Source organism: Paenibacillus sp. GCM10027627 (genome assembly GCF_042675505.1).
Lineage (GTDB): Bacteria > Bacillota > Bacilli > Paenibacillales > Paenibacillaceae > Pristimantibacillus.
The window spans coordinates 1-115343 of sequence record NZ_JBHTHB010000008.1 but is presented as its reverse complement, the minus strand read 5'-3'; the positions used below and the strand labels follow the sequence as shown (position 1 = coordinate 115343).

The window sequence follows — 115343 nt, the reverse complement described above, 5'->3', positions numbered from 1 at the left end:
CCGATTTGAACCGATCTATGGCGTATTTCCTCAAAGACAACGGCGTTTTGAAAGGAAAAGTCGACGACGTGCTGGACGTTTATTTCCGGCACTGCTCCATTGGAGTCAATTGCGCCGATCTTGCGCGCATGGCGCTAGTGCTTGCATTCGACGGGACCGACCCTATTTCCGGAGTCAATCTTGTACCTAGGCGGTATGTACAAATCGCAAAAACGTTTATGGTCACTTGCGGCATGTACAACGCTTCCGGGGAATTTGCCATCGAAGTCGGCCTCCCTGCCAAAAGCGGAGTCGCGGGCGGAATTCTGACCTTAGTCCCCGGAAAATATGGCATCGGGGTTGTAGGTCCGGCACTCAATCCTAAAGGAAACAGCATCGCGGGCGTCCATTTGCTGGAGACGATTTCGAAAGAAATGGACTGGAGCTTATTTTAGACGCAGGCAACTCATTTTTGATCAAAAGGAGCACTACGGCAGTTGCATAGCGATACAGCTTCTACAGTACAAGCCATAAAAAGAACCTTCTTTCCCGCTTAGACGGAGAAGAAGGTTCTTTCCTGTTATACCCGAATTAAAGATCATGCTGGCCTTGCACGAGGCTGTTGTAAAAGCCGCCCTTCTCCATAAGCTCCTTATGCGTGCCCGACTCCGTAACTTTGCCGTCTTGAAGCACGACAATACGATCCGCTTTTTGAATTGTGTTCAGTCGGTGAGCAATGACAAAGCTGGTGCGGCCGGCCATTAGTCGCTCGAGCGCTTCCTGGATTTTAATTTCAGTTACGGTGTCAATGCTGCTAGTCGCCTCATCCAGCACTAGGATAGCGGGATCCGCCAATATAGCGCGGGCTATGGCAATAAGCTGCTTCTGTCCTTGGCTTATCCCATTGCCGTCTTGCTGGAGCATAGCGTCGTATCCCCCTTTTAACCGGACGATAAAAGGATGGGCGTTAGCACCTTTAGCCGCCTCTTCCACTTCCCGGTCAGAAGCATCGAGACGTCCGTATCTAATATTTTCGCGGATCGTGCCTTCGAACAAAAACGGGTCCTGCAGCACAAAAGCCATCTGCGACCGCAAACTTTCGCGCCGGATATCGGACAGCTTGCGGCCGTCAAGCCAGATGACACCCTGATTCGGCTCATAAAATCGGCTTAGCAGTCCGATCAATGTCGTTTTGCCCGCGCCGGTCGGACCTACAAAAGCTACCGTTTCTCCCGGAGCCGCAACAAAGCTAATGTTTTGCAGCACGTCTCTACTCTCTCCGTAGCTAAAAGAAACCTTTTGAAACTCTACCTTCCCTTTTATATTCGAAATCGACAACGCTTCTTCTTCATCCGCAGCTTCCGTTTCCTCGTCCAATAATTGAAACACCCTCTCCGCTCCCGCAACAGCGGAAAGCAGCGTATTCCATTGATTCGCCAAATCGTTAAGAGGACGTGTGAACTGTCTGGAAAACTCGGCAAAAATAACGATAACTCCAACGGTTACGCCTGAACCGTTCAAAGCCATCATCGAGCCAATCCCGGCTATAAGCGCAAAGCTTAAATTGTTAAGCCCGTTCATCAGCTTTGGTATAAAGCCGGATATGGCCTGTGCCCAATAGCCCGATATGTAAATCCGCTTGCTTCTGCTTTCAAACTCGCGAATGACTCTCTCTTCCTGGGAAAAAGCTTTAATGACGCGCTGTCCAGACAACGTTTCCTCGACGAAGCCATTAAGCTCGCCTAGATTTCGCTGCTGGATTTTGAACAGCCGGCTGGTTCGGCTCGTAATCCATTTCATGCCGAGCAGCATGAGCGGAACAACGGTTAATGTAATAACCGTCATCAACGGACTGAGCGATAACATAACACCAACAATGCCTAGCAGCAGTAAAACGCTGGAGAACATTTGAATAAAAGAGCTGCTGAGCGATGAGCTGACATTTTCGATATCGTTCGTCATCCGGCTCATCAGCTCGCCATGCTGTCTTTTTGCAAAAAACGGAATCGGAAGACGATGAATTTGAAGAAACAAATCACTGCGCATTTGCTTGACGGTAGCTTGGGAGATTCCAATCATCCATACGTTTTGAAACCAAGTAGCTGTGGAATGCAATATAAAAACAACGGCCATTGCGATAAGAAAAGGAACAAACCCGGTCTCCCCGCCCTCTAAAAAAAGATCGATAGCCATGCCAGCCATATATGGACCAATGATGGAACAGGCCGTGCTGAACAAAATAATCGCCATAACGGCAACAAGCCTGGTTCGGTATTGAGCCAAATAGTTCCACAGCCGCTTAAGAGTGGTCAGCGTATGGGCGGCACGCGGCTTTTTACGCTTGTTGCCGTTATGTTCTATAATCCCAATTTGTTCGGCCTCCGAAAGGCGCACCTGTCGAAACGGGTCTCCGAGCTGTTTAAGCATGGGCAGCACCCGCCTTTCTATTTTGTGACCGGAATATTTTTTGGTACAGCTCGGAATCGTTTAACAATTGCTCATGCGTGCCGCTTGCCAGCAGACGACCCTCGTCGAGCAATAAAATGCGGTCTGCGCTCGCGGTTGAGCTCATTTTTTGCGTGACAAAAAGAGTGGTGCAGCCCACTGCTTTCAACCCACGCAGCAGAGCGTTTTCGGTATGTATGTCAAGCGCGCTTGTGCAATCGTCCAAAAGAAGAATGGACGGCTTCCTCACCAGCGCCCGGGCAATCGTCAGCCGCTGCTTCTGGCCCCCCGACAAATTTACACCCTTCTGCCCCACAATCGTTTCGTATCCGTCCTCAAACTGCATAATCGTCTCGTGAATTTGCGCCTTGCGGGCAGCCTCCATCATTTCCTCAAGCGTAGCGTCTTCTTTGCCTCGCCTTATATTGTCAGCCACCGACCCGGTGAACAGCATTATATCCTGCGGCACATAACCGATTCCGTCCCGCAACGAGCGGAGCTTTCTATTTCTCGAATCCAAACCGTCAATCCATATAGCTCCTTCCTGAACCTCATATAGTCTTGGAATGAGCTGAAGCAACGTCGATTTCCCCGAGCCCGTCGCACCAAGCACGGCAATCGTCTCCCCTTGCGCAGCATGGAATGAAATATATTTAAGCAGCGGCTCATCCGTATCCGGATATTGGAAAGCGACATTGCGAAACTGTACCTCGCCTTTGCTTATGAGGTCATCCCAATCGCCCCGATTTGCCAGTAAACTACTTTCCTCCACACCTGTTTCATCACCGTAAGCTTCCATAACCTCTTCAATCCGGCGCGCAGAAGCTTTCGCTTTTGTAAAATGGAGAACGATCATCGACACCAGCGAAAGCGCTCCGGCCGTTCTTGTCGCATAATTGACAATCGCTACAACTTCCCCAACGGTAGCTTCCCCAGTACTTAACTGCGCCCGGCCTATCCATAAAATAGCGATGATGGCTCCATTCATTACTAGCAGAACGATCGGCATCATCAATTCGGTAAATCTTAAAGCGGCTATCGTCCGGCTCGCTAGCCCACTGCTCGCAGCCTCGAACTTTTTTGACTCATGCTGGCTTCTAACAAAAACACGGATCAACCTCATGCCCGTTAAATTTTGCCTCAATATGCCGTTCACTTTGTCCAATTGTTGCTGTACCGCTTGAAAAAGCCCTTCGCCTCGCTTCAAAATCCATACTAAAAACAGTCCGATAAACGGGAGCGCGCCGGCAAACCATATCGCAATACGCGGATTGACGATAAAGGCCATGACCACGCTGCCCGCAACAAACAACGGCGCTCTAAGCATAATGCGCAGCCCCATAAAAACTGTATTTTGAAGCCCTACAATATCGCCTGTCAGCCTAGTCATGAGAGAAGACTGCTGAAACCGGCTAAAATTTGCATACGATAACGATTGTACTTTTTTAAATAGTCCGCCTCTGATGTCAAACCCAAAGCTTTGACTAACATGCGCCGCATAAAATGAACTTAAAATTCCGACCGCAAAAGCGATGACTGCACCGCCCAGCATCACTCCGCCCCAAAGCAGCACAAGATCGGACCGCCCTTGCCTAATGCCTTCGTCTACAATTTTGGCCATTAGCAAAGGCTGCGCCAATTCAATGACAAGCTCTGCCAGCATAAGCGCAACCGCAGCCGCAGCTGCAATCCGATACCTTTTTAAAAAGCCAAACACCGTTCGCATAACCAACCTCCCGCCCTATCTAAGCTGTTCCAAATAAAGGGATACTATTTCCATACGAATGGGGGAAATTCATACTTTTAACCCAAAAAGGTTGAGTCGCATCTAGATTTCGTCTACTATTGATTATAGATTTCTATTGTAGTCGCGAAGACCTATTGCTCTCACCATACGGCAGGAGTTGAGAAAATGAGCAGCTCTATACGCTCTCTTGAGGAAGCAGCCGAGAGGCTGATTACAAGCCTAAAGCCAATCCTCGACATCAACACGATCTGCATCACTTTAGTCGATCATAGCATGACAAACCGAGTTATCCAATCCTACAGCCGCCAAAACATCATTATTCCAAACGGCATGGCCATGCCGCTTTTCCCCATATCGGAACCGCCGCACCACCCCATTGTTGTGACCACCATTGCGAATATGCAGAATGATTACCGAACCTCAGCCTCAGAAGCGGCCAAGCTTTGCGGAATTGGCTCTATTACCGCCTTTACGATTTTTAATCACGATTGCTCCAAGGCGCTCGGATCGATTTGCTTGCTGAATGAAAGTCCAATTGAACTGACCGATTCAGTAATGGAAGCTTTGCTTGCCCTATCGTCCATGTACAAATATATGATTGAACTTGAAAACGATAGCTTAACGGACAGCTTGACTGGCCTGTACAACCGAAGATATTTGTCGCATCTAACCAGCACCGGCTCGGACAAGCAATACAGCGTGCTCTTTATCGATATTGACGATTTCAAGGAAGTAAACGACCGATACGGGCATGATACCGGCGATGCGCTTCTGCAAGAAGTTGCAGAGAGGCTCCGGGCACTTATTCGCAAATCGGATGTGCTTGTCCGCTACGGCGGCGATGAATTCCTTGTTTGTCTGCATCATGTTATCGATAGTCAAGACATGACGGTCGTCTCCGATAAAATCAAACTTGCGCTCAAGCAGCCTTATTTGATCGACGGACAATTTGTACACATCTATGCCAGCGTAGGCATCAGCAGCAAATACGGTGGAGGCTCGGCCTTAAAGAAACTTATATCGGATGCAGATCAATCTATGTACGTCGTCAAAAGTCTAGAAAAAAACCATTGATCCCCAAAAGGATTCAATGGTTTTTTTCTAGGCTTACGTTTCGGAGGGATGAACGCGCAGCAAATGAATCTCACAAATGGTGCCTTGATTGGGCTTGCTTCGAAATAATATTTTACCGTTCATCGCTTTTACCAAATTCATCACGACCATAAGTCCCAGCCCCGTACCACTGTCTTTTGTCGTAAAATACGGCTTTCCGATCCGCTTAAGCTGCTCGCTGCTCATTCCGACACCGGTATCGCGAATTAAAATTTGCACTTGCTCTTGCACAATACGGGTATGTACGGTAAGCAATCCCCCGTCCGCCATCGATTCAATCGCGTTTTTCATAATATTGAGAAGGCATTGCTGAAACTGCTTGGATTGAGCTTTCACGAAAGGTGTCTCTTCGGACATATGGTGTGTCACAATGGATACATTTTTTTGGACGGAATAAGGTTGAAGCCATTGCACAATGCTTTCGATTTCTTGCTTGACGTCTAGCGGCTTCGGTATTTCCAAATTAGGCTTGGAGTAGTTTAAATATTCCGTAATGATGTTGTTGGCATGATCCAAACCTTCAAAGGCGTATTTGCGGTATTTTTCAAAATTTTCCTTAGACAGCTTGTCCATGTTCATAAGCTGCAAAAAACCTCGCGCAGTCGTCAATGGGTTGCGAATTTCATGCGAGATGGATGCGGCAAGCTGGCCAATGGATTGATATTTTTCAGACAAGATCAGTTCCCGATGAAGCTTTGCCTGATCTTGTACAAACAAATACATGACGGGAAGCAGCTGCGAGGTCGCAATCATGGACAAAGTCATCCAAATCAGCTCTTCGTAAGTCAGGCCGATGCCTTCATTCATAATCCAATGCTGCGAACCGAGATAGACGACCAAATAAGCGATGATCGACAATGCGGAATATAACGCCAGACGCCAATAAGCCATCCATTGAAGCTTGCGGCTGAGCAGCATTCCAAGTCCCGTCAAAACAAGACAGCTTGCCGTCAAAGAGATCCAATTATGGTTGAACAAAATGACTCCTGCCAAAACAATAAAGGCTCCGCTCGCCGCACTGGCTAAATATCCGTTTAAATACATAGTCAAGAGCAAAAAAGCGGGCGCCACGAGCAAGGCGTAAAAATGCGGAGTTACATCCTCTAAAAACAAATACAAGGAAAATACGCTAACGGCAATACCCAAAAACAGCAGCTGCCTCTTATCGTGCGAAAGCCTCAGCCTGGACAATAATATCAGATAAAGCAGACCTGAGGCTGCCGCGTATATCCAAACTTGAATAAGCGGAACCGCAACCGATTGGATCAAAAACGTCAATCCCTTCCTGCATAGTTCTTCAGAATCATCCTGTTTCGATCTTAAAACCTATTCGACGCCCGCTACGCTATCCCTTCTGGGCGTCAAAAAACCGATTCCAGGTTTCTCATATCCTTCAATGATAATTCATACATATGGTATGAAACGCATTTATCCACACGGAGGGATGAGAAATGAATCAGGATGAGATTCGCGAGCTGGAGCGAGCCATCGATGAAATAACGGAGATCGCCAAAGGATTCGGACTCGACTTTTATCAAATGAGGTACGAAATCTGCCCCGCCGATATTATTTATACATTCGGAGCTTATGGAATGCCGACCCGCTTCAGCCATTGGAGCTTTGGGAAAACGTTTAATAAAATGAAAATGCAATACGATTTTGGTCTAAGCAAAATTTATGAGCTCGTAATCAACTCCAACCCCTGTTATGCCTTTCTTTTGGAGGGCAACTCCCTCATCCAGAACAAACTGATTGTCGCTCACGTTTTGGCACATTGCGATTTTTTCAAAAACAATGCCCGCTTCGGCGTGTCCAACCGGAATATGGTGGAGAGCATGTCCGCAACAGCCGATCGGATTCACCAATATGAAATGCAATACGGCTCCAGCGCAGTTGAAAAATTTATCGACTCCGTTCTTGCCATTCAGGAGCATGTCGACCCCACTCTTATTAAACCGTATCAACTGGATAAAAAGCGCTATATCGAAATGAACCAAAAAGAACGCGAGCTTTCAGGGAGCCTCACTGAAAACCGAAAAGCAGGCTATGAAGATTTATGGGAGCTGGATGTGGAAGCCGTTGCAGAAGAAAAAGCTTTGGCAGAAGCCGCGGCCGCCGAAGCAAAACGTTTTCCGCCAAAGCCGGAAAAGGACTTGCTTTGGTTCATTGAAGAGTACTCTCCCATCCTGGAAGATTGGCAGCGCGATATTATGACGATGCTGCGCGATGAGATGTTGTATTTCTGGCCGCAGATCGAAACCAAAATTATGAATGAAGGCTGGGCTTCCTACTGGCATCAGCGCATTATACGGGAAATGGATTTAACTAGCGATGAAACCATTGAATTCGCTAAACTAAATTCTTCCGTCGTTGTGCCGTCCCGTCACAGCTTGAACCCTTATTATTTGGGTTTGAAAATTTTCGAGGATATTGAAAAGCGATGGGACAATCCAACGAAAGAAGAGCAGGGACGGTTCCGGAGACAGCCGGGCAAAGGTCGGGAAAAAATATTTGAAGTGCGGGAGTTTGATTCCGATATATCGTTCCTGCGCAATTATTTGACCAAAGATTTGGTGGACGATCTGGACTTGTACATTTTCGAAAAAAAGGGGCCGGAATGGAAAATTACCGATAAGTCATGGGAAAACATTAGGGATCAGTTAGTTTACTCTAAAGTAAATGGGGGATTCCCAAGCCTTTCTGTAAAAGACGGTGATTTTAATCGGACTGGCGAGCTTTATTTAAGCCATAACTATGAGGGAACGGAACTGGATTTAAAATATGTGGAGCGGACTCTTCCTTACGTTGTACAGTTATGGGGGAAAAACGTTCATTTGGAAACGAGTGTGGAGGATAAAAAGATTGTCTTTAGCTGCGATGGCAAAAAAACGAGCCGTAAATTCGTTTAAGTACCCGTTTTAAAACTTACCATCCCATAAGCTGTACCCGGCTTGCATACGGACATCCCAAATAGCCAAACATAAGCCCGGAACAAAATTCAGCTTAGAGAGGGATGGATCAATCGCATGAAAAAAGCCGGATTTCTTGCCATTTTATTCGCTAGCTGTTCTTTCGCCTTGGCAGTACCCGCTGCACACGCCAATACGGCGGTAGTGGAGCCAAACGGTACGGTTGTCACATCTCCAGCGCCGTATAACAACAATTTGGCGAACGATATTAACCGCGGGTACAACACCATGAAAAACGATGTGAACCGTGCGACGAACCGCGTTGAATACGACGTGAACCGTGCCACGAACCGGGCCGAATACGACGTAAATCGCGCCGCAGACCGTGTCCGCACAAACGTTAATTCCGTTACAGACGGCAATTATAAAGCCCGCAATTATGACGGTTATAACCGCGTAAATACGTTGAACAATCATAACCGTTACCGGACAAACGCAACTACAACTACAAAAACCGGCTTTAGCTGGGGCTGGCTTGGCCTCATCGGTCTGTTTGGTCTAGCCGGCATGAGAGGCCGCGACCGCGACCGCGTTTAAACAAGCATAAACTAAAAACCTTCGCCTCCTGCCAGTTTTGGCGGGAAGCGAAGGTTTTTCTTCATAATACTTAACGCCGCTTTACAATGGATTGATCAATCACTTTGGCTAAAGCATCAATATCACGATTGAGCAAATCTTTGCGCTCGTGGCCTTTGGCGGTTTTGGAGCTGACGCTTATAATTTTGTTGCGCAGCGTTTCGTCAGCCGTCACATGGTAATCAAACTCCGCATACTGCCAGTGCAAAGCGGATGTCACCTGCTTTTCAATGATTTTTCTCTTCCCAATATCGTCCACTTCAATACCGACGAGTACGTCTCTGTCATTCATGACGATATTGGCCTTATCCACGCCAGGCACCTGCTCCGCAATGCGGGCCAGCTGATCGGGCGTCACTCGAAGCTCGCCGTTTGCCCGATGTTTCCTCGCCTCTTCCGGCACTTGAATCATATCGGCCTGTCCACGTGAATGCTGCCTTGTCGTTAAATTATTTTCGGTATTTTTGGCATAGCTGCACCCGCCTGCCGTCATTAACGATCCTGTAAGCAGCAAAACGGCACATGCTAATTTGGCTTCCGTCCTCATCATATAAAAAACACCTCCGTATATGCTCTTAACATGTACGAAGGTGTATGAAATATACATGATTGCTTGAGTACTATTGTTGATTCAACAAGCTTAAATCTTGAGCTACTTTTTCCACCATTTGAACAAATGAAGCAAGCTCTTGCGATCGTGCAGCCTGATTGCGTGCTTCAATGGACGTATGCTCCGATTCGGCTCTTACATTGCTCAGCTTCTTTTCGATTTCTTCAAGTTTGGTATTAATGCCTTCCAGCGCGCTTCTGGACGATGCCGCAAGTTTCCTTACTTCATTGGCGACCACTTCGAAACCTCTGCCATGCTCGCCCGCTCTAGCCGCTTCAATAGCTGCATTAAGACCAAGCAAATGAGTCTGATCGGAAAAGCCGCGGATCATCGTTCCCATTTCGTGAATGCCGTCCAGCTCGCCCCTCAGCTCTCCAAGCAGCGTATGTGTTTTGTCTTGGGATTGAGACGTGGATATGGCTGTAGCCGCAATCATTTGCGCGCCGTCATCCAACTCGACGATAAGGGAAGCAAGCTCTTGCGCAGCGGATGTTACCGTCAGCAGCATATTGCTTCTGGAATCGGCTAAATCTTGAATCTTTTTTTGCTCGTGCTGATTGTAGGCTTCAAGTACAAATTGGGAATCGAGATTAAACATTTTGGTAAGGGCGTATACAACGGATGGCCACCGATCGGGTATGGTCCGTTTCAGTATATCTGTCGCAATATCAAGATAAGTCATATAGGAGCCCAAATACCAATCTGTTGTTAATCCAATCCGCGAGTGGACAGCCCCTATCCGAATGCGGTTTTCGATAAAGGCTTCATCGATCACTCCATCCGTCAATGACAACCAATAAATTCTTTGGGTTTCCTTCAGTCTTTCCACATTGCTGACTTTATTAATGAGAGCTACCAATTCGGACTGAGCGCCGATCTGATCGTAAAAACGGTCCACAACCTCATTTACGACTTGCTCGAAAACCGGTCTGCAATTTTGAAGCAATTGCAGGTCTTCTTCCTTTATACCGGTGTAAGCCAGTTGTATACGGCGATTTGCAGATACATTAATCAAGATGTACACGGCTCCTTGACGTATAATGTTAGGTCTATTACCTATTATATCGGTAAACCCGCAAATTCCATAACCCTTTTCTGGTAAATGAAAAAAAGCTTTTGCCGCGGCGGCAAAAGCTTTTTTGTCCTGCTATTCTTGGAGTTAGAGTTTGATTAGCGGTTTAAGAGGCTTCCCACGTATCTTAGCAGCTCATTGGCGCATACCGGGCAATAAAGGTGATCGTCGATCAACCGTTTTGTTACCTCATTAATTCTTTTGAGCTGATTTTCATCTGGCGTCTTGGTGGAGGTCGTAATTTTCACGATATCTTTCAAATCGGTAAACAGCTTTTTCTCCACCGCTTCCCGCAGCCGTTCGTGGCTCGTGAAGTCGAACTTTTTCCCTTTGCGGGAGTAAGAGGAGATTCGAATCAATATTTCTTCGCGGAACGCTTTTTTAGCGTTTTCCGATACGCCGATCTGCTCCTCAATCGACCTCATCAGCCGCTCATCGGGATCCATTTCCTCCCCAGTTAACGGGTCTTTAATTTTCGCCCAGTTGCAGTAAGCCTCGATATTGTCCAAATAGTTTTCAAACAGCGTTCTTGCAGATTCTTCAAAGGAATAAACAAACGCTTTTTGAATTTCCTTTTTGGCCAAGCTGTCATACTCTTTCCGTGCGATCGAAATAAAGTTCAAATACCGCTCCCGCTCATCTTTCGTTATCGAAGGATGCTGATCGAGTCCGTCTTTAAGCGCCCGCAGCACATCGAGAGCATTGATGCACTGCATATCCTGTTTAATAAGCGCGCTTGAAATCCGGTTAATGACATAACGGGGATCGATGCCCGACATGCCCTCTTCAATATATTCGTTTTGCATCTCTTTGAGGTCGGCCTCTTTGAAGCCCTCTACCTCTTGACCGTCGTACATGCGCATTTTTTTGACCAGATCCATCCCTTGTTTCTTTGTCTCCTTGAGACGGGTCAAAATAGAGAAAATGGCCGCCGAGCGTAGCGCATGAGGAGCAATATGTATGTGCCTCATATCGCTTTGAGAAATGAGCTTGGAATATATTTTTTCCTCTTCCGAAACTTTAAGGTTGTAGGGAATCGGCATGACAATCATTCTAGATTGGAGAGCTTCGTTTTTCTTGTTGCTTATAAAAGACTTATATTCCGATTCATTTGTATGCGCAATAATTAACTCATCCGCGCTTATAAGCGCGAAACGCCCCGCTTTGAAATTGCCTTCTTGCGTGAGAGACAGCAAGTTCCACAAAAACTTCTCGTCGCATTTCAGCATTTCCTGAAACTCCATCAGACCTCGGTTCGCTTTATTAAGCTCGCCATCGAACCGATAAGCGCGCGGATCGGATTCCGAGCCGAATTCCGTAATGGTCGAAAAGTCAATGCTGCCGGTCAGATCGGCAATATCCTGCGACTTAGGATCGGATGGACTAAAAGTGCCGATGCCGACCCGATTGTCTTCCGAAATAAATACCCTCTCCACCAAAACATCTTCAATGCTGCCTCCGTATTCCGTTTGCAGCCGCATTTGGCAAGAAGGACATAGATTGCCTTCTATCCGCACGCCCAGTTCCTTTTCAATTTCCGGCCTAAGCTCCTGCGGTATGAGATGCAGCGGGTCCTCATGCATCGGACAGCCTTTTATGGAATAAACAGCGCCCCTCTCCGTCCGGGAAAACTTCTCAAGCCCCTTTTTGAGCATAGTTACAATTGTGGATTTGCCCCCGCTGACGGGTCCCATTAGCAGCAAAATCCTTTTTCGCACATCCAGCCTGCGGGCGGCGGAATGAAAATATTCCTCGACCAGTTTCTCTACGGCGCGATCCAGGCCAAATATTTCTTGTTCGAAAAACTTATACTTTTTGCTGCCGCCTGTTTCCTCTACGCCATAGGATTCAATCATCTCGTACACCCGCGCATGTGCGGTTATGGCGGGGGAGGGGTCCTTCCTCAATTTCTCGATATACTCCTTGAAGTTCCCTGTCCACGCCAGCCTTTCGCTCTCCGCCTGATATTCCGATATCCGCTTGAAAATGTCCATGCCGTGCCTCCTCCCATCGCTTCCGCTTTCCGCTATTTCCTCTCCGCTCGGGATTGATTCCAATCGATAACCTAGTGGTCCTTCTTTTTTTGAAGTATTACATTCCTATGCTTATACCAACAGGAAATTGACCACTATTTTATTCGGAGTTCGCGCATTTATCGACAAGCGCGCCCTTGCCTCTGATATAATCGAGTGGAATACACGGGATGCCCCATTGGAGAGGAGCAACAAAAGTGGCCGTCAAACGGGAGGAAGAACTGTACGAGCCCATCAAACGCTATTATGAGCAAAAGGGATACAGCGTCAAAAGCGAGGTTCTGCATTGCGATCTTGTTGCCGTTCATCCCGAACGAGACCATACCGTCATCGTCGAAATGAAAAAAACGTTTACGCTTGCGCTGCTGCTGCAAGGAATTGAACGTTTGCGCATAAATGGGGAAGTCGTTTTGGCTGTGGAGAGAAACCGCAAAAAAAGCGGAGCCGTTAACCAGCGTTTTGGCGATCTCGCGGAGCTGTGCCGGATGTTGGGAGTTGGTCTCATGACCGTGACCTTTTATAAAACAAAGCCGCCTTTTATTGAATTTTTGTGCGAGCCCGGCGAGCCGCCTATTCGGGGGCTGCGTCATCGGAAACGGCAGCGGATGCTTATGGAATTTAAAGAGCGCAGCGGCGATTATAACGTGGGCGGCAGCACGGGGCGGAAGCTCGTGACCGCGTTCCGCGAACGAGCGCTGCGCTGCGCCTTTGTTCTAAATAAAAAGGGGCCGTCCGCACCTAGAGAGGTTGCGGCGGCCACTGGCTACAGCAGAAGCGGCGAATTGCTTCGCGCCAATTATTATGGATGGTTCCAACGTCTCGAACGCGGCAAATACGGCTTGCTCCCTGAGGGAGAACAAGCGCTTGCCGAATACGGCGACGTCATTGCGGACTGGGCCGCTAGCTTCGAACGGTAAACTCTGAAATAGCTTCCATTAGGCGCGCAACGCCCTGTTCCGTACGCGCGCCTTTGTTATGCGTATAATTGAGGCGCGCCGTATTACGCTCCGGATCGGCCGCATAGAAGGAGATTCCCGGTACAAAGGCGACACCCTTCTGCACAGAGCAGCGCAGCAGCGCTTCTGCATCCAATCCTTCAGGCAGATCGACCCACAGGAACATGCCGCCTTTTGGCTTGATCCAGCTTAGTCCCGGTACCGCCTGACGACGCAGCAAGCCGTCCATTTCCAGCATCCGCTCGCCGTATTCTTTGGAGATAAGCGCAATATGCGCATCTAGATCAAACTGCTCCAGCAGACGGCTCAAAATTTGCTGGTCCATCGTACTGGAATGAAGGTCGGCCGCTTGTTTGGCTTTCGCCATCATCCCGATGACGCGTTGATCGCCAATGGCCCAGCCAGTACGAAGTGCAGGAGCAACTGTTTTCGAAAATGTGCTTGTGTACAATACAGCGTTGTTTTCCGCCTTGCCGCCTAATGAAAATAAAGAAGGAAATGAGTCCTCGTCATTAAACTTGATTTCTCCGTAAGGATCATCCTCGATAATGAGCATGCCGTATTGCTGGCAAAGAGAAAGAATCCGTTTGCGGCGCTCCAGGCTCCATACCTTGCCGGTCGGATTGCTGAAAGTGGGCACTGCGTACAGGAGCTTAGGATTGTGCTTGCGAATCAGCTCTTCCGCCGATTCCGGAATGATGCCGTCCGCATCGCTTTCAGCGGCGACGACGTTTAGTCCATGCAATGCAAATACTTGCAAACTGGCCAAATAAGTCGGCTTTTCTACAAGTATCGTATCGCCCGGCTCCGTCAGCACCCCAATAAGCAAATCTATCGCTTGCTGAGAGCCTGTCGTCAAAATCATTTCGTCGGCATTAGCCAGCATCCCTTTTGCCGCCATTCTGCCGCTCAATTGTTCCCTGAGGGGCAAATACCCTTCCGTCAGCCCGTATTGCAGCGCGCCTGTACCCGCCGCGAATACACGGTCGGCCGCTTCGCGTACCGCTTGAACCGGAAACAATTCTTCCGCGGGCAATCCGCCTGCAAACGAAATCATATCTTTGCCTTGCGTCAATTTGAGTATGTCTCTAACAGCCGATGACTGCAGCTGCGATACCCTTGTCGAAAACCGGTATTCCATCCTTTAGCTCCTCCTAAACGTAACGTGCTTAAACATGCTTTAATACTTCTATCCTCTATGTTAACAATGTGTTCACAACTTTTAAAGTTTTCTTTTTCCCCACAGTTGGTTATAATAAAATCAGCTAATTGGAGGTGTCAAAATTATGAACTTTATCATTGTCATGACCGTGCTAATCTTGTTTATTACAGCGATTCTCACGAGTTCTTATAATGACGACAAGACCAAAGGCTTGTAAAAACCTCTTGTTACTTTTGGAGATGAACAAATGAAGCTTCCAATTCTAAGCTCAGCTTAGCGTTGGAAGCTTCATTTCGTTTAAGAAGCGACCGACGGCTTAGCGAACGGTTCGCTCTTGCCGACTAGCGCTTCAGATATCCCATCTCACCCATACACTCATCACAAACATAACGATCCTTGAATTCGCGAACTTCGTTCATCGAACCGCAGAAAACGCATTTTGGACGGTAACGCTCTAGAATGATATGGTCGCCTTGAACGAATATTTCAACGGGGTCGCCCTCGTTCATTAAATATCGTTTACGTAATGATTTCGGAAGCACAATACGTCCAAGCTGGTCAACCTTTCTTACAACGCCTGCTGGTTTCATCAGTTTCACCTCTTTTGTGTCTAGTTTGTAAGCAGCATGAGAAACCTTTGCAATACTACTGTTTCGACGTTGAAACGATAATTCCTTCCCCATTTTTTAAATTGTAATATTCGAAAAATTATTTCAATCCGGGGAATCCGATTTGCCTAAAAGCTTCGTAAACGATAATCGCCGCCGAGTTAGCCAAATTAAGCGATCGAACGTTGCTTGTCATAGGCATCCGAATACAAGTGGCCAGGTTAGCCTCAATGAGCGGCTGAGGCAGTCCTTTCGTTTCTTTGCCAAACACAAAAAAGTCGCCGTCGCGATATTGGAATTCGGAATAAACCTTAGTCGCTCGCGTGCTGGCGTAAAAAAAACGTCCATCGGGAAACAAATCCTGTACTTCTTGAAAGGAATCATGGTAATGCACCTGAACGGAATGCCAGTAATCAAGCCCGGCACGCTTCAGTGTACGGTCATCCGTATCAAAGCCAAGCGGTCTGACTAAATGAAGATGTGTGCCCGTTGCGGCACAAGTTCTTGCGATGTTGCCTGTATTGGCCGGAATTTCCGGCTCGACTAGTACAATATGAAATGCCATAACTTTTATTATCCCACCTTACAAAACACTATGATTTTTACACTGGCTTTACGCACCGTTAATCTTGGGCGTAAGTTATGCCTTCATAATAAACAATATATTAGGAGGCAAAGGAGCTAGGTTGATGCGCAAAAAGATTTTGGTTGTGGATGACGAACCTTCCATCTCCATGTTGATCGAATTTAATTTAAAACTGGCGGGGTACGAGGTAAGATGCGTAAGCGATGGCGAAGCCGTTTTCGACATGCTGAAACCATTCCGGCCCGATCTAATCGTGCTTGACCTTATGCTGCCCAAAATGGATGGAATTCAAGTTTGCCGCGAGCTGCGGAAACAAAACAATGGCGTGCCTATCGTCATGCTGACAGCATTGCAGGATGTGACGGACAAAATAACTGGTTTGGATAACGGAGCCGACGATTATATGACGAAGCCGTTCAGTCCGCAAGAGCTTATCTCTCGTATAGGTGCTATCTTCAGACGGCTGCAAACATTGCCAGGCGCTACTGTCGATACGTTATTTTCTATCGGACGTCTTATCGTCCATGCCGATCAGCGTGAAGTCTATAACGATGGAAAACTCGTAGAGCTGACGCCAAAAGAATTCGAGCTGCTGTTATTCCTATGCAAGCATAAGGGCAAAGTGCTTAGCCGTCAACAGCTGCTGCACGGCGTCTGGGACTACCATTTCCTCGGCGATACAAGAATAGTAGACGTTCATATCAGCCATTTAAGAGACAAGATTGAAAAGAATGCACGCACGCCTGAATATATAATGACCGTTCGTAATGTTGGATACAAAATGCACGGCCCCGCTCATGGAGCGGAAACATCGCTAGCGTAAGCCGCTCCCATAAAAGACCGCCCTGCCTTCGCTTCGAGCGATAAGAAGGGCGGTCTATTTTGGTTTCGTTTAGCCGTTTTGTTTCTGGAATTCAGCCATAAACTGAGCAAGAGCCTGACAGCTTTCAAGAGGAACAGCGTTATAAGTCGATGCTCTCAGCCCGCCGACATCGCGATGGCCTTTCAAGCCGACGAAACCTTCCTGCTCGGATTGTTTAATAAACCGTTTTTCCAGCTCTTCGCTGCCGAGACGGAACGTAATATTCATAACGGAACGGCTGTTAGGCTGCGCGCAGCCTTGGTAGAAGCCGCCGCTTCCATCGATCGCATCGTAAATCAATTTGGTTTTGTCAGCGTTGTATTGCTGCATCTGAGCGATGCCGCCTCTTTCCTTTATCCATTTCAAAACTAAAGTAACCATGTAAACAGAGAAGGAAGGAGGTGTATTGTAAAGCGAGCTGCTTTTGGCATGGGTATCGTAGCGGAAAATAGCCGGAATCGATTTCGGGCTGTCCTGTGCCAAATCGTCGCGAATAATGACGACCGTTACGCCGGATGGACCGAGATTTTTTTGCGCTCCCGCATAAATGACGCCAAACTTGCTTACGTCAATGGAACGGGATAAAATGTCGCTGGACATATCGGCAATCAAAGGGATATCGCCCGTATCTGGAAATGCATGGAACTGGGTTCCGCCTATCGTTTCGTTGGAAGTCAGATGCAAGTATGAGGCATTCGCCGGAACAACAATTTCCGACAAGTCTGGCACACGCATATAATTGTCCGCTGCCGTCGTCGCCGCAATGACGGTGTCGCCTATCAGCTTAGCTTCTTTAATCGCTTTGTCGGCCCATGCGCCGGTCTGAACGTATGCTCCGGGGCGGCCTTCGCGCAGCAGATTCATAGGAAGCATTGCAAACTGGGTGCTTGCGCCGCCTTGAAGGTACAATACGCGGTAATTGTCCGGAATTCCGAACAATTCTTTCATTAGTTCCTGCGCCTCGTTGTTTACTCCTTCATACAGCGGACTTCTATGGGACATCTCCATAATCGACATTCCCGCACCGTGATAATCGACAAATTGTTCCTGCGCCTGCTGCAGCACTTCTAGCGGAATTGCCGCCGGGCCTGCATTAAAATTAAAAGCTCTTGCCATCTTTTCTCCCACCCCTTCATCTTTGTACATGATATGGCTATGATAGCAATTTTGAACGGCCGCTTCAAGTAGATTCCATATAAAAATATAGATAAAAGTCGAACATCTTTACGATTTAAGTCGAAAAATATTCGGTTTTTGGACAACAAAAAAAAAGCGAGCCTGCTGGCTCGCTTCCTTGAATCTCTGTTCGATTGGGATTAGCAACCGAAATAGAGGCTGTATTCATGCGGGTGGATGCGGATGCTAACCGCTTTTGCTTCCGAACGTTTAAGAGCGACATAGTTGTCGATGAAGTCTTGGGAGAATACGCCGCTTTCAGTCAAGAAACCGGAATCCGCTTCAAGAGCGTCAAGCGCCTCGTCGAGTGTACCAGGTACGCTGCGGATTTCTTTTTTCTCTTCTTCTGGCAGATCGTAAATGTTTTTGTCGAATGGTCCGTAGCCAAGAGCAACTGGATCAAGACCTTTCTTAATGCCGTCAAGACCTGCAAGCAGCATAGCCGCAAACGCAAGGTAAGGGTTAGCTGTGGAGTCCGGAGTACGGAACTCGATACGACAGCCTTTAGGCGTTACTGCAGCGATTGGAATACGTACCGCAGCGGAACGGTTGCCTTTCGAGAATACCAAGTTAACCGGAGCCTCGTAACCAGGTACCAAACGCTTAAAGGAGTTTGTGCTTGGGTTTGTGATTGCGATAAGAGCAGGAGCGTGGTGCAATACGCCTGCGATATAGTTCATCGCCATTTTGCTAAGGTTAGCGTACTCTTTGTTGTCATAGAACAAAGGAGTGTCGCCGTCAAAAATCGACGTATGAACGTGCATGCCGCTTCCGTTGTCGCCGAACAATGGTTTTGGCATGAATGTAGCCACTTTGCCCCATTGGCGAGCAACGTTGTGAACGATGTATTTATATTTAAGAAGATTGTCAGCCGTTTTAGTCAAAGTGTCGAAGCGGAAGTTGATTTCGCCTTGGCCCGCTGTAGCCACTTCATGGTGATGGCGCTCTACGCGAAGGCCGGATTCTTGCATCAAACGAACCATTTCGCTGCGGATATCTTGTTGAGTGTCAACTGGAGCTACTGGAACATAGCCGCCTTTAACTGGAACTTTGAAGCCCAGGTTGCCGCCTTCTTCCTTGCGGGAAGAGTTCCATGCGCCTTCTTCGGAATCTACCGAGAAGAAAGAAGTGTTCATCGAGCTTTCATAACGAACGTCGTCAAAGATAAAGAATTCGGATTCAGGTGCAAAAAATGCAGTTGTGCCGATGCCTGTCGATTGCAGGTACTCTTCCGCTCTTTGAGCGATGCTGCGCGGGTCGCGGTCATAACGCTCGCCGTCTGGAGTATGGATGTTACACATGATGTTCAAAGTTGGATGGCTTGTAAAAGGATCGATATATGCCGTTTCCGTGTCTGGCATCATAACCATATCGGATTCTTCAATACCGCGGAAACCAGGGATCGAAGATCCATCAAATGCAACGCCGTTTACAAAAGTATCAGCGTCCACCTCTGTTGATGGTAGAGAAATGTGGTGAGCACCGCCGCCCAATCCCACAAAACGGAAATCCACAAACTGAATGTTGTTTTCTTTAATTAGCTCCAAAACTTTTTGAACTGACATCTAAACTTCCTCCATTTCCGAACATTCGCTGGTATTTGAACATCTAATGTTCAATAATTGCTCCAAATCTTGTTGTTATTATAAAACTACCGTTTCCACTCCGTCAATAGCTATGTCAGGTATTTTTTATCGCCATGTCAGGTATACTTACAAGTTTGAACAACAGTTCACAATGGTAGCGTTTTCTTGGATAAATTGCCCGTCCGGCTTGCAGTTAAAGGACGAACAATAAAAAGACCAGCCGCAACGGACACCGTTACACTGGTCTTCATTTCATAAGGTTATTGTAAATGCTTTTCCGCGCGGATGCTGCATAATCGCAATCTTTGCGAATGTTTCGCTTTTTCCGCATTAGCAAGCTTCCGAACGATTTTGTTGATTCATTAGCTCACATTAGCTATTAAATACATCTGCCGTTCCGTTTTACCGCGTTACAGCAGCCAATGTTCGGCTTCTTTATACAATCGCCCATTCTTTGAACGCTTCGGCGGGCTCTTTTTTCGTATCAAACTTTTTGCCGACGATCGGTGCCAGTTGCTCCAAATCTTTCAGCAGTGCGGCAAATTGATCCGGGAACAACGACTGTACGCCGTCGCCCGTCATGGAATTGTCGGGATCGGTATGCATTTCTACAATCAGACCGTTTGCGCCCGCCGCTACAGAAGCTTTGGACATCGGCTCTACGAGCTCGCGGCGTCCTGTGCCGTGGCTTGGGTCCGAAATGACCGGAAGATGGCTGAGCGATTGAAGAACGGGAATAGCCGTCAAATCAAGCGTGTTTCTTGTATAGGTTTCAAAAGTCCGTATTCCACGCTCGCAAAGCATTACGTTTGGATTGCCGCCCGCCAAAATGTACTCTGCCGCGTTCAAGAACTCGTCGTATGTCGAGCTGAATCCGCGTTTAAGCAGAACAGGGGTTTGAATCGTTCCTAGTTTGCGAAGCAGATCAAAGTTTTGCATATTTCTAGTTCCCACCTGCAAAATGTCCGCGTATTCCGCACATACATCCACATATTCCGGCGTCATCACTTCTGTAATCGTCAGGAGGCCGTGCTTCCTGCCCGCATCCGCCATCATCTTAAGCCCTTCCACCCCTACGCCTTGGAAGCTGTAAGGACCCGTTCTTGGCTTGAAAGCTCCGCCGCGCAGCACCTGGCCGCCTGCCGCTTTCACCAGTCTTGCGATCTCATCGATCTGCTCCGGCGTTTCCACCGCGCAAGGTCCGCCCATAATAACGAGATTTTCTCCGCCAATCTTTACTCCCTTTAATTCAATAACCGTATCGTCTGGATGAAAATCGCGGCTCGCCAGCTTGTATGACTTCGAAATTTTAATAACGTTGTCTACTCCTTTCATTTGACGCAAATGTTCCGCAAGAGCCGGCTCGGCTTTGCCGACAATACCGATAACGGTACGGTCCGTTCCTCTCGACACATGTGCCTGCACTCCCGCATTTTCAATGACAGCTACAATTTCCTGAATTCGCTCATCGGCGATATTGTTTTTTGTAATGACAATCATGACCATCTCTCCTTATCGGGATTCGCATCACTTCCGCGCATGCGATTTCCACCCTTTTACTTTTGTACTTTTAAGCTTTTATGCTTTTTGGCTTTTATGCTTTTTGGCTTTTATGCTTTTTGGCTTCTATGCTTTTAATCGCTAAAGTAAATATAACGGATTTTGCCGTAAACGTCAACAGGCGCCGCATAACGTTCACATTTCGGGTGGAAAAGAAAAAAGACGGAACGTCCACCGGGACCCCCGTCTATGCACCATTATGACGCGCTTTCGCTTGTTTTCACTTTTACATTTGGCAATAGCTTGTTCATATTGACCGTTCTTTTCAGTTCCCAAGTAGAAGGATCGCGGTAATCATATTGCTCCAAATACGTAATAACTTCTTTTGTAATCGGAGTCGGAGTCGAGGCACCTGAAGTAACGGCAACGCGGTCAATTCCTTGCAGCCATTCCTGCTTGATCTCGCTCACATCGGAAACCCGATACGCCGTCACACCCGCAATTTCCTCCGATACTTGAGCCAGTCGATTGGAGTTATTGCTCTTCGGATCGCCCACAACAATACAGAGCTGAGCGACGCCTGCTTGTTCCGCTACCGCTTCTTGGCGGACCTGCGTGGCTAGGCAAATTTCGTTATGCACCTCGGCATGAGGATATTTCTCCTTCAGCTTCTGCATGATGTGCCTAATATCCCATTGCGACATCGTAGTCTGATTAGTAATGACGACTCGCCCATCCGGCACATTTAAGCTGTCGATTTCCTCTTCTCTTTCAATGAGATGAACGAGGTCTGGAGCAACGCCAATCGCCCCTTCCGGTTCGGGATGGCCTTTTTTTCCAATATAAATAATGTGGTAGCCTTCGGACGTCTTCAAACGAATGAGATCATGCGTCTTCGTCACATCCGGACAAGTGGCGTCGACGATGGCCAGCCCCTTAAGACGTGCCCGCTCGCGCACTTCCGGAGAAACGCCATGCGCTGTAAAAATGACGGTTCCTTCGTTGATTTGATCCAATATTTCAAGTCGATTAGCTCCATCGAGCGTAATGACGCCTTCCTTTTCAAAAGCGTCCGTCACATGAGCGTTATGCACAATCATGCCTAAAATATAAATCGGCCTTGGCATATTCAAGTTTTTGGCCGTTTGCAAAGCGAGCACCATTGCATCGACCACTCCGTAACAATAGCCCCGCGGCGATATTTTCACAATTTCCATCCCTTGCACCTGCTTTCTGACAGGGATTCCGCTATAATTGCGCTTAATCCCGAATCGTGTCCGTACTTTCCATTATAGTCGAATCTCCCTGTCCAGAAAAGTCCACCGGAAGCCAGATCGTAAAAGTAGAGCCTTCGTTCTCCCGAGTGACGACCTCGACTGCCCCGCCATGCTCATCCAATATCCATTTGGCGATCGATAAGCCGAGACCTGTGCCCACCGTCACGCCGCGAGATTCGTCAGCCCGGTAGAAGCGATCGAAAATATGCGGAATTTCCTCTGGGTTCATACCGATTCCCGTATCCCGAATGTTCCAGCCGACATGACGCTCCTTTCTGACGGAGCTTAGCTCAACGTAGCCCGATGGCGTATACTTAAATGCATTTTCAATAAAAATGAATAGCAGCTGCTGCAAATAATTGGAGTTCCCGTTGACAAAAACGCCGCTCAGCTTCGTTAAATCTCCTACGCGCCAATCTGCCGTTCGCGGCAGCAGCTGCGCCCGGCGCACAACCTCTTCCGTTAGAGATTGCAGCTCCAGGCTGCTTTTTTCCATCATATAACCAGCATCCGCCCGGGCGAGCGCAAGCAAATCGCTGACGAGCGCAGTCATCCTTTTTGCCTCGGCGGCTATATCGGACATCGCTTCGCTGGACATTTTCCAATGCTCCCCGTTTAGCTGCAAGCCTCCGTCCCCAGTTGAAGACAGACGAGACTCATCCGTCGCTTTGCTCCACATCTTCTCAAGCAGCTCGATATTACCCCTAATGGTAGTGAGCGGCGTTCGCAGCTCATGAGAGGCGTCGGAGACGAATCTTCGCTGCACCTTATATGCATCGTCCAGCTCGTTGTATGCCGTTTCAAGCCGTGACAACATTTTGTTCAGCGTGTCGACCAGCATGCCAACTTCGTCTCTTGGCCCTTCCGCGGGAATTCGTACGCTGAGATCGGATCCTTTTTCAATTTGTTTCGTCGCCTGGATCACCTTTTCAATTGGCCGAAGAGCTTGACGCGCAATGAGCATGCCCACTGAAAACGCAATCGCCACAACAATAATGGAATAGAAAATAAGTGTATTGCGCAAGCCGGTCATATATTTGTCTTCGTTAAACGTCAGCACGCCAACTTGAAGCAAGCCGACCAGTTCGCCATCGTTAAGCGTAACGGGTCTTTGATACGTGATCATCCCGTATTTTGTTTTGCCGATGTTAAATTGCGTTTTCGTAAAACCTAGCGCTGGTTTGCTTGCTCCGTCAGGGTAAGGAATGACTAGCGCCTGCTGCGTCAAATTATGAGACTGTCGTATATAGCCCTCCCGATAATTGACTAGCTGCACATATACATCCTTGTCTTCGATGCGCGATTCTCTGTCCAAATTCAAATCCAAAACATTGTCACCCAAAAAGAATGTGCTATTGATTCCAAGACTTTCGCTCTGTTTTTTCACTTGTTCGCGCAAATCTTCGTACGTATTCCAATTTACAAACATATACAAGCTGATTCCGAATAAAAGAAGCGTCGCCGCCAGAAGTCCGGAATACCACAAAGTAAGGCGAAGCCGAATCGACATACCGTTAACCCGCCTCTCCCCTCAGCACATAACCCGTACCGCGTACGGTTTGAATAAGGCGCTTGCATCCACCTTCCTCCACCTTTTGGCGCAGCATAGCAATATAAACTTCCAGAACGTTGGACTCGCCGCTGAAATCGTATCCCCAAATTTTTTCCATAATCGCGTCTCTGGTCAGCACCCGCTTCGGGTTTTGCATAAAGAGCAGCAGCAAATCGTATTCCTTGCTTGTTAGCTCGATGCGTCTTCCGGCACGAACAGCTTCCCTAGCGTCCATATCGAGCACCAAATCGTCAAACGTGAGCTGACTTGCCGCCTCCTCCAGCTTGTCCGACTTCCGCCGCAGCAGTGCCCTTGCTCTTGCAAGCAGCTCTTCTAGGGCAAACGGCTTTACCAAATAATCGTCCGCGCCCAGATCAAGTCCTTTCACTCGGTCGGAAATATCGTCTTTTGCCGTTAACATCATGATAGGCACGGCGCTGCCGCTTTCTCTCACTCTGCGGCAAACTTCCCAGCCGTCGATTTGCGGCATCATCACATCCAAAATAAGCAAATCTGGATCTACCGTAAGCAGAACCTTTAATCCTTCAGAGCCATTGGAAGCCGTTGTGACCTCATAACCTTCAAACGCCAAGCTCCGGCGCAGCATAGAAATAATTTTGTCGTCATCGTCTACCACTACAATATGCGGCCTCATCGCATTTTCTCCTTTTGCTGAACAAAAAGCGCAGAGAAAGCAAACTCCGCGCTTTTTGAACCTAATCTTTATTCTTGTAATCCAAATACGTTTTTGTCGCCGATTTCAACAACTACGTTAATCGCTTCTTTTTGGCGGATGACATTAAACTCTACCTTATCTCCAACCTTTTTTTCTTGAATCGCTTTAATGAGAGCATCCGTCGTTGTAACGGCTTTGCCTCCGATGCCGGTAATGACATCAAATTGTTTAAGGCCGGCTAAATATGCCGGGGAGTTGTAATAAACGCTCTTCACCAAAGAACCTTCCGCTTTTTCTACGCCAAGTTGCTTCGCAAATTCTTCTGTCATTTGATACAATTCCGCGCCGATGAACGGAGCCGGCTCCTTCGGCACTTCCTTATTGTTTTTCAAGCTGTCCAGCACTTCGTTGATTGTACTTGTCGGAATGGCAAATCCGATGCCTTGGGCTTGCGAGCTGACCGCCGTATTAATGCCGATGACTTCACCCTTTACGTTAAGAAGAGGGCCGCCGGAGTTGCCCGGATTAATGGAAGCGTCCGTTTGCAGCAAATGTTTGTAGTTTCTTTCGCCTTGCTGATCCTGTATATCGATTGGACGTTCCTTAGCGCTAAGAACGCCTACCGTAATCGTATGGTCAAAGCCGTAAGGATTGCCGATAGCCACTACCCAGTCGCCGATATTGACTTCATCGGCGCTGCCGAGTGGAAGCGTCGGGAATGCCTTCTCGCCTTCGATTTTCAATACTGCGAGATCAAGCTCGTAGCTGTTGCCAAGCAGTTTGGCTGTAAACGGCTTATCGTAGCCTTGAACAGTAACCCGAATCTCGTCCGAATTTCCAACAACATGCTGATTGGTTAAAATGTAGCCCGTCGAATCAAAGAAAAATCCGGTGCCGATGCCCGATTGCTGCATTTCTCCACCTTGGCCTCCTTGATTAGGCTGAATCGCTTCCGGGTAGTTGTCGCCAAAAAATTGGCGGAAAAACGGATCGTCAAGCAGCCCCCCGCCTCCGCTGTTAGTTTGCGGATTAACAAAAGTTTCGATTTTGACGACCGCCGGGCTTGCCGTTTCAAACAATTGGGCAATATTGTCCGGCCGGTCCATAACAGCCGAAGCGGTAGAGCCGCTTGAGCCGGAGCTGGCACTTGTACCGGAGCCCGAGCCTGACTGTGTCGCAGCTACCGAATCGCCGGGAGTGAACCAGTTGCGGACATCCGCCGTATACATCAGTCCTCCGACAACAAGCACCCCCGCCAAAAAGGAAGCCACTATCGATTTAAATGAAGTGCCGCGTTTCTCTTTTCCCGGCCATCCATTTTGGTTTGCATTGCTTGAGGTTGTAAAAGGGCGGGCTTGCGGAACCGGAGCTTGTACCGCCTGACTATCGTTTGGATAGCCGTTATGCTCATATGGCCTTTGTTCGTAAGGTCTTTGTTCATATGATTTTGGCTCGATTGGTTTAGATTCAAACGGGCTATTGTTTTGTTCATAAGGTTTTGCGCTGGAAGCCGGGTCTGGCGCATTGTCCCCCGACATAGGACCGTATGAATAATAGTAGGAAGGTTTCGCCTGCCCATCGTTCGAGCTTGGTGCCGCAGGCTGGTTGTCCCCGTTGTCCCTGTGATTGCTTTCATTTTCTTTACCGTCCGTGTTGCGAAAGAAATCATCATATCCCTTTTTATTGTTCTGATCGTCCATACAGCTCTCTCCTCCGATCGACTTTAGCGTTGATCTATCGAAATGGTTTATTTATTAGTTCTATCATGCACATTCTACCTTAAAACAAACTGAAAAGGAATTTAATCTGAGATAAAAAAACTCCCCAATCGTTATTGGAGAGTCGTTCACGTATAGTCGGTATCCGGCCAAATCAAGCTGTTTCAAAAAGGGATAGATCGCTCCAGCTCCCGCACAATTTCGGTTCCGCGATCAATCCAGCGGCGCTCTACCTTCGCATCGGGATCGACAGGTGCTTGAAATTGGTCGAACATAGCGCCAACTACCCGAACCGAAGCTTCGGGATCATTGCCTTCATTGTACAGATGCTTAAGCACATATGGCTGCTCGAACCGAATTTGCGCGTTGTTTTCCGACAGCTCGCTGTCGAGATTGCCGTCGACGACTTGAAACGGAAGGCGAAGCCATACTTTATGGTCTTCGTCCAGCGCCCGGTCGAAGGAGCCTTTATCGTAATCCCAATTGCCTCCAAGCGCAAACTCTCTATTTGCTAGAAACACTTGCATTTCCGTAAACTTTTTCTCTTTGCCTTCTACGTCCGAAGAAATCGGAATCATGCCGCATACCCCCAGCTTTCCATCATTTACGGGGTAGTATGCGCGGCGGCCGCACCCATTATGCGCGTTTGGCCCAGCCTTTCCGGTGAGCCAGCACGGCAAGCTGAGTCCGATCCTCAAGCTCGCATTTCATCAGCAAGTTGCTGACATGAGTTTTTACCGTTTTGATGCTGATATGAAGCTCCTCGGCAATTTCTTTATTTGACATCCCTTCGGCAATAAGAAGCAAAACTTCCTTCTCTCTCTCCGTCAAATCCTCGTCGCCCGATTGAGCCGTACGCTGCCGCAGCCCTCTTGTCAGCGCCTGCGATACGTCGGCCGTCATCACGGGCATCCCTTTGAACGCTCCGTTGATCGCATAAATCAGCTCTTCCGCCGATACCGTTTTGAGGACGTAGCTTACTGCTCCAGCTTCTATTGCCGAATACACTTTATCGTCTTCCAGGAAACTGGTCAGCATTACAATTTTGGTTGAAGGATACTCCTCCATAATCGCCCTTGTTGTTTCAATCCCGTCCATCTCAGGCATCATTAAATCCATCAAAATGATGTGAGGCCGCTCTTCAGCCGCCGAATTGCCCAGCCATTTCAGCGCTTCTTTCCCATTGCCTGCCTCTGCAATGACATCCAATTTTGGGTCGAGCATTAAATAAGTGCGAAGTCCGATTCTTACCATATCGTGGTCGTCCACAATCATTACTTTTATTTTTCCCGATTCGTTCATTACTTCTGCTCTCCCCGGTACATTTTTGGTATCGTTACCTTCACTCTCGTGCCGCTGCCCACTTTGCTGACAATATCCGCCGTCCCTCCAAGCTTTTGCGCTCTCTCCTGCATGGTGGAGAGCCCATAGGAGCCGCCCTTTACTGCGTCCGCCTTAAAGCCTTTGCCGTCATCGGACAGCATCATCACAATTTGCCGCTCCGTATCCGCCAAAGTGAGCGTACAGCTTTCCGCCCCGGCGTGCTTGACGATGTTCGCCATCGCTTCCTGAATAATGAGAAACAGCTGATGCTCCTTCGCCTCGGTAAGCTGATCCGTTAAGCGCCATTCCATAGAGCCTTGCAAATTGTTTTGCCTGCAGTAATCGGGAAACCATTTGTCCAATGCTTCCTGGAGCGTTCTCCCTTCCAGTTCCATAGGACGAAGCTGGGCAATAAAGTTCCGCATTTGCTTCTGCGCCAAGTTGGACATATGAATCAGTTGATCCAGTACGGACGCAGCCCGCTTCTCATCGACCTGTTGAAGCTTGGGCAATGAGGAAGCGCACATATGAATAGCGAATAATTGCTGACTGACCGTATCGTGCAAATCTCTGGCCAGCCGCTTCCTCTCCTCAAGAACGGCGGCTTCGTTGGAAGCCGATGCGAGCAGCACCGTCTCTTCCCCCAGCTGCTGCAGCCGCTTCATTTTTTCCTGCATCTGCTCCGCCAGCTCGTTAAACTCATGATAAACGGGAGTAAAAGAATGATGGCCTGCTTCCGTAATTCGCACCTCATAGTTGCCGTTTACCGCTTGTTTCAAAGAAAGATGCAGCGTATCGAGCCTGCGTCCGAACCGCTGCGCCGCCCAGTAGCCGAAAGCGCCGCTAATAAGCAAAATAATAGCGCCCGACCACAGCTTCAGCTCCAGCAGCCCCGCATGCTCCGTCATCATGTTCCACAACAGAAAAGCAAGCAGCACGGAAACGACGGATGCCATTACGAACATTCCGATCAGTTCCCATTTGCCGCTGCGTAGAAAACGAACCATCATTGCCTGATCACCCTACCTTCATCACGCGAGTATCGCCGATGAAAGTGCTGACGATCAGCTTAATTTTTTTGTCTGCTTCCGAATATCTAGGAGACTGTGTCTTTACATTCGTAAAGATGCCGCCTTCATGCTGGCCCAAAATTTTAACATCGCCGATCAAAGCGCTGGTCACAACCTGTACGCCAATTTCAAAATCGTTCGGAATATAAACTTTAACGTCCCCTATAAAAGATGAGATGTTGATTTTCGTCTCGCCGAACGGAATTTGCGCTTTGGTCAGATCAAGCACGGTATCGCCGATAAAATGCGAAATATTTAGCGGCTTCAGCTCCCAATAGTCATGACCCATATGGATATCGCCGATAAAGCCGGAACGGTTGATGGAAGAAGAATCATTATGATTCCACCATTCAACATGCTCCTTATGGGAAGCTCCCCACTCGCTGCGCGATTTTTTCTTTTTCCATTTTTCGTAGCCGGCGTTTGAATTTGAATTCGAGTTTGGATTCGAATGTCCGTCAAAGGAAGCATTTTTCCCATATGAATATTCGGTCTTGGCAGAAGTCTTCTGCTGCGGTCTTTCGTTTTCTGTTCTCTCATCCTCAATGTCGCCGCTTTTTCCCGTTGGGTCTGGATGCAGCGGAGGAGCCGGCGGCACCTCCCGGTCATCCGTAAACGGACGATAGGACTTCCAATCATCATCCGGCGGAGCTTGCTTTTTGGAACGCGGGCTCCAGATCATTTTCAATCCGAAAATAATAATGACGACAGGGATAGCAAATGGAATAAGATCGCCAATCGACCAGCTGAAAAATTCCAAATTGTTGCCGAGGAACACGATTCCGATGAGCATAAGCAAACCGCCCCACCAGCTTGAACCGCCGTTGCGCCGCCCGCCAAGCAATTGGACAGCCCCGAAATAAATCAAAATACATGGCCAAAACGTAGAAAACAAATCTCCGATATCAAAGGTGACGTATCCCATCTGTCTAAGTAAAAAAACGACGCCTACCGAAATAATTACAACTCCGGTCAACAAACGGCTTGCGAAGTTTCCATTCATTCTGCACAGCTCCTTATGCACTATCATGATTATAAATCAAGTATACCCGATCTTTCTTTTTCAGCATAAGGGACGACCGATTGAAATTGTCCTCCGCCTCTAGACCGATCTATATGTAAAAATACGGATTTGCTGCTACATTATAATTCAGTCCATGACAAAAGAAAAGAGGAGCCGCTAAGCGTCTCCTCTTTTCTTTCATCGCATCGATGTAGCTTACATCAATGTTATTGTTGGTTTTGTTGGTTTTGATTGTTTTGTACCGCTTGGTTAGCGTTTTGGTTAGCAGCTTGGTTGTTAGCCGCGTTGTTTTGGTTGAACTCTTCAGCGAATTCAGCGTTGTACTTATTGTTTTGAGCTGCTTTGTTGTTTTTGTTTTTTGTCATGTCATTCACCTCCCCGTCCCCATTAGTATGGCATCGATACTTTTTCTTATGCAGACATTAAGACTCCAAATATGACTCAGGAATGCGCCTGCCTGCCTCGACCGCTTTGTTGATATCGTTCAACCATGCCTGAGTCAGCTTGCCGTTTCCTTTCCTCAATACTTGTACGTTAACTTTCCGCTTTCCCCACTGGGAATACACTTCTTTAATGGTTTCAAAATAGAGATCGATCCGATTCCCTTTAATAGCCGAGCCCGTATCCGCAACGACCCCGTACCCATATCCGGGAATAAACAGAAGGGTTCCAATGGGGAAAATTTTGGGATCGGCGGCGATGGTGGACACTTGATCCCGTCTTACTTTGACGCCAGAATAAGTAATTCCATAACCGGGATGTCCGGGCCGCTTGCCTGTAGACTCTACTCCTGCCGTATATCCTGTCGCCACGACCTCAATGAGCGCCGGAGCCGGTTTTTTCGCTTTCTGCTCCAATTGGAGAGCCGCTTCGGCCTCGCCGAGTGCCGACGGTACGCTAAATACGGCTGTTATCGATGCAACAAATACAAATATCGTTTTCCTTGCACAAAGAAAAAAGCTTGTAACCATGTGGGCAAACTCCTCCTCAGAGAAATATTGCCCCTATGGTACAAGCTTTATGCGTGTAAATTGTGGTGCCGCTGCTAACTACTATTCTTTTGAAGCAATCGCATTTTGCAACAGTGCGATAAGTTCAGCAGCAGGCATTGCGCCGAGGTCGCCATCGCCGCGTTTACGGACGGACACACCGCCGGCCTGCATTTCATTTTCGCCGACAACGAGCATATACGGCACTTTTTCAAGCTGCGCCTCGCGAATTTTGTAGCCCAGCTTTTCGTTGCGAAGATCGGCTTCTACACGAATGCCCGCTTCTTGAAGCTGCTCCGTCACTTGGCGGGCATACGCTTCGTAAGCTGTCGACACTGGAATCACTTTTGCTTGGACAGGCGACAGCCAAAGCGGCAGCGCTCCTGCAAAGTTTTCTAGAAGGAAAGCGGTCATACGCTCCATCGTACTAATAATGCCTCTATGGATAACGACTGGACGATGTTTCTTGCCGTCTTCTCCGACATATTCCAGCTCGAATCGCTCAGGAAGCAAGAAATCGAGCTGCGCAGTAGACAATGTTTCCTCTTTGCCAAGCGCCGTTTTAATTTGCACGTCCAACTTCGGACCGTAGAACGCCGCTTCGCCTTCCGCCTCAAAAAACGGCAGCTCCAGCTCTTCCACAACTTCTCTAAGCATGCGTTGAGACATTTCCCACATTTCATCGTTTTGGAAATATTTCTCTGTATCTTTAGGATCGCGGTAGGATAGACGGAAACGGTATTCTTTAATACCAAAATCTTCATATACTTTGCGAATTAAGTTGACGACGCGGGCAAATTCTTCTTTGATTTGATCTGGACGGCAGAAAATATGCGCATCGTTCAAAGTCATCGCTCTAACCCGGTGAAGGCCTGTCAGCGCCCCGGACATTTCGTAGCGGTGCATTGTACCTAACTCAGCAATACGCACAGGCAAGTCGCGGTAGCTTCTCATATCGCTTTTGAACACCATCATATGATGCGGACAGTTCATTGGGCGAAGAACCAGCTCTTCATTGTCCATAACCATCGTCGGGAACATGTCTTCGCTGTAATGCTCCCAGTGGCCCGAAATTTTGTACAGCTCTACGTTTGCAAGTACCGGAGTGTAAACATGCTGATAGCCGAGACGCTCTTCCAAGTCGACGATATAGCGTTCCATCGTTCTGCGGAGCTTGGCGCCGTTAGGCAGCCACAGCGGCAACCCTTGACCCACCTCGCGGGAAAAAGTAAATGTTTTCAGCTCACGGCCCAATTTACGGTGATCGCGTTTTTTCGCTTCCTCAAGGAAATGCAAGTGCTCATCTAGCTGAGCTTTCTTAGGGAAAGCCGTTCCGTAAATACGCTGCAGCATTTTGTTTTTGGAATCGCCTCTCCAGTAGGCGCCCGCTACGCTGAGCAGCTTAAAAGCTTTGATTTTGCTCGTTGAAGGCAAATGAGGACCGCGGCAAAGATCAAAAAATTCTCCTTGATCATAAACAGTCAGCTCGGTATCTACCGGAAGATCGCGAATCAGTTCCAGCTTCAAATAATCGTTTGCAAACAAAGCGAGAGCTTCGTCCCGGCTCACCACTTTGCGGCGAATATCCACGTTTTCGTTTACGATTTTGTTCATTTCCTTCTCAATGGCAGAAAGATCCTCAGGCGTAAGCGATTGCTCCATATCGATATCGTAATAGAAGCCGTCTTCAATAACGGGACCGATTCCTAGTTTAACGGCATCGCCTCCATAAAGACGTTTAAGAGCTTGTGCCAGCAAATGCGCTGTGCTGTGACGGTAAACTTCGAGCCCGTCCGCTCCGTCAAGTGTAACGATTTCGATAGCCGAATCCGCTTCGATCGGCGTGTATACGTCCACGACCTTGCCGTCCAGCTTGCCGGCGATCGCATTTTTTCTCAATCCTGGGCTAATAGAGCCCGCTACATCTTCAATGGTTGTTCCGGCGTCGTATTCCCTTACCGCGCCATCTGGAAAAGTGACTTTAATGCTCATTTCCATTCATCCTCCCGATCTTCTTCAATTGCAAGCAAAGCCTAGAAAACGCACAAAAAAAGCACGCATCCCGCAACAGGGACGAGTGCTTGTGCTCGTGGTTCCACCCTACTTCGACCGTATCCCAAACGATATCGTTTAAGAAACAGTCCTTGTATGATCTGATAACGGAGACTTCCGGTACGGCTTACAACCGATTCTCTGTAAGAACGGGTTCAACCGTACAGCTACAAGTGGGGTACATCCATCTGCGACAGGAAAGAACTTTCAGCCAAGGTTCTTCTCTCTGCTCAAGCGCTATGACGAATACATGTCACTTGTCATTGCTGTTTCAATCGTATATGTCGACTATTATAGACCCGCAAGCGGCATTTGGTCAAGAACTGTTCCAGCTCTAACCGGCCTGCAAGCTCTATGGCTGAATCCATTCGTCCAGCGTGCTGGAGCAGGAAGAGCATTGCAAGCATACATGTACCCGGCCGTCAAAAATCGTCTCGATGGTGCGGATCACTTGCATTTCGGGATTTCTTGTATGGATTTGAATTTGCTTTGGCGACACGGAAATTAAAGAGCTGATTACCATATCCTCAATATTCATTTCCGTCTCCAGCATTTCCGCCACAATCCGGTCGGCCGGCGGTTTTGGCTCAAGAGCTTGAAAGCTTCCGTCATAAAGCGCAAACTCATGCCCGCCCTTATGCAGCAGATGGACAAGAGGAACTTTTGATTCCTGAAGCTGGACAAAATATTTCAGCAAAGAAATAAACTCCTGATACTGCTTATCCAAAACATACTCATCCAGCGCATATTCCACGATTTCCGTTAACTCCTTGCGATAGGAGGACAGTCTGAATGTTAATAAGCCGCCAACGTTCAGCTCCGTCTGCTCCGCCAAATAACGTTCCACTTCTTCGGAAACTTTATTTTTTCTCCGCGCCCGGTCGGCTTCGTGAAATTTACTGCCAAGCGCCTCCCACTCCTTGCCGTGCAGCAGCTCATGGCAATACTTTTCGATGATAGAAGCGTCCATCCCGGAATGATTCCGGTATTTTTTTCTTATGATCGCCGAAAGCAGCTCGCCCTCCAGGTCGCTTACGACATATTCAGCTATCGCTTTAGCCGCCGACCGGTAAACGGCAGGCCCGTCTGTGAGCAGCTGAAATTTCGGCAAATTTGCCTTGCATTGGATGACCAAAGGTTCTGCCAGCCGGTATTCAATATCGGCGGCTTCCCCATCCTTTTGCGCGGCGATATGTAAATCAACGCATGCTTGTTCGGTCAGCAGCGCATTCAGCTTGCCAATCGAATGTTGAAGATGCTCAGGCATTGAAATTGTAAACAAATCCATGCTCTCACCCCTTTCCTTCCGTTACAGTATATGGCCCGAAGAGAGCGTATATACAAAGAAAGGTTTGGCATGAGCCGAATGTCTGCAAAGCCAATCTGAAACCTTGCCTAAATGACTAAATAATAGCTTTGCTTAATATTACATGACACGCTCGAAAGTCGAGATAAGCGAAATCTTGTACGGCTGTGAATACTGAAGAGATACATTTTTAATTCTTAAATAGATGGTACTGCCTGAGGGGAGAAGTATGTTGTATTTATACTTTTGTATAGAGTTGGGCAGGCTTGTTACTTGTATTTGTGGGTTATTATTGATTCGATATGCAAATAAAAGGTTGTTAACATTCTGATCCATAAGAGTGATATGAACATATCTAGGCAATATCGTGTTGTTTGTGTAATAATACCAATCTTCATCTAATTGCCCGTACACAGTTGCTTGATTCGATGCTCCGGGATTAGCTGCAAGCTGACAAGGAGCCGTTTCTTCACATACTCCAATAAGCGCAAATGTCGAGCTTGAAAAACTAAGAAGCATCACTATGCTCAAAATCAAAACGGCTAGTCTTCTCTTCATTTTACCCCTCCATCAAATGATTACTTTGAACATAGATTACATCATTTAGATAAAACCCTTATATAGGACGATGTAACTCTTTTTAAGACAATAAATCTCGCTTTTTGTTGAATTAAAAAGAATAAAAAAAATAAAAGCGCCGCAGGATAAATATCCTTGCGGCGCCAAGACTTTTCAGACCTATTTTAGATACTAGTTGCAACAGAGTATTTCCTAGTTTTGCATGACGAAATCGCGATCCGCTGTATCCGTTTCATGATACATCCGCAAAATGTTGTATTTCGTATCGCGCTGAGCCGGTATTTTTCCCGCTTCGCGTATCAATTGGAGAATAAGTTCAATATTGACCTTATGCGTCGTACCCGCGGCGGAGACGACATTTTCTTCAATCATCGTGCTTCCAAAATCGTTGCAGCCGTAGGAAAGCGACAGCTTGCCCATTTCGGGTCCCATCGTTACCCACGACGATTGGAAGTTGCGAATATTGTCCAGCATAATTCGGCTTGCCGCCACTATGCGCAAATATTCTTCGGGCTTTGCTTTGTCCAGTTTCAAGTTTGTGTTGTCTGGCTGGAAAGGCCACGAAATAAAAGCGAGGAAACCCGGAGTCGGATAGCCGTTCGCGATCACCTTATCTTGCTCGTCTCTAATGCGAACCATATGAAGCGCCCGCTCCTCAATCGTCTCCCCCAGTCCATATACCATCGTTGCTGTCGTATTCATGCCGTGACGATGAGCTGAATTCATGACATCCATCCAATCGGTCCATGAGCCTTTCATCCGGCTAATTTTCCTGCGTGTGCGGTCGTCCAATATTTCGGCCCCGCCGCCAGGCAATGAATCCAATCCCGCTTCATGAAGCTGCGCGACCACTTCGTCCAGCGACAAACCGTCAGACACAACTTTCATTTTCTGAATTTCTGCCGGGGAGAAGGAATGCATCGTAATGTGCGGGAATCTCGCCTTGATTTTGCGCAGCAAATCCAAATAATACGTAAACGGCAAATTAGGGTTTGTTCCACCCTGCATCAATATTTCCGTGCCGCCCACATTAACCGTTTCCTGAATCTTATTTAAAATGACTTCATCATCCAGCACATATCCTTCTTTGGAGCCAGGCGCGCGATAAAATGCGCAGAAACGGCAATAGACGTCGCAAACGTTCGTATAATTGACATTCCGTCCCACTACAAAAGTCGTAATCGGCTCGGGATGCCGTTTCAGCATAAGCTGGTTTGCTGTATGCCCCATTTTTTCAATTTGATCGGAAGCAAGCAGCTCCATTCCTTCTTCAAGCTCAACGCGCTCTCCGCGCAATGCTTTATCCAATATCCGGTCTATCGCGCTCATCCGCAAGACCTCCTTAGCTTATCAATCGTTACTACCTCATAACTCCATCCTAACATAGTTCATAAAAGATCGTCATCCACCAGGATCATTGCAATATGGCAAAATAACGAAAGTTGCCCTCACTATATATATGTAGATATACATTTCCCGCCAAACAAAGGGCACACCCGCTATTCGGATATGCCCTCATGTGCTCCTAGTCCTTACTTAATAAGCTCGCCAGACTGCGCTTCAATTTCTTGTTTCGCCGCTTCAAGCGCTTGCTCCAAATCTTCAATTAGATCCTCCACATGTTCAATGCCAACGGAGAATCTGAGCAAGCGGTCGTCTACACCGATGGCCTTGCGAATTTCTTCCGGAATATCCGCATGTGTCTGCACAGCCGGATACGTCATCAGCGACTCCACTCCGCCTAGGCTTTCCGCAAATGCGATTAGCTTGATGTGGCGAAGAATTGGTTCTACATATCGGGCGTCCTTCAAACGGAAAGAGAAAATGCCTGTATTGCCGGAAGACTGCTTATTTTGAATATCATGGCCAGGATGATGCGGCAAAGCCGGGTAATAGACATCCTCAACGGCCGAATGCTGGAGCAAATATTCCGCAATTTTGGTTGCGTTGTATTCATGGCGTTCCATTCTCAGAGCTAGAGTTTTCATTCCTCTCATGAGCAGCCATGAATCTTGCGGCCCCAGTACTGCGCCGATGGAATTGTGGAGAATAGCCATCTGCTGGGACAGCTCCTCCCCTTTAGTGACGATTAAGCCCGCCAATACATCGTTATGGCCGCCCAAATATTTAGTCGCGCTATGTACGACGATATCGGCTCCAAATTCAATTGGACGCTGCAAATAAGGTGTTAGAAGAGTATTATCGACAATGACCAGCAGCCCTTTGGACTTGGCCCAGCCGCAAACGCCCTCTAAATCCGTAATCATCATTAGCGGATTGGTCGGCGTTTCGATTAATACCGCTTTTGTATTGGATTGAAGGAGTGCCGTCATGCCGTCGATGTCATTCGTGTCAACGTAGGAAACGGTTACGCCGAATCTCGACATAATTCTTTCAAGCAGTCTGTACGTACCGCCATACAGATCAAGTGAAACGATAAGATGATCGCCTTGGCTGAACAAAGAAAATACCGTTTGCAAAGCGGCCATCCCTGAACTGCAAGCAAAACCAGCATCGCCCGATTCAAGCTTAGCCGCCGCTTCTTCCAGCACAGATCTTGTCGGGCTTTTGGTGCGGGCGTAATCAAAGCCTGTGCTTTGTCCTAGCTTAGGATGGCGGAACGCGGTTGCCTGATAGACAGGAAAGCTGACCGCTCCCGTTACGGGCTCCTGGATGGATCCGATTTGAGCCAATTGACTTTCGATTTTCATCTGACTTAAGCAACTCCCTTATTAGAATATATATTAGATGCCAGCGCCTAAATCATATGGCGTTTGCTGATACACGTAATAATTGAGCCAGTTGGAGAACAGCAGATTGGCATGGGCTCTCCAAGTCGACAGCGGCATACAGGAAGGATTATCACCTGGGAAATAATTTTTCGGAATCGCAATGTCCATTCCTTTGGCTATATCCCTGTCGTATTCAAACTTTAAAGAGGTCGGATCGTATTCCGAATGCCCCGTTACAAAAATTTGCTTGCCGTCGCGAGATGCGACAATGTATACCCCTGCATCCGGGGATTCCGACAAAATTTCAAGCTCTTCCACCGCATCGATGTCTTCGCGCCGAAATTCGGTATGACGGGATTGCGGGACAAAAAACAGCTCATCGAATCCGCGTACCAGCTGTACATTCCTTTTTTCAAGCGTATGAGGGTACACGCCGAACACTTTAAAATCCAGATTGTATTTAGGCACTCCATAATGATGATACAAGCCCGCTTGAGAAGCCCAACAAATATGGAAGGTCGAAGTGACGTGACGCTTGCTCCAATCCATAATTTCCTTCAGCTCTTCCCAATAGTTCACCTCTTCAAAAGGAAGATGCTCAACAGGCGCACCGGTAATAATGAGGCCGTCAAAATAAAGATGGGAGATTTCGTCGAATGTTTTATAAAACGACTCCAAATGATCGGTGGACGTATTTTTCGACGTGTGTGTTTTTGGATGAAGAAGCACAACCTCGACTTGCAGCGGCGTATTGCCGATTAGGCGAAGCAGCTGCGTTTCCGTCGTTTCCTTCGTAGGCATCAAATTAAGAATGGCGATTCGCAACGGACGGATATCTTGTTGATAAGCGATGCTCTCGTCCATTACGAAAATATTTTCATTGCTCAAAATTTCTTTTGCGGGCAGGTTGTCGGGCACTTTAATAGGCATTCTGATCACTCCTAAACGAATGGTAGTCACTGGCATGGTGGTCATCAGAAGTCGGCAACAAAAAAGACCCTTTCTGCGTGAGAAAAGGTCGTCTGCTCGTTAAAAAAGCGTTCCGCCTCTCTCATCTCTCAGAAACATTGCTGTTTCCGCAAGAATTAGCACCGTGCTTCATATGCCGGTTGCCGGGCTTCATCGGGCTAGTCCCTCCGCCTGCTCTTGATAAGAAAGTTGTCTATTCAATTGTTTCATTCTAATTACCTTCACTTTAATGCATTCTGTTAGTCCCGTCAAGAACCCATCTTGCATATGCTGTTAAACCGGGCGACTTGCTGCTATTTTGCGCTTGAATGTTCTGCGGCGGCAGGAGTATACTAGACAAGGATTGGAACTTAATTAACATTTATTCGACATAAAAGGAGTGAATGAGGACATGGAAGGTGACTCACCGAGGCCCGATGAAAGCCCTATATGGACGCCGGTTGGCACGCACCTAGGCTGCATCTTCTTCCGTTCCCTGCATTCCTTAAGCGGGATACGTAGAAACTGATGAAGCGCCCCGCGGCGAATAATGCTGATCGGCAGTCTCCTGCAAGCGAAGAGAGGAGTTCTGCATATGAAAATCAGACATGTTAAAAATGGTGTATTTACAACGGTGGATAATATTGAAGAGACGCTAGTCGCTCCTTCGGAAGGCTTCTTTTGGATCGACGCGGACGTCGACGATTTGACGGTGCTCCAGCCGCTGTTCGGCATGCACGATCTGGCCGTGGAAGACTGCTTGAACGAAGAAGAGCAGCGTCCCAAAATTGAAATTTACGAAAGCCACTACTTTATCGTAATCAACAGCATCCGTTTCGACGACGAGGAAATATTTCTGCGTGCGCTTAACATATTTTTAGGGAAGCATTATATCATTACCGTCACCAAGCAAAAAATTAACGAGCTTCGTTCTTTGAAGCCAATTCTTTGGGAACAGGAAGTTACACGTCCCGATCAGTTTATGTATCATTTAGTCGACCTTGTTGTCGACAATTATTTTTCAGTCGGCGATCGAATCGACAATCGGATCGAGATGCTCGAAGAAGCCATTTTGATGCACACCAAAAAATCGCATCTTAATGAAATTATCGGTCTAAGAGCGGAAATATTGTGGGTAAAAAAGGTGCTCGGCCCGCAAAGAGAAGTTATTTTTACATTAAATAAAAAAGAACTTAAACTCATTGACGACCAGCTGCAAAAATATTTTAGCGACGTTTACGAAAATTCGCTCAAAATTGCGGAGTCATTTGAAACGTACCGCGATCTCATGGGCAACCTTCGCGAAGCCTATCAGTCCAGCCTGTCGAGCCGTGCGAACGAAATTATGCGCGTGTTTACGGCTATAACGACTATTTTCATGCCGCTCACCTTTCTGACCGGTATTTACGGAATGAACTTTGACGATATCCCCGGCCTCCATTATCGGTTCGGCGCTTACATTTTGCTCGGTATCATGCTTATTTTGGGATGCGGCATGCTTTATATTTTCCGAAAGAAGGAATGGCTCTAAGCCTTTCCTTTTTTTGCTGAGTAGCGCATATTTAGATATAATGTTGCTAATGGCGTAAAGTCCCGTCATGCCATTGTCGGAAGGGGGAATACTGGATATGAATCTCAGCCAGCTGGAAACCTTGCTAACCATTTCAAAAACGATGAGCTTTCGCAAAGCGGGAGAGCTCCTAAACTTGACGCAGCCAGCGGTATCCGCACAGATCAAAAGCTTGGAGGACGAGTTCAAAACCGTCCTAATCGATCGCAATCAGCCCGTAACGCTGACCGATCATGGACAAGTGTTTTTGGATCATGCGGAGCGCATACTCTCTATAATGGAAGAATTGAAACAAAAGCTCGACGATTTAAATCATACGCCTCAAGGCCATATTTTATTAGGTACGACATCATCCATCGCCATTCAAATTTTGCCGCGGGTCTTATCTTATTTTCAGAATCAATATCCATTAATTAAAACTACGATACATACGATGCCTTCCTCCCAAGTCATGACCAGCGTCGAGAATGGTTCTGTCGATGTTGGCATAACCTATCTATCCGAGAAGAATCCGAACATTGCCTCATCCGTCCTTTATTACGATACATTCGAGCTCGTTGTTTCTCCCGATCATCCTATGAGCCATCTCACGCATACCACCGTCGATAAATTGCGGGATGTGCCGATGATTATGCTTGCGCCCGATACGCTGGGCAGACGGTTTGTCGATGGGATTTTTCGCAAATACAACATTCAGCCCAATATCGTAATGGAGCTGTCGAGCAGCGAAGAAGTAAAAAGGATGGTGGAAATCGATCTTGGAGTCGCTATCGTTTCCAAGCTGTCCATCCCAACAGAGTTAAAGTTCGGAACACTTAAAATCATTAAAGTCCATGAGCTGGATACGACCCACCCGGTCGGTGTCGTCTACAAATCGGGACGATATTTAAATACAGCGATGCAGCAGTTTTTAAGTGATCTAAAAGGCATGCCTCAGCATCAATTTATTAGCAGCGAGTAGGAGTGATCATGTTGAAGTTCGATTTACATACCCATCATTTCAGATGCGGTCATGCGGATGGGAACATCGAGGACTATGTTAAAGCCGGAATTAAAGCTGGCCTTGGAGCCATCGGCATTTCCGATCATTCCCCGTATTTTTTCCATGAGCAGGATCAGCCATGGCCAAACATTACGATGGCTAGGAGCGACTTTGCCAATTACGTCGAAGAAGTGTTAAGGCTAAAGGAAAAATACGCCGGCCAAATCGAAGTGCTGCTAGGGATTGAATCCGACTTTTATCCGGAGCATGTCCAGGCTTACCGTGAAGCCTTTCAAAGGGTGCCTTTTGACTACATCATTGGTTCCGTTCATCAGGTGGGCGGAGTCAGCATTTTCAATCGCAATCGATGGAAAAATCTCAATGAATTGCAGCATATTGAAGAAAAGACAAGCTATTATGAGCTGATTGGACAATCTGCAAAGAGCGGTATGTTCGATATTTTGGGGCATATTGATGCGATGAAGGGGTATTACCCAGCCTTTTCTGATATTCCTGCCACGGAGCCGATCGATCGGGCGCTCCAAACGATTGCCGAATGCGGAGTCGCCATTGAAATCAACACTTCCGGCAGCACCAAAGACGTTGGCGGCTGGTATCCGTCTGACGATATTTTGGAGAGAGCTCTCCATTTCGGAGTGCAGGTCACTTTCGGGTCGGATGCTCATAAGCCAGGCAGAGTCGGCGATGAATGGGAGCTCGTAGCGGGGCGGCTGAAAGAGATCGGGTTTTCTCAGTGGGTGTATTTTCGCCAACGGAAGCCGGTCGTCGTTTCACTTTAATGCGGCAAGGAGGGACTTTAACCCGTCTCTCCTTTTTTGCGTGCGGTTCAATGACCGTATTTGGGCAAAAAAAGGGGACCTGCAACGGGCAGGTCCAAAGTTGTTATATAAAAGGGGGTCTTGTGTATTATAATATCCCTCTCGTGTGAAAGCTGGGTAACAGGAACATTTCAATTGTGTAACAATTTCGGGAGCGTGGAGAGACGTGTGGTTATGGACGGCAATAGGCAGTGCCATTTTGTTTGGACTGGCCGGCTGGTGGATGAAAGTTTCTCAAATGCGGGGCGGATCTACACGCTTGCTTCTGCTGGGACTATACAGCGCAGGTGCAGCCGGCTTTGGCGTTCACGCCGGAATTGAAGGAAGCCTGCATGAGCTGGCGGATATGCGGGTATGGGCGGCAGGCCTTATCATTGGGGCAGGCTCGGCTTGGGGCAATTCTCTTTTTATGAATGCATTGCAATACGGACCGGCAAGTTTGACCTCTCCTCTTACTAATTTAAATATTGTGCTCGTCGTCGCGATGTCTACTCTTTGGTATCATGAGCCTTTGTCGCTGGTGCAAGCCATCGGCATTGCCCTCTTGCTGCTCTCTGTTGTTCTCATTGCCTACAAACGCAAAGAACCGCTGTCGGTAAAAGAAAAGCGATGGTTTCTACTTGTCGGGCTTGCGATTATCATGTTTGCGCTGCGAAATGGAGGACTGAAAGTAACCGACGAACTCGGCCTCTCCAGCGCTCCTATTCTGTTCGTCGCTTATTTGCTTTCCGTCTTATGGTTTTTGCTTCCTTCAAAAGGATCCGTTAGCCGCGAAGCGCGTGCTATAGGGTGGAAGCTCGGACTTGCCGCAGGCCTGTTCTCTTACGGGGGGCTGCAGCTTTATGCGGTTGCCATCGCTACCGGACAAGCCAATTTGGCGGCTCCCATCTTTGCGACCAACAGCCTCATCGTCGCCATCGGCTCGATTGCGCTTTACAAAGAGCGGTTATCCGCCCCTCAATGGGCCGCCTTTCTTTTTATGCTTGCCGGCTTAATCGCAATCAGACTGTAGCGTATGCAAGTCCATTCTGGATTGGCTAACATTCCACACTTACTTTTTGTTTGTGGATATGCTACAATGGTACTACAAAAAGCGGGGTGATTCTGTTGGATTATTCGACAATGTGCCCAAGATATGAGGCTGCGGCCGATTTGTTAGGCAAGAAATGGACGGGTAGAATTATCCGGGTACTGCTCGGCGGGCCGAAACGGTTTAAAGATATTAAAGAGCAAATCCCTGAAATGAGCGACAAAATGTTGACCGATCGGATGAAAGAACTGGAAACGCTTGGCATCGTGAACCGTCAAGTTTATCCAGAAATGCCCGTGCGCATTGAATACGAACTGACACCAAAAGGCCGGGATCTCCAGCCTGTCATTGAATCGATTCAAACATGGGGAGAAAAATGGGTATAACAGCGAGCCAGCCATTCTATGCTCGTAATGAACAAATAAAAAAGCCCCGACTGTCGGGGCTTTTTTATATTTTGAAAATCGGCAAGGCTTGTCCCAGCTTAAACGTTATCCGTGGAAATTGATATACGGTCCCATCCAGGCGCTTGGAACAGTCGCAACATATTTATAAGTTCCCGCCGGCTGATTGCCTAAATATTTGGTTCCGATATGCATATCATGATTCGGTCTTCCGCCTTCTTCGCTAAAATAGCCTACATGTACATCTCCGCTTGCGGTTACGCGATAAACGCTTATAGTGAAAAATCCGTGAACATGCGAATCATAAAATTGATAATCAAAATATAAATTGCCTCCGCTGTGCGCATAAGTACCCGTTTGTGTATAAGTAGATGCTGACACAGTTGACGAAGCAAATGCGAGCATCATCACAAGCGCCAATAAGCTAAGACCTAATTTCTTCATTTCAAATTCCTCCTCGGTATGGGTGATCTTCAAAAGAACGAACAAACTTCACACATCTTCTTAAGTCCAATGCTCAATCCATCTTTAGTAGAAGCTATGCAAACTCATTTGTATGTTCTACGATCACCTCCAGAAAAAAATAGTCGCTTAACCCTTTTCTTCTAAGCTGCAACATACTCTAGGAGGAAAATAAAACGCAACACCAGTCTACCATCCTCTACGTTTTCTGGCAATGGTTTCAATTTTACATAGAGAGTTGACTTTAGTCGGCTCATAAATTATTATTGATAATAATTATCAATATCAAAACTTGTTTTCCTATTTTCACATAAAAAAACCGGCCTCGAAGCGTTTAAGCCCCGAATGCCGGTTGCATGAAACAGCAGCCCTCAAGCTGCCGCGTTTATGTGAACTACATGCCAAGCCATTTTTTGAACAGGTGCTTGGTGGTGTCCTTGTTCATCGCCGCGATGGAAGTCGTCAGCGGAATGCCCTTTGGACAGGAGCGCACGCAGTTTTGCGAGTTGCCGCAGCCTTCGATACCACCGTCAGTCATAAGCGCGTCGAGACGCTCTTCCTGGTTCATTTCGCCTGTTGGATGCGCATTGAACAAACGCACTTGCGAAATGGCCGCAGGACCAATAAAGCTGTTGCGGTCGTTAACGTTCGGGCAAGATTCCAAGCAAACTCCACATGTCATACACTTAGACAGCTCGTACGCCCATTGACGCTTCGTTTCCGCCATACGCGGGCCTGGGCCCAAATCGTACGTTCCGTCAATCGGAATCCATGCTTTAACCTTCTTGAGTGCGTTGAACATGCGCTCGCGGTTGATGACAAGGTCGCGGACAACCGGGAAAGTACGCATCGGCTCAAGACGAATCGGCTGCTCCAGCTGATCGACCAGCGCGCTGCACGCCTGGCGAGGCTTGCCGTTAATAACCATGGAACAAGCGCCGCACACTTCCTCCAAACAGTTGGAATCCCAGCATACCGGCGATGTTTTGGAACCGCTGGCCGTTACCGGATTACGCTGGATTTCCATCAGTCCGCTAATGACGTTCATATTCGGACGGTATGGCAGCTCGAATTCTTCCGTATAGGGCTTAGAATCCGGCTTATCTTGGCGGGAGATGATAAATTTGACGGTTTTGGAAGCTACCTTCGTATCAGCCATGATTATTCTCCTTTCTTCTTATCGGTGGAGTAATCGCGCTTACGCGGAGCAATCAAGCTTACGTCAATGTCCTCGTAAGAAATTTTCGGTCCGTCCGGTGTCCAGTCCGCAATCGTCGACTTCATGAACTGATCGTCGTTACGGTCCGGGAATGCCGGCTTGTAGTGCGCTCCGCGGCTTTCGTCGCGCAGTAGAGCTCCAAGCGTCATCGCTTCCGACAGCTCAAGCATGTTCCACAGCTGGCGTGTAAACGCTACGCCGGCGTTGTTCCACTGAGCCGTATCGTTAATGTTGATGTTGCGGTAGCGCTGTTTCAGTTCCTTAATTTTGCCGATCGTCGCTTCCAACTTGTCGTTGAAGCGTACAACCGTCATATTGTTGGTCATCCACTCGCCAAGCTCTTTATGAATGACATAAGCGTTTTCCGTACCGTTCATGCCAAGAATGCCATTGTATTTATCCAAGTGGGATTTCGTCGCGCGGTCGAATACAGTCGACGAAATATCTTCAGCGGATTTTTTAAGGCCTTTAATGTATTCCACCGCTTTCGGACCGGCAACCATGCCGCCGTAAATCGCGGAAAGCAACGAGTTCGCGCCAAGACGGTTCGCGCCATGGTATTGATACTCGCACTCGCCTGCCGCAAACAAACCTGGGATATTCGTCATTTGGTTGTAGTCAACCCACATGCCGCCCATTGAGTAGTGAACCGCAGGGAAAATTTTCATCGGAATTTTACGCGGGTCGTCGCCCATAAACTTTTCGTAAATTTCGATAATGCCGCCAAGCTTAACGTCAAGTTCCTTCGGATCTTTATGGGAAAGATCGAGGTAAACCATGTTTTCGCCGTTAATACCAAGCTTTTCGTCTACGCAAACGTGGAAAATTTCGCGAGTCGCGATATCGCGAGGAACCAGGTTTCCGTAAGCCGGATATTTCTCCTCCAGGAAGTACCAAGGCTTGCCGTCTTTGTAAGTCCAGACGCGTCCGCCTTCGCCGCGCGCCGATTCCGACATAAGACGCAGCTTGTCGTCACCAGGAATCGCTGTCGGGTGAATTTGGATAAACTCGCCGTTCGCATATTTTACGCCTTGCTGGTAAACCGCGCTTGCCGCAGTTCCTGTATTAATAACGGAGTTCGTTGTTTTGCCGAAAATGATGCCAGGACCGCCGGAAGCCAAAATAACCGCATCCGCACGAATCGTTTGAACTTCCATGGAACGCAAGTCTTGAGCCGAAATACCGCGGCATACGCCGTCATCGTCAAGAACCGCGCCAAGAAATTCCCAATGTTCAAATTTGTTAACAAGTCCAGCTGCTTCCCAGCGACGTACTTGCTCATCCAGCGCGTACAGAAGCTGCTGTCCGGTTGTCGCTCCCGCAAATGCGGTACGGTGATGCTTAGTGCCGCCAAAACGACGGAAATCAAGCAAACCTTCAGAAGTACGGCTGAACATAACGCCCATACGGTCCATCAAGTGGATAATGCCAGGCGCCGCTTCGCACATCGCCTTAACCGGTGGTTGATTCGCTAGGAAGTCGCCGCCGTAAACGGTGTCGTCAAAGTGTTCCCAAGGGGAGTCGCCTTCGCCTTTTGTATTCACGGCGCCGTTAATGCCGCCCTGCGCGCAAACGGAATGGGAACGCTTAACCGGTACGAGGGAGAACAGGTCAACGTGAACGCCGGCTTCCGCCGCTTTAATAGTCGCCATCAATCCGGCAAGGCCGCCGCCGACAACGATAATTTTATTTTTAGCCATTACGCTTCGCTCCTTGTCTTCAGTACTATCCGATAATCGTAGAGGTCAACGCGGCGTGAGCGCCTTCTTTGAATTCGTCGCCGCTGAACGCAACCAGAGAAAGAATAAACATAGCCGATACGATGACGAACACGCCCATGCAAATGTAGGAAGAAATTCGTTGCGCTTTCGGTCCGATCGTAATGCCCCAGCTGATCAGAAACGCCCAAAGCCCGTTGCTGAAGTGGAAAACGGCTGCAAGCACGCCAATGATGTACAAAACGAAATAAACAGGATTGCTTGCAATGTGATGCATGGTCGAACCCAGTTCCTCATGCGTAATGTTGCCGAGATACACCTGCATCCGCGTCTGATAAACGTGCCAGAAAACGAATACAAAAGTAATCACACCTGTTACGCGCTGTGCGGTAAACGCCCAGTTGCGCCCATACTGAAAGCGGCCCGTATTAGAGTTCGACTGGTATGCGACGTACAAGCCGTAAATACCGTGAAACAAAATCGGGAGGTAAATGCCGAAAATTTCGAGAAGCGTTACCAGCGGCAAGCTGTTAATAAGACTTACGCCTTTTTCGAAACCTTCCGGTCCCCGCTCGAACGCCTGGTAGTTCGTGAGCCCGTGCACAACAATGAACCCGCCGAGTGGAATAATCCCCAGAAGCGAGTGCAGCTTGCGCGAGAAATACGAATTTCCTTTCATTTTTCCTTCTCCTTTCAAGACTGTAAATGGCTCATTCTGTTGTGAAACAAATCATTGTACATTGTAACGCTAGCATGTACCCCCGTCAACAATTGTCGACACACTTTTGCCATACTTCCATCCTACTCTTTTTCATCTTATAATGGAATTGCATATTTTTTATAATTTCTTATAACAAAATGATATAAGGAGTTTTTTTGCTATGTATGAAGAACTGCATGTATTCACCGTTATTGTGGAGCAATCCAGTATGAACAAGGCATCTGCGCTGCTCAACCTGTCTCAGCCAGCCCTCTCTCGCAAGCTTGCCAAGCTTGAAGGCGAGATTGGCGTAGAGCTGTTTCGCCGTGTCGGAAAGCGTCTGGAATTGACGCGAATTGGCCAGCTCACGTATGAATACGCTCTGGAGCTCCGGCATCTGCACCGCAACTTTATGTCCACCGTTTCCGAGTTTACAGCTACGGGAAGATCCTCGCTCACCATCGGGGCTAGTTTGACGACCTTGCAAACCACTTTACCGGATTTGATCCAAATGCTCACCTCAACACATCCCGAATTCGACATTAAAGCCGTTACCGGCAAAACGCATGAAGTCGTTTCTTATGTAAGAGAGCATAAAGTGGATGTCGGCATCGTCGCCTCCCGGATCGATGATCCCGCCCTTCGCTGCGTGCCGTTGTTCGACGATCATTTGCTGCTTGTCCTTCCGCGCAACCATGTCGTTACAGAAAGGGGCTCGCTCAACATTCATGATTTGGACGGCTTGCCGATGATTCTTTTTTCAAAAGGCACCTGGTACCGCATATTGACCGACGAGTTGTTCGATACGCACGACATTTCGCCGGACGTCCGAATGGAAATCGATTCGTTTGAAGCGATTTTGCGGCTGCTGCATACTTGCCGGGCAGGTACGCTGCTGCCAAAGTCCTATATGCGGGAGCAGTTGCTCGACGACAACGATCTTTTGGTCGTTCCAATCAAGGAGCTTGAAGAAGCCAAGCGGACGACTTCCCTCATTCATATCGATCCTGCGGCTTTAAGCCCTTCGGTCAGACAATGCATTAGTGAAATAACCGCAAGATTCAATTGATTTAGTATTTCCAGATCGAGACATGGAAATCCGCGAGATGTAACGATTATGCAAAAGCCGCCTTTAAAGGATGGATAATTTATACATCGATGTGATAAGGTATTGTAAGGCTATCCCAACATATGACATAGAGGTGAACTATGGTTGAATTAATCAAACCTAAGGAATGGAAGAAATACATTATAGCGGCACTTATTTTTACAGTCGTTTTCACTTTAATGGAAATTGTTCCGCCAATTGTTTCGATGAACAAACATGAATACGGCGGCAAAGCGATCGCCAAGTCGGCCGCGGAAGAAACGGCGACTGCCTTTACAGAGAAGCAAACTGGTCTTAAGGTGGAGTCCGCACGGGCCATACATCAGGCCGATAAGCTGCTGACCGGCTATTTGGCTAAAGAAAAGTTAACGGAAGATTACGATAAGGAATTCGGCAAACGTTTTCCTCTCGATATGTTTCAAGTTAATTTGGAACTGGAAGGTGACAGCTATGGCTTTGTCTATATCCATCTATATAGCGGAGACATCGTGGGATGGAATTTGGTCGGAGTTGGCGAGCCGGTGGGAATTGATGAAACTTACTTCTTAAATTCAAGTTTTCTTGTCAACGATCAGTCATTCAAAACAGATGAATTAGACCAAGGATCGTTAAATCACGATGAAGAATATTCGGTTAATCCGATCGGATACAAAATAGGAAAAGCCGCTCTAGACGTAACGACTATTGCCAAACAAGTGAACGGCAACCTTGTCATTACAAAATATAAACCTGAGTTTGTCGTTCCCGACGATTACAAAAGCTACGTCAAAGGTCAGGATCAGATTGGCGGCTGGCTGACAGGAATCGGCTACGGACTCATGAGCTTTATACTAGCCATTCTTGCCATTATTTACGCCATTATTTACCGAAAGCATACGTCGTTTAAATACGGCATTATTTTGACAGCCATCTTCTTGATTGCCTATATCATTATGAATCTTGGCGTTATGGACGGCGTTATTGCTTCTCAGGGCGAAATTCGAATGGAGCAATTTCTCGTCATTTCTATTGCGATTACGACTATTGTACTTGCTGTCGCAATGGCCGTTTCGGTTTACTTCTCCCTAGTCGCCGGCGACGGCTTGTGGAAATCGCAAGGACGCCAGCTATGGCCAAGGCTGAGAGACGCTGGTTACGGCGATTACGTATGGCGCAGCGTCGGATTGTCCTATTTGTTCGCGCTCATTATGCTTGGTGTGCAGCCGATTATCTTTTTGGCATTGGAAAAGCTGATCGGAACTTGGGGCGCAAACGACGTCTCGATGTCCCCCTACAACATGAGCGTTTTGTGGCTGATGCCCGTTCTTGCTTGGGCGGCGGCAATTTCCGAAGAGGCCATCTTCCGCTTTTTCGGCATTGGACTGTTCCGGAAATGGTTCCGCCATACGTTTGCGGCCGCCATTTTGCCTACTTTGTTCTGGGCGCTCGGGCATGTCATGTATCCGTTCTATCCATCGACAACCCGTTTGTTCGAGCTGATGATTATCGGCCTTTTGTTCAGCTTTATTTTCGTCAGATACGGCTTTATTACCGCTATGTTTACCCATGCTATCTTCAACAGCGTTGCAGTCGGAAGCTCGCTCATTATGGTAGGTGGGGCAGACAATATCGCATCTGCGATTATCTTTATTTTGCTTCCTATTCCGATCGGCTACCTGCTTAAATTGTGGAGCAAAAGAAAAAGGACGAATCCTCCGGTCAACCCGGAGTTTCATCCTGCAGAGCAGCAATAATTTCAGCGGCTAGCTTGTCGCCAATCGAGAGAGGCCTAAAGTCTTCGACGGAGGCCTCTTTTATTTTTTTGAGCGAGCCGAAATGTTTCAACATCGCCTTACGGCGCTTCTCGCCGATTCCCGGGATAGAATCGAGACGGGATTCCACCATCGACTTCCCTCTTTGCTCACGATGGAACGTGATCGCGAACCGGTGCACCTCTTCCTGTATCCTTTGCAGCAAATAAAACTCTTGGCTGTCGCGCGGCAACGGAACGATTTCCGCAGGATCGCCCGTCATCAGCTGCGCCGTTTTATGTTTGGCATCTTTAACGAGGCCGCATACGGGGATAAAGAGCCCCAGCTCGTTTTCCAGCACGTCGAGAGCGGCGGCGATTTGCCCTTTTCCTCCGTCCACCACGATGAGATCGGGTCTTACCAGCTCCTCTTTCAACACCCGCTCATAACGTCTGCGGACCACTTCACGCATCGTTTCGTAATCATCGGGCCCCACTACCGTTTTCACCTTATATTTGCGGTATTCTTTTTTATCCGGCTTGCCGTCCGTAAACACTACCATCGCCGATACCGGGTTTGTTCCTTGAATGTTGGAGTTGTCAAACGCTTCGATCCGGCGAATGCTCTCCATGCCCAGCCACTCCGCAAGCGACTGCGACGCTTTGACACTGCGCTCTTCATCCCTCTCGATAAGACGAAACTTTTCTTCGAGCATCACCCTCGCATTGTCTTGCGCCATCGATACCGCTTCGCTTTTCCTTCCGCGCTGCGGCATATGGACCTTCACTTTTAGCCAGCTGTTAAGAGAAGAGATCACTTCCTCCTCCTGCTCTGTGTCCTGCTCGGGCGGATGAGGCAGCAAAATTTGCTTGGGCAAAGCCGGATTGTCGCTGTAATATTGCGTCACGAACGTCGTGAAGTCCTCATATTCCTCACCGTAATACGGGAAAGTCGTGCCGTGACGCTCAATCATTTTACCCTTGCGCATATAAAGAATTTGAACGCACATCCAGCCTTTGTCGACGGCATAGCCGAAAATATCCCGGTCCATCGCATCCGACATCGTAATTTTCTGCTTTTCCATAACGGCATCGATGGCGATCATTTGATCGCGGTATTCCTTCGCCCGCTCAAACTCAAGCGCCTCCGCCGCAGCCGCCATTTTGCGCTCCAAATCCGCTTTGACGACATCTTCCCCGCCATTTAGAAACCGGGTAATTTCCGCTATCATTGCATCGTAGGTCGCCTGCTCAACATCGTATTCGCATGGAGCGACGCATTGCCCTAAATGGTAGTACAAGCAAACCTTGTCCGGCAGAGTATTGCACTTGCGAAGCGGATATAGACGGTCCAGCAGTTTTTTCGTTTGCTGCGCGGCATACGCATTTGGATAAGGGCCGAAATATTTGCCCTTGTCTTTGACAATCCTCCGCGTCACCTCAAGCTTAGGATGTTTTTCATTCGTTATTTTGATATAAGGAAAAGACTTGTCGTCTTTCAAAAGGACGTTGTATCTCGGATGATGACTCTTGATCAAATTGCATTCCAAAATGAGCGCTTCCATATTGCTGGAGGTCACAATAAACTCAAAATCGGCGATTTCCGATACCAGCTTTTGCGTCTTTGCATTATGGCTGCCGATAAAATAGGATCTGACACGATTTTTAAGCACTTTTGCTTTCCCTACATAAATGATAACGCCGTCTTTATTTTTCATTAAATAACAGCCCGGCTTGTCCGGCAGAAGCGCCAGCTTGTTTCGAATCGCTTCCTTCGTTCCGCCGGATGCCTTCGATTTTTTTTGTTCGATTTCGTCCATCCTATTCCCCTCCGGCCTCCCTAACTCTCTGATCACATTTTAGCATATAAGGCGCCCCTTTTGTTTTACAAATGTCTCCGCTTCCTTCTTTACAATTGTCCAAATGTTTGGGTATACTAATGTAAGCAATTGGACTATGAGCGTATGCTTGAGTTTGCCCTGCAAACTTCTAAGGAGGACGTCAACGATGGAGAATGTAAGAGATCCGCGCGAACATTACAATGAAGAACCTCGCCACGATCTGATGGATGTCGTGTTTGGATTCGGCGGCATGCTAGCGTTCATGACCATTATTTTCGCGGTAGCGGTTATCGTGAAATTCATCATCTCCTAATCATAGGAGATACAAAAAGCTCCGCGCAGCCGGCGATTGCCGATACTAGCGCGGAGCTTTTTTTAAACCATTGGATCTAACGGACGGCTCTTAGCGACTCGCCTTCTCCCCCCTTGGGAGAGGCACCTTTGCGCGGAGCGGATTGCTTGGGGGATTCAACTGGCGGTTGCTTCTGCGACGAAGCCGCATCGAAGCGCGTTCTCTCCGTCCGGTCAATTTGCACAATCCGTCCATCGTGAACGGTAATAATGACTTGCCCATACTGCAGCCCGCTTACTTGATTCAAAATTCTTTCCTGCCATACTCCATCCACTTCCAACGGTTTTGCCATTTAAATCCCCTCCATTTTGATAAATTAACTCGGATTTATGAGAACACTATATGCGGTTATCCGTGATTTGATGCTGACTTCCATTCTACGATCGCTTTGATGATAAGGGTAAACACAGCTAACATAACAAGGAGCGAAGCGACCGCAAACGATGCGGAAAACTGATATTCATTGTATAAAATTTCTACATGCAACGGCAGCGTGTTTGTTTGTCCGCGAATATGCCCGGAGACGACCGATACAGCGCCGAACTCGCCCATCGCACGCGCATTGCTCAAAATAACGCCATACAGCAGCCCCCACTTGATGTTGGGCAGCGTCACTCTCCAGAAAATCGACCAGCCCTTCGCCCCAAGGCTTGCGGCGGCCTCTTCCTCTTGAACGCCTTGCGCCTGCATAAGCGGGATCAGCTCTCTTGCGACAAACGGAACCGTTACAAAAACGGTAGCAAGTACGATACCCGGTATCGCAAATATAATTTGAATGCCCCGATCATCCAGCCATGGTCCCAAAAAGCCTTGAGCGCCGAACAGCAGCACATAGATAAGACCTGCAATAACGGGAGATACGGCAAAAGGGAGATCGATAAGCGTAATAAGCATGTTTTTCCCTTTAAATCTAAATTTGCTGATGGCCCAAGCCGCCGCGACACCAAAAATCGTATTTAGCGGCACCGCGATAACGGCAATGATGAGCGTCAGCTTTAACGCCGATAAAGCATCGGGCTCCGTCAACGATTTGATATAAACGGAGGCTCCTTTTCTAAAGGCTTCAACAAATACGGACACGAGCGGCAGCAAGACGACGAGCCCCAGAAACAATAAGGCGATTCCGATCAGCAGCCATTTGACGGCCGCCGGTTCGGTATTATGTTTTGGGCGCTCGACTTCCTTTTTGCCGGAAAATACGGTAATGGCACCGGCCATAAGTTACTCCTCCTCATTATCGATCGAAAATGACGCTGTTCTTCCTTATCCGCATCCCATTAATCCGATATCGTTCGGCGGTTCATCCGCCATTGGAGCAGATTAATAATGAGCAGCAGGACAAACGAAACGATAAGCATCACCGCGGCGATCGCCGTAGCGCCAGCATAGTCGTACTGCTCAAGCTTCGTCATGATGAGCAGCGGCGCAATTTCCGTCTTAAGAGGCATATTTCCGGATATAAACACGACCGAGCCGTATTCGCCGATCCCTCTGGCGAAAGCCAGTGCAAAGCCTGTAAGCAGCGCGGGCATCAGCTCCGGAAGGATCACCTTCCGGAACGTCCGAAACCGGTAAGAACCAAGCATAGCTGCCGCTTCCTCCGTCTCCGGCTCCATATCCTGCAATACGGGCTGGACAGTTCTGACTACAAAAGGCAAGCCGATAAAAATGAGCGCAATCGTTATACCGATTTGTGTATAAGCGACTTTAATCCCGAGCGGATCAAGCAGGGAGCCAATCCACCCCGTTTTGGCATAAATCGTCGTTAACGCAATGCCCGCAACCGCAGTAGGAAGGGCAAACGGAATGTCGACCAAGCTGTCGATAATCTTTTTACCTGGAAACCGGTATCTCACCAGCACCCAAGCGACAAGCAGTCCGAATACCGCATTGATAAGTCCCGCCCATAGCGCCGTACTGAAGCTGACGCGATAGGCAGCGAGCACCCTCGGATTCGTAATCGCGGCCCAAAATTCCGCCCAAGTCAGCTCGAACGATTTGAAAAAGATGGCCGATAACGGAATGAGGATAATAAGACTTAAATAAAACAGAGTGAAACCAAGCGATAATCCAAAACCTGGCAATACTCTTCGGTTCTTGGAACCTTTCATGTGAAGTCAGCTCCGCTCTTTCTAATTGTCATCTTAAGATCCAGGCGTATAAATTTGGTCGAAAATGCCGCCTTCAGAAAAATGCTTCGTCTGCGCTTCATTCCAGCCGCCAAAGTCTTTGATGCTCAACAGTTCAAGAGCAGGGAACTGGTCTTTAAACTCAGCTGCAATCGTCTCGTTTGTTGGACGATAGTAATGTTTTCCTGCAATCTTTTGGCCTTCGTCAGAGTAGAGGTATTGCAAATAAGCTTCCGATACTTCGCGTGTACCGCGATCATCAACCGTTTTGTCGACAATAGCAACAGGCGGCTCCGCCAAAATGCTAAGCGTTGGATAGACGATATCGAATTTATCTGGGCCTAGCTCGTTAATGGAAAGGTAAGCTTCGTTTTCCCATGCCAGCAGCACGTCGCCGATTCCGCGCTCTACAAAAGTGGTTGTCGAGCCGCGTGCGCCTGTATCGAGTACCGGTACATTTTTGAACAGCTTCGTTACAAAATCTTTTGCTGCCGCTTCGTCGTTGTTGTTATGTTTCAGCGCGTAGCCCCATGCGGCCAAGTAATTCCAGCGCGCTCCGCCCGACGTTTTTGGATTTGGCGTAATGACTTCCACTCCATCTTTCAGCAGGTCGCTCCAGTCTTTAATGCCTTTTGGATTGCCTTTGCGAACTAGAAAAACGATGGTAGATGTATAAGGCGAGCTGTTGAGAGCGTATTGCGACTGCCAATCTTTGTCCAGCAAGCCGGATTCCACGATCGCATCAATATCGTAGCCGAGCGCCAACGTTACTACATCGGCTTTCAAACCGTCGATAACTGCTCTTGCCTGTTTGCCTGAACCGCCATGCGATTGGTCGATTTCTACTTTTTGATTTTTTTCAGCCAGCCAGTGAGCGGCGAATGCTTTGTTGAAATCTACATATAATTCCCGAGTTGGATCGTAGGAAACGTTAAGTAATTTGACCGGAGGCAATTCTTTTGGCGCTTCCGACGGAGCTGCGGAGCTTGAAGGCGATGGCGATGCGCCGCTGTTTGTGGCGCCGGCGTTGTTGCCGCCGTTTGAAGCACCGCTATTCCCGCAAGCGGAAAGGAAGATGGCCGTTACTACAAAAAGAATGAATGCCTGAACTCGTACCGAACTTTTTCTCATTTTTCTGCACCCCTTGAGCATTTTGGTTGAGGCTAGATAAGAGTCCCATTCCGGTTTGTCCGGTCATTAAACAATTATTCCTACCTGTTTAGTTGGTTATTTATGAATATTACCAGCCGCATCCATCTTCTGTCAACCCATTATTTCGAAAAATAATAGCCGCTATAAGAATTAGTTATAGCAGCTTTAAAAGCGCGACATGGCTGTCGGGACAAACTGCGCAAGACATATCCCTCCGATCGCTGTTGTAATTGAATTCCCTGAACGATTGGCTGTTGGTTGGAATTCGATTACAAAGGCGAACGCTGCGCTTCTGCGGGATATGTCTTGCTGCGTTTGATCGTGTCAGCCATGTGAATTAAAAAAAGCCGCTCCTTTGGATGAGGAGGGGCGGGAAAAGAAATGGCGGTACCCGGGGTGGATTGATTCCCGGGTACCGCCATAATTTGAACAGCATTTAAATGGACAGCAACTTTGAGGTTGCCGCCTTTGATGGAGGCTGCTTCTCACCGTTTTAATGAGGCTGCTTTTTGCCGCGCTTGTTTTCGCCTTTTACTTGCACAACCTCGACATACGGGCGTATCCGATCCATAATTCGCTGCCCTTTATGAAGCTCGTCACCATCTTTGTTCGTAAAGCTGAAATGCCTCTCCAGCCCGTCTAAATCGTGGTTAGACGTGTAGAAGGTAGGTTTCCGCTCCATTCTGTAATTGAGAATAGCCCCAAGCACATGGTCACGAACCCACGGGCTAAGATTTTCCGCTCCAATATCGTCAAAAACTAGCAGGTCGGTCTCCTTCATCATTTCAACCGTTTCTTTCAGTTTAGCCGGCTCATGCATGAGCGACTTCAAATCTTCAACAAAGTCCGGCATATAAACAATTACTCCCGAGTATCCCTCTTTTGCAAGCTCGTGAAGTAAATAACACATCAAAAAGGTTTTTCCTGTTCCGAATCGGCCCGATAAATAGAGTCCTTCAGAGCCTAGTCCCTGTTCTTTCGTTTTATCAATATAACGAAGCACTTGACCAGCCGACTTAGCTCGCTCCAAATCGGTAGTTAAAATTTCAACAGAATCGTATCCTTTATTCAGCGCCTTGTTGTCTACATAAAAACTGCGAACACGGCTTCGAATGGTTTCTTCCGTTTGTTTTGCAATAAATTTTTTGCAAGATACTTTTCGATCGTACATTTGGGTCAGGCCGTTTAACATTTCCGCGCTGAGCAACGTGTAATGCCCTTCGTAATCATTAGGACAAAGTTCCAGCCCCGGACAGTTTGTGCAATTCCCGTATTCCGTTACATATTGATAAACCCTGTTTAGATTAAGCTTTAACGTATCTTCGTCCACATAAGGATGTTTTTCTCTAAATTTTTCGACAAGGGGGTTCATCAACAGCTCCGATAGCTTGCGATCAGCCCCTTCCGCAATTGACCTTCCCCTCGGCCACGACTTTAACAAGTCCCCTAACGACTCCATCTGCCCCTCACCTCGCTTCTATCCTTTTCCATCCAGTTTACGTGCAAGCTTACGTAATTCTTCCAATTCCTCTGCCGAAATCGCCTCTGCCGGACTATCATCAACAATCGGAATATGCGGCTTGCGAGGTCCGCCTCGTGCGCCGCCGCCGCGGCCCGTATTTCCTCTGCTTCCGGTATAGGTGCCCGCTCCGCTTGGTCCCGCGTCTTTGCGGATTTCCTTTTGTTGCTCTACTTGAGCCTGTTCCCGAACATACTGAACTGCCTTCTCAAACGTATCGATTCCCTTCATCAACATGTTGGCCGCGACGGATTCAATAAATGCTTTTGTTACCCGTCCCGCCTCATTGGCCCCGATCACATAATGAATCAGTACGTTAATGACCGGAGCTGCAAGCCTGTAATTGATGTCGATGCGCTCAAACAAAAACTCGATGGAATCCGGCACGGCGCCTGGGAAAAATCGTTTCAAAAACCGGGTATGCGGCTCATTACGCATCAGCATATTGTATTGCTGCATATCGCAACGACCGCTCAATTGGTTCGGTACTGGCAAATAATCCTGCTCCCGCACTTCGAACTCTTCATCCAGCTCGTCTTCGGCTTCCTCCTCGGCAGCCGCTGCGGCATGTGAAAGCTTGCGCTGCCTTTCACCGTCCCTCTTCTTATCCTGGCGGTACAGTTGATTGGCCCGAAGCTGAAGCTCGTCCATGTTAATTTGTCCATCCGGCGCAAACATCCCATCTTCATCCAAAAGACGGCAAATATTCGATACCGTTAAATTGTATTTATAGGCCACGTAGTTTACTTGCGCCAATCCTTCTGTATCGTTTCGCAAGTTTTCCACGTAAGCGCGGTTTGCTGAATTTCGCGGAAACCTTAAAATAATTTCCCCATAAGGGATGCCCGCAGACGCCAGTTCCGTACGAGGGGCTGACTGCCTAGTCGGCGCAACTTCCGTCAGTGCCTGCTCCAGTTCCGAATCAAAAGATTGCATATTGAGCTTAAAAAGCTCGTAAAACGGAACCGATATATTTTCTTTGGACAGCTGCGCATGCGCAAGCTCATCGGGTTCCGACGATCCAAACGATTCCCTTAGCGAAATAACGGCGTATTTGCCCACTTTGTCCCGAAGCAGCATCGCTAAATGCATGTTGCGGAAAAACTCCGACGGCGACAGCGGCTGAACGAGCTCATACTCGTAAATAATGTCGGATTGATCCGGCATAGCAAGGCGGGACGTTGCAAGCAAACCAACCGCCTCCAGCTTGGACGTCTGCTCGATGACAAAGCGCCTGCTCTTCTCGTTCATCTCAAGCCCTAGCCCCAAAAACAGCTTCCGATGGGTTTCCAACGCCGAATAGCCGGACCGATCCTCCGCAATGCCGTGATAAAGCTGCTGATATAAAGAAATGGCAAAGGCGCCCACCATTGGCTGGTAGATAAGCGACAACATTTTGTAATTAAGGCTGCTCAACGAAAAATCCCGAAATATGTAATAACGGTGATGTTCCGTAAACTGCATGATATGATTGATGCGCATCCGACCTACTCCATCCTTAAACATTCTCTCTATCATTTTATCATAATTTGATCTCGGAATGAGGCCTGGACAAATAGAAAAATCCCCCGGTAGAGGGATTTTCATTTAAAACATCTTGTAGCCGCCTTTGCGCAAAGCTTTGATGGCCCATCCGCTTACATAAGCGCCGATCAACGCACCGATTATAGGCAGATAATAAATAATTGTATAATCGCCCAAGTTGTTCAGCGTCGGTCTCGATGCCGCATCCCATGGCGACCAAATCGCAAGCCCCACCAAAGCGATGAAAAAGAGGACAATGGGAAACCACGTCGTCTTCAGCAGCATGTTCAAAATAAAGCCTATGCCAAACATCATGACAAAAAATAGTACGGTCGCCACAATAGCTTGCATGATATTCACCAAGATAACCGACATTGCTAATAACCCCTCTCGTACATTCCGCTCCACTATGCTGATATGCATAAGTTAACATTTTAAGTTTAATGAAAGCGACATCCGAAGTCAATCAAGCGCCTTCATTTGTCACAAGACCGCCATTTGCCCATAGGGACAGCGTTAGGCTACAATAAATGGAGGCTTGATTAAGAGACTGAAAGGAGCAATTCACAATGAGTGAAGCTGCACAAACTTTAGAAGGCTGGTACGCCCTGCATGACTTCCGCAGCGTGGACTGGACGGCATGGCGCCTTGCCGACGAGGCCGAACGCGCCCGCGCGCTGGACGAACTGAACACCTTCCTGAAGCAATGGACCGATCTGGAGGAGCAAAAGCTCGGAAGCACAGCCGTTTACTCCATCGTTGGCCAAAAAGCCGATTTTGTTTTTATGCATCTTCGTGAAACATTGGAAGAGCTGAACGAAATCGAAACGGCTTTCAACAAAACAACTTTCGCCAGCTTTACATATCCTGTTCACTCCTACGTTAGCATTGTAGAGCTTAGCAACTATATGGCTCAGCCAGGCTCCGACCCGACGCAAAATCCGGAAGTCGTTGCTAGACTGAAGCCTATTTTGCCAAAATGGAAGCATATTTGCTTCTATCCGATGAACAAACGCCGCTCCGGAGGCGACAACTGGTACATGCTCAGCATGGACGAGCGCCGCGACATGATGCGCAGCCACGGCATGATCGGCCGCAAATACGCGGGCAAAGTCAAACAAATTATTACCGGCTCCGTCGGCTTTGACAATTGGGAATGGGGAGTTACTTTGTTTGCCGATGACGCCCTGCAATTCAAAAAACTCGTTTACGAAATGCGCTTTGACGAAGTTAGCGCGAGATTCGGCGACTTCGGTGACTTCTACGTCGGCAATTTCCTTGATGCCGACAAATTCGGCCAATTGCTCAGCGTTTAATTTTTGCTTAAACTTGGCGTCCTCAACTGACGTCATCACTAGTATTGCGAAAAAAAGCCTTCAGGCAGGAACGATTTTGGTCGTTCTGCATGAAGGCTTTTTCAAAACCTATTATTTCAAATTTGACATTAATCGTCTTCTTCCTCATCCTCTTGGACTTCTCCGGCGCGAGATTTAGCCTCCAAATATTCCTGGGTTGCCTTGTCTCTCGCTCGGCCCTTATCCTTAAGCCGCTCAATAGCGGGAATGATGAGCAAATCGATTTCTTTTTGCACCGTATAGGCCAAGTCGTAACGGGATTGCGATTCCAAATAGGAGCCGACTTCAATTAGCGCATTGTAGCGGTCGAGTTCGTCTCTTGTCAGCAATCCGCGCACTTGTACGCTGCAATGTCTCATTACAGAAATTTTCCTTTTTTAAGAACAAGCGGAATGCCGCCGATAATGAACAGATAACGAATGTCGATCATTTTTTTCAGCCAAGCAGCTACGCGGCCTTTATATTTTTTCCCGAATGCGATACCGATCGCTTCGCCTTTGCCAAGCGACGCCACTGTACCTTTGTTGGAAAATGAAAATGTTTTGAGCGGCTGGTTGCGAATGGATGCCACAAGGTTATGCGCGCATACAACACCTTGCTGCATCGCGATTTGCGCCGTTGGAGGGTACGGACGTCCTTCAGGGTTGAACATCAAGGAATTGTCGCCCACCACATAAATGTTTTCGCTGCCTGGGCAACGAAGGAATTCGTCTACTTTTACACGTCCGCGCATCGTTTCAAAGCCAGCTTCCTCGATCAAACGGTTGCCGCGGATGCCGCCTGTCCAGATGACTGTAGCGGATTTGATTTCTTCGCCTTCGCCAACGACGACGCCTTCAGGCGTACATTCTTTGATAGCGGTGCCGATACGGAACGTTACGCCTTTTTTCGTCAGGACGTCCATGCCATATTGAACAAGCTCCGGATCAAAGCCCGGCAAAGCGGTTGGAGCCGCTTCAATGTTGTAGATTTTAACCAGTGTAGGGTCAACGTCGAATTGTTTGCAAAGCTCAGGAATACGGTCGGACAGCTCGCCTACAAATTCGATGCCCGTAAAGCCGGCGCCGCCAACGATAAACGTCAGGTAGTCCGTGCGATGCGGCTCGCGTTTGAAGCGGGCAAATTGATATTCGATATGCTCGCGAATTAAGCGAACGGAGTTGATGCTCCGGATGTTCATTGCGTTTTCGGCTAGGCCCGGAATGCCAAATGTTTCCGGCTCGCCGCCAAGGCCGATCACGAGGTAGTCATAAGACAAAGTGCCGTCTTCCAAAATTACTTTTTTGTCTTGTGGACGAATTTGAACAACCGTGGATTTCACGAAATCGATTTTGAATTCGTCGATCAGCTTGGAAATGCTGACGCGCGCGTTTTCCGGATTGTCCGTTCCAGCCGCCGGCATATGAAGATGCGTCGTAATGTAGTGGTAGTCATGTTTGTTTACAAGCGTTACGTCCGCCTCGTTGTAATTAAGTTCCTTCTGCAAACGGAGAGCCGTCAGCACGCCGCCGTAGCCAGCGCCGAGAATTACAATTTTCGGTATGTTGCTCATCGTAGAATCCCATCCATTCCTAATTTTCTTTTGACTCGCGATATAAAAATTCCCTCGCTGACTTAGCGAGTTCGCTTAACAAACCTGATTTGGCCGCTTGGTCATGCCGTTATTTTTGCAAATGACGGTGAGCAGTAGATTGTGAAAAATTACACAAACTCAACCAAAAAAGAATACTTACCTTTAGAGTTTGCGCTGTTGAAAAACCTTTTATAACGCCATAGGTCGAGGCCATTCTCCGACGTTCATTTATTATCGACAAGCTTCGCCAACAATCCACAGCATAAACGGCTCTTGCATACATCAGACATATTACAGACTTTTCACGAAAAGTTCAAGAGTATTTTATACGAAAAACTTTAGAGTCCTGCACAATGAAAAGATTTCCAAGAGTGCATCTTAAAGCTTATAATGGGTTACGTAATGGATAATATGATGGAGGTGTTGGAAGTGTCACACGCCGAAGCCGCAGGAAACACAGTCGATATTGTCATTATAGGCGGAGGACCCGCGGGCATGTTTGCCGCTTTTTATGGAGGAATGCGCCAAGCGTCGGTCAAAATTGTGGAAAGCATGCCGCAGCTTGGCGGTCAGCTTGCCGCTCTTTATCCCGAAAAATATATTTACGATGTAGCCGGATTTCCAAAAGTGACGGCTCAGGAGCTGGTCGACCGGCTGAAGGAACAAATTGATTTATTTAAACCGGAAATTTGTCTGGAGGAAAAAGTGACGGGCGTCGTCAAGCATGACGAAAGGCTGTTCGAGGTTGTGACAGACAAAAGCTCCCACTTTGCAAAAGCCGTCATCATCACGGCTGGGGTAGGCGCGTTCGAGCCGCGCCGGCTGGAGCTGCCGGAAGCTTCCCGGTACGAAGGGAAGAACCTTCATTATTTTGTAGGAGACCTTCAGCGGTTTAAAGGCAAGCGCGTGCTAATTAGCGGCGGAGGCGACTCTGCGGTGGATTGGTCGCTTATGCTTGAACCTATTGCGGAGAGCGTAACGCTTGTCCATCGGCGCGATAAATTCCGCGCACATGAGCACAGCGTAGAAAACTTGATGAAATCATCCGTAAACGTAGTTACGCCGCATGAGATTTCGGCGCTTTCCGGCGAAGGATACATTTCAAAAGCAACGCTCAACAATGTAAAAACAAATGAAACATTCGACATCGAAGTGGATGCCGTCATTGTCAATTTTGGTTTTGTTTCCTCTTTAGGTCCCATTTCGGATTGGGGCATCGATATTCAGGGAGGATCGATAGTCGTGGATACAAGAATGGAAACCAATATTTCCGGCATTTTCGCCGCTGGCGATATTACTACGTACCCCGGCAAGCTGAAACTGATCGCGGTCGGTTTTGGCGAGGCGCCTACTGCCATCAACAACGCCAAAGTATATATCGATCCCAGTGCCAAACTTTCTCCGGGGCACAGCAGCAATATGAAGCTTTAATTGATTATAAAATTTAAGGGTATCCTAAGCTTGGCCATTACGAAATCAAACCTGATTTCATTTCAGTTGCCGGGAGGGTACCCTTATGTTTTGCCCTATTTGCAATGGCATCGTCTCTTACGAAAATAATTGCTCATCATGCGGCAACGTCGCTATGGATTGCGGTCGCTTGTCGGATTGGACTGGACCCTATGCGCCTTACGAGCCGATTGCGCCAGAGCGGCTTGTCCAGCCTTTTCTGTCTAGCGGTATAGAGGATAGCTGCTGCCACGTCGTCTATTGCTCCGTTTGCGAACAGGTAAAAGAGGTTTATATCCGGGAGTGGTCTTAACGTTGGAACGTTGCTTACACCTCATAAATGAACTTAATGCGTGCGACCTTTAAGCGGAATGCTTGCGCGCAGTTAAATCCACGCCTCTCTTTTTCATCTCCACGGCAAGCATCCGGATAAACTCCGGTTCTAATCTAAACTCAATGGCGGCGTAATACGTATCAACTAGAAGATCGTCAGACAACTGTTCCATTTTGTCTCCTCCTCCCAAATCGTTTACTAATACGACTTATTTACAGTTTTTAGTGTATCACGCCATTTAGAACCTAAACAACAGAACCCATTATACACACCCCGATGTGGATACCCTGTGTATGAGTTGTGAATAGTGGCAGAAAATGTAGAAATGACGGTATGGATAATGTGGATATGGTTATCCACATCTTAAATAGACGGAAAAACTATAAAAAACTTTGATTAAGGTTCATCAATCTATCAATGGAATATTTTAACGGCATTAAGTGGTAAAAAGAAAAAGCCTCTTTCGAGGCTTCATCAATGAGGTCGTGTATTCACTTCAAAAATCCATATCTTCCCTTGCCTGTCGATGCCATAATCAAAGCCCAGCTGCGAGATGCCGGGGTATCTCTGTTCCAACACCCTTGTAGCGAGTACGGTCAACTCCCGCATTTTCCGCTTCTTCTCCTTGACATGGGCAGCTCCTAGCGAAGATCGGATTCCTTCGCCGGCCAGCACCATCCGGCCGCCTTGCGTTAGATTCGTGACAAACAGACCGGCTCTTGCAATTCGGCCGACGAGCGCGCGGTACTCCCAGCCCTTCGAGCCTTTCACGTATTTCACCCGATAATCGATTGGACGCCCTCCTACCGTAGCGAGAGAAATCCCTTTCTGAATCAAATATTTTCTTTTGCCTGTGTGATTCCGAAGCGCGCCGACAAGCGCATCAAACTGGCCAAACCGTGAAGTGCTCGCCCGATACGTATAAGCGTAGCCTCCCCCTGTTGCCGACACTTTGATTACGCCGCTTCCTCCCGATCCGACAATAGGCTTAATGACGACCATGCCGTGAATCGAAAGCATTTGCCTTAGCTGTTCGGGCGAATAGATGCTTGTCGGCGGGATATGGCTTGCCAGTCCCGGATGCGCGAGAAGCGCTTCCGTCTTGGCCCATTTGCTGGCAAGCTGTCTGCCTGAATGGTTATGCACCGTGTCCCAACTCCTTTCCGCATTCCTCCTCCCTTTAGCATATGGCGCCGAGGGCCATGCCTCTTGGATGATTGCCGCCCGTCAAGAGCGGGAATAACGGTGGAAATGGGAGCCGTTCCTTCTATTTTCCGTCCTTATTTTCTAAAGCGGCTTTCAGCTTATCCGCAAGACTATTCGTGAGAGGCGAGCTGTCGGCACTGTATTGCTGAACGAGCTTCTGCTGCTCTTTGCGGCCCATTCGGCCCCCATCTTTGTCCTCCAGCATTTCGATCACATTGCATGGCTTGCATTGAGCGTACTTTCCAGCCTTTCCGCTGTGCATCTCCATCTTTTTGCGGCATTGCGGGCATCTTTTGTTCAGCAAAATCGGCTCAGCCGACCTTCTGAAGCTGCATTCGCGGCTGGAGCATTGCAGAGACTTGCCTCGCTTGCTCTTTATTTCAAGCAGCCGGTTTCCGCATTCCGGACACATAGAATGGGTTAAATTATGTGGCTTGTATTCTTTTGTTTCCCTCTTCACTTCGGCAACCCATTTGGCCGCCTGTTCTTTGATGGACGTCATAAATGCTTTTGGATCGCCCTGCCCCTTTGCAATCTTCTCCAGTTCGCTTTCCCAGCGTGCGGTCAGCTCAGGACTGCGAAGCTCGTCAACGACCAGCTCAATGAGCTGCTTCCCTTTGCCCGTCGGCACAAGCGTATTGCGAACCCGCTCAATCGTATCGGTGGAAAGCAGCTTTTCGATAATGTCCGCACGAGTGGCCGGTGTGCCCAGCCCATGCTTCTCCATTTTGGAGAGCAGACTTGCTTCCGTGTAACGACCGGGCGGCAACGTGCGAAGTTCCTTGACCTGTACGGTTTTCAGCTGAAGCTGCCCGCCTTCGCGAAGCGCGGGAAGCAGCTGAGAGGGCCCTCCATCCTCTCTAGCGCCGCCGTTGTCGTCCTCCTCGTCCTGAGGCAGCTGCTGGCCTTGATACAGCTCTCGCCACCCCAGCACTTTCTCCGTACGCCCTTTCGCATAAAAGCGTTCTCCTCCCGCTTCCAGCACAACGCTTGTTTCGTCGTAAATGTACGGACCGCTAAATAGGGCGATGAACCTGCGGACGATCAAATCGTACAGCTTGCGCTCATCATGGCTTAGAGTGCCTAACTGAACGTATTGCTCCGTCGGAATAATAGCGTGATGATCGCTTACTTTGCTGTCATCGACTATCCGTTTCGTCACTTGAAGCGGCGACTTAAGCAGCTTGCGCGCAATTGGAGCGTACGGTCCTACGGCCACGCTCTCCAGCCTTCCTTTTAAGGTAGAGGCCATATCGCTTGTCAAATGTTTGGAGTCCGTTCTTGGATAAGTAACCAGCTTGTGCATCTCGTAAAGCTTTTGCAAAACGTTAGACGTTTGCTTGGCTGAGAAGCCAAGGCGCTTGTTCGCATCCCTTTGCAGCTCCGTCAAATCGTAAGCGAGCGGATGGAGTTCGGACCGCTCCGCAACGCGCAGCTTTGTTACTTTCGCTGATGCAGCAGAACTGGCACGGGCTGACCGTTCATCGGCAGCTTCCTTCGACCACAGCTTTCCGTCGTGGCCGTCTTGCTCACGCCACATCGCCTGAAACCCATCCAAGCTTGCCGCGATCGTCCAATAAGGTTTGGACTGGAATCCCGCAATTTCCCGTTCCCGATCCATCAGCATGGACAGCGTAGGCGTCTGGACGCGTCCTGCGGCGAGCTGTGCATTATATTTGCTCGTCAAAGCTCTCGTAATATTCAATCCGATCAGCCAATCCGCTTCGGCTCGGCATACGGCAGACGCATAGAGCGGATCGTATTGTCCCCCAGGCTTTAACCTTTTAAATCCTTCTTTAATCGCTCCATCCGTCTGGGATGAGATCCATAGCCGCTTGAACGGCTTGCGCCACTGCACAAGCTCCATAATCCAGCGGGCAACGAGCTCCCCTTCACGACCGGCGTCCGTCGCAATAATAAGCTCGCCAATATCGCTTCGTTTGCAAAGCTGGGCGACTGCTTTAAATTGATGAGAAGTTTCCTTCATCACTTTCAAATTCATTTTGGCGGGAACAATGGGTAGATCCTCCAAGTTCCATGTACGGAATTTCACATCGTAGTCTTCCGGCTCCGCCAAAGTGACCAAATGGCCGAGCGCCCACGTCACCACATAACCGGGCCCTTCCATATAGCTTTTCTGCTTGGACGTACAACCGAGCACTCTTGCAATTTCCTTTGCTACGCTAGGCTTTTCCGCCAGCACCAATGCTTTCATTCTCTCATTCCCCTTACCCTGTCGCATATGGTGACAACATACCACAAGCCGCGAGGGGCGCGCAACGCCGCTAAGTTTCGGCGGAAGCTCGTCCTTTCTTTAAAAATGGCGGAAGTTTAAAATAGGTGAGCGCTCTCCAGCTCCACTCCAGCGGCCCCATCGTGAAATAACGAAGCCATAGCGAGCTGTATGTCATTTGAATAGCGAGGATCGCAAGGCATAGCGGCAGCGTACTCCACAAGCCGATTGTGCCCGTCCAATCCAATAGATGGCCAGCAGCCAGTACAAATACCGTTTGCATCACATAATTGGTGAGAGCCATCCGTCCCATCGCTCTCATCGGATCGAGCAAAACACGAAATGTTTTGAGCCGAAGGAGCAGCAGCAATACACACATATAGGAGAAAGTGACAACCGGGGCGATCAGCAAACCTGCTTTTATAAAAGCGTTCCCTTGTTCGAAAACAGCATCGCCCGTACCATCTAGAACAAAATACGAAAACGGCCCGTCCGGTGCCAAGCTGTACTGATAGATTAAAGCGATAACTGCAAGCGGAATGGAAGCCGCTGCGATCCATGCGAACGCTCGCGGTCGGCTTTTGACCCAATCCATCACCTCATATTGCCCCGCCGCAATCCCTAGCCAAATAAGGGAAAGAGGCATAATTCCCTTTATCCCCATTACGCAGGCTGCGATCAGCAAAAGGAATCCTCCGAGCACGTTGATCCAGCGCTTTACTTTATAGAAAGGAAGCAGCAGCAAGCCGCAAACGGCATAAACCGCCAGCGCCTCTCCAGGATGAAAAATCATATGCGCAAGCCCCATTAGAAACAAAAGGACTACTCTTGCCAAAAACAATAAATAACCGTTTCGCCCTTTCGCATTCGCTCTTGAAATAAACAAATAAAAACCGATGCCGAACAAAAACGAAAAAATGCTGAAAAACCGCGCTTCCCCAAACATATAAAGTGCCTTTTGATAAACCTCATCGCTTGTGCCGGGCATCGGCTCCGGAATGTGGAGCAATCCTATTACATTCAATAACAAAATGCCCATCAAGGCGAAGCCTCTTAAATAGTCCAGTTCATCCAGCCGCCCAGCGACCGTCGATTGCTTTGTCATTGTATTTCCCTCGTCTCTTTCTTTTGATCGGTTTCAGTATAAACGGGGAGCGCATATTCAAACCATCGATTTCCCTTACGCCTAATATGACAAAGCTGTAAGAAAGCCGCCGTTGTGCTATAGTAGTTTCATTCTAGTCTATTTATCCGTTTTACTAGCTATCAGAGCTGCCCTATGTCTTGGAAAAAAGGAGCCACTTTTGCATGAACATACGCAACATCGCCGTTATTGCCGCTTTTTTTATCGTTTACGGCTGTTTAGCCGGTTTTATCGGATGGAACGGCTGGATTTATTTATCTTACCTCACCGACTGGGAAAGTCCCGTCGTGTATTCCGCACTAATCGCCTTTCTTGCCTTCGCCTATATTATTGGCCGCGTGGGGCAGTCGACCTCGTTCCGCCCGATCGCCGAACCTGTTAAACTGGCGGGCTCTTATTGGTTTGCCCTTTTACAATATGGCATCCTTATTTTCCCCATTGCCGATCTTGCGGCGTTGCTCCTTAAATGGGGCGGCGCATCCGAACAAATTTACATTTTGACCGTAGGCTCGATCGCTGCTCTACTGCTGGCAATCCTTCTGCTGATGGGTTCCCGCAACGCCTGGAGTCCCGTTATCCGCCATTATAAGGTCAGCATTGCCAAACCGGCTGCCGGTCGGCGCAAGCTCACCATTGCAATGGCCTCCGATCTGCATTTGGGCACCGTTATTGGCAACCGGCATTTGGAAAGATTGCTGGACAAAATCGACGAGATCAAACCCGACATCATTATGCTGCCAGGCGACATTCTCGACGATGACATCGCTCCATTTTTAAATAAAGGAATGCCGGCCGTGCTTGGACGGCTTAAAGCCCCGCTAGGCGTATTTGCCGTAACGGGAAATCACGAATACATTGGCGGAAAAGTGCCCCCGTTTGTTGAGGAGTTGAACAAAATCGGCATTCGGGTGCTTATGGACGAAACGGCTGTTGTCGATGGAAGCTTTGCCGTCATTGGCCGGAAGGACAAAGCCGCGGGGAAAAACAACCGCAAGTCAATCGCCGAGCTAGTAGCGCCGCTTGACTCCAGTACGCCGCTAATCCTTTTGGATCATCAGCCTTCCGATTTGATCAGCGCGTCGGAAAACGGAATCGATTTGAGCTTATCGGGACATACGCACCGGGGGCAAATGGCCCCAAACCACTTAGTAACGAGACGAATGTTCGCGCTTGATTGGGGATACAAACAAATAGGTGGCCTTCACGCCATCGTGTCTTCCGGTTTCGGGTTTTGGGGACCACCTCTTCGTATAGGAAGCCGTTCCGAGGTGTTGAAAATCGAGGTGGAATTTCAAGCCGATGGGGCTATCCCGCAACGTTAACGTCAGATGAACTAGTCCCTCATGTAAAATGAAAAAGCCTTCAAAACCACCAATACAGTGGGTTTGAAGGCTTCTTTTTGTATTGCTACATCCGATTCCGGGATCGGTATAAGAGGTAAATAAAAAACGGTGCGCCGATGGCGGAAGTAAATACGCCAACCGGAATGTCGAGCGGAAGAAAGATCGTTCGTCCAATCAAATCGGCAACGATGACTACAATTGCCCCTAGCAAAGCGCTGATTGGAAGAACCCGGTTCATAACGGGGCCGACTAGACGTCTTGCCATATGAGGCGCTATAAGTCCTACAAAGCCGATAACCCCGCCAATGGATACGGCGGAGCCCGCCAGCGCCACGCTAAGCAACACGAGCAGCAGTCGATGGCGTTGAAGCGGGGAGCCGAGACCGATAGCAAGCTCGTCGCCGAGCAGTTGAGCATGAATGTTCCGGGAATTGAAATAAACAATAACGAGCAACACGGCTGTCCATGGCAGCAAAGCGGCCACATGAGTCCATGAGGAACCGTATATAGTGCCGGTCAGCCAAATATAAGCGGAAATAGCCGAATACGCCGGAGAAAACGCCAGCAAAAAGGAAGTGCCCGCCGACAACAACGAAGCGACGCCAATTCCGACAAGGACAAGGCGCATGGAATTGACTCCTTTTTTCCATGCAAGCAAATAGACGAGCGACGCCGCCAAAAAAGCGCCGATAATGGCCGCCAGCGGCAAAAATTGAATGCTGACCACGCCCGGAAGCACAGTTAGGAAAATAACGGCTCCAAGCGATGCGCCGCCTGTAATGCCGACCACGTCCGGAGCGGCAAGCGGATTGCGGATGACCGATTGCAAAATAGCGCCGGCAATTGCGAGCGATGCGCCAACCAGCATAGCGATGACAAGACGGGGCGCCCGAAGCGAATTGATGATAATGGTATCTTCTTCGCTTCCCCTACCCGTTAGCGCCAGCCATACCCGCCCAGGGCCGATCATCGATTCACCTAAGATGAGATAGGCGATAGCCATAATGACGGCAAGCAAGGAGAGCCAAATAGCCGCCCGTTTAGTCGGACCGTGAAGCTTTGGCTTCGGTCCTGCTGTATTCCATGATGTTGCAGGAGAACTCATCGTTTGGACATCTCCTTCCGCGCAAGATAGATAAAGAATGGCGCGCCGATTGCTGCCGTCATAATGCCAACTGGAATTTCAAGCGGAATAATGATAAAACGAGCGGCAATGTCCGCAATGAGCAGCAAGCTTCCTCCAAGCGCTGCGCTGTAAGGCAGGAGCCAGCGATAATCGATGCCGGCCAGTCCTCTGGCGATATGCGGCACAATAATGCCAATCAGCCCGATTGGACCCGCTACCGCTACTGCGCTGCCTGCAAGCAGAATAACGATCACTCCCGCAGCCAGCTTCACAAACCCGATATGCTGTCCTAATCCTTTAGCCGACTCTTCTCCCATCAGCAACAGGCTCCATTGTCTGGACAGTGCAAACGCCCCAATCCATCCGGCTGCCATATAAGGCAAAACGGGAGTCAGCATATCCATCGTACGGCCCGCAACGGAGCCGGTCAGCCAAAACAGCACGTCCTGCAAGCCGCTTTCGTCGTGTACAAGCATTCCTTGTGTAATGGACGAAAATAAAGCGGTTAAAGCTGAACCGGCCAAAATGATTTTGAGCGGAGACAGCCCGTCCCTCCCCAGCGACCCAAGAAAATACACTAACCCTGCCGCGATGCCTGCCCCAAAAAAGGAAACCCACATCAATGCGGATGTCTCCCGAATGGATAGCACAGTAATCGCTGCTACGACAGCAAGCGCCGCGCCCGCGTTAATGCCAAGCACGCTTGGCGAAGCGAGCGGATTGCGCGTTACCGCCTGCAAAATCGCACCCGCGATCGCCAGCGATCCCCCTACCGCAGCCGCCACCATCGCCCGCGGCAGTCTCGCTTCTCTCGCGACTACTTGATCCATATCGCCATTGTTATAGTTAAAAATCGACGCCCATATATCCTGCCATCCGATGGATACGAAGCCGTATCTGACGCTGCACAGGAAACTGATTCCGAGCAGCAGGAAGCTGACCAGCAATCCTGCGCCGCGATAGAAGTTTTTATTGGTTTCCATCTTCATGTCCGCTATCCGTTCCTCTCACGCTAGGCATACGCAACAAAAGAATGAGCCGAAGGCTCATTCTTTCTTGTTGCTCATTCTTTTTGTAAATATGGCTTAGTCCAAACCGAAGTAGAAGTACAGGTCATCCAGCATCAGCTTCGCCGCAAGCGCGCCGCCGGACAGGTTCCATGTTACGGAGTTGACTTTATAGTATTTTTTGTTTTTAACGCCTTTCAAGTTTTTCCAAAGCTCGCTGCTCGTCCATTTCTTCTGGTGCTGCAAAATCGCGCCGTCTCCGTCCCAATCCGTTGTGAAGTCAAAGATGTAGTCGCCGTCAAGCAAGCTTACTTGCTCTAGGGAAGTAACGGTAATAATGTCTTGGCCTGTTGCAGCTTGAGCCTTTGGCTCTTTGAAGCCCAGCTCTTGGAATACATTATAAGCAAAGCCGTAGTTGTAAGCGCGAGCCGATCCGTTCGGGTTGATACGGATAATGGAAACTTCAGCTCCTTTGTCTTTAGCAGGAAGCTTGCGTTTGAAGTCGGCAACTTGAGCTTTCCAGTCCGCCATAAATTGAGTTGCAATGCTTTCCTTGTTCAATACTTTGGACATGACTTGCAAGTTATCCTGCCAATCCGCAAGGTCCTTCGTCAAAACAGTCGGAGCGATTTTGCTCAATTGAGCGTAAACTTTTTCGTGACGGTCTTTTGTTCCGATAATAACGTCTGGCTTAAGAGCAACGATCGCTTCCACGTTCGGTTGTGTCTCGTCGCCAAGCGTTTTAGTGCCGATCAGGCTGGAGCGGATGTACTCGTAGAAAGGCTGTTGAATGTAAGATTCAACCGCGCCGACAGGCTTCACTTTCAGCAAGACGGAAATGTCTACACCAGCGTTAAAAAGAACAACTACACGTTTAGGAACTTTGTTCAGTGTTGTTGTGCCAAGGTCATGTTTGAACGAACGTTTTGTCTCCAAAACAGCAGTCGACGTTCCGTTGTTCCAAGTTACCCATACGCCAAGGGACTCCCCTACAAAACGAAGCGGCACAAGAAGGCTGCCGTTTACATTGATCGGAGCTGCGTCCAGTTTAACAGCGCCGCCATTGATTTTTGCGTTTTTGCTGCCTTGAGTCAGTTCAACAGTCGTGCTTCCTTTTTTGATTGTTGCTTTTTTCGTTTTGGCATCGTAGCTAACTGTGCCGCCAAGAGATTTTGCGATTGCCGCATATGGAACAAACGTGCTGCCGCTCACGATGCGAGGGCTTACGTTAAAGCTTTGTTTTTTTCCGTCAATCGTGACGTTAACCGTTTTTGCAGCGGCTGTCGCAGCCGTTACTGGTGCAATCGACGCAATTAGAGCAATACACAACATAAGGGCGAGCATTTTACTTCTTAATTTCATTTGTCCATTCTCCTATCAAATATGAATTAATAATAACTGTGCTGTTTGTTGCCGGCTTGCTTTTGCGGGGTAAATCCATTACTGGCTGGCTTGCTTCAAGTCGCGAACTCCTTGATAAAGCGAATAGTCCAAGTCAACGAGCAGCGTCTTATCCCATTCTTTGGCGCGGACACCCGTCAGAAGCTGGCCAATCTCGCCGTTTAATTGCTCATGGCGTTCCGGCTGCTCCGCTAAAACATCAGAGCTGACGGCTTTCCAATAGGACGCCAATTGTTCGGCCTGTTTGATCGCTTCCTCCCGTTCATCCGATTCTACCGCCTGTTTGAACGTTTTGATCAAACTGGACATTTCATCCAGCGCCGCTGCTTTGTCTTGCACGTCCGCAGCCGCAATATCGGCAAAAGGATCGCCTTGCCCGCCTGAAGCGGAGCTTTCCTTTCCAACCTTCCCAGAATCGTTGACCTTCTCGCTCGAACCGGCTGATGCGCAGCCTGTTAGAAGTATGACGACCAGAATCATAAGCGATAAGTATCGAATTGCCAAAACCTCCAGACTTTGTGAATGATAATCATTTTCAAGTACAATTGTACAAGTCGCCATTTTTGTTTTGTATACACGAAATTGTCAATTTATCATGGACAAAATTTTCACCCCCTCCTTTTCACCTTTGAAATTACGGTTGCCGGATTGTCGTAAAGTTGCTACACTTGTGAATGATTATTATTATCAATGAGAAATGAAAAACTATTTTTTAGCAAAGGACTGCTTATTATGAGCAACCTCTCTTATTTATCTTGTTACCCTCTGTCGATTACCGCGCTTTATTATAAAGAGGGCTTCCGCTCCTCGCCTTTTTATGCCGAAGACGGCATGATCGGCATCGTGCAAGGGGGACAGGGCATGTTGTTTCCCGAAAAGGCCGGAGCCAAGCACCTTCAAGAGGGTTCCTTTTTTTTCGCGCATCCCGGTGAATCGTTTGAGCTCATGGCGGACCCTGGAAACAGCTTGAAGCTTACGTTATTGCAATATCGCGCATTAACGGTAGAAGGAATGGATGGCGGCTCGGCCTCGGCGCTTAATATGCTTCAAGGGAACGGAGCGGCTCATCGCGCCTCTTCATCCCTTACCGAATCATTGCTTGCACAGCTTCGCCAAGCGATGGGCGAGCAGGGAGCCATTAGCGATATACGGAAGCAATTTGCCTTATATGAACTTATTCTTCATCTTCATGCCCATCAACAATCGAACAGCAAAAGCGGCAACGAATCGCTGCAAGCTACGATAGACTATATGGAGCAGCGGCTGTCAAAACCTTTGCAAATGAGCGAGCTGCCGCAGCTGGCCGGGATGACTCCAAGCTCCTATTGCCGGGCTTTCAAAAAGTTGACCGGCTTTACGCCCGGCGGATACTTGACCCAACTGCGCATGCTGAAAGCAAAAGAGCTGATGACGGACAAAAGCGTTACTTTAAGAGATATCGCCGTCAGCGTCGGCTATCAGGACGAGCTATATTTTAGCCGCGTGTTCAAAAAGACAGAGGGCATTTCGCCGTCCGTTTACTTGAAGCGCCGCGATCGGCGCATAGCTGTCGTCAGCAGCCTTTTCTTGCAGGATCATCTGCTCGCTCTAGGCATTTTGCCTATCGCTGCGCCAAGCTTTCCTACATACTTCACTACTTCTACCGGATTTCCAAGTTATTTGCACGACCGACTTAACGGCACTGTAGCTTTGGATGCCGAACGGCCGATCCGATCGAGCGATGTCATACACCTGTCGCCGGATATGATTTTAAGAACGAAGCTCACTCATGATTTGGGAGACAAACATTGGGGCGAAGATGCAAGCGCCATTCTGATCGATTATTCCACCACTTGGGAGCAGTACTTCCGCACCATCGCCGCTAAAGTGGATCGGAAGCCGGAAGCGGAGCGCGTCATTCGCAATCTGTCGCTCCTGGAGCAAGAAGCACGGCGCAAGCTGGAGTCGGTATCGAAACAAGGAAAATGGACCATCATCCGGCTGCTGCCCGGCAATTGCAGACTGTACGGAAATCAGGATCATGCGTTTACGGAGCTGTTTTATGGACGGCTGCAATTCCAGCCCGATGAAAGAAACTCGCACGGCTCCTATTTGGACGACGCTTTCGACCGGCTGGTCGAATTGAACCCGGAGCAGCTGCTCATTATTTGGAGCGAAGAGCCTGCCATCAATGAGTTTGCGTCCGATCCAAGATGGCAGCAGCTTAGAGCGGTCAAGGAAAGCCGGGTCTATTACCCGGACAGCCGGGAATGGGATCCTTGGGGGCCAATCGGAAGAGAGCATATGATCAAGGGAATGCTTCGATTTTTTGGCAGGCTGTAGAGTGAGCGGAACCTCCTATATCTGTTGGCGGCGGTTAAAAAGTTTTCCCAAGGGAAACATAATCGCGGGATGTATATCCGAATAGTCACAGTGATGGAGGTTAACATGCTGCTCATCTACGCTATCGCTTTACTGTTTGGCGGATTATTAACTGTAAACGGCATTTTTGCTTATCAAAGCAAACATATCGACTCCGCTTTTTGGACTACCGTTTGGTTTCAATTCAAGCTTCTCCCTGTCTTTTTTGCGGCGAATGTCATGATTGGCTACGGCATTAAATTTTTGCATCGCTCCTTTAGCAATCTGACTTTTGCCCTTACCTTGTCCAAAGGCATTGAAATTTTGGTTTGCATCGCGCTTGGCGCTTTACTGATGAAGGAAATGCCGAAATGGAATACTGCGGCAGGACTTGCGATGGTCATTGCGGGATTTTGGCTGACGAGATGGAATGCGGGCTAAAATAGCCGATACCATTTCGTGTCATACGTTATATAGTGGTAAAAAAGAATGAAGGGTGGCCGTTCGCTTTGGAACAAGCGACATCAGCGCCAAAGGAAAAGCGATTGCTCGCGATCTCCGATATTCACGGGCATAAGAGAGGTTTTCGCCGCCTTTTGGCAGAGGCTCAATATAGTCCCGGCAATGATCAACTCGTTATGCTTGGGGATTATATAGATGCCGACAATCCCGCCACTTGGGATACGCTGGAGCTTGTTCGCGAATTGACGGAGCTTGGCGCCGACGCCATCCCCGGCAACCAGGAGCTGAAGCTCCTCGCTTTTACCAAAAACAGAGGCAAAGGGAGAGGCGTTATTCCGGGCAAGCAGCGACAATACGCCAAATGGATCAGGTCGCTGCCGATCAGCATAATCGACCGCGGAATTTTGTTCGTTCATGCCGGCATTAGGCCGGGAATCTCTCTTATGAAGCAATCGATCCGGGATATGACGGAAATACGGGAGCCTTTTTTATTTTGCCCCCTCCACGAGCTTGGCGCGCAAATCGACGGGGATGACAGCAATGTCCCCGAGCCGCAGTGGCGAACCGTGATGTTCGGCCATACGCCAACGTTCAAGCTGGGAGCCGCGCCCGGCTGCATTTGGTCGGATGAGAGGCGGGTTGCCCTTGATACCGGAGCAAAGCACGCTCAGCGCTTGACGCTGCTTGACGTGAGCGGATCGATCGCATATTCCTGCGCCACGTATCCAAACTATCAAAGCGATGATTTCCGCATGGAACCGGTCTTCTTAACCGGGGGCGGATCATCGGTTTAACCTCATGCGCCACACTTGCGCAAAGCGGGCATAAATGAGAAAAAGCGCAAGCTCCAAGGCACTGTTCGCCGTAGAGCTTGCGCTTTTTAGTTTTTGCTGCTTCTCTGTTTTTTTGGCAGCAGTTTAATTTTAGAATACTTTCATTAGGCCGCTGCGCCACGCAGCATGCTTTTCATATAACTTCTGCTCGCCAGCAAAAAATAAACGGTTTGCATGAATACGTAGATTCCGATAACAACAAAGGAATACATCCAATTGGACGTTTGCATCAAATTATCGAGCGAAGCCATAGCGAACAACGCGTGGCTGATCCCTACAATACACGGGATAAAAAAGATGATCGCAATTTGTGAAACGACCGTTCTGCGAATTTCTTTGCGCGTCATGCCGATTCGAGACAATCCTTTGAACTGAGCCTGATCCTCTTGAATTTCCGTAAACAGCTTGAAGTAGATCATGCTGCCTGCGGCAATAAAGAACAGCAAGCTGATAAACATTCCGATAAACAGTGTTAATGCCACCATCTCGTTTGTTTCGGCGAAACGCTCCACCCTTGAAAAATCGATTTCGGTTTCATACCCTTGAGCAACGAGCGGGTCCAGCTTTTTAACAGTACCTAGCGACTTTTCCCAACCCACTATTTCGTATCCGTAGAAGACCCGCCGCTCCTCTTCAGGAAGTTTCGAAATCGTGTCAACGAACGTAAGGTCGTCCATAACAAACGTAGCGCTATTGGAATCGATCCAGTTGTTCATAACAGAGCCTTCAACCGTTTCCGAAATCGGAAACTCGACCGGCTTACCGTTGATTTTCCCCGTAGCCGTTCCGTCCACATACTTCTTTTTGTAAAAGTTATCGAAAATCAACGTCAATTTGCCGCTTTCCGGAACGATTTCCTGCTTTCCCTGCTCCTTGGCCATTCGATTGTAGTCCGTAGCGGAAATGATCATGGCATCTCGCCAAAAGTCCGTTTCCTCATAACTGCCGAGCTGAACTTCGTCGCTTAATTTAGCCGAGTAGCTGGCAAGTCCGATCCCGATCACTTTTTCTTCCTTGCTGAAACGGTGTCCGTCTTCCTTCACGATCCGTGTCAATTTATCCCGGTCAATCACGTTTTGGGAATGCAAACCCTTTTCCACAAAAGCGAGAGAGAAAGGAGAATTTTGCAGCACGGTCTGCTTGCCTTGAATTTGCATAATGTAAACCGTCCCAAGAGCAGTCATAATGACGGCGCTCAAAATGGATACCACAAACAAAATACGGGCATTGTCTCTTATTTTATAACCCAATTGCGCGAAAATAAGCATGTTTGTTTTCCGGTAATAAAGCGAAGGGCGCTTTTGGATAAAACGTAAAACAACGATGCTAAGCTGCGTGAACAATAAATAAGTTCCTACTACGACCGTTATCAAAATCGGAAGCGACAAAAGGACAAATGATTCGTTGTTCATAATAAGAGCCATCCCATAGCCGGCAAGAAGACAGAATGCGCCGATTCCGACAAGCCACGGCGAATAGATCAGGCTGCCTTTAGGCTTTTTTGACGCGCTCAAAAAATCGATAATTTCTGTACGTCCCATCCGAATTACGGTCCAAAACGAAATGAGCAGAAACAGAGCAAAAAATCCGCCCGCCGTTATCCAAACCGCTTGGAGCGGCACCGCAAAGGCAATCGTTTCCTCCATGCCGAGAAGGGCGCCCAGCGCCATAAAAAACAGCTTGCTGAACAAAATGCCCGCTCCAATGCCCGCTGCGATAGACAACAGAGCAATAAACATATTTTCATAAATGACGAGCTTGCGGAGCTGAGCTTTTGTCATGCCGAACAATGTGAACAGACCAAATTCCTTTTTCCTCGTCTTCAAGAATGCGGAGTTGGAATACATAATAAACAGGAACGAAAACACAATGATGATGTACAAGCAAAACTGCATGCCGCTGCGAACTTTGTCCGCCCCCATAATACGTCCGTTTAGAACGTCGGGATGGTTCAAAAAAGCCGCATAAATATAAAAGATCAAAACGGAGAAGACGCTGCTTAAGAAAAATGCGCTGTAGGAGCGCCAATTCCCTTTTACATTGCTAAGCGCGAGCGAACGGAACGTCATCGAAATTCCCTCCCAGCACGCTTAGAGCGTCCAATATTTGCTGGAAAAACGCTTGCCGGTTGGAGCCCCGGCGAATTTCCGAAAAAAACTTTCCGTCTTTTATAAAAATGATTCTTTGGCAATAGCTCGCGGAGAACGGATCATGCGTTACCATCAGAACGGTAGCTTTGAACCGCTCGTTCATATCTTTTAGGGAATCCATTACATCCTTTGCGGCTTTGGAATCCAGATTGCCCGTCAATTCATCGGCCAGCACAAGCGATGGCTTGTGAATAATGGCGCGCGCGATAGCCGCTCTCTGCTTTTGTCCCCCGGAAACCTCATAGGTGCGCTTGCTCAAAATAGGAGCGATTTGCAGCAGCTCCACAATCAGCTTTAGCCGCTCCTCGATCACTTTCGGACTCATCCCTTCCATCACAAGCGGAAGAATGATGTTTTCTTTAATCGACAGCGTGTCCAGCAAGTTAAAATCTTGAAAGACGAACCCAAGCTCTCTTCTGCGGAACAAAGCCAGCTTATTGTCGGTCAGCTTCGTCGGGTTTACCCCGTTTATTTCAATTGCTCCGGAAGTTGGGCGGTCAATGGTCGCCAGCAAGTTCAGAAGCGTCGTTTTGCCGCTGCCCGACGGGCCCATAATGCCGACGAATTCTCCCGCTTCCACCTGCAAATCGATATCTTCCAACGCTTTATAAATGACGTTCCCTTTGCTGCTGTATATTTTGGACAATCCTTGCGCTCTAAGTACGCTCATAACCTTTTGTATCCTCCCCGGAATGATGTATCGTGCTTCTATATGTATCCAGTATATCCCCGGGGAAAACGATAACCCATCGATTTGCCTTTCAATTTAAAAACGGCAAGCTTACATTATTGTCACCTGAACGGCTCTAGTCCATAACATGGATGCCGCCAGTGTTGAATTCAACGATAAATGTTGTGCCTTCCCCAAGCCGGGACGACACTTTCAGCGAATGGCCGAGCCTGCTGCATACCTTCTTGGCCAAATAAAGTCCCATCCCGGTTGATTCACCCGTCGTCCGCCCGTTTTCCCCTGTAAAAAAGGGATCGAAAATACGAGGCACATCATGCGGAGCGATGCCGATCCCCTCGTCGATGACTTCAAGCTTGCTGAACGTTTCGCCAAGCGTCGTCATACGGAACAGCAGCGTTTTGGCCCCCGGCTTGCCTTTACTGTATTTAATTGCGTTGCTGATGAGCTGATTAAGCACAAAAACAATCCATTTCTCATCCGTCTCCACTTCAATCTCCCCTTCGATTCTGGGGAAAATGGAATACCGGATGCAAAGCCGCTTATGCGTATTGACCGCTGCCCTAATCAAATCGTGGAGCGGCACTCTACGAACGTGTAAATCCAGCTCGAACTTGTCGAGTCTAGCCGTCTGGAGCATCATATCGAGTCCGCGGCTTAATCTGTCCGTCTCTTCTTGCACGCTGCTCATAACCGCTTTCCACGCTTCCGCTTCGTCCGGCGGCTGCTGAAGCGCTTCTTGCGTGTGCAAGTCGATGACCGATACCGGCGTTTTCATATGATGAACCCATTGAAACACAAAATGATTATGCAACTCCTGCCCTCGTCTATGCTTATTAAGCTCGTTTAAATAGGCCCGGTGCTGGTCTAGCAGCAAATTGGAGACGAGGCGCTGCTCGCCCGTTGCCATCGATTGAATAATCGTCGCCGCCTGCAAATCATCCGATCGGTCCAGCGCTTCTCTCAATTGTTTAAAATAATACCGCTGCCGCAAATAGTCCAGCCCTAGCCATACTCCAAGAGCAGACAGCGAAAGCACGATAAAATAAAAAATCGTTCCATTATCGACAAGGCCGGGATACCGCTTCCGCTCCAGCAAAAATAAGCCGCACCCAAGGCCGATAACGGCAATGACGCACAGCGCAAGCAGCACTCTGTCTTTCAAAAACAAGGTGATCATGGCGCCTCTTCTTCGGCGGCTCATCGATGTTCACCTTCGCTGCGATCATCCAGCGTCAGCTTGTACCCTTGGCCCCGGATCGTCTCAATCGCTCTCGGCAGCCCTAGCTCCTCCAGCTTTTTTCTAAGCCGGGTTACATTGACCGTCAATGTATTGTCATCGACGAACTGCACGTCGTCCCAAAGCGCCTCTAGAAGCGTTTCCCGCGAAATGACATGCCCCGGCTTCCGAAGCAAACATTCCGCGAGAAGCCCTTCGTTTTTCGTCAGTTCAACGCGAGCCTGATTCCATTCCAGTTCATTGCGGCTCATGTGCAGCTTAAGTCCGGAGGCCGCAAGCTCCGAGGAGCCGCTTCCCGCTTCTTCTCCCGCTGGGCCCCCTCCGGCCGCATTCGCATACTCGCCGTAAGCTCTTCTAAGTGCGCTGCGCACTTTTGCCGTCAGAAGCTCCAACTGAATCGGCTTTGTAATATAATCGTCGCCGCCGTTTTCAATAGCGAGCACTTGATCCATTTCGCCAGCGCGCGCGGAAATAAATATAATCGGCACGCTGGAGCGAAGCCTGATTTGCCTGCACCAATAATAACCGTCAAAATAAGGCAGGTTAATGTCCAGCAATACAAGCTGCGGATCAAACTTCGTTAGCTCCGGCATCAACTCCCGGAATGCCGTCGCCGTTTCGGCGATGTAGCCGTATTGCTCCATTCTATTTTTTAAAATAGCGGCGATTTTGTTGTCGTCTTCTACGATGAAAATACGATACATAGCGCGAACGTTCCTCCTGTCGCCGAATAATGCGGCGAATTTCTTCTCTCACCCTTTCCACTATTATAAACTTCTATCGGCAAACTAGTCGAACTTCCTTTGGCCCTTTGCCATGCTCGTCAACTGTTGCCTGCCGTTACTCCATCCGATTTTGCCCCGGAGCCGAACAGCTTAGAACAAGTCGCTTTAATCCACGGGAGTACGAAACGGTCTCCGCCAAAACGGCCAGCGTTGCTTCCAGCCAGCATAATGATAAAACCGAGCAGCAGCAGCCACGGATTCATGCTTACGGAACCAGAGAACATAAATATAAAATTAAGCATCAGCCCGAAAAAGACAGCCGGCAGCGTCAATGTGCCCAAAATAAGACCGAGTCCGACCAAAAACTCTCCCCATGGCACGAGGAAATTGATCATATCGATATTAGGCAAAGCAAAATGCTCCAAAAAGGCGTTGTAAGTCGGATACATCGCCTCCCCCGTTGCCCGATCCATTACAGGATTGGCAAGCGCATTGTTGACATATCCCGAAGCATCAAACGTTTCAACCCCCGTTAGCTTGTTCCAGCCTGCATCCAGCCATTTGTACCCTAACAAAATGCGTATAATCGTAGCTAGCCCAGCCATCCATACGTTTTCACTCCAAAACTTCTTAATCATAATCCATCTCTCCCATCATAAATATATAACTATCTAATAAATAAAACGCTTACATATCGACTAATTACGGAAAACTTAAGTTCCGGCCCGCTTGTCTGCGCTTCTTTACTCTGCTATTGTGAGTAATCTATCCGCTGATGCTCCTGCCGCCAACTATAGCTCGATCCTGCATTAAGTCCCTTTCGCGTCGCGGTCCTCCTTTCATACCGGGGTGCACTCAAAATGGTCCAGTTCGCTCACCCCCTGCATTCGAATGGATAGTGTTGCACCTATAGAATAGACAAATTTTTCTTATTTGTATATAAATTTGATATTTTTGTTGGTTATGTTTATTTTTCGACACGGTGGATACAACAAAAAAGAACAGCCGCTATCCATTTGGAAGCAGGCTGTTCCTTTGCCAATCCTTATTTATTTAAGTAGCCTTCAGTTACCAGCTGCCCTTCGACAAATGCTCCAAAATAGCTTTTAATTCCCCGTCATGCTGGGCTCTTTCGTTGTCTTCGCCCTTGATTTCTATTTTGGTTACATCCAGCTTATAGTCGCCGCCCGTTGCCGGAGCGAAAATAAGCTCTCGCTCATTTTCCAGCTTCACTTTATATCCGAGCTGTGAAAAGGCGCTAATAAAGTCCGATATATCCGGCGACTTCTTCTCTGGGAGCATAATAAGTGCCCGAAGCTCCTTCGTTTCGTCTGCCCGAATCACTTTGAAATGGAAGATGCATTCTTTCATGTCTTACCTATCCCTTCTTCAAGCTGTTGTCCCCGGCGCATTGACTTCATTTCCCGTCTTTTTCTTAAGCTTATCGCCGACATTGGCTTTCAGCCAAGGCAACAGGAAGCGGTCGCCACCGAAGTATCCAGCATTTGTTCCCGCAATCAACACCAGCACGCCCAGCAGGATCAACCATGGGTTCGTGCTTACCGTCCCTGCGAACATAAACATAAAGTTCATCATTAGTCCGAAAAATGCCGCCGTCACCGTTAGTGCTCCCAAGATGAGGCCGATTCCTACCAGAAGCTCGCCTATAGGGATAATAAAGTTGATCAGCTTAACGTTTGGCAAAGCTACATGTTCGATAAACGCATTGTAAGTGGGATACAACGCCTCTCCCGTAGCCTTGTCCATTACGGGATTGGCCACTGCATTGCCGAGATAACCGCCCGCGTCAAACGCCTTGTCCCCCGTAAGTTTATTCCACCCCGCAGTCATCCATTCATACCCCAGTACGATTCGAATAATGGTAATAAGCCCTGCGACAATTCGATTATTTCTCCATACATTCATCATGTCCATCACTCCTTCTGTTGATGTCCTCAGTATAAATCGGACAAGCAAGAAAGAATGTGATTTTTGTCACAATGAGTCGAATTTTGGAACAGTCAATGCAACGGCAGTCCCTTGACCGGGAGCGCTATCGATGAAGAGGGTTCCTCCCGCGCTCCGCGCTCTTTCCTCCATGCTGAACAAACCGACCCCGCTGCCGCTGACGTCGCGGTCGAATCCGGCGCCTTGATCCGTTATACGGACATTTACTTCCGTGGCGCTTTCCTCGATGCTCACCTCTGCTTCATCCGCTCCGCTATATTTGGCGATATTCGTTAGAGCCTCTTGAATGACCCGGTAGATCGCCGTTTCTTTATGCGATCCAAGTCTGCCCTTTAATTGCAAATCCAGCTTCACCGCAATGCCAAAATGTTGCGAAAAACGTTCGGTATACGTTCGAATTGCCGGAGCAACGCCCAAATCATCAAGAACGGACGGACGGAGATCAGAAGCCATCCCCCTCACATCCTCCATCAACGCCGCTACGTCGCTACGCAGCTTCCCTAAGCCGCTCGCTCCTAGGCTGTTCTGGTCTCCGATCAACCTGTCGATAGAGATAAGCAGGGAAAACAAGCTTTGTCCGATGCCGTCATGAAGCTCTCGCGATATCCGCTTTCGCTCCTCTTCCTGTATGCTCATTACTTTTTCCATCATCCATTTCAAATCTCGCTCCGCTTGCTTGAGAGCCGTAACTTCCGTTCTAATCGCCAAATATTGATAAGGCCGGCCGCTGTCGCCGAGAAACGGAACAATCGTCGTATTGACCCAATAGAAGCTGCCGTCCTTAGCTTTATTTTTAATTTCGCCTTTCCATACGCCGCCTGACGATATCGTTTGCCAAAGCTGCCGGAAAAAAGATTTGGGATGATGCCCGGAGTTAATAATTCGATGATCCTGGCCGATAAGCTCCTCCCTACTGTATTTCGATATTTCGCAAAACTTATCGTTGACGTATTGAATAATGCCCTTATCATTTGTAATCGCCACAATCGACGACTCATCGAGTGCAAATTTAACATCCGAAAGCTGCTTAAGCGCCGCACGATCCGATGTACCGTCAGTCAAAGTTCAACAATCCTTTCTGCATAGCAAATTTAATAAGCTCCGGCCTCGTTTTTAGCCCCAGCTTCTCCATCAGATGGCTTCGATGCGTCTCGACCGTCTTAACGCTTATAAACAGCTGTTCTCCAATTTCTTTGTTGGTGTAGCCTTTGGCAAGCCACTCCAAAATTTCTTTCTCCCGCTCCGAAAGCGTTTCGTATGGACCGCCATTTTCTTTGCCGTCCCGCTGACGCGCCATATATTCCCCCATCAGCCTTTTGGTTGCCGTTGGGTACAGATAAGCGTCTCCCGATGCTACTGTCGTTATAGCGGACACCAGCTCGTCATGAGGCGCGTTTTTTAAAATATAGCCGGAAGCGCCTATAGCAACGGCCCTAAACAAATATTCATCATCATCATGCATCGTCAAAATGAGAATCGCCATTTTCGGAAACAGCTCTTTAAGTTCAGCCGCTGCCGTCAATCCGTCTTTGCCATGCGGCATGCTCAAATCCATTAGCACCACATCGGGAACAAGCCGCTTCGCTTTGTCGATCGCCTCGTCCCCTTCAGACGCCTCGCCTACTACTTCAATGCCGTGACGGCCGCCAAGCAGCATCGCAAGGCCCGAGCGAACTATGGCGTGATCATCTACAATTAGCAGTCTGATCATCGGGTCCAAATTCCTCCTTTGAGCCGAATGTCTAGCTTTATTATAACAAATCTCCGCAGCCGGTTATTGTTTTCGTTAATTCGACGGCCTTTTGCAATTGCTCATGACCGTACCCGATATTTTCCCTTCTTCCGATGAGGAGCACGCCTGCTTGATCGGTTAGCTGCCCTGAGGCAAGAGGAATCGCCGCCGCCGTCATCAGCTTTTCCGTCATAAAAATAGCCTCTCCTAGCTTAAAACGGTCCCTCTCATCCCAGCCTTGCTCCAGCTTAAGCGGTCTGCCTGCCCGAATAGCCGCTCCCGTTAACCCGAGCGAAGCCTTCTGTCGGATCAATCCCGTCCTTGTGCTGATGCCTCCGTTTACATGCCGCCATTCAAGCTTGCGGCTCACCTGGTCTACTGTGCCGTAGGCGGCCAAATCGCTGCCGGTCTCTTGCCGAATCCAAGCGCAAAGCTCATCTATTTTTCGTTCTTCCCCGTTCTCTTCCTTACCGATCATATTACGTACATCCTCTCTACAAGCCGGTTTCCAAAGCTTGCCGCCCGTTCCCCCGGCAATGCCGCTTCTTCCATTATAAAACGGCCTTTGGACGATGTATGTCGGGGTAAACTACGAATTCATTCAGGGAACACCCCTATTGTGAAGTAAAATGAAAAAGACCTCTTGCGCTTTGAACCATCAAGGTTCGCTGCACAAAAGGTCTGACACTTTTCATTTGTCAAATTAGCACTCGCCCGCAGCAGCCGGCTTGCCTGCATCCTTCGCCGTGCGGAACGAGGAGCCGCAGCCGCAAGTTGCGCTCGCATTCGGATTTTCGATCGTGAATCCGCCACCCATTGCCGATTCCTTATAATCGATAACGAGTCCGTACAAATATTTAATGCTATCCGCGTCTACCACAACCTGAAGGCCCTGTGCGTCAATCACTTGGTCGCCGTCATTCCGCTCGTCGTCAAAGCCCATTCCATAAGAAAAGCCGCTGCAGCCGCCTTCTTTGACGCCGACACGAAGAAACAAATCTGGGGAAGCTTCCTGCTCCAGCATTTCTTTTATTTTTTCAGATGCCTGCTCACTGACCGTGATCATCCTACATCCCTCCATTTAGTACAGGTTGAAGGTCAAAGCGATGTCTGCCTTCACTTACTTATCCATAGTATACCCCACAAACTGCGGTTGCTCAAGGGCTGTCTTCCCCTTGACGCTTTGCCGCATTACCGCCGCAACCAGCTATCAGATTCGACTTTACTGTTGCCCGTGGTACGTGTGAGGTTTATAATAGTTACAGCTAATTAGACGTTAATTCAAGTTATTTTTTTCACAAACTCCCAATTCCATTTTGATAAAGGAGGGCTCCCATGAACGTCATTATACCGACACAAGAAAGTCAAATGGGGCATATTATCGAGAAAGTGCGTCATGGACAGCGGCTAACGCTCGAAGACGGGGTATTTTTATATGAATCCGACGATCTTCTAACGATTGGGCAGCTAGCCAACGAAGTTGCGCTTCGCAAAAACGGCAAAAAAGTTTATTTTATCGAAAATATGAGCCTTTATTTCACCAACGTTTGCGAAGCCCACTGCGCTTTCTGCAACTTCCGCAAAGATGATGGCGATCCTGGCGCATATACGCTAACTGGCGAGCAAATGATCGAATATGTCGATCAGCATTTCCATCCGGGCGTTCGCGAGTTTCATATTGTTGGCGGACACAACACGCATGTTCCGTTCCAATATTATGTCGATTCGCTAAAGGCGCTCAGAGAGCGCTACCCCGATGTGACGCTTAAAGCCTATACGGCGGCGGAGATTGACTTTTTCTCGCGGATTAGCGGACTAAGCTACAAAGAAGTTTTGCAAGAACTGATGAAAGCGGGGCTGCAATCGCTTACCGGCGGCGGTGCGGAAATTTTGTCCGATCATTACCGGAAAAAAATGCGCGTTGAAAAAGCGGACGTCTCTCAATATTTGGATGTTCACCGCACGGCTCACCATCTCGGGTTGCGCACTCATACAACGATGCTATACGGATCGATCGAGTCCAAAGAAGACCGGATTCGCCATATGATGCATATTCGCGAGCTTCAAGACGAAACAAACGGCTTTTTGGTCTTTATTCCGCTTTCGATGCAGCCGATAAATCCAAGGGCGGGCATTCGCCGCCGCAATTCCGCTTTCGAGGATTTAAAGGCGATTGCGATCAGCCGGCTTATGTTGGACAACATCCAGCACATTAAAGCGTACTTCATCAACATTGGCGTTCAGTTGACGCAAATTGCCCTTACGATGGGGGCATCGGACGCACACGGCACTATTGTCAAAGAAAAAATTAGCCATGCGGCCGGGGCTCTTACGCCGGAAGGCATTACCCGAGAAGATTTGATCTGGCTCATTAAAGGAGCAGGGCGCATACCTGTAGAGCGAGACACTTTCTACAACGAAATCAAAATTTATGAATGATTAAACAAGCGGTCGTAGGCGCAACCTACCTACAACCAACAACAACAAGCGTGGAGCTGGGGAACTCATGAGAAAATTAGTCATTTTGGGCGGCGGCTACGGCGGATTAGCCCTTGCAAATGAATTATTGGAAAAACAATTGCCGATTGACGTTTCGATTATGCTTGTGGACCGAATGCCTTTTCAAGGGTTAAAAACGGAATATTACGCTCTTGCGGCGGGAACTGTATCGGATTTGGAGCTTCGCGTCAAATTTCCGTCCGATCCTCGTTTGCAGCTCGCTTACGGCGAGGTAACAGATGTTGATATGGAGCAGCGCCTTGTTATGCTCGAAGGCCAAGACCCTATTTCTTACGATTGGCTCGTCATTGGCCTTGGCTGTACGGATAAGTATCATGGCATCGAAGGGGCTGAAGTTTATTCGACCAGCATTCAAACCTTCTCAGCAGCTAGACGCACTTACGCGCAATTGAATGATGTGAAGCCTTACGGTCAAGTGACCATTGTCGGAGGCGGACTTAGCGGAGTGGAAGTGGCTTCCGAGCTTCGTGAAAGCCGGCCAGATTTGAACATCCGGATTATTGACAGAGGTCCAAAGGTGCTTTCGGCTTTCCCGGGCAAACTTCAGGATTACGTAGCAGACTGGTTTATGGAGCATCATGTAGAAATGAGGGGCAATGTCACGCTTACTCGTTTGGAACAAGGATTGCTGCATGACGCCAATTCAAGCCGAGAAATTTTAACCGATGTTACGGTTTGGACCGCAGGCATTCAGCCCGTCGATCTTGTTCAACGCATGGATCTTCCTAAAGATTCGCAAGGCCGTTTAATTCTGAACGAATTTCACCAGCTCCCGGCTTACACCGATGTGTTTATTGTCGGGGACTGCGCGTCACTGCCGTTTTCGGCGAGCGGCCAAGCCGCCGGAGCGCAAGGCAAACAAATCGCCGAAGTGCTTCAAGCCATTTGGCAAAACAAAACGCCCAAGCTTGGAAAAATCAAGCTTAAAGGCGTTCTCGGCTCGCTCGGCAAAAAAAGCGGTTTCGGCTTAATGGGCGGCACCCCGATTTTGGGCAGAGTGCCTCGCCTCGTCAAAAGCGGCGTGTTATGGCGCTCTAAGCGCCATATGGGCTAGCAAGGCTTCATACGCAGCGTAGCTGCCAGTCACCTATTACAGGTCATCGAGCAGCTTGTCGAGCGCTTCTTTATCGGCTTGCTGCCTAGTTAAGGCTTTCATAATGGTATCGTATAATTGCTCTACAGTATCGGCGGCTACAATTTCTCCGTCGACCAGCGCAAACGGCTTTAAATAACATTCGCCGCAATTACCAAGGCAGCCGTATTCAATCACTTCAAAGGAGTCATCCTGCTCCAGCCGGTTCATAATGTCATCCGTTCCGTGATGCATGTTGCTGGCGCAAAACTCGATCATTGGTTTAAACATGACGATTCACCTTACTTTTTTGAACTTAGGATTGCGATCCATTTTCAATTGAATCACTTTGTACTATAATAGGGGAGAAAGGAGTTGAATGCAATGAGTGAACAAGTTCAAGATACAATGTATGACGAGGTATTGGACGTCCTGGATAAACTTCGTCCATTCCTTCAACGGGACGGCGGCGACGTAGAATTGGTTGATGTTGAGGGCGGTATTATCAAGCTTCGCTTGATGGGCGCTTGCGGCAGCTGCCCAAGCTCCACGATCACGCTGAAAGCCGGCATTGAGCGCGCACTTTTGGAAGAGGTTGACGGCGTAATCGAAGTCGTTCAAGTATTCTAATGCAAAAGAGTCTTATCTAACGGGGAAGCTGCTTCCACCGCCTAGATAAGACTCTTTTTTTAGAACATGCCTTTTATGTTAGCTCTTATAGGATCGAATCCGCCAGTAACATCGATGACATTGCCTGTCAAAAAATTCGATTTATTTTCGCATAGGAACAAGATGACGCGAGCTACGTCCTCTCCCGCTCCCGGTCTGCCAAGCGGTGAGTCAGCGTCATGCTCATGCTCCACCTCTTCGATGGACCTCTCCTTGTTCGCTCCCCGAATATCGCCAGGCCCAATGAGATTTACCGTGATGCCGAACGGCGCCTCCTCTACCGCAAGCGATTTGGTAAAAGAAACGAGCCCCGTCTTCGCTGCGGCGTATACGGCGCGATGCGGCCATGCTCTCGCTTCGTTTGCGTGGCCAAAGCCGAAATGGACAATCCGGCCCCACTTGCGTTCTCTCATCGCCGGAAGCAGCCTGTGGTCGAGCAGCATAACGCTGAGCAAATTGCCGTTCAGCAGTCTAATGATCGTTTCCTCGTCATATTCGCTGAACAGCTTCCGTTTCCGTACAAAAGGCCCCGCATTATTAACGAGTATATCCACGCCTCCAGCCCAGCTCTCCGCTTCGTCCGCCAGCCTATGAGCGCCTTCCGTCGTCGTAATGTCGGCTTGTACGGTAATGGCCTTAAGGCCAAGGCCTTCAATACTCCGTTTCACTTCAAGTGCTTCTTGTTCGCTTTCCAAATAATTAATAATGAGATTGCAGCCCTGTTCCGCAAGCTGCATCGCAGTCCGCTTCCCCAGCCCTTTGGCACTGCCGGTCACTAGCGCAGTCCTGCCTTTAAGCTCCACGAGTATCCACCCTCTCCCCGGATTACACCGTCTTATTTACGCATAAGCGAGCCTGCGTACAAATAAGTGAGTCTTAGCGATTCAATTGACATATAAAGGCATCGAGACAAGTCGAGCGCTTGGAGCTCAATATTTTCAAGGCGGATTTCTTCTCCGTACATCCTTTGGCTTTGAATGAGATCGTCCTGCATCTCGGAGTTCATATAATGAATTTCCATATTTCTCCGTTTTCTGAGGCGGTTCATCGATTCTTTGCCTTGCTCCTTAATGTCGTTCAGTTTCCATGTCAGCTCCGGATGCGCCTTGCGCTCTCTCATATTCCGCAAAACGGTAAAATAAGAAAAATGCGGCTTAATTTTTTCCGTACGCATATCCAGCAGCTCGTTCAGAAACGTCCCCAATTTGTCGAGGAGCGAAAATACCCGGATAAAGCTGTTTTTATCAAAATAGACATACCGGGCGTAGTCCATTCTTTCTTCCGCTGTCATGCCCTCTACGGAAGTAGAGCTGATCTTATCTTTAAATCGGCTGGCAGCGTATTGGCTCTGTTCCAGCTCGGTCAGGGAGGAACGCAGGCCGTATGTCCACACTTCAAACTTGCGCAGCTTGTTCGATGGATCGCCATCCGCTCGGATGCGCGCAGCCATCATCACCGCAAAACGGTCCATGAGCTGGCATGCCTCGGCAAAAGGACCGTCCAGCTCTCTTTCCGGTTCACCAAACATAAAATGAAGCATATCGTCCCCCCCTTTCTACGAAAAAAATGGATCGATTACAGCTTGTATTCGTTCCAGCGACTGTCTACCAGCTTGACGATGTCTTCGCGCGGGAACAGTTCGTCCGGATACCCCGGCTTCATGCGGGCGTCGATAACAATCGGCAGCTGATAGCCGAAATGATGCCTGCGAATATCCGCTTTGGCATATATATCGTCAGCCGGATTAAATCTTGTGAATACGGTCCACAAAAATGCAGTTTGTCCCGCTGCGATGTTGGCATCGTCAACAAGGAAAACAAGCGGCCATTCCGTACCGCGATCCGCTAGTCTCTCCAGCAGTCTTTCCGCCAATGCTGGCTCTTCTTCGTAAGATGCGCCGGACATCGTCAAGCAGCCTCTGCAATAAACTTGTACATTCGATATTTCTTCAATATTTCCTTCTGTATAAGAAGCGGGAAGCTTTCTGACAGGCTCGCCTACTCCAAGCATAACGGCTTTGCTTCCGTGATTGAGTTTGCCGCTTGTATAATCAAGCGTATCATGCGAAGTTTCATCGAAAACAAACAAATCCGTTTGCGGGTTAAATCGCTCAAGCACCGTCTCAAGCAGGACGTCGAAACGCGACAAGTCGATCGGCTGATCCGTCAGCATCAAAAACTTCGTTAGTGTAAGCTGTCCCTGTCCCAAAATGCTAAAAGCGGTGGAAAGCGCTTCTCTGGAATAGGATTCCCGAACGACCGCCGCCGCAAGCGCATGAACGCCAGCTTCCGCATAGGCCCATAGCTCTTTCACCCCGGGCATAACCATCGGGAATGCCGGAGCAAGAAGCCTTTGCAAATATTCGCCCAAATAATAATCTTCCTGGCGAGGCTTGCCAACGATGGTAGCGGGATAGATCGCATCCTTACGATGCCACACATGATCGACTTGAAATACAGGAAAATCATGGACAAGCGAATAATAGCCAAAGTGGTCGCCAAACGGACCTTCCGGTCTACGCAAATGAGGAGGCACTTTGCCGCTAATAACAAACTCAGCCTCAGCTGGCATCCTATGTCCGCCCTGTGGATCGGACACAACAGGAAGCTTGCCTCCCAAAATAAGCGATGCCATAAGCAACTCGGGCAGATGCTCAGGCAAAGGTGCGATAGCCGAAGCAATGAGCGCTGGAGGGCCGCCGAGGAAAACGGATACCGGAAGCGCTTCGTTCCGCTGCTCCGCTTCGTAGTAGTGGAAGCCGCCGCCTTTATGTATTTGCCAGTGCATGCCGGTAGTGGAATCGTCAAAAATTTGCATCCGGTACATGCCTAAATTATGTTTTTTGCGGGATTGCAAGCTCTCCGTATAGACAAGCGGCAAAGTGACGAAGGGTCCGCCATCTTCCTGCCAGCTTGTAATAGCGGGCAGTCCGGCAAGCGGACGATCCTTTTTAAGTACGCCGGTAATTGGAGCCGAAGACGCCGGAACTTCCTTCATGCCAACTTTCATCATATCCAAAATGAGCTGTTTTTCTCCCCAGATGGCTTTGAGAGTAGGCGGCATAATACGTTCCGTAGCGCCAACAATCTGTTTCATAATCTCTTCCGGCCTTGGCCCGAAGGAGAGATCGACTCTGCGGCTTGTCCCAAACAAATTGGTCACGACAGGGAAAGGGCTGCCCTTCACATTAGTGAAAAGCAGCGCCGGTCCTTCCTGTTCAATGACGCGTCGATGAATTTCAGCCAGTTCCAAATAGGGATCAACCGGAGCTTCAATAATTTTCAAATCTCCGTCACGCTTCAATACTTCCAAAAACTCGCGCAAATTGGCAAAACTCACGATTTGACACGCCCTTCCTTAAGCCTCCATGAACGAATTACGATATCCACCAAAATTCCGAACAGGGCTACTATAATTAAATTATGAATCAAGCTTGTAAAAATAAATACGCTTTCTTCCCCAACCGTTTCAGTCAGTACTGCACCGCTAAGAACTTGAAGAATAATAAGCGTCAGTACCCATCCGGCAGGCTTCGTGAGGCCCGCTCCTTGGGGGCTTACCCGTTTAATATGGAAATAGAGGCCTACGATCATCAGCGACAAAATGAGTGCGCCTACGCGATGAATAAAGACAGCTCCTGTCGCCCCCTCCATATCAGGGATCACTTGTCCGTTGCACAGCGGCCATCCTTCGCAGCCTCCGGCAGCATCGGTGTGGCGGATAAAAGCTCCTAGATATACGACCACATAACAAAAAATGGAGGTCATCAGCGCTCTTGGGAAGATGGAGCTCGGCACGACAAAATCTTTTTGAGGCTCGTAGCGATTACGGTACGCCCAAATGACGAGCAGCATCGTGGCCGCAAATGCGACAAGCGAAATTCCGAAATGAATAGCCATGACCGGTGGCGATTGATACCATTTAACGGCGGCAGCGCCCATAAGCGCTTGAACGACCGTAAACAACAAGGCTGCCGATGCATAATAATGCGGTTCTTTATACGTTTTTGGATCGCGCTTGTACTTCCTGTATACCGCGATCGATACTCCGAGCACAAGCAATCCTTCCAGACCGCTCACAACCCGGTGAGAATATTCCAGCATGGATTCTAACGTGTAAGCAGGCACAAACTTTCCGTTGCACAGCGGCCAATCGTCGCCGCACCCGCGGCCCGATTCGGTGTTTGTAACTAAAGCTCCGGCTAACAGTACAAGTAGCATTCCGATGCACGATGCGACGGCAAACGCGCGAAAACGGCCGGTTACCATAATAAATCACCTATTTTCCGTATGATATGACCCTTCAATTATAACGATAACTATCCCCAAAAGCCATGTTGAAAATGTGACGTTTCAACTATTGCCTAAAAAAAGAAAGCCCGTATAGCGAGGGGAATGTGCCCCTTCCATACGGACTTTTTTGCTGCTTCAAAATGATCATGGATTTCCAGTTATTTCACCGCTTCTGCCACCGCGATGGCCCGGTCGACAAACTCTTCAATCTCTTCTCTCGACTTGCGCAGCTTGCTCACAAACCGGATCAATTCATTGCCCTCGCGAAAAGCGATAAAGCTTGGAATGCCAAGGATGTTCAGCTCGGAGCAAAGATCGGGAAGATCGTCGCGGTCGATTTCAAAAAAGGACGCTTTCCCCTCATATTGCGCTTCAAGCTCCGGCATAAAAGGATTAATAAAATGGCAGTCCTTGCACCATGTCGTTTTGAACACGGTTATTGTCAGCTCGGGACGCCCTACTGCTTCCCGAAACTGGGCTTCTGTCGTCAGTTTGTTCATTTGTTGACTACCTCCCCTGTTGAATTTGATTGATCTGTCCGCTAAAGGACTGTTTGTATGGTTGTTACAGTTCTCTTTCGATGACGAGCATCTTACCGTCGGACAATGGCTCCCATGCGATGCTAGCGCCTAATGCTTCGGCAAGCTTGCGTGCAGGTGCATAGAGGGTTCCCTCCACCGACGTTACGGATGCAGGCCATGTTTGCTTCTGACCATTGACAACTACGATATCGCTGTCGCGCTTCAGTTCAATCGTTGTGTTCGTAGCTTCGTCGAAAATAACAACCGTTTTTGTTTTGGCATTATAAGTCGTCGTTGCCCCAAATTGATCGGCGACATCCCTTACCGGAACGATAGTAATATAACCCGGCAAAATAATGGGCGGATTATAATATTCGTCGTTGAACGTGTAATACTCTTGTCTCGTAATATGAAGCTTGTTTTTCAGCAAATCGTAAATATCGGATTTATCGTCAAATAGTTTGACGGCTTGATATCCTTCGAGCAGCGAAGCTTCTTCAATCGATACGGCATTAGGCGTCGCCTCGGGTGCATCCGCTTTAACGGAACTGTTTACATTCCAGCGCTCCTCACTTGTCGATAGAGTAAATCCAGAAAACGGTAGCGGATAGGACTCTTCTGGATTCGAAGATGGCTGTTGCTTAAAGCTAATCTGAACTTGCTGCTTCCGAATGTCCAGCTTCTGATCCACGTATACATTCACTTTTAGATTGAGCTTTCCACCGAGCAATTGATCGATAGACAACTCTTCGCTTTCTTCTTCCGCACTATCCAGCTCTTTCTTCAAATCCACAATGGATTCATACAAGAAGGTTGACGCCTCCTCGGCAATTTCATCCGCTGTAGGCGCGTCAAGCTCTCCCGACTCCAACGGGTTAGCTTCGCCTATCGCTTCCCAATATTCAGGATTTGATTTCAGTACACCGATTATTCCCTTCACCATCTTTTCCAAACCGGCTTTGTCGGCGACAAGCGCATCGACATACGATCTAAACCAGTTGAAAAGCTCACTGCCATCCATCTCGAATTGAACACCCATAAGCGGTGTGCTGACACCGTTAATTTGCTGATTGGACGCCTCAACCTTCAAACCTTTCGGGTTCGGAAGATTGTTGATGACGTAGCCGCCAATTTGATCTGCGATATCAAAGCCCAGCTTAGTCATCGATGCCTGATCGGTTGCTGCGCTATTTCCCGTTTGCTCTTCTGTGGACAAACCGCTCGCTTCCAATAAAGCAGCGCCCGTTAAATCGAACGTAAACGGCTGTTTTGCGCCATCCAAATGGACAACCATCGTTTTTTCGTTCATTTTCAAGTTAAAGCCGATGTCATATTCCGCTTTTTCTCCTAGTACCAAACGGCCTTCCAAAGATAAGCGGGATTCATTCTCCAGCTTGGCATTTTTTACATCCAGTTTAATGTTTGAAAGAAGTTTTATAAGTTCAATTTCCTCTTCTAGATAATCCTCGGCAAGCACATCTTCATTTAAATCCAATTTAAACTCCAACGTTTGATTGCTTTCGCTTGAAGTCACCTTCATCGCGTTCAGCAGCGTCTTGTTCAGATCAAGTCCTCCAACCGCTTGGCAGCCAGCCGCAAACAGCACCGTAAACGCAAGCAGCAGCAATGCCAGCCTGCTCGGCCTTATCCGCTTCCTCATCCCTATCAACTCTCCCTAATATATGTATTAATAAATATAGAATCATTTTCTATTGTACTAGAGTGTTCCAGCTCATGTAAATTAGGACACCGGTAGGAAACTCGCCGGGCAAACCAAAAAGGCCGCTGCAACCTAAGCCGCAGTCAGCCCTTATGTCATAGACATTTAAATTTGAATTATCGTAAATTCGTTTTTTTATAGTTCCCTGTAAATTACGACTTCCTTCGACATTAAAGGTTCAAACATAGATGGGTCATATTGAGAGGGATCATAATAAGATAGGTCTCTCAGATTAATTTGATGCCAATAGATGCTTGCTTCTAAAGCTTCGGCTAGCTTGCGAGCTGCCACATATGTGCTTCCATCAACCGTTGTAACTGCAACAGGCCATGTCTGTTTTTCACCGTTAACCATTACGGTTTTACTGCCTTTCTCCAGTTGGATTGTCGTATCTGTCGCTTCATCATAAATGACAACCGTTTTTGTTTTGGGATCATATGTCGTCGTTGCCCCAAAAGCATTCGCAACATCTCTTACCGAAACTATAGCAATGGAGCCCGGCAAAATAATAAGCGGATTATGATATTGATGGTTATAAACTTGATAGAATTGTCTTGTAATATGAAATTTGTTTTTTAGCAAATGATACACATCGGATTTCTCATCAAACAGTTTGACAGCTTGATATCCCTCCATCAGCGATGCCTTTTCAAAAGAGATGGCATTAGGCACAGATGCAAGGACATCTGCTTTGACCGTCCCGTTTATATTCCATCGTTCCTGGCTCGCAGTAAGCGTAAACCCGGCAATAGGGGGCAAATAGTCCTCCAAGCCAGCACCAACTTTATAATTGAGATGCAATTGCTGCTTGCGTACATCCAGTTTGTTATCCACGTACATATCCAATTTCAGCTGCAAGGACTCCGTTTGAGTATCCATTAAAGACTTGGCGAACAATGCATTTCGTGAATAGTAATCTTCGTTTGCTTCACCTGTTTCATATTCCATATTGAGTGTTGTGATTTCTGTTTGAAGTTCGTCGGTTAATTCGTAAATACGATCGATCCATTCTTCGATAATTTCATCTCTCGTAGTCTCGTCAACCCCGGTCGGTCCGATCAGGCCCATCTCTTCCGCTAACTCCTTAAATTCTGGATTCGACGCCATCACGTCCACTATTCCGATTACCATTTTTTCTGCACCGACCTTATCGGTGGCAAGAGCATTGACATAAGATTCGAACCAACTCCAGAGCTGGCTTCCATTCATTTCAAGTTGAACATGCATCAGCGATGTGTTCATTCCGTTTATGGGGACATTTGCAGTCTGGAGCTTTAAATCTTTTGTATTAGGCAGATTATTAAAGAGGTAGCCGCCGAAGTGATCTACGGTATTAAAGCCCAGCTTAGTCATCGTATATGCATTTGCTATTTTAGCAGCTTGTTGTACTTCTTCAGATGGATAATCGCTCGTATCGAACAACGGAATGTCAGACAGAACTATTGTAAATGGCTGTTTGGCCCCTTCCAAATAAAGAACTACTGTACTCCCGTTCATATTCAAGTTAAAGGCAATGTCAAATTCGGATTGTTCACCCAAGATCAATCGCCCATCCAACGACAAACGAGATTCATTTTCCAACTTCGCATTTTTCACTTCCAACTTGATTAAAGAAAAAAGCCTGTAAAGCTCAGCCTCCTCTTCTGAAAATTGTTTCGTAAGCGCGTCTTCATTCAAATCCAGATTCAACTCAATCGTAAAATTACTTTCAACTGACTTCACTTTCAATGCATTGTGAAGCATACTGTTTAGATCTAGCCCTCCAACCGATTGACATCCCGCAACAAACAGCACCGTAAATGCAAGCAGCAGCAAAGCCAGCCTACCCTTGCCCCCTCTTATCTTATTCCTCATCCCTATGACTCTCCCTAGTTTATTTTTTTACAAAAATAGAATCTTTTTCTATTGTACTAGAGCGATATAAATTATGTAAGTAATTAAAAATATAAGAAATTGCACCAAAAAAAAAAAAAAAAAAAAAGACCGCTACGGCCCAAGCCGCAGTCAGCCTTTATGAAAAAATAGAAATTCATCTCGCTATACCTTTCATTAAGCCGTTTGACGATTAAGCACGCGAAGCAGCTTGTTAAACAGCTTGCGCAGTGGTCCAGGGAAGGAGTTTACGTCCTCCGGGGTTACCACTCTGAGCATGATTAGCAGCAGCACGTAGAACCCGCCGACTACAATTGCAGCTGCGGCTGCAGCCACTAAGAAGGACAGCTTGTCGATCCAGCCCTCCGTTAACGCCAGCAAGCCGTACTCCGCGCCCCAGCCCGCCAAAGCCGCTACAGCTACGGCCACTAAATACGGAACCCAACGCTTGCCGAGCACCTTCAGCTTTACAACACCTTTGATGCTGCGAAGATTGAGCAGCGTTACCGTCAAGAAACAAACGGTAGAACCAATAATAAGGCCGTATACGCCAAGCATAGGGGCAAGAATTACACTGACAGCTATTTTTAAAATAAGTCCGATAATCGTATGCATCATTGATTTTTTTTGCATGCCCATGCCATAAAGAATCGAGTTCGAGGTCATCATCGTTATTTGAAGAATCGTTCCCGCAGACAATGCCGCAACCGCTCCGCTTCCGCTTGGTCCTTTGAAAATCAAACCTGTAATGGAATAAGCCGCTACCGATAGGAGCAAAGCAAAAGGCACTCCTGTAAAACATACGATTCGCATAACCATGGACGCTTGTTTTTGTACCTCATTCATCTTTTTCAACGAATAAGCCGATGAAATAATCGGCACAATGGACGAGCCCAATGCGATCGCAAGTATCGGTGGAATGCCTGCAAGCGAAATGGCCTTGATGCCGTAATCGGCAGCAGCGCTAGTCGCTTCTGCATACGTATAAAAAGGCACTGTCAGCCTTTTGAAAAACGTAACGTCAAAGAAATAGATAACGTTAATAGCCATAGAGGTGACTACCGCCGGCAGAGACATTTTGAAAATTTCCTTGTAAATGTCCCTGAAACGCAAATCCTTTTTTGAAGCTCCTGCTCTGGCCGAGCGCCTTCCCGGAACCATTAAGGCCGCCGAAGCTTCGCCATTAAATGTCCTTTGTGTTGTTGCATCCTGGCGTTTCAACCTCCGAGCAAATCGAAGCATAACGATCAACGCCGCAATGCCTCCAAACACACTTCCGAGCGTAATGGCCGCCGCCGCCCATAAATCGCCCCAGCCTAACTCCAAAACAAGCCAGCCTAACAAAAGGCCCAAAATAACGCGAACAAATTGCTCTACAATTTGCGAAGAACCGCCTGCCGCCATCATTTGACGTCCTTGAAAATATCCTCTCATCATCGCAATAATCGGGAATACTAGCAGCGCTGGTGCAATGGCACGAAGCGCCAAGTCCGAACCCGGTTCCTTTGCGATTTGAGCATAGACGGGTGCGAGAGTAAACATCGCGATTGCGAGCACCAGTCCTGCAACTGCGCCAAACACCAAACTTGCTTGGTAAACCCGTTTGGCCTCCTCCGGCCTTCCGAGCGCGTATCGCTCCGAAACCATTTTACTGATTGCGCTTGGAAAACCAGCCGTTGCAATCATCAAAACTATTAAATAGACTTGATTGGCTGCGGAAAAAGCGACGTTGCCTTCCGGCCCGAGCATATAATCAAGCGGAATACGCTGAAAAAGGCCCAGAAATCGGGCCACCAGCGCTGCGGCCGCTAAAATAAGCGTGCCTTTAATTAGCGAGTCTTTTTTTAACATGACGGTATATCTCGTCCCCTTATTGTTTGTTCGCGATCGGCTCAAGCGGCTGATGGTTGCCGCGTACAGGAGCCGCCGCGCGGGACGGTGCCGCCCATCGTATGCCGTTTTGAATCACTTGCAACACTTGCGGTTGGTAATAAGTCGGGTAAGTTTCGTGGCCTGGGCGGAAATAGAAGATTTTGCCCTGTCCCCGGTGGAACGTGCAGCCGCTGCGGAACACTTCTCCGCCTTCAAACCAGCTGACGAAAATAAGCTCATCCGGAGCCGGAATATCGAAGTGCTCGCCGTACATTTCTTCCCGGTCAATCGTAATGTATTCCGGCAAGCCTGCGGCGATCGGATGCGCCGGATTGACGACCCAAAGCCGCTCCTTCTCTCCAGCCTCGCGCCATTTCAAGTCGCAGCCGGTTCCCATCAGCTTTTTGAACAGCTTCGAGAAATGTCCGGAATGCAGAACGATAAGCCCCATGCCGTCCAGCACTCTTTGCTGAACTCTCTCCACAATGGCGTCATCCACCTGGTCATGTCCCATATGTCCCCACCAAATGAGCACGTCGGTTTCGTTCAGCCGCTCTTCCGTCAGTCCATGCTCCGGCTCTTCCAATGTGGCCGTTGCGACTTTAATGTCGCTTGCGCCCAGCCCTTTCGCAAGAGCGGCATGAATGCCGTCAGGATATACAGCTTTTACTTCGTCATGCTGCTTCTCATGCAGAAACTCGTTCCATACCGTAACGTTGACCATCGATTATCGCAACCGCCTTTTCTTCACTTTTCTACCTTAAAAGATTAACCAAAGCACAAACATGACAATCATAATGGACTGCAGTAAAATTTTAACAACAACGCTTGTGAACAAGCCGACCAAAGAGCCCCAGCCTACTTTAAGCGATTTTTCAAAATTGGCGCCCGCTGTCATTTCCCCGATTACCGCACCCGCAAACGGCCCGATGATAAGACCAAATGCCGGAATAACAAACGGTCCGAAAATAAGGCCAATCGTCGTCCCGACAATGGACGCTTTGGAACCGCCGAACCTTTTGACCCCCCAGGCGCTGACCGCATAATCCGCTATAAACAACACGATTAAAATTAACGTTTGCAACGTCCAGAAAATAATGCCAAACGGCTCAAACGAAAAAAACAATCCGTATACGAAAAAGGCGCCATAGATGGCAACGACGCCAGGCAAGATAGGGTAAATCGTTCCCGCCATGCCGATGACAAACAGCAGTATAACCAGTGTCCAGCCCAAAATGTCCATATGGAATTCTCCCCGTTATAAAATGTGCCTTTTAATGATTTCCGCTACGCCATGTTCGTCATTAGTCAAAGTAACAACATCCGCAGCTTCCTTCACGGTATCTTGAGCATTGCCCATCGCTACGCCGAGTCCCGCTTCGCGGATCGCCGCAATATCGTTTAAGCTGTCGCCTGCAGCAACGACTTGCGACATATCGATGCCCATCCATGCGCACAAATCTTTAAGCGCGCTGGCTTTCGATACGCCAAGCGGGTTGAGCTCCAGATTATGAAGAGAGGAATTGCTAATTTCAAGCCCGCCCCAGCTCTGCACTTCAGCCAAAATCGCCTCCCGCGCACGGTCGTCTTCTGTATAATACCCAAATTTCAGCCAGTTATGGGAATCGATACTTTCAGATGGATCAATCCATTGTTCTTTATTGTAAATGGTGCCTGTCGTATAAGCCCAATACCATACCTCGCTATGCTGGAGAGCAAGCTCATGCAGCCTCTTCACATAAACAGGGCTAAGTTCTGTCCGCTTGTACAGCACATGCGGCCGAGTCCAAATCTCACCGCCATTTACTGTAATCATCGGCGTTTCGAGTCCCAGTTGCTCCGCAAACGGCAAAGCGCTGACGAACCCTCTTCCCGTCGAAAAAATAACTGTAACTCCCGCATCCATCGCTTTTCCGATCCACTGTGCATTCTGTTCGCTAATTTCGCTGCGTTCGTTCAATAAAGTTCCGTCCATGTCCAGAGCGAGCAATTTGTACTTTGCCATGTTGTCGTCCATCCCTTCTCCGATCCTCACGTACAGCCTATTTTAACACAGATTGGTTGGAAACCAAACGGCGTTGTTGCGGGCTCCAGCAAGGTTAGCATAGCGCAGTCCTCTTAAAAGGTGTTGCTCCTTCTAGTACGAATCAACAAAGAGGCCGTTCCCACAAAATCTACTTTTGCGGAACAGCCTCTTAATTGTTTTGATGAAAGACTAGCGCTCTCCTGCTGCGGCCAAAAGGCGGCGCTGGCGCCACTTGCGAACGGCTAAGCCATGGCTTGGTGAAAAAAGGAACGCAATCACAAACAGCACACCTGCGGCACAAACGATACATCCCGCGATAGAAGCATCGAGCATAATGGAAACCCCGTAGCCGAGGCCGACACTGAGCACCCCTACCGCCACGCTTAATCCAATCATCATGCCTAGCCGATCTGTCAGCAGGTAAGCTGCGGACGGCGGGATAATCAGCATGCCCACAACGAGAATAGCGCCTACGCTCTCAAACGAGCTAACGGTCGCCATGGAGACAAGCCCCATCAGCAAATAGTGGAAAAAGGCAACCGGAATGCCAATCGCAGCAGCTAGCGCCGGATCGAACGAACAGAGCTTGAACTGCTTATACAGCAAGCCGATAACGGCCACAATAACCGCAAGCGTTACGCCAAGCAGCCATACGGCTTTAGGCCCCATATTGACGCCGCCCACTTCCCAGATGTTCCAGTGCACAAAAGCAATCTCGCCATAAAGAATAGCATCCTGATCCAAATGGACTTGGCGGGCGAATAAGCTGACCAAAATAACCCCGATCGCAAACAATGCGGTAAATACAACGCCTATGGACGCATCCGTCTGAATGCCTCCCCGTTGAAACAAGCCAATTAAAAAGGTAGTGAAGAGGCCAAATACGAGCGCCGCAAACATCATGAGCAGCGAGTCCCTTGAGCCGCTTAGCAAAAAAGCGATGACGATGCCCGGCATAACGGAATGGCTGATCGCGTCGCCGATCATCGCCATTTTGCGCAGGACGAGAAACACGCCGACGATGCCGCAGCAAGCCGCTACAAGAGAGCCAGTCAGCAATATCCAAAAGTCGCTCATAAGGCCGTCTCCCCTTTCATCCGCTCCGTAACTAGCCCCTCGTTCTCCATGCGGAACCTTTTTTTCACTTGGAGACGAAGCAGCCTCTTGGCAATAACTCCCCGCTGCGGTCCAAACAAAACCGAAAGGACAAAAAACGAAGTCGCCGCTAGCACCGTTACGGGACCTGTAGGCAAATTTGAAACGGAAGAGCTGATCCAAGTGCCCAATGCTCCGCTAAGTGCGCCAAATACCCCTGACAATGCGACCATTAATCCAAGGCGATTCGTCCAATACCTAGCAGACACCGCCGGAGTTATAAGCAAGGCAGCAATAAGCACAACTCCGACGGCTTGAATACCGACAACAACCGCCACCACAACAAGCAGCATAAGCAGTTGCTCCAACATGGCGACGGGATAGCCGATGCCTTTCGCAAATCCGGGATCGAACGAAATGAGCTTAAATTGTTTGAAAAGCAAAGTGCATATCGTCACCAAAGCGATGCTAATGATCGACATCGTAATCACATCCGAACCGACCATAGCGGCCGCCTGCCCGAACAAAAATTTGTCGAGCCCCGCCTGATTGCCGTATTTCCCATGTTGAATAAAAGTTAGCAGCACAATGCCTAGTCCAAAAAAGGAAGTAAGTACAATACCAAGCGCCGCATCTTGCTTTAGTCTAGAATGGCGAGTGATATAGCCGATGCCAAAAGTCGCTATCGCTCCTGCAACAGCGGCTCCGATTAGAAACACACCGATAGATTTCACTCCCGTCAGCATAAAAGCGATGCAAATGCCGGGAAGCGCAGCATGCGCCAACGTATCCCCAACTAGGCTTTGCTTGCGCAAATAAGAAAAACTGCCAATGACGCCGCTGCTAAGCCCTAATAGGAGACAGCCGAAAAAAATCCATTGCATATTGGGATCGGACAGCATATCCAATATATTTTTCATCTATTTTCACCTCACTCGCGGCCCTTGGGGGCATAAGAAAAGCTATTTTCTAAAAATGAAAGTTTACCGCCGTAAGTACGTTGAAGCTGTTCTTTCGTAAACGTTTGCGCCGTTGGCCCAAATGCTTGCAGCTCCACATTCAGCAGCAGCACGGAGTCAAAATATTGTTCCACCGTAGACAAATCGTGATGGACGACGATCACCGTTTTGCCTTGCTTTTTGAGCTCCTGCAGCAAAGTAATGATCGCCTTCTCCGTAGCGGCGTCTACCCCGGCAAAAGGCTCATCCATAAAATAAAGTTTGGCGTTTTGTGCGAGCGCTCTTGCCAAAAAGACACGCTGCTGCTGCCCGCCCGACAGTTGGCTAATTTGGCGGTCCGCAAAATCGGTCATGCCTACTTTCTCCAAACATTCCAGCGCAAAGGCCTTCTCCTTCGCCCCTGGACGTCCAAACCAGCCTAGCCTGCCGTAAGTACCCATCAGAACAACGTCCAGCGCGTTTGTCGGAAAGTCCCAGTCGACCGACTCCCGCTGTGGCACATATCCAATCAGCTTGCGCTGAGTCCGGCATGGCTTGCCGTACACAAGCACCTCTCCTCCAATCGTCGGGATAAGTCCAAGCGCCGCCTTCATCATAGTCGATTTGCCAGCTCCGTTAGGCCCGATCACTCCGATCAGTTCGCCTTCCTTCACTTCAAATGAGACGTTGCGGAGCACGGGCTTTTTTTGATAAGCCGCGCTTAGTCCGCTTACGATCAATGGAGAAATATTTTTTTTGTTAGCCTGCTTATTAGTTTCATGGGTGTTCAATATCGCATTGCTCATTCGGTTCTCTCCTCCCTCATCGTTATTTCAATGACTTCACAATCGTATCGACATTATGTTTAACCATTCCCAAATAGGTTCCTTCGGGAGTGCCTTCATCCCCCATTGCGTCGGAATACAATTGCCCGCCAATCTTTACCTCGTGCCCCAGCTTCCTCGCACCCTCAATGACCGATTCAATCGATTTCGAGGAGACGCTTGATTCGATAAACACCGCTTTGATGCCGTGCTGGACGAGAAAACCACGAAGTCCGCTAACGTCTCTCGACCCATATTCCGACATCGTATTCATTCCTTGCAGTCCTGTGACTTGAAGGCCATATGCCTTGCCGAAATAACCGAACGCGTCATGCGCCGTTACTAAAATCCGGCTTTGTTCCGGAATGGAGGCGATTTGCTCGCTTGCATAGGCATCCAGTTCCGCGAGCTTCCGCAAGTACGCCTCCGCATTCGCCTTATAATGATCGGCATTGGCGGGGTCCTTCTCCGCCAGAGTATCCCTGACGACCTCCACCGCCGACATCCAAAGCTTAACGTCAAACCAGATATGAGGGTCGTGAACAGCTTCTCCCTTCGCCGCAGAATCGGTGATCAGCTGATCCTCTGTCAAATAAGCGGAAATCGCGACGACCGGCTTTCTTTTTTTGAGCTTTTCGAAAATTTCGCCCATCTTGCCCTCAAGGTGAAGCCCGTTATAAAAAATGATGTCCGCATTGTCCAGCTTCCTGACATCGCCTTGCGACGCTTTATACAAATGGGGATCGATGCCCGGTCCCATCAGTCCTTTGACGATGACATAGTCTCCGCCTACTTCCTTGGCCGCATCCGCAATCATTCCTGTAGTCGCCGTTATATGCAGCTTGCCGTCGTCTGCGCCCGAAGATGCTCCTGCGCCGCACGCCGACACGGCGACCGCTATCGCCAGGAAAAGCAGCATCATTATAAATCTTTTGAATGCGGAATGTTTGCGAATCTCCTTATGAATCCCTTTTTGCATCTTCACAGCCTCCCAGTATTTTATCTAATTCACATTGCTTTTTTGGGGATGGGTTCTACTATACGATTGAGTTGGATTTGCCCTCGTCAATTTTATTTAGTCTAGCGCCTCTTTTTTTATAATACACAAAAATGTTTCTCTAGTGCAACATTTATTTTAAGTTCCGCTCCTGCGGAAATACCTCAATGGTTGTCCCCAAATGTGCTATGAAAATAAAAAAAGACTATCCTCGACGTATAGTCGAAGATAGTCCTGTTTGTAAGTTTATTGCTCTGTCATTTGTACGTTTATTGCTCTGTCGTTCCGTTTTGCTCGCGTCCCGTCGCTCCCGTTGCGGGAGGGGAGCCCGTCGTGTTTGCGGAATTAGCACCCGTACCTGACGCAGAATTTGAAGCATTTGTTCCAGCTGGCGGCAGCGAGTTTGCAGCGTTCGTGCCTGCCGCAGGAGTGGAGTTCGCAGCGTCCGTCCCCGTTTCCGTAGCCGTGTTTGCGGAATTAGCTCCTGTACCCGATGAAGAGTTTGCTCCTGCCGGCTGTACAAAAGTTACGCCAGCTGTGGCCAAAGCTGCGTCTTGCTGGGCTTTAAGCGCTTTGTTCGGCACGCCCGTCAAACCGATTTCCGCATCGTAAGCGTCAAAAATTTGTCTCGCAATCGGTGCGGCGCCGTAGCTTCCGAAACCGCCGTCCGGAATAACGACCGCAACCGCAAGCTTTGGATTGTCAGCTGGCGCGTATGCGATAAATACGGCATTGTTGGCTATCGTCGTATTGTCGGCACGTTTAGATACCGTCTGCTCGGATGTTCCCGTCTTCCGGTTGAAGCTGTGCTGGAATCCTTCAAAGCCCTGCACACCTACCTTGGACATGCCCAGTTCGATTTCATCCCAATAAGCATCGGGAATGTCGACCGAATTCAGCACTTCCGGCTTATAGCCCTGGATCACATTGCCTTCCGCATCACGAATTTCATTCACGAACTGCGGTTTCATCCGCTTGCCGCGATTCGCCAGCATAGCTGTATATTGAGCTAGTTGAAGCGTCGTGTACCTGCCCTGCTGGCCGAAAGAAGCCTGAATGAGAGCAGACTGTGCACTTGCATTCTCCGCTTCCTTAAAATACTCAATGACCCCTTTGGATTCATTAGGCAATCCGCTGCCTGTCAGCACGCCAAGGCCAAAATCTTTCATATATTGGTCCCAAATCTCTACGCCTGATTTGCCGTCGACAAGAGGTCTCATATAAAGTTTGTTGCCAATCATCGCGGCCATAAATGGATTAGAGGACTTTTCAATCGCCTTGGCTCCATCAATTGGACCAAAGCTTTTCCCCCGTGCATTGCCGATTCTGACTTGATGAGTCCCCTTTTTGCCATAGAAGAATGCACCTGTGTCTGTATATTGTGAACCCGGAGTAAACAATTTTTCGTTCAGGCCAAGCAGCACGGTAAGCGGCTTAATCGTCGAGCCGGCCGGCAAAATAGAGGACGGATGCCGATTTCGCTCTTCCCTTGTCTTATAGGGTCCGTATACGGTGCTGATCGTACCGTTAGACAATACGTAACCGAAATTTTCGTAATCCTCTGTACTAATGCTGCCGCCTGCCCAAATGTTGGGGTCGTAGTCCGGCATGCTCGCCATCGCTACAATTTTACCTGTTTCCACTTCCATCGCTACGGCAAAACCCGTATTGGCAGTTGAAGCTCGTTCATATTGATTCGAGGACTCCCGGATTTTTTTCAAATGAGACATGATAGCATGTTCCGTCTTAAGCTGCACATTTTTGTCAATGGTCAAATACAAGTCGGAACCTTTTTCGGGATTCGTAATTTGCATCGGGCCGATAATATGCTCTTTGCTGTTGATAGGATAGGACTTTACGCCGTTTCTGCCGCGCAGCACATCCTGATACATATACTCCAGACCGTCGAGGCCAACTTCTTCCTCTTCCAAATAACGCAAGGTCGGGTCCGATTCATCCTTCTTTGCTTTATAGAACTCATTGTTCTGATAAACGCCCTTATACTTTTTCAGATACCCAACGAGCTGAGTGGCAATGGAATTTTTATCGTAGTTGCGGATGCTTTCCTCCATAATTTCGATGCCGGTAAACTGCGACCGGTTCTCCATAAAGTAGGCTACTTCCTCGTTGGTCAGTCCGGATTTGATCCGTCTCGGCGTAGAGAGAGAGTCTCTTCTAAAGTCCAGATCCATCTGGCGAATGATATCTTCCTTCGTCATCGGCTTTGTCGGATCGCCGTACTTTGCAAAAATGACGGCCAGCTGCTCTGCGGTTTCATGTGCCGCTTCGTCGAACTTTTTCGCCTTTGTCGATGGCTGAAGACTGTAATAAATAGATTGCGTCGATGTAGAGTAAGCGATGGGATATCCGCTCGCATCGTAAATATTGCCCCGAATAGGCGGAATCTGATTTTCGCGCGTGCTTTTTTTAAGACCTTCCGCGTTAAGCGTAGGCCCTTCCACAAACTGAAGAACGGCAAGCCTGACAATTAACAAACTGAATAAAGCAAACGTTACAAAGAAAAATAAGTTCAACCGAAACGAAAAGTTCCGGCGATTGTCGATTTCCCGCTTTTGCGGATCGTCCTGCATGTCTCTCACTCCCACTTCATGCAGGCTGCTAAGTCCTGCACCTATCCGTTTTGCTTGGCTTGATCAATAAAGGTTTTGATGACTCCATCCACTTCAAACGTCACAAATGGCGACCCGTGCACCGAAACTTGCACTTCGTTCGCCCCAGCTTTGCCCTTCAACTCAATAGCGTCGGTTTTTACCGTATACGTTCCGTCCTTGCCCACCGTATATTTCGCTTCCTTGGCATCGCCAACCATCAAATTCAACGCTTTATCTTTCACGTCGGCCATCACTTGCGTACTGATTTCCTTCATGTCGTCTAACGAATAGCCGCTGTACAGCACAAGGCCGAGGACGACGGCAGCTACGATCGCCCATTTCACAACTGTCTTCACAATTCGAACAATTAAAAACAACACAACTGCCGCAATGACGAGCACGATCCAATTATCTTGAAAAAAAGTGCTCCATGTTTCGGTGTCATACGATGAAAAGTTTAAAAAATCCATTATCGATCCCCTCCATTATATCTCTTGCAAGTGTCTATTACAAAATATTATAGCCTACCGATGATAGGCCGTAAACGTCCCTTCCAGTCAAGGAAGACATATCCTGTCCAACTCCAACGTACAAGTAAATATCAAGGTACAAGGCAAGGAGGCAACGATAGTGAAAACCGCTATTTGGCTTTATTTGTTTCTGTTTGTCGCGTTTTTTGATTTGCATGCCCAATACCCCATCCTTACGCCGTTTGCCATCTCGATTGGCGCAGCCCCTTCTTTTATCGGCCTCATGATGGGCATGTATTCCCTAACGCATCTGCCGGGCAATTTGATGGCCGGTTACGGGGTGGACCGTTTTGGCAGCCGGCTGTTTATCGTTTTTAGCTTGATCGGTGCCGGAGTCGTTTTGCTCTTTCAAGCCTATGTGGAAAATCCGTGGCAACTGCTGCTGCTTCGTTCCATAAGCGGGTTTGTTCTAGCTTTCCTTTCCCCGGCTTGCCTGTCGCTGCTCGCCAGGCTGACCGATGACCGCATTGAACAGGGCAAACTTATGGCCGGCAACGGTCTTGTCCACACGCTCGCCTCCGTCGTATCGCCGGCCGCAGGAGCTTACCTAGTGGCCAAGATCGGTTTTTCCGTCGCCTTTACGCTGTTGGGCTGGATTTTGATCGTTACCGGCATATGCGCTCTCCTATTTATAAAAGAAATTAACAGCAAACTGGACGGGCAAGTCCCTAAACTGGCGGCGGAAAAAAAATCGCCACAAACGGCGGAAGGTTCGAGCGGCGCAGCGCCTCAGCTTCCATGGCTCATTTTTCTTTTGCCGATCGGCATTAGCTGCGCGCAGGGCATCTTGTCGTTTGAGCTTCCGTTGATGGCCAATTCAAAAGAAGCGATGATGACAACCGGCCTGCTTTTCTCCGTCATCAGTCTTGGCGCTTTAATTACGCTCAGCATGTTGTTTCTCAACCGTCTGCCCTCCTTCTACCGAACGCTGATCGGAGCCGTCTGCCTTGCGTTTCTTTATTTTGGCCTTGCAGCGGAAGCTCCGGCTCCTCTCACCGTCATGCTGCTTTGCATTGGAATGGCCAAAGGCGTCATCTTGCCCGCGTTATCTACTTTACTTATCGAGCTGAGCGGTGGCGCCCGCTACGGCAGAACGTTTTCGGTGTTGTCGATCGCCTTTTCGATAGGCGCCTTCCTTGGCCCAATGCTGGCCGGCCAGCTTAGAGACTCCATTTCGCCCTACTTTATCGCTTTTATTGCGCTAATGCTCGCTGCGGCATTTTTGCCCTTTTATAAAATTCGTTTTTTTGCGTCAAACACCCATTTTTCAGGAACTGGGTAAATGCACAAGGCATTCGCCTCCACGGCTCATAAGATAGGATATGTCAAGCGGCTAGTCATCGATGGAATACAGCTTTTGCAAATAAGTCCTTGACGGTTAACGACGAAGGAAAGAGGTGACTCCATCTATGTCAGGAGTAGGTTCTGAACACAGAGGCTTCGGCCACCATCGCAACCATACGGTAGGCATTCTCGTTTTGTTTATTTTGCTCGTCATTATCGTGTGCTCCGGTTTCTGGTAAGATCAAATAGTATGGTGAATAATCGGTTCTGCGCCCAGCGCAGAGCCGTTTATTTTTCCAAATCGCAGGCATTAGTGGTAAACTAGCTGAAATTGAACCGAGCGGGGGATAGGGCATGGAATTTATTATTGTTGTAGAGGGCAAAAATGACCGCAGCAGGCTGCGCCGAGTTCTTGATAAGGACGTCGGCATCTATTGCACGTACGGCACCCCCGGTGAGGAGCAGCTTCAAAAGCTGAAGAGGGAAATCGGAGATCGCGAAACCTTCATCTTTACCGACAACGATTCCTCGGGGCGAAAGATTCGCAAATTGTTAAGCGATTTGTTTCCCGATGCTGAACATATTTATACGCGCAGAGGGTACGCGGGGGTCGAACATACGCCGGAAGACTATTTGATTCAGCAATTGGAAAAAGCGGGCCTCGAGGCGCATATTGTGTATCCCGCGCTCGATCCCGCTTCCCAGTGGAGCAAAGATGAATTTTAAATTTACAGCAGCCTGTTAATCTGCTGAACGATGTAATCCGGTGTCAAATCTTCATCGCTGCCGCTGATCCATTCGCGGATTTGTCCGTCCTGGTCCACGAGAGTGACGATGTTGAAGTGACTGAACGTGTTCTCTTTTTCCTCTTTGCGGACTCCGACATTAAAATCCTTGGCAAGCTGAATGGCGTCTTCCTCTTTTTCCCCGCGCAAGAAATGCCAGCCATCGAATTCTGCAGATGTCCGCTCCGCAAATTCGCGAATCACTTCCGGCGTGTCTCTCTCCGGATCAAAGGTAATGGAAATAAGTTCAACGTCTTTGCCAAGCTTGCCTTGCTCTCTCAGCTTCTCCTGCACTTCGGACAGCATAAACGTAGTCGGAGGACATACATCCGGGCAATTGGCAAAATAGAAATAAACGACCCGCACTTTCCCTTTGGTCGATTCCAGCGATACCGGCTTCCCGTCAATATCGTTCATCTGAAATGCCGGAGCCGCCTGCAATACGGGCAGCGGAGCCTGCGGCTTGAATACATAAGTAAACAGCAAATAAATACCCATTAACGCGCATAGTGCCAATACGGCAATTTTAAAAGCGTGCCTGCGCAAAAAACTCATCCTCATTCACAATCCCTTCCCCTTCGAAAATGTTACCCGTGCGTTGTATTCGCAATCATAGCGATAAATACCAGCATCAAGTAGTTGACCGAAATGAGGAAGTTGACTTTTGCCCATTTTTCAGTATCTTTGGTGGAAATGCCAGCAATCGTATGCACAAGCCAAACTAAACTTAAAACAACCGAAATGATTAAGAAATAGATGCCTGCATAATCAAATGTGTACAAAAGGACTACGGTCGGCAGCAGCAGCAGGACGTAAGGGATCATTTGCAGCTTCGTGCGTTTGATTCCTTTTACGACTGGCAGCAGCGGATATCCAGCCTCGCGGTATTCCTCCACACGTCTAATGGCGAGCGACCAAAAATGAGCGGGCTGCCATAGAAATAAGAAAGCAAACAAAATCAAAGCCCCGGCGTCCACTGTATTCGTAACTGCGCAATAGCCGATAACCGGAGGCATTGCTCCAGAAATACCGCCAATCGACGTGCTCCAGGTTGAAGTCCGCTTCAGCCACATCGTGTAGATGACAATGTAAGCCAGCCAGCCCAATAAGCCCAACAGTCCGGTGAGCGGGTTCACTAGAATAAACAGAAAGGCAAGTCCGGATATTCCTAAAATAATGCCGTACACAAGTACAGCCATAGGCTTCATTCTGCCCATAGGCAGCGTCCGGTTTCTCGTACGCTCCATTTTTAGGTCCAGCTCTCTATCCCAATAGTTGTTGACGACAGTAGCCGATGCCATTGTCAAGGTAGAGCCGATCAGCATCCATATCATAAGGGAGTAATTGAGGTCCCATTTGGAAGCAACCCAAAATCCGCCGAGTGCGGCGAAGATGTTCAGACGAAGAAGCCGCGGTTTCGTTAATGCAATCAAGTCCTTCAGCACAAAGCTAGCCTCCCGAGTTATGCGACAAGACGATAGCTCGTCCCTCTTTCATTGTTGAATCGAATCTAATCATACCGAAAAATAGGGACGGTGACAACGCTCACTGTCTTTGTTCATGAATTCGACACTCAAAATGTGACAATTCGTTTGTATTTCCGATGGAACCATTCCGCCCACTCCACAATACAATAACCATGTAGCAAATGCGCCCATTGGATCGCGAAAGGAAGTGAGGGATCTAAGTTATGGCCGTAATAAAAACAAACGCCGAAGATACAAAAATGCTCGCGCGGCTTCTGCGCTCGGAAGCTGAAGGTGAAGGCGAGCTCGGCATGCTTATGGTTGGCAACGTTGGCGTCAATCGTATCCGCGGCAATTGTCTCGATTTCAAAAACATACGCTCTATACCGGACATGGTTTATCAGAGTCCGGGCGGCTTTGAAGCCATTCAAAAAAGCTATTTCTATCAAAAAGCACGCGAAAGCGAAATTAGGCTCGCCAAACGGGTCATCAACGGCGAAAGGCAGCATCCCGCTTCCAATGCGCTATGGTTTTTCCGTCCCGCTGGCGGCTGTCCGAGCACTTGGTGGGATCAGGCCAATAGCGGCCGCTACAAAGCGCACTGCTTCTTCGTTCCTCAAGCAGGGGAATGCCCTGCCGTTTATTAAGAACGATCAACTTTTACCGCATGAAAGAGAGGACTAATCAAGATGACGAATGGATACGGCTACAAACCGCAAGTCAGCTATGCAAACGCGGGGCCTAACGGCTTTCCGAATATGGCCGCTTTAAACAATCTTTATGGATATGGCGGCTACTCCTATGCCCAGCCTTATGCAGCACAGTCAGGAGGCATCGCGCAAACTTCCGCCATGCCGACCGGTGCTCAAGCTGCGGGAGGAACTCCTCCGACGACTGTGCCAAGCGGCTCTTTCGTGACGCCAAGCGGCGGCAACATTGTTACGGTTCCAGGAGCTGAAGAGTCTTATGTGGAAAACATTTTGCGGCTTAACCGCGGCAAGCTTGCCACCTTTTATATGACTTATGAAAACAACCGCGAATGGAACGCCAAAATTTTTAAAGGCGTCATTGAAGCCGCGGGCCGGGATCATATCGTCATCAGCGATCCTTCCACAGGAATGCGCTACCTGCTGCTCATGCTTAATTTGGATTACGTCACGTTTAACGAACAAATCAACTACGAATATCCGTTCCAGGGCGGAGTAGTAACGCCAAGCACTCCGATGGGGAGCTAAGAGGACGAAGGCTATAAACAGCCCTTCGTTCACTGATGAATAGGAACAACGCTGTTCCCCTCAGCTTTGCTTCCAATCTCCCGCAACAGGACGGAACGTCCATACATGGAGCTTAGCGGCCCCCCCCGCAATCCATGGAGTTATTTCCCCCCACAAAGAACGCCCGTCCAGGCGTTCTTTTTTTATTTGCTCCGCCATTTCCTCCGACTCGGCTTGCCATACCTCTACAAACAGCCCGGGCTGATCCGTTCCCTCATAAATGTTCACGCGATGGCCCAACTCATCGCGCCAATCGTTTATTTTTTTCAAATAATGTTCCTTGTGCTCCGGCATAATCCGATATTCTGCAAAACAAATGTACATTTGGCTTTAGTCTCCTCTCGCTCGCTTTCATAAAGTTCCCTTGCTTCGCCGATACTAACCCCAATCATGACATCAGGGAGGATTACAGCTCATGGATTCTGGCACACATCTTGTTATGGGCATCGGACTTGCAGGTCTTGCGATGGCTGACCCTGTCGTCGCCGCCAGTCCCGCCGTTCAAACCGCTGTTTTGATCGGTACGGTTGCCGGCTCTCAAGCCCCCGACCTCGATAATTTTTTGCGGCTAAAAGGGAACGCTTGCTACATTCGAAACCATAGGGGGATATCCCACTCCCTTCCGGCCGTTCTCATTTGGACCGTTGCGATTACCGGCTTGCTTCAGCTCTTCTACAAAGGCAGCTTGCCGTGGGCGCATGTGGGAGCTTGGGTATTGCTGGCCGTTGCCGTACATGTATTTACTGATTTGTTTAACGCTTACGGCACTCAAGCGATGCGGCCCTTCAACGAAAAATGGATTTCTTGGAATATCATTCATATTTTCGATCCCATCATTTTTACGGTGCATATCATAGCCATTTTACTGTGGGCGGCCGGTCTCGTAAATCCCGCTCTTTTGTTCCCTTTTATGTATTTGATGCTTATCGTTTATTATGGATGGCGTACATTGTCCGCACGGCAAACGGTCAAAAGGCTTGCAAAGCTCGATCGGTTTCATCATAAGGAAGATACTTATATCGCTATACCGACGATTTCCTTATCCATTTGGAACATAGTCAAACAGGGCGAGGACGGCGCCTTTCATATCGGAAACCTGCGCGGCAGCAAGCTGCAATGGCTAGATAAAGTCCATTGCTCCAGCCATCCCGCAGTCGAAAAATCTAAAAACGATCCCTCCATAAGGTCGTTCCTTTATTTCACAAACTTTGCCTGCGCCGACGTAAAGGAGCACAGCTGGGGGTATGAAGTGCGATGGTCCGATGTCCGCTATCGTCATCGCAAGCAATATCCTTTTGTCGGAGTGCTGCTTATGAACAAGCAATACGAGACGGTCGGCTCGTATGTCGGCTGGCTGAGCGACGATCGATTAATGAAACGGCTAAGAATGGATACGTATTGACATTGACGGCAGCAATCCCCTTCCTGCACAATGGGAAGGGGATTGCTTCTTTTTTTGTATGTGCAAATGAAGCCCAAGGATCCCCTTGGGCTTGTTTCTTAGATCGTTGTGTATAAAAATCGATTAGCGGTAGCCGCCGGACAATTGTTGTTCAGCGATTTGAACAAGCTTCTTCGTAATGTATCCGCCAAGCGAACCTGCGTCGCGAGTAGAAACGTTACCGTAGTAGCCGTCTTGTGGAATTTGTACGCCAAGCTCTTGAGCTGCCTCAAGTTTCAATTGGTTCAGTGCTTGCGTAGCTTGTGGGACAACGAGTTGATTGCTTCCTGCCATAAGATATTTCTCCTTTCGTCCTCTGCACTTTGGTGTATTGCAAGCTTGCAAAGTTATTATGTGCATCACCCACAAAACTATGCTATCGGTCAAAAATTAATTTCAAGCCTATTTATAGGCTAGGGAGTGATTCCATTTGTCGAAATCGTTATCGTTGTTTTTCGCATCGCTGTCCATTTTGTTTCTGAGTGCAATGTCCATTTCTATTAGCCATAGCGGCTGGCTCGTCCTTCTCTTTGGATTGCTTACTCTATTTACCATAGGGGCAGGCTTTATCGTAAAGGCCAGGCTAAGGAAACGAAATAAGGAGTAAAAAAGCCGGCGCTTAGGGAACTGACCCCCGTTAATGAGACAGGGATCAAAACACCTAATTCTATTCTAGATAGCCAGTTGCCGATATTCAATCGGCGACTGGTTATTTAGTTT

General features: G+C 48.4%; 113 protein-coding genes and 1 riboswitch (1 of these 114 running past the window's edge). Of the genes, 30 read left to right on the top strand and 83 right to left on the bottom strand.

Going from position 1 to position 115343, the window contains the following annotated elements:
* A protein-coding gene (glsA, locus tag ACFQZE_RS22635) for a glutaminase A (RefSeq protein ID WP_379361390.1) crosses the window boundary here: on the top strand, positions 1 to 434 show its end. Its footprint begins 523 nt before the window's first position; only the last 434 of its 957 coding nucleotides appear in the window; its start codon lies beyond the left edge, outside the window; its stop codon occupies positions 432 to 434.
* Between the two features lie 136 nt (positions 435 to 570).
* On the opposite strand, the gene ACFQZE_RS22630 is transcribed toward glsA, so the two are convergent.
* On the bottom strand, positions 571 to 2406 hold the full coding sequence (locus tag ACFQZE_RS22630) for an ABC transporter ATP-binding protein (RefSeq protein WP_379361387.1): 1836 nt from the start codon (positions 2404 to 2406) through the stop codon (positions 571 to 573).
* Positions 2399 to 4150: an ABC transporter ATP-binding protein gene (locus tag ACFQZE_RS22625; protein ID WP_379361385.1), complete on the bottom strand. Its 1752-nt coding sequence runs from the start codon at positions 4148 to 4150 to the stop codon at positions 2399 to 2401. Before ACFQZE_RS22625 ends, ACFQZE_RS22630 begins: the two co-directional genes overlap by 8 nt.
* Before the next feature lie 186 nt (positions 4151 to 4336).
* On the opposite strand from ACFQZE_RS22625, the gene ACFQZE_RS22620 reads away from it, so the two are divergent.
* Positions 4337 to 5245 carry a GGDEF domain-containing protein gene (locus ACFQZE_RS22620; protein ID WP_379361383.1) on the top strand — a complete coding sequence of 303 codons (909 nt, stop codon included), beginning with the start codon at positions 4337 to 4339 and terminating at the stop codon, positions 5243 to 5245.
* 33 nt (positions 5246 to 5278) lie between these two features.
* On the opposite strand, the gene ACFQZE_RS22615 is transcribed toward ACFQZE_RS22620, so the two are convergent.
* Entirely contained in the window at positions 5279 to 6562 is a 1284-nt protein-coding gene (locus ACFQZE_RS22615; protein WP_379361381.1) for an ATP-binding protein, read from the bottom strand.
* A gap of 173 nt (positions 6563 to 6735) precedes the next feature.
* Between ACFQZE_RS22615 and ACFQZE_RS22610 the strand changes: the two genes are divergently transcribed.
* On the top strand, positions 6736 to 8193 hold the full coding sequence (locus ACFQZE_RS22610; protein ID WP_379361379.1) for a SpoVR family protein: 1458 nt from the start codon (positions 6736 to 6738) through the stop codon (positions 8191 to 8193).
* 117 nt (positions 8194 to 8310) lie between these two features.
* Entirely contained in the window at positions 8311 to 8790 is a 480-nt protein-coding gene (locus ACFQZE_RS22605) for a WGxxGxxG family protein (protein ID WP_379361377.1), read from the top strand.
* 70 nt (positions 8791 to 8860) lie between these two features.
* On the opposite strand, the gene ACFQZE_RS22600 is transcribed toward ACFQZE_RS22605, so the two are convergent.
* The 3 genes from ACFQZE_RS22600 to ACFQZE_RS22590 form a co-directional block, all read right to left on the bottom strand.
* Positions 8861 to 9379, bottom strand: coding sequence for a YhcN/YlaJ family sporulation lipoprotein (locus tag ACFQZE_RS22600; RefSeq protein ID WP_379361375.1), 519 nt, complete (start codon positions 9377 to 9379; stop codon positions 8861 to 8863).
* A gap of 70 nt (positions 9380 to 9449) precedes the next feature.
* Positions 9450 to 10463: a protoglobin domain-containing protein gene (locus tag ACFQZE_RS22595; protein ID WP_379361373.1), complete on the bottom strand. Its 1014-nt coding sequence runs from the start codon at positions 10461 to 10463 to the stop codon at positions 9450 to 9452.
* Positions 10464 to 10609: 146 nt separating this feature from the next.
* Positions 10610 to 12505, bottom strand: coding sequence for a PrkA family serine protein kinase (locus ACFQZE_RS22590; RefSeq protein ID WP_379361371.1), 1896 nt, complete (start codon positions 12503 to 12505; stop codon positions 10610 to 10612).
* Positions 12506 to 12741: 236 nt separating this feature from the next.
* Between ACFQZE_RS22590 and ACFQZE_RS22585 the strand changes: the two genes are divergently transcribed.
* Entirely contained in the window at positions 12742 to 13461 is a 720-nt protein-coding gene (locus ACFQZE_RS22585) for a DUF2161 family putative PD-(D/E)XK-type phosphodiesterase (protein ID WP_379361369.1), read from the top strand.
* Here the strand turns inward: ACFQZE_RS22585 and ACFQZE_RS22580 are convergent.
* From ACFQZE_RS22580 to trmL, 3 genes are all read right to left on the bottom strand, one after another.
* Complete coding sequence (locus tag ACFQZE_RS22580) at positions 13445 to 14641, bottom strand: aminotransferase-like domain-containing protein (RefSeq protein WP_379361367.1); 1197 nt, start codon at positions 14639 to 14641, stop codon at positions 13445 to 13447. The genes ACFQZE_RS22585 and ACFQZE_RS22580 overlap by 17 nt on opposite strands.
* 362 nt (positions 14642 to 15003) lie before the next feature.
* Positions 15004 to 15252, bottom strand: a complete 249-nt coding sequence (locus tag ACFQZE_RS22575; RefSeq protein ID WP_379361365.1) for an AbrB/MazE/SpoVT family DNA-binding domain-containing protein — start codon at positions 15250 to 15252, stop codon at positions 15004 to 15006.
* 118 nt (positions 15253 to 15370) lie between these two features.
* Positions 15371 to 15835, bottom strand: a complete 465-nt coding sequence (gene trmL, locus ACFQZE_RS22570) for a tRNA (uridine(34)/cytosine(34)/5-carboxymethylaminomethyluridine(34)-2'-O)-methyltransferase TrmL (RefSeq protein WP_379361362.1) — start codon at positions 15833 to 15835, stop codon at positions 15371 to 15373.
* 124 nt (positions 15836 to 15959) lie between these two features.
* Between trmL and ACFQZE_RS22565 the strand changes: the two genes are divergently transcribed.
* A complete protein-coding gene (locus ACFQZE_RS22565) occupies positions 15960 to 16679 on the top strand; it encodes a response regulator transcription factor (RefSeq protein WP_379361360.1) in 720 nt (239 codons plus the stop codon).
* Positions 16680 to 16748: 69 nt separating this feature from the next.
* On the opposite strand, the gene serC is transcribed toward ACFQZE_RS22565, so the two are convergent.
* The 19 genes from serC to metA all read right to left on the bottom strand — a co-directional run bounded on the left by serC (position 16749) and on the right by metA (position 38208).
* Positions 16749 to 17834, bottom strand: coding sequence for a 3-phosphoserine/phosphohydroxythreonine transaminase (gene serC, locus ACFQZE_RS22560; protein WP_379361358.1), 1086 nt, complete (start codon positions 17832 to 17834; stop codon positions 16749 to 16751).
* 200 nt (positions 17835 to 18034) lie between these two features.
* On the bottom strand, positions 18035 to 19459 hold the full coding sequence (glnA, locus tag ACFQZE_RS22555) for a type I glutamate--ammonia ligase (protein WP_379361356.1): 1425 nt from the start codon (positions 19457 to 19459) through the stop codon (positions 18035 to 18037).
* Positions 19460 to 19915: 456 nt separating this feature from the next.
* Complete coding sequence (gene aroF / locus ACFQZE_RS22550; protein ID WP_379361354.1) at positions 19916 to 20980, bottom strand: 3-deoxy-7-phosphoheptulonate synthase; 1065 nt, start codon at positions 20978 to 20980, stop codon at positions 19916 to 19918.
* A 257-nt stretch (positions 20981 to 21237) separates the two neighbouring features.
* Positions 21238 to 22197, bottom strand: coding sequence for a 4-hydroxy-3-methylbut-2-enyl diphosphate reductase (locus ACFQZE_RS22545; RefSeq protein WP_379361352.1), 960 nt, complete (start codon positions 22195 to 22197; stop codon positions 21238 to 21240).
* Positions 22198 to 22240: 43 nt separating this feature from the next.
* A complete protein-coding gene (locus tag ACFQZE_RS22540; protein WP_379361350.1) occupies positions 22241 to 23767 on the bottom strand; it encodes a sensor histidine kinase in 1527 nt (508 codons plus the stop codon).
* Between the two features lie 4 nt (positions 23768 to 23771).
* On the bottom strand, positions 23772 to 24464 hold the full coding sequence (locus ACFQZE_RS22535) for a response regulator transcription factor (protein WP_379361348.1): 693 nt from the start codon (positions 24462 to 24464) through the stop codon (positions 23772 to 23774).
* Between the two features lie 68 nt (positions 24465 to 24532).
* Positions 24533 to 26185, bottom strand: coding sequence for a S1C family serine protease (locus ACFQZE_RS22530; protein ID WP_379361345.1), 1653 nt, complete (start codon positions 26183 to 26185; stop codon positions 24533 to 24535).
* A 182-nt stretch (positions 26186 to 26367) separates the two neighbouring features.
* The gene (locus tag ACFQZE_RS22525; protein ID WP_379361343.1) at positions 26368 to 26781 is read right to left on the bottom strand and encodes a YugN family protein; all 414 of its coding nucleotides are present in this window, start codon (positions 26779 to 26781) and stop codon (positions 26368 to 26370) included.
* Positions 26782 to 26839: 58 nt separating this feature from the next.
* Positions 26840 to 27505, bottom strand: coding sequence for a response regulator (locus tag ACFQZE_RS22520; protein WP_379361341.1), 666 nt, complete (start codon positions 27503 to 27505; stop codon positions 26840 to 26842).
* Complete coding sequence (locus ACFQZE_RS22515; RefSeq protein WP_379361339.1) at positions 27505 to 28536, bottom strand: histidine kinase; 1032 nt, start codon at positions 28534 to 28536, stop codon at positions 27505 to 27507. Before ACFQZE_RS22515 ends, ACFQZE_RS22520 begins: the two co-directional genes overlap by 1 nt.
* Before the next feature lie 7 nt (positions 28537 to 28543).
* Positions 28544 to 29599, bottom strand: a complete 1056-nt coding sequence (liaF, locus tag ACFQZE_RS22510; RefSeq protein WP_379361337.1) for a cell wall-active antibiotics response protein LiaF — start codon at positions 29597 to 29599, stop codon at positions 28544 to 28546.
* Positions 29600 to 29826: 227 nt separating this feature from the next.
* On the bottom strand, positions 29827 to 29985 hold the full coding sequence (locus tag ACFQZE_RS22505) for a hypothetical protein (RefSeq protein ID WP_379361335.1): 159 nt from the start codon (positions 29983 to 29985) through the stop codon (positions 29827 to 29829).
* Positions 29986 to 30042: 57 nt separating this feature from the next.
* Positions 30043 to 30591, bottom strand: coding sequence for a 3D domain-containing protein (locus tag ACFQZE_RS22500; RefSeq protein ID WP_379361333.1), 549 nt, complete (start codon positions 30589 to 30591; stop codon positions 30043 to 30045).
* Between the two features lie 81 nt (positions 30592 to 30672).
* A complete protein-coding gene (thrS, locus tag ACFQZE_RS22495; RefSeq protein WP_379361331.1) occupies positions 30673 to 32601 on the bottom strand; it encodes a threonine--tRNA ligase in 1929 nt (642 codons plus the stop codon).
* Positions 32602 to 33013: 412 nt separating this feature from the next.
* A complete protein-coding gene (locus tag ACFQZE_RS22490) occupies positions 33014 to 33949 on the bottom strand; it encodes a putative sporulation protein YtxC (RefSeq protein WP_379361329.1) in 936 nt (311 codons plus the stop codon).
* A 138-nt stretch (positions 33950 to 34087) separates the two neighbouring features.
* Entirely contained in the window at positions 34088 to 34525 is a 438-nt protein-coding gene (locus ACFQZE_RS22485) for a hypothetical protein (protein ID WP_379361327.1), read from the bottom strand.
* Positions 34526 to 34738: 213 nt separating this feature from the next.
* Positions 34739 to 35875 carry a cyclic dehypoxanthinyl futalosine synthase gene (gene mqnC, locus ACFQZE_RS22480; protein ID WP_379361325.1) on the bottom strand — a complete coding sequence of 379 codons (1137 nt, stop codon included), beginning with the start codon at positions 35873 to 35875 and terminating at the stop codon, positions 34739 to 34741.
* A gap of 203 nt (positions 35876 to 36078) precedes the next feature.
* Complete coding sequence (locus ACFQZE_RS22475) at positions 36079 to 37257, bottom strand: aminotransferase class I/II-fold pyridoxal phosphate-dependent enzyme (RefSeq protein WP_379361323.1); 1179 nt, start codon at positions 37255 to 37257, stop codon at positions 36079 to 36081.
* Positions 37258 to 37290: 33 nt separating this feature from the next.
* The gene (metA, locus tag ACFQZE_RS22470) at positions 37291 to 38208 is read right to left on the bottom strand and encodes a homoserine O-acetyltransferase MetA (protein ID WP_379361321.1); all 918 of its coding nucleotides are present in this window, start codon (positions 38206 to 38208) and stop codon (positions 37291 to 37293) included.
* A 118-nt stretch (positions 38209 to 38326) separates the two neighbouring features.
* Positions 38327 to 38434: riboswitch (SAM riboswitch) on the bottom strand.
* Positions 38435 to 38821: 387 nt separating this feature from the next.
* Here metA and corA point away from each other — a divergent pair.
* From corA to ACFQZE_RS22445, 5 genes are all read left to right on the top strand, one after another.
* On the top strand, positions 38822 to 39757 hold the full coding sequence (gene corA / locus ACFQZE_RS22465) for a magnesium/cobalt transporter CorA (protein WP_379361319.1): 936 nt from the start codon (positions 38822 to 38824) through the stop codon (positions 39755 to 39757).
* A 97-nt stretch (positions 39758 to 39854) separates the two neighbouring features.
* Positions 39855 to 40757, top strand: a complete 903-nt coding sequence (locus tag ACFQZE_RS22460; RefSeq protein WP_379361317.1) for a LysR family transcriptional regulator — start codon at positions 39855 to 39857, stop codon at positions 40755 to 40757.
* 11 nt (positions 40758 to 40768) lie between these two features.
* Positions 40769 to 41578, top strand: a complete 810-nt coding sequence (locus tag ACFQZE_RS22455) for a histidinol-phosphatase (RefSeq protein ID WP_379361396.1) — start codon at positions 40769 to 40771, stop codon at positions 41576 to 41578.
* Positions 41579 to 41783: 205 nt separating this feature from the next.
* Positions 41784 to 42629 (top strand): EamA family transporter, encoded by an 846-nt coding sequence (locus tag ACFQZE_RS22450; RefSeq protein ID WP_379361314.1) that lies wholly within the window; start codon positions 41784 to 41786, stop codon positions 42627 to 42629.
* 95 nt (positions 42630 to 42724) lie between these two features.
* Entirely contained in the window at positions 42725 to 43033 is a 309-nt protein-coding gene (locus ACFQZE_RS22445; RefSeq protein WP_379361312.1) for a winged helix-turn-helix transcriptional regulator, read from the top strand.
* Between the two features lie 105 nt (positions 43034 to 43138).
* Here the strand turns inward: ACFQZE_RS22445 and ACFQZE_RS22440 are convergent, their stop codons facing one another.
* The 4 genes from ACFQZE_RS22440 to ACFQZE_RS22425 form a co-directional block, all read right to left on the bottom strand.
* Positions 43139 to 43495 (bottom strand): hypothetical protein, encoded by a 357-nt coding sequence (locus tag ACFQZE_RS22440; protein ID WP_379361310.1) that lies wholly within the window; start codon positions 43493 to 43495, stop codon positions 43139 to 43141.
* 412 nt (positions 43496 to 43907) lie between these two features.
* Complete coding sequence (sdhB, locus tag ACFQZE_RS22435; protein ID WP_379361308.1) at positions 43908 to 44672, bottom strand: succinate dehydrogenase iron-sulfur subunit; 765 nt, start codon at positions 44670 to 44672, stop codon at positions 43908 to 43910.
* A gap of 2 nt (positions 44673 to 44674) precedes the next feature.
* The gene (sdhA, locus tag ACFQZE_RS22430) at positions 44675 to 46432 is read right to left on the bottom strand and encodes a succinate dehydrogenase flavoprotein subunit (RefSeq protein WP_379361306.1); all 1758 of its coding nucleotides are present in this window, start codon (positions 46430 to 46432) and stop codon (positions 44675 to 44677) included.
* Positions 46433 to 46457: 25 nt separating this feature from the next.
* Complete coding sequence (locus ACFQZE_RS22425; RefSeq protein ID WP_379361304.1) at positions 46458 to 47129, bottom strand: succinate dehydrogenase cytochrome b558 subunit; 672 nt, start codon at positions 47127 to 47129, stop codon at positions 46458 to 46460.
* Positions 47130 to 47331: 202 nt separating this feature from the next.
* Between ACFQZE_RS22425 and ACFQZE_RS22420 the strand changes: the two genes are divergently transcribed.
* Entirely contained in the window at positions 47332 to 48219 is an 888-nt protein-coding gene (locus ACFQZE_RS22420; RefSeq protein WP_379361302.1) for a LysR family transcriptional regulator, read from the top strand.
* Between the two features lie 140 nt (positions 48220 to 48359).
* Positions 48360 to 49991 carry a CPBP family intramembrane glutamic endopeptidase gene (locus ACFQZE_RS22415; protein ID WP_379361300.1) on the top strand — a complete coding sequence of 544 codons (1632 nt, stop codon included), beginning with the start codon at positions 48360 to 48362 and terminating at the stop codon, positions 49989 to 49991.
* Here the strand turns inward: ACFQZE_RS22415 and uvrC are convergent.
* Entirely contained in the window at positions 49957 to 51807 is a 1851-nt protein-coding gene (gene uvrC, locus ACFQZE_RS22410; RefSeq protein ID WP_379361297.1) for an excinuclease ABC subunit UvrC, read from the bottom strand. The genes ACFQZE_RS22415 and uvrC overlap by 35 nt on opposite strands.
* Before the next feature lie 187 nt (positions 51808 to 51994).
* Here uvrC and ACFQZE_RS22405 point away from each other — a divergent pair, with 187 nt between their 5' ends.
* The gene (locus ACFQZE_RS22405; RefSeq protein ID WP_379361295.1) at positions 51995 to 52141 is read left to right on the top strand and encodes a YqzM family protein; all 147 of its coding nucleotides are present in this window, start codon (positions 51995 to 51997) and stop codon (positions 52139 to 52141) included.
* A 76-nt stretch (positions 52142 to 52217) separates the two neighbouring features.
* Here the strand turns inward: ACFQZE_RS22405 and ACFQZE_RS22400 are convergent, their stop codons facing one another.
* The 7 genes from ACFQZE_RS22400 to ACFQZE_RS22370 all read right to left on the bottom strand — a co-directional run bounded on the left by ACFQZE_RS22400 (position 52218) and on the right by ACFQZE_RS22370 (position 58879).
* Complete coding sequence (locus ACFQZE_RS22400; protein WP_379361293.1) at positions 52218 to 52472, bottom strand: YezD family protein; 255 nt, start codon at positions 52470 to 52472, stop codon at positions 52218 to 52220.
* Between the two features lie 56 nt (positions 52473 to 52528).
* Complete coding sequence (gene cysW, locus ACFQZE_RS22395) at positions 52529 to 53398, bottom strand: sulfate ABC transporter permease subunit CysW (protein ID WP_379361291.1); 870 nt, start codon at positions 53396 to 53398, stop codon at positions 52529 to 52531.
* 59 nt (positions 53399 to 53457) lie between these two features.
* Entirely contained in the window at positions 53458 to 54291 is an 834-nt protein-coding gene (gene cysT / locus ACFQZE_RS22390; RefSeq protein ID WP_379361289.1) for a sulfate ABC transporter permease subunit CysT, read from the bottom strand.
* A 33-nt stretch (positions 54292 to 54324) separates the two neighbouring features.
* Positions 54325 to 55440, bottom strand: a complete 1116-nt coding sequence (locus tag ACFQZE_RS22385; protein WP_379361287.1) for a sulfate ABC transporter substrate-binding protein — start codon at positions 55438 to 55440, stop codon at positions 54325 to 54327.
* Positions 55441 to 55954: 514 nt separating this feature from the next.
* Positions 55955 to 56920, bottom strand: a complete 966-nt coding sequence (gene dnaI, locus ACFQZE_RS22380) for a primosomal protein DnaI (RefSeq protein WP_379361285.1) — start codon at positions 56918 to 56920, stop codon at positions 55955 to 55957.
* An 18-nt stretch (positions 56921 to 56938) separates the two neighbouring features.
* Complete coding sequence (locus tag ACFQZE_RS22375) at positions 56939 to 58462, bottom strand: replication initiation and membrane attachment family protein (protein WP_379361283.1); 1524 nt, start codon at positions 58460 to 58462, stop codon at positions 56939 to 56941.
* Between the two features lie 105 nt (positions 58463 to 58567).
* Positions 58568 to 58879, bottom strand: coding sequence for a YuiB family protein (locus ACFQZE_RS22370; protein WP_379361281.1), 312 nt, complete (start codon positions 58877 to 58879; stop codon positions 58568 to 58570).
* 194 nt (positions 58880 to 59073) lie between these two features.
* Here ACFQZE_RS22370 and hemQ point away from each other — a divergent pair, with 194 nt between their 5' ends.
* Positions 59074 to 59820: a hydrogen peroxide-dependent heme synthase gene (gene hemQ / locus ACFQZE_RS22365; RefSeq protein ID WP_379361279.1), complete on the top strand. Its 747-nt coding sequence runs from the start codon at positions 59074 to 59076 to the stop codon at positions 59818 to 59820.
* 128 nt (positions 59821 to 59948) lie between these two features.
* Here hemQ and ACFQZE_RS22360 read toward each other — a convergent pair whose 3' ends face one another.
* Complete coding sequence (locus ACFQZE_RS22360) at positions 59949 to 60218, bottom strand: hypothetical protein (protein WP_379361277.1); 270 nt, start codon at positions 60216 to 60218, stop codon at positions 59949 to 59951.
* A complete protein-coding gene (locus tag ACFQZE_RS22355; protein WP_379361275.1) occupies positions 60218 to 61411 on the bottom strand; it encodes an NAD(P)/FAD-dependent oxidoreductase in 1194 nt (397 codons plus the stop codon). Before ACFQZE_RS22355 ends, ACFQZE_RS22360 begins: the two co-directional genes overlap by 1 nt.
* A 450-nt stretch (positions 61412 to 61861) precedes the next feature.
* Between ACFQZE_RS22355 and ACFQZE_RS22350 the strand changes: the two genes are divergently transcribed.
* Together ACFQZE_RS22350 and ACFQZE_RS22345 are read left to right on the top strand one after the other, a co-directional pair.
* On the top strand, positions 61862 to 62863 hold the full coding sequence (locus tag ACFQZE_RS22350) for an NAD(P)/FAD-dependent oxidoreductase (RefSeq protein WP_379361273.1): 1002 nt from the start codon (positions 61862 to 61864) through the stop codon (positions 62861 to 62863).
* Between the two features lie 85 nt (positions 62864 to 62948).
* Positions 62949 to 63194 carry a hypothetical protein gene (locus tag ACFQZE_RS22345; RefSeq protein WP_379361271.1) on the top strand — a complete coding sequence of 82 codons (246 nt, stop codon included), beginning with the start codon at positions 62949 to 62951 and terminating at the stop codon, positions 63192 to 63194.
* Positions 63195 to 63243: 49 nt separating this feature from the next.
* Here the strand turns inward: ACFQZE_RS22345 and sda are convergent, their stop codons facing one another.
* The 4 genes from sda to ACFQZE_RS22325 all read right to left on the bottom strand — a co-directional run bounded on the left by sda (position 63244) and on the right by ACFQZE_RS22325 (position 67759).
* A complete protein-coding gene (gene sda / locus ACFQZE_RS22340; RefSeq protein WP_379361269.1) occupies positions 63244 to 63387 on the bottom strand; it encodes a sporulation histidine kinase inhibitor Sda in 144 nt (47 codons plus the stop codon).
* Positions 63388 to 63689: 302 nt separating this feature from the next.
* Positions 63690 to 64361 carry a YheC/YheD family protein gene (locus ACFQZE_RS22335; protein WP_379361267.1) on the bottom strand — a complete coding sequence of 224 codons (672 nt, stop codon included), beginning with the start codon at positions 64359 to 64361 and terminating at the stop codon, positions 63690 to 63692.
* Between the two features lie 121 nt (positions 64362 to 64482).
* Positions 64483 to 66636, bottom strand: coding sequence for a DNA topoisomerase III (locus ACFQZE_RS22330; RefSeq protein WP_379361265.1), 2154 nt, complete (start codon positions 66634 to 66636; stop codon positions 64483 to 64485).
* Between the two features lie 70 nt (positions 66637 to 66706).
* The gene (locus ACFQZE_RS22325) at positions 66707 to 67759 is read right to left on the bottom strand and encodes a DUF418 domain-containing protein (RefSeq protein ID WP_379361263.1); all 1053 of its coding nucleotides are present in this window, start codon (positions 67757 to 67759) and stop codon (positions 66707 to 66709) included.
* A gap of 203 nt (positions 67760 to 67962) precedes the next feature.
* Here ACFQZE_RS22325 and ACFQZE_RS22320 point away from each other — a divergent pair, with 203 nt between their 5' ends.
* A complete protein-coding gene (locus ACFQZE_RS22320) occupies positions 67963 to 69120 on the top strand; it encodes a metallophosphoesterase (protein WP_379361261.1) in 1158 nt (385 codons plus the stop codon).
* A gap of 85 nt (positions 69121 to 69205) precedes the next feature.
* Here ACFQZE_RS22320 and ACFQZE_RS22315 read toward each other — a convergent pair whose 3' ends face one another.
* From ACFQZE_RS22315 to ACFQZE_RS22300, 4 genes are all read right to left on the bottom strand, one after another.
* Positions 69206 to 70246, bottom strand: a complete 1041-nt coding sequence (locus ACFQZE_RS22315; protein WP_379361259.1) for a FecCD family ABC transporter permease — start codon at positions 70244 to 70246, stop codon at positions 69206 to 69208.
* The gene (locus ACFQZE_RS22310) at positions 70243 to 71250 is read right to left on the bottom strand and encodes a FecCD family ABC transporter permease (protein WP_379361257.1); all 1008 of its coding nucleotides are present in this window, start codon (positions 71248 to 71250) and stop codon (positions 70243 to 70245) included. The genes ACFQZE_RS22315 and ACFQZE_RS22310 overlap by 4 nt, the downstream gene beginning before the upstream one ends.
* Before the next feature lie 102 nt (positions 71251 to 71352).
* Complete coding sequence (locus ACFQZE_RS22305) at positions 71353 to 72636, bottom strand: stalk domain-containing protein (protein ID WP_379361255.1); 1284 nt, start codon at positions 72634 to 72636, stop codon at positions 71353 to 71355.
* Positions 72637 to 72714: 78 nt separating this feature from the next.
* Positions 72715 to 73179 (bottom strand): hypothetical protein, encoded by a 465-nt coding sequence (locus ACFQZE_RS22300; RefSeq protein ID WP_379361253.1) that lies wholly within the window; start codon positions 73177 to 73179, stop codon positions 72715 to 72717.
* A gap of 186 nt (positions 73180 to 73365) precedes the next feature.
* On the opposite strand from ACFQZE_RS22300, the gene ACFQZE_RS22295 reads away from it, so the two are divergent.
* The 3 genes from ACFQZE_RS22295 (at position 73366) to ACFQZE_RS22285 (ending at position 76271) form a co-directional block, all read left to right on the top strand.
* Positions 73366 to 74997 (top strand): helix-turn-helix domain-containing protein, encoded by a 1632-nt coding sequence (locus ACFQZE_RS22295; protein ID WP_379361251.1) that lies wholly within the window; start codon positions 73366 to 73368, stop codon positions 74995 to 74997.
* Positions 74998 to 75102: 105 nt separating this feature from the next.
* Positions 75103 to 75456 (top strand): hypothetical protein, encoded by a 354-nt coding sequence (locus ACFQZE_RS22290; RefSeq protein WP_379361249.1) that lies wholly within the window; start codon positions 75103 to 75105, stop codon positions 75454 to 75456.
* 68 nt (positions 75457 to 75524) lie between these two features.
* Positions 75525 to 76271 carry a metallophosphoesterase gene (locus tag ACFQZE_RS22285; protein WP_379361247.1) on the top strand — a complete coding sequence of 249 codons (747 nt, stop codon included), beginning with the start codon at positions 75525 to 75527 and terminating at the stop codon, positions 76269 to 76271.
* A gap of 143 nt (positions 76272 to 76414) precedes the next feature.
* Here the strand turns inward: ACFQZE_RS22285 and ACFQZE_RS22280 are convergent, their stop codons facing one another.
* The 11 genes from ACFQZE_RS22280 to erpA all read right to left on the bottom strand — a co-directional run bounded on the left by ACFQZE_RS22280 (position 76415) and on the right by erpA (position 85879).
* Positions 76415 to 78379 (bottom strand): FtsX-like permease family protein, encoded by a 1965-nt coding sequence (locus ACFQZE_RS22280; protein WP_379361245.1) that lies wholly within the window; start codon positions 78377 to 78379, stop codon positions 76415 to 76417.
* Positions 78354 to 79130: an ABC transporter ATP-binding protein gene (locus ACFQZE_RS22275; protein ID WP_379361243.1), complete on the bottom strand. Its 777-nt coding sequence runs from the start codon at positions 79128 to 79130 to the stop codon at positions 78354 to 78356. Before ACFQZE_RS22275 ends, ACFQZE_RS22280 begins: the two co-directional genes overlap by 26 nt.
* A gap of 136 nt (positions 79131 to 79266) precedes the next feature.
* Entirely contained in the window at positions 79267 to 80352 is a 1086-nt protein-coding gene (locus tag ACFQZE_RS22270) for a sensor histidine kinase (RefSeq protein WP_379361241.1), read from the bottom strand.
* Positions 80349 to 81092 carry a response regulator transcription factor gene (locus ACFQZE_RS22265; RefSeq protein ID WP_379361238.1) on the bottom strand — a complete coding sequence of 248 codons (744 nt, stop codon included), beginning with the start codon at positions 81090 to 81092 and terminating at the stop codon, positions 80349 to 80351. Before ACFQZE_RS22265 ends, ACFQZE_RS22270 begins: the two co-directional genes overlap by 4 nt.
* A gap of 119 nt (positions 81093 to 81211) precedes the next feature.
* The gene (locus tag ACFQZE_RS22260) at positions 81212 to 81751 is read right to left on the bottom strand and encodes a DoxX family membrane protein (RefSeq protein WP_379361236.1); all 540 of its coding nucleotides are present in this window, start codon (positions 81749 to 81751) and stop codon (positions 81212 to 81214) included.
* Positions 81752 to 82181: 430 nt separating this feature from the next.
* The gene (locus ACFQZE_RS22255; protein WP_379361234.1) at positions 82182 to 82484 is read right to left on the bottom strand and encodes a hypothetical protein; all 303 of its coding nucleotides are present in this window, start codon (positions 82482 to 82484) and stop codon (positions 82182 to 82184) included.
* Between the two features lie 18 nt (positions 82485 to 82502).
* The gene (locus ACFQZE_RS22250; RefSeq protein WP_379361232.1) at positions 82503 to 83042 is read right to left on the bottom strand and encodes a DoxX family membrane protein; all 540 of its coding nucleotides are present in this window, start codon (positions 83040 to 83042) and stop codon (positions 82503 to 82505) included.
* A 66-nt stretch (positions 83043 to 83108) separates the two neighbouring features.
* Positions 83109 to 84143, bottom strand: coding sequence for a PAS domain-containing sensor histidine kinase (locus tag ACFQZE_RS22245; RefSeq protein ID WP_379361230.1), 1035 nt, complete (start codon positions 84141 to 84143; stop codon positions 83109 to 83111).
* Entirely contained in the window at positions 84136 to 84792 is a 657-nt protein-coding gene (locus tag ACFQZE_RS22240; RefSeq protein WP_379361228.1) for a response regulator transcription factor, read from the bottom strand. Before ACFQZE_RS22240 ends, ACFQZE_RS22245 begins: the two co-directional genes overlap by 8 nt.
* A gap of 40 nt (positions 84793 to 84832) precedes the next feature.
* Positions 84833 to 85291 (bottom strand): GAF domain-containing protein, encoded by a 459-nt coding sequence (locus tag ACFQZE_RS22235; RefSeq protein ID WP_379361226.1) that lies wholly within the window; start codon positions 85289 to 85291, stop codon positions 84833 to 84835.
* Between the two features lie 225 nt (positions 85292 to 85516).
* Positions 85517 to 85879: an iron-sulfur cluster insertion protein ErpA gene (gene erpA, locus ACFQZE_RS22230; protein WP_379361224.1), complete on the bottom strand. Its 363-nt coding sequence runs from the start codon at positions 85877 to 85879 to the stop codon at positions 85517 to 85519.
* A gap of 269 nt (positions 85880 to 86148) precedes the next feature.
* On the opposite strand from erpA, the gene mqnE reads away from it, so the two are divergent.
* Positions 86149 to 87252 (top strand): aminofutalosine synthase MqnE, encoded by a 1104-nt coding sequence (gene mqnE / locus ACFQZE_RS22225; protein WP_379361222.1) that lies wholly within the window; start codon positions 86149 to 86151, stop codon positions 87250 to 87252.
* Positions 87253 to 87319: 67 nt separating this feature from the next.
* Positions 87320 to 88387, top strand: a complete 1068-nt coding sequence (locus ACFQZE_RS22220; protein WP_379361220.1) for an NAD(P)/FAD-dependent oxidoreductase — start codon at positions 87320 to 87322, stop codon at positions 88385 to 88387.
* Between the two features lie 36 nt (positions 88388 to 88423).
* Here the strand turns inward: ACFQZE_RS22220 and ACFQZE_RS22215 are convergent, their stop codons facing one another.
* Entirely contained in the window at positions 88424 to 88696 is a 273-nt protein-coding gene (locus tag ACFQZE_RS22215; RefSeq protein ID WP_379361218.1) for a YuzB family protein, read from the bottom strand.
* A gap of 93 nt (positions 88697 to 88789) precedes the next feature.
* On the opposite strand from ACFQZE_RS22215, the gene ACFQZE_RS22210 reads away from it, so the two are divergent.
* The gene (locus ACFQZE_RS22210) at positions 88790 to 89035 is read left to right on the top strand and encodes a NifU family protein (RefSeq protein WP_183559000.1); all 246 of its coding nucleotides are present in this window, start codon (positions 88790 to 88792) and stop codon (positions 89033 to 89035) included.
* Between the two features lie 59 nt (positions 89036 to 89094).
* Here the strand turns inward: ACFQZE_RS22210 and ACFQZE_RS22205 are convergent, their stop codons facing one another.
* The 17 genes from ACFQZE_RS22205 to ACFQZE_RS22125 all read right to left on the bottom strand — a co-directional run bounded on the left by ACFQZE_RS22205 (position 89095) and on the right by ACFQZE_RS22125 (position 108313).
* Positions 89095 to 89877: an SDR family oxidoreductase gene (locus ACFQZE_RS22205; protein ID WP_379361215.1), complete on the bottom strand. Its 783-nt coding sequence runs from the start codon at positions 89875 to 89877 to the stop codon at positions 89095 to 89097.
* A gap of 32 nt (positions 89878 to 89909) precedes the next feature.
* The gene (locus ACFQZE_RS22200; RefSeq protein WP_379361213.1) at positions 89910 to 90614 is read right to left on the bottom strand and encodes a Cthe_2314 family HEPN domain-containing protein; all 705 of its coding nucleotides are present in this window, start codon (positions 90612 to 90614) and stop codon (positions 89910 to 89912) included.
* Between the two features lie 35 nt (positions 90615 to 90649).
* Positions 90650 to 92413 carry a UbiD family decarboxylase gene (locus tag ACFQZE_RS22195; protein WP_379361211.1) on the bottom strand — a complete coding sequence of 588 codons (1764 nt, stop codon included), beginning with the start codon at positions 92411 to 92413 and terminating at the stop codon, positions 90650 to 90652.
* Positions 92410 to 93342, bottom strand: coding sequence for a COX15/CtaA family protein (locus ACFQZE_RS22190; protein ID WP_379361209.1), 933 nt, complete (start codon positions 93340 to 93342; stop codon positions 92410 to 92412). Before ACFQZE_RS22190 ends, ACFQZE_RS22195 begins: the two co-directional genes overlap by 4 nt.
* Before the next feature lie 182 nt (positions 93343 to 93524).
* Positions 93525 to 93866 carry a thioredoxin family protein gene (locus ACFQZE_RS22185; protein WP_379361207.1) on the bottom strand — a complete coding sequence of 114 codons (342 nt, stop codon included), beginning with the start codon at positions 93864 to 93866 and terminating at the stop codon, positions 93525 to 93527.
* Positions 93867 to 93930: 64 nt separating this feature from the next.
* On the bottom strand, positions 93931 to 95547 hold the full coding sequence (locus tag ACFQZE_RS22180; RefSeq protein ID WP_379361205.1) for a copper amine oxidase N-terminal domain-containing protein: 1617 nt from the start codon (positions 95545 to 95547) through the stop codon (positions 93931 to 93933).
* Between the two features lie 195 nt (positions 95548 to 95742).
* The gene (locus tag ACFQZE_RS22175; RefSeq protein ID WP_379361203.1) at positions 95743 to 97461 is read right to left on the bottom strand and encodes a copper amine oxidase N-terminal domain-containing protein; all 1719 of its coding nucleotides are present in this window, start codon (positions 97459 to 97461) and stop codon (positions 95743 to 95745) included.
* A gap of 195 nt (positions 97462 to 97656) precedes the next feature.
* The gene (locus ACFQZE_RS22170) at positions 97657 to 99330 is read right to left on the bottom strand and encodes a putative polysaccharide biosynthesis protein (protein ID WP_379361201.1); all 1674 of its coding nucleotides are present in this window, start codon (positions 99328 to 99330) and stop codon (positions 97657 to 97659) included.
* A 19-nt stretch (positions 99331 to 99349) separates the two neighbouring features.
* Positions 99350 to 100075, bottom strand: a complete 726-nt coding sequence (locus ACFQZE_RS22165; protein ID WP_379361198.1) for a ThuA domain-containing protein — start codon at positions 100073 to 100075, stop codon at positions 99350 to 99352.
* Between the two features lie 36 nt (positions 100076 to 100111).
* Positions 100112 to 100594, bottom strand: a complete 483-nt coding sequence (locus tag ACFQZE_RS22160) for a DUF456 domain-containing protein (protein WP_379361196.1) — start codon at positions 100592 to 100594, stop codon at positions 100112 to 100114.
* Positions 100595 to 100609: 15 nt separating this feature from the next.
* Entirely contained in the window at positions 100610 to 101356 is a 747-nt protein-coding gene (locus ACFQZE_RS22155) for a Cof-type HAD-IIB family hydrolase (RefSeq protein WP_379361194.1), read from the bottom strand.
* A 210-nt stretch (positions 101357 to 101566) separates the two neighbouring features.
* The gene (locus ACFQZE_RS22150) at positions 101567 to 102454 is read right to left on the bottom strand and encodes a metal ABC transporter permease (protein ID WP_379361192.1); all 888 of its coding nucleotides are present in this window, start codon (positions 102452 to 102454) and stop codon (positions 101567 to 101569) included.
* Positions 102451 to 103392 carry a metal ABC transporter permease gene (locus ACFQZE_RS22145; RefSeq protein ID WP_379361190.1) on the bottom strand — a complete coding sequence of 314 codons (942 nt, stop codon included), beginning with the start codon at positions 103390 to 103392 and terminating at the stop codon, positions 102451 to 102453. Before ACFQZE_RS22145 ends, ACFQZE_RS22150 begins: the two co-directional genes overlap by 4 nt.
* An 11-nt stretch (positions 103393 to 103403) precedes the next feature.
* Positions 103404 to 104216, bottom strand: coding sequence for a metal ABC transporter ATP-binding protein (locus tag ACFQZE_RS22140; RefSeq protein WP_379361188.1), 813 nt, complete (start codon positions 104214 to 104216; stop codon positions 103404 to 103406).
* A 22-nt stretch (positions 104217 to 104238) separates the two neighbouring features.
* Positions 104239 to 105213 (bottom strand): metal ABC transporter solute-binding protein, Zn/Mn family, encoded by a 975-nt coding sequence (locus tag ACFQZE_RS22135; protein WP_379361186.1) that lies wholly within the window; start codon positions 105211 to 105213, stop codon positions 104239 to 104241.
* Between the two features lie 287 nt (positions 105214 to 105500).
* Positions 105501 to 107822, bottom strand: coding sequence for a penicillin-binding transpeptidase domain-containing protein (locus ACFQZE_RS22130; protein ID WP_379361184.1), 2322 nt, complete (start codon positions 107820 to 107822; stop codon positions 105501 to 105503).
* Positions 107823 to 107863: 41 nt separating this feature from the next.
* A complete protein-coding gene (locus tag ACFQZE_RS22125) occupies positions 107864 to 108313 on the bottom strand; it encodes a hypothetical protein (protein ID WP_379361182.1) in 450 nt (149 codons plus the stop codon).
* A gap of 160 nt (positions 108314 to 108473) precedes the next feature.
* Here ACFQZE_RS22125 and ACFQZE_RS22120 point away from each other — a divergent pair, with 160 nt between their 5' ends.
* Both ACFQZE_RS22120 and ACFQZE_RS22115 read left to right on the top strand, forming a co-directional pair.
* Complete coding sequence (locus ACFQZE_RS22120) at positions 108474 to 109655, top strand: MFS transporter (protein WP_379361180.1); 1182 nt, start codon at positions 108474 to 108476, stop codon at positions 109653 to 109655.
* A gap of 356 nt (positions 109656 to 110011) precedes the next feature.
* Positions 110012 to 110383 (top strand): ribonuclease M5, encoded by a 372-nt coding sequence (locus tag ACFQZE_RS22115; RefSeq protein ID WP_379361178.1) that lies wholly within the window; start codon positions 110012 to 110014, stop codon positions 110381 to 110383.
* Positions 110384 to 110385: 2 nt separating this feature from the next.
* Here ACFQZE_RS22115 and ACFQZE_RS22110 read toward each other — a convergent pair whose 3' ends face one another.
* Positions 110386 to 111003: an SCO family protein gene (locus ACFQZE_RS22110; RefSeq protein WP_379361176.1), complete on the bottom strand. Its 618-nt coding sequence runs from the start codon at positions 111001 to 111003 to the stop codon at positions 110386 to 110388.
* A gap of 26 nt (positions 111004 to 111029) precedes the next feature.
* Positions 111030 to 111908, bottom strand: a complete 879-nt coding sequence (gene cyoE, locus ACFQZE_RS22105; protein WP_379361394.1) for a heme o synthase — start codon at positions 111906 to 111908, stop codon at positions 111030 to 111032.
* Between the two features lie 224 nt (positions 111909 to 112132).
* On the opposite strand from cyoE, the gene ACFQZE_RS22100 reads away from it, so the two are divergent.
* Both ACFQZE_RS22100 and gerQ read left to right on the top strand, forming a co-directional pair.
* Complete coding sequence (locus ACFQZE_RS22100) at positions 112133 to 112555, top strand: cell wall hydrolase (RefSeq protein ID WP_379361174.1); 423 nt, start codon at positions 112133 to 112135, stop codon at positions 112553 to 112555.
* 42 nt (positions 112556 to 112597) lie between these two features.
* Positions 112598 to 113143: a spore coat protein GerQ gene (gene gerQ / locus ACFQZE_RS22095; RefSeq protein WP_379361171.1), complete on the top strand. Its 546-nt coding sequence runs from the start codon at positions 112598 to 112600 to the stop codon at positions 113141 to 113143.
* Positions 113144 to 113203: 60 nt separating this feature from the next.
* Here the strand turns inward: gerQ and ACFQZE_RS22090 are convergent, their stop codons facing one another.
* Positions 113204 to 113506, bottom strand: a complete 303-nt coding sequence (locus ACFQZE_RS22090; RefSeq protein WP_379361169.1) for a hypothetical protein — start codon at positions 113504 to 113506, stop codon at positions 113204 to 113206.
* A gap of 91 nt (positions 113507 to 113597) precedes the next feature.
* On the opposite strand from ACFQZE_RS22090, the gene ACFQZE_RS22085 reads away from it, so the two are divergent.
* Complete coding sequence (locus ACFQZE_RS22085; RefSeq protein WP_379361167.1) at positions 113598 to 114584, top strand: metal-dependent hydrolase; 987 nt, start codon at positions 113598 to 113600, stop codon at positions 114582 to 114584.
* 123 nt (positions 114585 to 114707) lie between these two features.
* Here the strand turns inward: ACFQZE_RS22085 and ACFQZE_RS22080 are convergent, their stop codons facing one another.
* A complete protein-coding gene (locus tag ACFQZE_RS22080) occupies positions 114708 to 114917 on the bottom strand; it encodes an alpha/beta-type small acid-soluble spore protein (RefSeq protein WP_379361165.1) in 210 nt (69 codons plus the stop codon).
* A 136-nt stretch (positions 114918 to 115053) separates the two neighbouring features.
* Here ACFQZE_RS22080 and ACFQZE_RS22075 point away from each other — a divergent pair, with 136 nt between their 5' ends.
* A complete protein-coding gene (locus ACFQZE_RS22075) occupies positions 115054 to 115230 on the top strand; it encodes a hypothetical protein (RefSeq protein ID WP_379361163.1) in 177 nt (58 codons plus the stop codon).
* Positions 115231 to 115343: the final 113 nt, after the last annotated feature.

Coding starts and splice junctions, on each gene's coding strand:
- ACFQZE_RS22630 (WP_379361387.1), bottom strand. CDS start 2,406: ATGCTTAAACAGCTCGGAGACCCGTTTCGACAGGTGCGCCTTTCGGAG.
- ACFQZE_RS22625 (WP_379361385.1), bottom strand. CDS start 4,150: ATGCGAACGGTGTTTGGCTTTTTAAAAAGGTATCGGATTGCAGCTGCG.
- ACFQZE_RS22620 (WP_379361383.1), top strand. CDS start 4,337: ATGAGCAGCTCTATACGCTCTCTTGAGGAAGCAGCCGAGAGGCTGATT.
- ACFQZE_RS22610 (WP_379361379.1), top strand. CDS start 6,736: ATGAATCAGGATGAGATTCGCGAGCTGGAGCGAGCCATCGATGAAATA.
- ACFQZE_RS22605 (WP_379361377.1), top strand. CDS start 8,311: ATGAAAAAAGCCGGATTTCTTGCCATTTTATTCGCTAGCTGTTCTTTC.
- ACFQZE_RS22600 (WP_379361375.1), bottom strand. CDS start 9,379: ATGATGAGGACGGAAGCCAAATTAGCATGTGCCGTTTTGCTGCTTACA.
- ACFQZE_RS22590 (WP_379361371.1), bottom strand. CDS start 12,505: ATGGACATTTTCAAGCGGATATCGGAATATCAGGCGGAGAGCGAAAGG.
- ACFQZE_RS22580 (WP_379361367.1), bottom strand. CDS start 14,641: ATGGAATACCGGTTTTCGACAAGGGTATCGCAGCTGCAGTCATCGGCT.
- ACFQZE_RS22575 (WP_379361365.1), bottom strand. CDS start 15,252: ATGAAACCAGCAGGCGTTGTAAGAAAGGTTGACCAGCTTGGACGTATT.
- trmL (WP_379361362.1), bottom strand. CDS start 15,835: ATGGCATTTCATATTGTACTAGTCGAGCCGGAAATTCCGGCCAATACA.
- ACFQZE_RS22565 (WP_379361360.1), top strand. CDS start 15,960: ATGCGCAAAAAGATTTTGGTTGTGGATGACGAACCTTCCATCTCCATG.
- serC (WP_379361358.1), bottom strand. CDS start 17,834: ATGGCAAGAGCTTTTAATTTTAATGCAGGCCCGGCGGCAATTCCGCTA.
- glnA (WP_379361356.1), bottom strand. CDS start 19,459: ATGTCAGTTCAAAAAGTTTTGGAGCTAATTAAAGAAAACAACATTCAG.
- aroF (WP_379361354.1), bottom strand. CDS start 20,980: ATGATTGTCATTACAAAAAACAATATCGCCGATGAGCGAATTCAGGAA.
- ACFQZE_RS22545 (WP_379361352.1), bottom strand. CDS start 22,197: ATGGAAATTGTGAAAATATCGCCGCGGGGCTATTGTTACGGAGTGGTC.
- ACFQZE_RS22540 (WP_379361350.1), bottom strand. CDS start 23,767: ATGTCGATTCGGCTTCGCCTTACTTTGTGGTATTCCGGACTTCTGGCG.
- ACFQZE_RS22535 (WP_379361348.1), bottom strand. CDS start 24,464: ATGAGGCCGCATATTGTAGTGGTAGACGATGACGACAAAATTATTTCT.
- ACFQZE_RS22530 (WP_379361345.1), bottom strand. CDS start 26,185: ATGGACGATCAGAACAATAAAAAGGGATATGATGATTTCTTTCGCAAC.
- ACFQZE_RS22525 (WP_379361343.1), bottom strand. CDS start 26,781: ATGATTCCGATTTCTTCGGACGTAGAAGGCAAAGAGAAAAAGTTTACG.
- ACFQZE_RS22520 (WP_379361341.1), bottom strand. CDS start 27,505: ATGAACGAATCGGGAAAAATAAAAGTAATGATTGTGGACGACCACGAT.
- ACFQZE_RS22515 (WP_379361339.1), bottom strand. CDS start 28,536: ATGATGGTTCGTTTTCTACGCAGCGGCAAATGGGAACTGATCGGAATG.
- liaF (WP_379361337.1), bottom strand. CDS start 29,599: ATGAATGGAAACTTCGCAAGCCGTTTGTTGACCGGAGTTGTAATTATT.
- ACFQZE_RS22505 (WP_379361335.1), bottom strand. CDS start 29,985: ATGACAAAAAACAAAAACAACAAAGCAGCTCAAAACAATAAGTACAAC.
- ACFQZE_RS22500 (WP_379361333.1), bottom strand. CDS start 30,591: ATGGTTACAAGCTTTTTTCTTTGTGCAAGGAAAACGATATTTGTATTT.
- thrS (WP_379361331.1), bottom strand. CDS start 32,601: ATGAGCATTAAAGTCACTTTTCCAGATGGCGCGGTAAGGGAATACGAC.
- ACFQZE_RS22490 (WP_379361329.1), bottom strand. CDS start 33,949: ATGGATTTGTTTACAATTTCAATGCCTGAGCATCTTCAACATTCGATT.
- ACFQZE_RS22485 (WP_379361327.1), bottom strand. CDS start 34,525: ATGAAGAGAAGACTAGCCGTTTTGATTTTGAGCATAGTGATGCTTCTT.
- mqnC (WP_379361325.1), bottom strand. CDS start 35,875: ATGAGCGCGATAGACCGGATATTGGATAAAGCATTGCGCGGAGAGCGC.
- ACFQZE_RS22475 (WP_379361323.1), bottom strand. CDS start 37,257: ATGAAAATCGAAAGTCAATTGGCTCAAATCGGATCCATCCAGGAGCCC.
- metA (WP_379361321.1), bottom strand. CDS start 38,208: ATGCCTATTAAAGTGCCCGACAACCTGCCCGCAAAAGAAATTTTGAGC.
- corA (WP_379361319.1), top strand. CDS start 38,822: ATGAAAATCAGACATGTTAAAAATGGTGTATTTACAACGGTGGATAAT.
- ACFQZE_RS22460 (WP_379361317.1), top strand. CDS start 39,855: ATGAATCTCAGCCAGCTGGAAACCTTGCTAACCATTTCAAAAACGATG.
- ACFQZE_RS22440 (WP_379361310.1), bottom strand. CDS start 43,495: ATGAAGAAATTAGGTCTTAGCTTATTGGCGCTTGTGATGATGCTCGCA.
- sdhB (WP_379361308.1), bottom strand. CDS start 44,672: ATGGCTGATACGAAGGTAGCTTCCAAAACCGTCAAATTTATCATCTCC.
- sdhA (WP_379361306.1), bottom strand. CDS start 46,432: ATGGCTAAAAATAAAATTATCGTTGTCGGCGGCGGCCTTGCCGGATTG.
- ACFQZE_RS22425 (WP_379361304.1), bottom strand. CDS start 47,129: ATGAAAGGAAATTCGTATTTCTCGCGCAAGCTGCACTCGCTTCTGGGG.
- ACFQZE_RS22420 (WP_379361302.1), top strand. CDS start 47,332: ATGTATGAAGAACTGCATGTATTCACCGTTATTGTGGAGCAATCCAGT.
- ACFQZE_RS22415 (WP_379361300.1), top strand. CDS start 48,360: ATGGTTGAATTAATCAAACCTAAGGAATGGAAGAAATACATTATAGCG.
- uvrC (WP_379361297.1), bottom strand. CDS start 51,807: ATGGACGAAATCGAACAAAAAAAATCGAAGGCATCCGGCGGAACGAAG.
- ACFQZE_RS22405 (WP_379361295.1), top strand. CDS start 51,995: ATGGAGAATGTAAGAGATCCGCGCGAACATTACAATGAAGAACCTCGC.
- ACFQZE_RS22400 (WP_379361293.1), bottom strand. CDS start 52,472: ATGGCAAAACCGTTGGAAGTGGATGGAGTATGGCAGGAAAGAATTTTG.
- cysW (WP_379361291.1), bottom strand. CDS start 53,398: ATGGCCGGTGCCATTACCGTATTTTCCGGCAAAAAGGAAGTCGAGCGC.
- cysT (WP_379361289.1), bottom strand. CDS start 54,291: ATGAAAGGTTCCAAGAACCGAAGAGTATTGCCAGGTTTTGGATTATCG.
- ACFQZE_RS22385 (WP_379361287.1), bottom strand. CDS start 55,440: ATGAGAAAAAGTTCGGTACGAGTTCAGGCATTCATTCTTTTTGTAGTA.
- dnaI (WP_379361285.1), bottom strand. CDS start 56,920: ATGGAGTCGTTAGGGGACTTGTTAAAGTCGTGGCCGAGGGGAAGGTCA.
- ACFQZE_RS22375 (WP_379361283.1), bottom strand. CDS start 58,462: ATGCGCATCAATCATATCATGCAGTTTACGGAACATCACCGTTATTAC.
- ACFQZE_RS22370 (WP_379361281.1), bottom strand. CDS start 58,879: ATGTCGGTTATCTTGGTGAATATCATGCAAGCTATTGTGGCGACCGTA.
- hemQ (WP_379361279.1), top strand. CDS start 59,074: ATGAGTGAAGCTGCACAAACTTTAGAAGGCTGGTACGCCCTGCATGAC.
- ACFQZE_RS22360 (WP_379361277.1), bottom strand. CDS start 60,218: ATGAGACATTGCAGCGTACAAGTGCGCGGATTGCTGACAAGAGACGAA.
- ACFQZE_RS22355 (WP_379361275.1), bottom strand. CDS start 61,411: ATGAGCAACATACCGAAAATTGTAATTCTCGGCGCTGGCTACGGCGGC.
- ACFQZE_RS22345 (WP_379361271.1), top strand. CDS start 62,949: ATGTTTTGCCCTATTTGCAATGGCATCGTCTCTTACGAAAATAATTGC.
- sda (WP_379361269.1), bottom strand. CDS start 63,387: ATGGAACAGTTGTCTGACGATCTTCTAGTTGATACGTATTACGCCGCC.
- ACFQZE_RS22330 (WP_379361265.1), bottom strand. CDS start 66,636: ATGAAAGCATTGGTGCTGGCGGAAAAGCCTAGCGTAGCAAAGGAAATT.
- ACFQZE_RS22325 (WP_379361263.1), bottom strand. CDS start 67,759: ATGACAAAGCAATCGACGGTCGCTGGGCGGCTGGATGAACTGGACTAT.
- ACFQZE_RS22320 (WP_379361261.1), top strand. CDS start 67,963: ATGAACATACGCAACATCGCCGTTATTGCCGCTTTTTTTATCGTTTAC.
- ACFQZE_RS22315 (WP_379361259.1), bottom strand. CDS start 70,246: ATGAGTTCTCCTGCAACATCATGGAATACAGCAGGACCGAAGCCAAAG.
- ACFQZE_RS22310 (WP_379361257.1), bottom strand. CDS start 71,250: ATGGAAACCAATAAAAACTTCTATCGCGGCGCAGGATTGCTGGTCAGC.
- ACFQZE_RS22305 (WP_379361255.1), bottom strand. CDS start 72,636: ATGAAATTAAGAAGTAAAATGCTCGCCCTTATGTTGTGTATTGCTCTA.
- ACFQZE_RS22295 (WP_379361251.1), top strand. CDS start 73,366: ATGAGAAATGAAAAACTATTTTTTAGCAAAGGACTGCTTATTATGAGC.
- ACFQZE_RS22290 (WP_379361249.1), top strand. CDS start 75,103: ATGCTGCTCATCTACGCTATCGCTTTACTGTTTGGCGGATTATTAACT.
- ACFQZE_RS22280 (WP_379361245.1), bottom strand. CDS start 78,379: ATGACGTTCCGTTCGCTCGCGCTTAGCAATGTAAAAGGGAATTGGCGC.
- ACFQZE_RS22275 (WP_379361243.1), bottom strand. CDS start 79,130: ATGAGCGTACTTAGAGCGCAAGGATTGTCCAAAATATACAGCAGCAAA.
- ACFQZE_RS22270 (WP_379361241.1), bottom strand. CDS start 80,352: ATGAGCCGCCGAAGAAGAGGCGCCATGATCACCTTGTTTTTGAAAGAC.
- ACFQZE_RS22265 (WP_379361238.1), bottom strand. CDS start 81,092: ATGTATCGTATTTTCATCGTAGAAGACGACAACAAAATCGCCGCTATT.
- ACFQZE_RS22260 (WP_379361236.1), bottom strand. CDS start 81,751: ATGATTAAGAAGTTTTGGAGTGAAAACGTATGGATGGCTGGGCTAGCT.
- ACFQZE_RS22255 (WP_379361234.1), bottom strand. CDS start 82,484: ATGAAAGAATGCATCTTCCATTTCAAAGTGATTCGGGCAGACGAAACG.
- ACFQZE_RS22250 (WP_379361232.1), bottom strand. CDS start 83,042: ATGATGAATGTATGGAGAAATAATCGAATTGTCGCAGGGCTTATTACC.
- ACFQZE_RS22240 (WP_379361228.1), bottom strand. CDS start 84,792: ATGATCAGACTGCTAATTGTAGATGATCACGCCATAGTTCGCTCGGGC.
- ACFQZE_RS22235 (WP_379361226.1), bottom strand. CDS start 85,291: ATGATCGGTAAGGAAGAGAACGGGGAAGAACGAAAAATAGATGAGCTT.
- erpA (WP_379361224.1), bottom strand. CDS start 85,879: ATGATCACGGTCAGTGAGCAGGCATCTGAAAAAATAAAAGAAATGCTG.
- mqnE (WP_379361222.1), top strand. CDS start 86,149: ATGAACGTCATTATACCGACACAAGAAAGTCAAATGGGGCATATTATC.
- ACFQZE_RS22220 (WP_379361220.1), top strand. CDS start 87,320: ATGAGAAAATTAGTCATTTTGGGCGGCGGCTACGGCGGATTAGCCCTT.
- ACFQZE_RS22215 (WP_379361218.1), bottom strand. CDS start 88,696: ATGTTTAAACCAATGATCGAGTTTTGCGCCAGCAACATGCATCACGGA.
- ACFQZE_RS22210 (WP_183559000.1), top strand. CDS start 88,790: ATGAGTGAACAAGTTCAAGATACAATGTATGACGAGGTATTGGACGTC.
- ACFQZE_RS22200 (WP_379361213.1), bottom strand. CDS start 90,614: ATGCTTCATTTTATGTTTGGTGAACCGGAAAGAGAGCTGGACGGTCCT.
- ACFQZE_RS22190 (WP_379361209.1), bottom strand. CDS start 93,342: ATGGTAACCGGCCGTTTTCGCGCGTTTGCCGTCGCATCGTGCATCGGA.
- ACFQZE_RS22185 (WP_379361207.1), bottom strand. CDS start 93,866: ATGAACAAACTGACGACAGAAGCCCAGTTTCGGGAAGCAGTAGGGCGT.
- ACFQZE_RS22180 (WP_379361205.1), bottom strand. CDS start 95,547: ATGAGGAAGCGGATAAGGCCGAGCAGGCTGGCATTGCTGCTGCTTGCG.
- ACFQZE_RS22175 (WP_379361203.1), bottom strand. CDS start 97,461: ATGAGGAATAAGATAAGAGGGGGCAAGGGTAGGCTGGCTTTGCTGCTG.
- ACFQZE_RS22170 (WP_379361201.1), bottom strand. CDS start 99,330: ATGTTAAAAAAAGACTCGCTAATTAAAGGCACGCTTATTTTAGCGGCC.
- ACFQZE_RS22165 (WP_379361198.1), bottom strand. CDS start 100,075: ATGGTCAACGTTACGGTATGGAACGAGTTTCTGCATGAGAAGCAGCAT.
- ACFQZE_RS22160 (WP_379361196.1), bottom strand. CDS start 100,594: ATGGACATTTTGGGCTGGACACTGGTTATACTGCTGTTTGTCATCGGC.
- ACFQZE_RS22155 (WP_379361194.1), bottom strand. CDS start 101,356: ATGGCAAAGTACAAATTGCTCGCTCTGGACATGGACGGAACTTTATTG.
- ACFQZE_RS22150 (WP_379361192.1), bottom strand. CDS start 102,454: ATGAGCGACTTTTGGATATTGCTGACTGGCTCTCTTGTAGCGGCTTGC.
- ACFQZE_RS22145 (WP_379361190.1), bottom strand. CDS start 103,392: ATGAAAAATATATTGGATATGCTGTCCGATCCCAATATGCAATGGATT.
- ACFQZE_RS22140 (WP_379361188.1), bottom strand. CDS start 104,216: ATGAGCAATGCGATATTGAACACCCATGAAACTAATAAGCAGGCTAAC.
- ACFQZE_RS22135 (WP_379361186.1), bottom strand. CDS start 105,213: ATGCAAAAAGGGATTCATAAGGAGATTCGCAAACATTCCGCATTCAAA.
- ACFQZE_RS22130 (WP_379361184.1), bottom strand. CDS start 107,822: ATGCAGGACGATCCGCAAAAGCGGGAAATCGACAATCGCCGGAACTTT.
- ACFQZE_RS22125 (WP_379361182.1), bottom strand. CDS start 108,313: ATGGATTTTTTAAACTTTTCATCGTATGACACCGAAACATGGAGCACT.
- ACFQZE_RS22115 (WP_379361178.1), top strand. CDS start 110,012: ATGGAATTTATTATTGTTGTAGAGGGCAAAAATGACCGCAGCAGGCTG.
- ACFQZE_RS22110 (WP_379361176.1), bottom strand. CDS start 111,003: ATGAGGATGAGTTTTTTGCGCAGGCACGCTTTTAAAATTGCCGTATTG.
- ACFQZE_RS22100 (WP_379361174.1), top strand. CDS start 112,133: ATGGCCGTAATAAAAACAAACGCCGAAGATACAAAAATGCTCGCGCGG.
- gerQ (WP_379361171.1), top strand. CDS start 112,598: ATGACGAATGGATACGGCTACAAACCGCAAGTCAGCTATGCAAACGCG.
- ACFQZE_RS22090 (WP_379361169.1), bottom strand. CDS start 113,506: ATGTACATTTGTTTTGCAGAATATCGGATTATGCCGGAGCACAAGGAA.
- ACFQZE_RS22085 (WP_379361167.1), top strand. CDS start 113,598: ATGGATTCTGGCACACATCTTGTTATGGGCATCGGACTTGCAGGTCTT.
- ACFQZE_RS22080 (WP_379361165.1), bottom strand. CDS start 114,917: ATGGCAGGAAGCAATCAACTCGTTGTCCCACAAGCTACGCAAGCACTG.